At 56.3% G+C, this 115,343-nt stretch carries 89 protein-coding genes (2 of these 89 running past the window's edge); 30 read left to right on the top strand and 59 right to left on the bottom strand.

Going from position 1 to position 115,343, the window contains the following annotated elements:
- From K227x_RS15450 to K227x_RS15460, 3 genes are all read right to left on the bottom strand, one after another.
- A protein-coding gene (locus K227x_RS15450) for a LamG-like jellyroll fold domain-containing protein (protein WP_145170801.1) crosses the window boundary here: on the bottom strand, nt 1-1,519 show its 5' portion. It extends 173 nt beyond the left edge of the window; 1,519 of the gene's 1,692 nt are visible here — the first part of the coding sequence; its start codon is at nt 1,517-1,519; its stop codon lies off the left edge, out of view.
- Nucleotides 1,509-2,060, bottom strand: coding sequence for a sigma-70 family RNA polymerase sigma factor (locus tag K227x_RS15455; protein ID WP_145170803.1), 552 nt, complete (start codon nt 2,058-2,060; stop codon nt 1,509-1,511). Before K227x_RS15455 ends, K227x_RS15450 begins: the two co-directional genes overlap by 11 nt.
- Nucleotides 2,061-2,270: 210 nt before the next feature.
- Nucleotides 2,271-3,218 (bottom strand): prenyltransferase/squalene oxidase repeat-containing protein, encoded by a 948-nt coding sequence (locus K227x_RS15460; protein ID WP_145170805.1) that lies wholly within the window; start codon nt 3,216-3,218, stop codon nt 2,271-2,273.
- Nucleotides 3,219-3,802: 584 nt separating this feature from the next.
- Between K227x_RS15460 and K227x_RS15465 the strand changes: the two genes are divergently transcribed.
- The 3 genes from K227x_RS15465 to K227x_RS15475 all read left to right on the top strand — a co-directional run bounded on the left by K227x_RS15465 (nt 3,803) and on the right by K227x_RS15475 (nt 5,606).
- Nucleotides 3,803-4,576: an L-histidine N(alpha)-methyltransferase gene (locus K227x_RS15465; protein WP_145170807.1), complete on the top strand. Its 774-nt coding sequence runs from the start codon at nt 3,803-3,805 to the stop codon at nt 4,574-4,576.
- A gap of 117 nt (nt 4,577-4,693) precedes the next feature.
- Entirely contained in the window at nt 4,694-5,083 is a 390-nt protein-coding gene (locus K227x_RS15470) for a CoA-binding protein (RefSeq protein WP_145170809.1), read from the top strand.
- Nucleotides 5,084-5,111: 28 nt separating this feature from the next.
- Nucleotides 5,112-5,606, top strand: a complete 495-nt coding sequence (locus tag K227x_RS15475) for a GNAT family N-acetyltransferase (RefSeq protein ID WP_246145829.1) — start codon at nt 5,112-5,114, stop codon at nt 5,604-5,606.
- A gap of 137 nt (nt 5,607-5,743) precedes the next feature.
- On the opposite strand, the gene K227x_RS15480 is transcribed toward K227x_RS15475, so the two are convergent.
- Nucleotides 5,744-6,298 (bottom strand): HD domain-containing protein, encoded by a 555-nt coding sequence (locus tag K227x_RS15480; protein WP_246146850.1) that lies wholly within the window; start codon nt 6,296-6,298, stop codon nt 5,744-5,746.
- A gap of 503 nt (nt 6,299-6,801) precedes the next feature.
- Between K227x_RS15480 and K227x_RS30615 the strand changes: the two genes are divergently transcribed.
- Both K227x_RS30615 and K227x_RS15490 read left to right on the top strand, forming a co-directional pair.
- Nucleotides 6,802-7,815: a tetratricopeptide repeat protein gene (locus tag K227x_RS30615; protein ID WP_218933281.1), complete on the top strand. Its 1,014-nt coding sequence runs from the start codon at nt 6,802-6,804 to the stop codon at nt 7,813-7,815.
- Between the two features lie 354 nt (nt 7,816-8,169).
- Nucleotides 8,170-8,940: a tetratricopeptide repeat protein gene (locus tag K227x_RS15490; RefSeq protein ID WP_246145830.1), complete on the top strand. Its 771-nt coding sequence runs from the start codon at nt 8,170-8,172 to the stop codon at nt 8,938-8,940.
- 105 nt (nt 8,941-9,045) lie between these two features.
- Here K227x_RS15490 and K227x_RS15495 read toward each other — a convergent pair whose 3' ends face one another.
- From K227x_RS15495 to K227x_RS15540, 11 genes are all read right to left on the bottom strand, one after another.
- Entirely contained in the window at nt 9,046-9,471 is a 426-nt protein-coding gene (locus tag K227x_RS15495; protein WP_145170812.1) for a response regulator, read from the bottom strand.
- Nucleotides 9,468-9,611 carry a hypothetical protein gene (locus K227x_RS30620; RefSeq protein WP_218933282.1) on the bottom strand — a complete coding sequence of 48 codons (144 nt, stop codon included), beginning with the start codon at nt 9,609-9,611 and terminating at the stop codon, nt 9,468-9,470. The genes K227x_RS15495 and K227x_RS30620 overlap by 4 nt, the downstream gene beginning before the upstream one ends.
- Nucleotides 9,612-9,928: 317 nt before the next feature.
- Nucleotides 9,929-11,506, bottom strand: a complete 1,578-nt coding sequence (locus K227x_RS15500; protein WP_145170814.1) for a protein adenylyltransferase SelO — start codon at nt 11,504-11,506, stop codon at nt 9,929-9,931.
- Between the two features lie 213 nt (nt 11,507-11,719).
- Nucleotides 11,720-12,742 (bottom strand): hypothetical protein, encoded by a 1,023-nt coding sequence (locus K227x_RS15505; protein WP_145170816.1) that lies wholly within the window; start codon nt 12,740-12,742, stop codon nt 11,720-11,722.
- Between the two features lie 416 nt (nt 12,743-13,158).
- Nucleotides 13,159-14,631: a hybrid sensor histidine kinase/response regulator gene (locus K227x_RS15510; protein ID WP_145170818.1), complete on the bottom strand. Its 1,473-nt coding sequence runs from the start codon at nt 14,629-14,631 to the stop codon at nt 13,159-13,161.
- Complete coding sequence (locus K227x_RS15515) at nt 14,615-16,369, bottom strand: CHASE sensor domain-containing protein (RefSeq protein WP_145170820.1); 1,755 nt, start codon at nt 16,367-16,369, stop codon at nt 14,615-14,617. The genes K227x_RS15510 and K227x_RS15515 overlap by 17 nt, the downstream gene beginning before the upstream one ends.
- A 3-nt stretch (nt 16,370-16,372) precedes the next feature.
- Nucleotides 16,373-17,071, bottom strand: coding sequence for a YfiR family protein (locus K227x_RS15520; RefSeq protein WP_218933283.1), 699 nt, complete (start codon nt 17,069-17,071; stop codon nt 16,373-16,375).
- A 49-nt stretch (nt 17,072-17,120) separates the two neighbouring features.
- Nucleotides 17,121-19,196, bottom strand: coding sequence for a TonB-dependent receptor plug domain-containing protein (locus K227x_RS15525; protein ID WP_145170824.1), 2,076 nt, complete (start codon nt 19,194-19,196; stop codon nt 17,121-17,123).
- A gap of 770 nt (nt 19,197-19,966) precedes the next feature.
- Complete coding sequence (locus tag K227x_RS31190; RefSeq protein ID WP_315854311.1) at nt 19,967-21,283, bottom strand: hypothetical protein; 1,317 nt, start codon at nt 21,281-21,283, stop codon at nt 19,967-19,969.
- Nucleotides 21,284-21,392: 109 nt separating this feature from the next.
- Nucleotides 21,393-25,010, bottom strand: coding sequence for an efflux RND transporter permease subunit (locus K227x_RS15535; RefSeq protein ID WP_145170826.1), 3,618 nt, complete (start codon nt 25,008-25,010; stop codon nt 21,393-21,395).
- Nucleotides 25,011-25,020: 10 nt separating this feature from the next.
- On the bottom strand, nt 25,021-27,144 hold the full coding sequence (locus K227x_RS15540) for an efflux RND transporter periplasmic adaptor subunit (RefSeq protein ID WP_145170828.1): 2,124 nt from the start codon (nt 27,142-27,144) through the stop codon (nt 25,021-25,023).
- A 323-nt stretch (nt 27,145-27,467) separates the two neighbouring features.
- Between K227x_RS15540 and K227x_RS30625 the strand changes: the two genes are divergently transcribed.
- Nucleotides 27,468-27,740 (top strand): hypothetical protein, encoded by a 273-nt coding sequence (locus tag K227x_RS30625; RefSeq protein ID WP_218933284.1) that lies wholly within the window; start codon nt 27,468-27,470, stop codon nt 27,738-27,740.
- A gap of 409 nt (nt 27,741-28,149) precedes the next feature.
- On the opposite strand, the gene K227x_RS15550 is transcribed toward K227x_RS30625, so the two are convergent.
- Nucleotides 28,150-28,917, bottom strand: a complete 768-nt coding sequence (locus K227x_RS15550; protein WP_315854312.1) for a glycosyltransferase family 2 protein — start codon at nt 28,915-28,917, stop codon at nt 28,150-28,152.
- Nucleotides 28,918-29,205: 288 nt separating this feature from the next.
- Nucleotides 29,206-30,072: a DUF547 domain-containing protein gene (locus K227x_RS15555; protein WP_246145831.1), complete on the bottom strand. Its 867-nt coding sequence runs from the start codon at nt 30,070-30,072 to the stop codon at nt 29,206-29,208.
- Nucleotides 30,073-30,630: 558 nt separating this feature from the next.
- Between K227x_RS15555 and K227x_RS15560 the strand changes: the two genes are divergently transcribed.
- The 5 genes from K227x_RS15560 (at nt 30,631) to K227x_RS15580 (ending at nt 35,529) form a co-directional block, all read left to right on the top strand.
- Nucleotides 30,631-31,188, top strand: coding sequence for a thioredoxin family protein (locus tag K227x_RS15560; RefSeq protein ID WP_145170830.1), 558 nt, complete (start codon nt 30,631-30,633; stop codon nt 31,186-31,188).
- Between the two features lie 272 nt (nt 31,189-31,460).
- Nucleotides 31,461-32,636, top strand: a complete 1,176-nt coding sequence (locus K227x_RS15565; RefSeq protein ID WP_145170832.1) for a methyltransferase domain-containing protein — start codon at nt 31,461-31,463, stop codon at nt 32,634-32,636.
- Between the two features lie 78 nt (nt 32,637-32,714).
- The gene (gene arsS / locus K227x_RS15570; protein WP_145170834.1) at nt 32,715-33,788 is read left to right on the top strand and encodes an arsenosugar biosynthesis radical SAM (seleno)protein ArsS; all 1,074 of its coding nucleotides are present in this window, start codon (nt 32,715-32,717) and stop codon (nt 33,786-33,788) included.
- 438 nt (nt 33,789-34,226) lie between these two features.
- Entirely contained in the window at nt 34,227-34,484 is a 258-nt protein-coding gene (locus K227x_RS15575; protein ID WP_145170836.1) for a hypothetical protein, read from the top strand.
- Nucleotides 34,485-34,848: 364 nt separating this feature from the next.
- Nucleotides 34,849-35,529, top strand: a complete 681-nt coding sequence (locus tag K227x_RS15580; RefSeq protein ID WP_145170838.1) for a hypothetical protein — start codon at nt 34,849-34,851, stop codon at nt 35,527-35,529.
- Between the two features lie 171 nt (nt 35,530-35,700).
- Here K227x_RS15580 and K227x_RS15585 read toward each other — a convergent pair whose 3' ends face one another.
- Nucleotides 35,701-36,072, bottom strand: coding sequence for a hypothetical protein (locus tag K227x_RS15585; protein WP_145170840.1), 372 nt, complete (start codon nt 36,070-36,072; stop codon nt 35,701-35,703).
- A gap of 723 nt (nt 36,073-36,795) precedes the next feature.
- Between K227x_RS15585 and K227x_RS15590 the strand changes: the two genes are divergently transcribed.
- The gene (locus tag K227x_RS15590; protein WP_246145832.1) at nt 36,796-37,851 is read left to right on the top strand and encodes a nucleoside monophosphate kinase; all 1,056 of its coding nucleotides are present in this window, start codon (nt 36,796-36,798) and stop codon (nt 37,849-37,851) included.
- 238 nt (nt 37,852-38,089) lie between these two features.
- Here the strand turns inward: K227x_RS15590 and K227x_RS15595 are convergent, their stop codons facing one another.
- Nucleotides 38,090-39,388, bottom strand: a complete 1,299-nt coding sequence (locus K227x_RS15595) for a Gfo/Idh/MocA family protein (protein ID WP_391540453.1) — start codon at nt 39,386-39,388, stop codon at nt 38,090-38,092.
- Nucleotides 39,389-39,685: 297 nt separating this feature from the next.
- A complete protein-coding gene (locus K227x_RS15600; protein WP_145170844.1) occupies nt 39,686-40,033 on the bottom strand; it encodes a tRNA-binding protein in 348 nt (115 codons plus the stop codon).
- 235 nt (nt 40,034-40,268) lie between these two features.
- On the opposite strand from K227x_RS15600, the gene K227x_RS15605 reads away from it, so the two are divergent.
- A complete protein-coding gene (locus tag K227x_RS15605; RefSeq protein ID WP_145170846.1) occupies nt 40,269-40,742 on the top strand; it encodes a DUF1569 domain-containing protein in 474 nt (157 codons plus the stop codon).
- Nucleotides 40,739-41,191 carry an OsmC family protein gene (locus K227x_RS15610; RefSeq protein WP_145170848.1) on the top strand — a complete coding sequence of 151 codons (453 nt, stop codon included), beginning with the start codon at nt 40,739-40,741 and terminating at the stop codon, nt 41,189-41,191. Before K227x_RS15605 ends, K227x_RS15610 begins: the two co-directional genes overlap by 4 nt.
- 99 nt (nt 41,192-41,290) lie before the next feature.
- On the opposite strand, the gene K227x_RS15615 is transcribed toward K227x_RS15610, so the two are convergent.
- Nucleotides 41,291-43,732 carry a heavy metal translocating P-type ATPase gene (locus K227x_RS15615; protein ID WP_145170850.1) on the bottom strand — a complete coding sequence of 814 codons (2,442 nt, stop codon included), beginning with the start codon at nt 43,730-43,732 and terminating at the stop codon, nt 41,291-41,293.
- Between the two features lie 1,076 nt (nt 43,733-44,808).
- Between K227x_RS15615 and K227x_RS15620 the strand changes: the two genes are divergently transcribed.
- On the top strand, nt 44,809-45,180 hold the full coding sequence (locus K227x_RS15620; RefSeq protein WP_145170852.1) for a hypothetical protein: 372 nt from the start codon (nt 44,809-44,811) through the stop codon (nt 45,178-45,180).
- A 106-nt stretch (nt 45,181-45,286) separates the two neighbouring features.
- Nucleotides 45,287-46,009: a hypothetical protein gene (locus K227x_RS15625; RefSeq protein ID WP_218933285.1), complete on the top strand. Its 723-nt coding sequence runs from the start codon at nt 45,287-45,289 to the stop codon at nt 46,007-46,009.
- 16 nt (nt 46,010-46,025) lie between these two features.
- On the opposite strand, the gene K227x_RS15630 is transcribed toward K227x_RS15625, so the two are convergent.
- From K227x_RS15630 to K227x_RS15690, 13 genes are all read right to left on the bottom strand, one after another.
- On the bottom strand, nt 46,026-47,159 hold the full coding sequence (locus K227x_RS15630; RefSeq protein ID WP_145170856.1) for an ABC transporter permease: 1,134 nt from the start codon (nt 47,157-47,159) through the stop codon (nt 46,026-46,028).
- Between the two features lie 52 nt (nt 47,160-47,211).
- The gene (locus K227x_RS15635; protein WP_246145833.1) at nt 47,212-47,973 is read right to left on the bottom strand and encodes an ABC transporter ATP-binding protein; all 762 of its coding nucleotides are present in this window, start codon (nt 47,971-47,973) and stop codon (nt 47,212-47,214) included.
- On the bottom strand, nt 47,973-49,532 hold the full coding sequence (locus K227x_RS15640) for an efflux RND transporter periplasmic adaptor subunit (protein WP_145170858.1): 1,560 nt from the start codon (nt 49,530-49,532) through the stop codon (nt 47,973-47,975). The genes K227x_RS15635 and K227x_RS15640 overlap by 1 nt, the downstream gene beginning before the upstream one ends.
- 2 nt (nt 49,533-49,534) lie before the next feature.
- Nucleotides 49,535-50,053 (bottom strand): hypothetical protein, encoded by a 519-nt coding sequence (locus K227x_RS15645; RefSeq protein WP_145170860.1) that lies wholly within the window; start codon nt 50,051-50,053, stop codon nt 49,535-49,537.
- A gap of 113 nt (nt 50,054-50,166) precedes the next feature.
- On the bottom strand, nt 50,167-51,321 hold the full coding sequence (locus tag K227x_RS15650) for an ABC transporter permease (RefSeq protein WP_145170862.1): 1,155 nt from the start codon (nt 51,319-51,321) through the stop codon (nt 50,167-50,169).
- 130 nt (nt 51,322-51,451) lie between these two features.
- A complete protein-coding gene (locus K227x_RS15655; RefSeq protein ID WP_246145834.1) occupies nt 51,452-51,802 on the bottom strand; it encodes a heavy-metal-associated domain-containing protein in 351 nt (116 codons plus the stop codon).
- Between the two features lie 720 nt (nt 51,803-52,522).
- The gene (locus K227x_RS15660; protein WP_145170864.1) at nt 52,523-54,028 is read right to left on the bottom strand and encodes a serine hydrolase; all 1,506 of its coding nucleotides are present in this window, start codon (nt 54,026-54,028) and stop codon (nt 52,523-52,525) included.
- Nucleotides 54,029-54,308: 280 nt separating this feature from the next.
- Nucleotides 54,309-57,473, bottom strand: coding sequence for a M56 family metallopeptidase (locus K227x_RS15665; RefSeq protein WP_145170866.1), 3,165 nt, complete (start codon nt 57,471-57,473; stop codon nt 54,309-54,311).
- On the bottom strand, nt 57,470-57,856 hold the full coding sequence (locus K227x_RS15670; protein ID WP_145170868.1) for a BlaI/MecI/CopY family transcriptional regulator: 387 nt from the start codon (nt 57,854-57,856) through the stop codon (nt 57,470-57,472). The genes K227x_RS15665 and K227x_RS15670 overlap by 4 nt, the downstream gene beginning before the upstream one ends.
- Nucleotides 57,857-57,997: 141 nt before the next feature.
- Nucleotides 57,998-59,248 carry a DUF1501 domain-containing protein gene (locus tag K227x_RS15675; RefSeq protein WP_246145835.1) on the bottom strand — a complete coding sequence of 417 codons (1,251 nt, stop codon included), beginning with the start codon at nt 59,246-59,248 and terminating at the stop codon, nt 57,998-58,000.
- A 29-nt stretch (nt 59,249-59,277) separates the two neighbouring features.
- Nucleotides 59,278-60,636 (bottom strand): DUF1800 domain-containing protein, encoded by a 1,359-nt coding sequence (locus K227x_RS15680; protein WP_145170870.1) that lies wholly within the window; start codon nt 60,634-60,636, stop codon nt 59,278-59,280.
- On the bottom strand, nt 60,633-66,074 hold the full coding sequence (locus tag K227x_RS15685) for a M56 family metallopeptidase (RefSeq protein WP_145170872.1): 5,442 nt from the start codon (nt 66,072-66,074) through the stop codon (nt 60,633-60,635). Before K227x_RS15685 ends, K227x_RS15680 begins: the two co-directional genes overlap by 4 nt.
- Nucleotides 66,071-66,505, bottom strand: a complete 435-nt coding sequence (locus K227x_RS15690) for a BlaI/MecI/CopY family transcriptional regulator (RefSeq protein WP_145170874.1) — start codon at nt 66,503-66,505, stop codon at nt 66,071-66,073. The genes K227x_RS15685 and K227x_RS15690 overlap by 4 nt, the downstream gene beginning before the upstream one ends.
- A gap of 196 nt (nt 66,506-66,701) precedes the next feature.
- Between K227x_RS15690 and K227x_RS15695 the strand changes: the two genes are divergently transcribed.
- Complete coding sequence (locus K227x_RS15695; protein ID WP_145170876.1) at nt 66,702-67,082, top strand: hypothetical protein; 381 nt, start codon at nt 66,702-66,704, stop codon at nt 67,080-67,082.
- Here K227x_RS15695 and K227x_RS15700 read toward each other — a convergent pair.
- From K227x_RS15700 to K227x_RS15730, 8 genes are all read right to left on the bottom strand, one after another.
- On the bottom strand, nt 67,040-67,453 hold the full coding sequence (locus K227x_RS15700; protein ID WP_145170878.1) for a hypothetical protein: 414 nt from the start codon (nt 67,451-67,453) through the stop codon (nt 67,040-67,042). The two genes, K227x_RS15695 and K227x_RS15700, sit on opposite strands and share 43 nt — an antisense overlap.
- On the bottom strand, nt 67,450-67,878 hold the full coding sequence (locus tag K227x_RS15705) for a peroxiredoxin family protein (RefSeq protein ID WP_218933287.1): 429 nt from the start codon (nt 67,876-67,878) through the stop codon (nt 67,450-67,452). Before K227x_RS15705 ends, K227x_RS15700 begins: the two co-directional genes overlap by 4 nt.
- Nucleotides 67,830-68,105: a hypothetical protein gene (locus K227x_RS30630; RefSeq protein WP_218933288.1), complete on the bottom strand. Its 276-nt coding sequence runs from the start codon at nt 68,103-68,105 to the stop codon at nt 67,830-67,832. Before K227x_RS30630 ends, K227x_RS15705 begins: the two co-directional genes overlap by 49 nt.
- A gap of 58 nt (nt 68,106-68,163) precedes the next feature.
- A complete protein-coding gene (locus K227x_RS15710; RefSeq protein WP_145170882.1) occupies nt 68,164-69,927 on the bottom strand; it encodes a sulfatase-like hydrolase/transferase in 1,764 nt (587 codons plus the stop codon).
- 182 nt (nt 69,928-70,109) lie between these two features.
- Nucleotides 70,110-71,450: a DUF1552 domain-containing protein gene (locus K227x_RS15715; RefSeq protein ID WP_145170884.1), complete on the bottom strand. Its 1,341-nt coding sequence runs from the start codon at nt 71,448-71,450 to the stop codon at nt 70,110-70,112.
- 176 nt (nt 71,451-71,626) lie between these two features.
- Nucleotides 71,627-74,209, bottom strand: a complete 2,583-nt coding sequence (locus tag K227x_RS15720) for a DUF1592 domain-containing protein (RefSeq protein ID WP_246145836.1) — start codon at nt 74,207-74,209, stop codon at nt 71,627-71,629.
- Nucleotides 74,210-74,244: 35 nt separating this feature from the next.
- The gene (locus K227x_RS15725; RefSeq protein WP_145170886.1) at nt 74,245-75,603 is read right to left on the bottom strand and encodes a FecR domain-containing protein; all 1,359 of its coding nucleotides are present in this window, start codon (nt 75,601-75,603) and stop codon (nt 74,245-74,247) included.
- Nucleotides 75,600-76,148, bottom strand: coding sequence for a sigma factor (locus tag K227x_RS15730; RefSeq protein WP_145170888.1), 549 nt, complete (start codon nt 76,146-76,148; stop codon nt 75,600-75,602). The genes K227x_RS15725 and K227x_RS15730 overlap by 4 nt, the downstream gene beginning before the upstream one ends.
- Nucleotides 76,149-76,815: 667 nt before the next feature.
- Between K227x_RS15730 and K227x_RS15735 the strand changes: the two genes are divergently transcribed.
- From K227x_RS15735 to K227x_RS15750, 4 genes are all read left to right on the top strand, one after another.
- Nucleotides 76,816-77,952 carry a response regulator gene (locus K227x_RS15735; protein WP_145170890.1) on the top strand — a complete coding sequence of 379 codons (1,137 nt, stop codon included), beginning with the start codon at nt 76,816-76,818 and terminating at the stop codon, nt 77,950-77,952.
- A gap of 477 nt (nt 77,953-78,429) precedes the next feature.
- Nucleotides 78,430-79,590, top strand: a complete 1,161-nt coding sequence (locus K227x_RS15740) for a hypothetical protein (protein WP_145170892.1) — start codon at nt 78,430-78,432, stop codon at nt 79,588-79,590.
- 55 nt (nt 79,591-79,645) lie between these two features.
- Entirely contained in the window at nt 79,646-80,215 is a 570-nt protein-coding gene (locus K227x_RS15745) for a hypothetical protein (RefSeq protein WP_145170894.1), read from the top strand.
- Between the two features lie 87 nt (nt 80,216-80,302).
- Complete coding sequence (locus K227x_RS15750; protein WP_145170895.1) at nt 80,303-80,704, top strand: DoxX family protein; 402 nt, start codon at nt 80,303-80,305, stop codon at nt 80,702-80,704.
- Between the two features lie 396 nt (nt 80,705-81,100).
- Here K227x_RS15750 and K227x_RS15755 read toward each other — a convergent pair whose 3' ends face one another.
- Genes K227x_RS15755 through K227x_RS15770 form a run of 4 tightly spaced genes read right to left on the bottom strand, consistent with a single transcriptional unit; the run spans nt 81,101 to nt 85,184 of the window.
- A complete protein-coding gene (locus tag K227x_RS15755) occupies nt 81,101-82,948 on the bottom strand; it encodes a YHYH protein (RefSeq protein WP_145170897.1) in 1,848 nt (615 codons plus the stop codon).
- Nucleotides 82,945-83,679, bottom strand: coding sequence for a hypothetical protein (locus K227x_RS15760; protein WP_145170899.1), 735 nt, complete (start codon nt 83,677-83,679; stop codon nt 82,945-82,947). Before K227x_RS15760 ends, K227x_RS15755 begins: the two co-directional genes overlap by 4 nt.
- Before the next feature lie 6 nt (nt 83,680-83,685).
- Nucleotides 83,686-84,666 (bottom strand): anti-sigma factor family protein, encoded by a 981-nt coding sequence (locus K227x_RS15765; protein ID WP_145170901.1) that lies wholly within the window; start codon nt 84,664-84,666, stop codon nt 83,686-83,688.
- Nucleotides 84,663-85,184, bottom strand: a complete 522-nt coding sequence (locus K227x_RS15770; RefSeq protein WP_145170903.1) for a sigma-70 family RNA polymerase sigma factor — start codon at nt 85,182-85,184, stop codon at nt 84,663-84,665. The genes K227x_RS15765 and K227x_RS15770 overlap by 4 nt, the downstream gene beginning before the upstream one ends.
- A gap of 1,146 nt (nt 85,185-86,330) precedes the next feature.
- Between K227x_RS15770 and K227x_RS15775 the strand changes: the two genes are divergently transcribed.
- Both K227x_RS15775 and K227x_RS15780 read left to right on the top strand, forming a co-directional pair.
- Nucleotides 86,331-86,828 (top strand): fasciclin domain-containing protein, encoded by a 498-nt coding sequence (locus tag K227x_RS15775; protein ID WP_145170905.1) that lies wholly within the window; start codon nt 86,331-86,333, stop codon nt 86,826-86,828.
- A gap of 146 nt (nt 86,829-86,974) precedes the next feature.
- On the top strand, nt 86,975-87,259 hold the full coding sequence (locus tag K227x_RS15780; protein ID WP_145170907.1) for a DUF427 domain-containing protein: 285 nt from the start codon (nt 86,975-86,977) through the stop codon (nt 87,257-87,259).
- Nucleotides 87,260-87,618: 359 nt separating this feature from the next.
- Here the strand turns inward: K227x_RS15780 and K227x_RS15785 are convergent, their stop codons facing one another.
- The 3 genes from K227x_RS15785 to K227x_RS15795 all read right to left on the bottom strand — a co-directional run bounded on the left by K227x_RS15785 (nt 87,619) and on the right by K227x_RS15795 (nt 92,448).
- Complete coding sequence (locus tag K227x_RS15785; RefSeq protein WP_145170909.1) at nt 87,619-89,994, bottom strand: FAD-dependent oxidoreductase; 2,376 nt, start codon at nt 89,992-89,994, stop codon at nt 87,619-87,621.
- Nucleotides 89,991-90,695 carry an SDR family NAD(P)-dependent oxidoreductase gene (locus K227x_RS15790; protein WP_145170911.1) on the bottom strand — a complete coding sequence of 235 codons (705 nt, stop codon included), beginning with the start codon at nt 90,693-90,695 and terminating at the stop codon, nt 89,991-89,993. Before K227x_RS15790 ends, K227x_RS15785 begins: the two co-directional genes overlap by 4 nt.
- A 142-nt stretch (nt 90,696-90,837) precedes the next feature.
- A complete protein-coding gene (locus tag K227x_RS15795) occupies nt 90,838-92,448 on the bottom strand; it encodes a cryptochrome/photolyase family protein (RefSeq protein WP_246145837.1) in 1,611 nt (536 codons plus the stop codon).
- A gap of 236 nt (nt 92,449-92,684) precedes the next feature.
- Between K227x_RS15795 and K227x_RS15800 the strand changes: the two genes are divergently transcribed.
- Both K227x_RS15800 and K227x_RS31435 read left to right on the top strand, forming a co-directional pair.
- Nucleotides 92,685-93,878 (top strand): alpha/beta hydrolase, encoded by a 1,194-nt coding sequence (locus K227x_RS15800; protein ID WP_145170913.1) that lies wholly within the window; start codon nt 92,685-92,687, stop codon nt 93,876-93,878.
- A gap of 93 nt (nt 93,879-93,971) precedes the next feature.
- A complete protein-coding gene (locus K227x_RS31435; RefSeq protein WP_261343400.1) occupies nt 93,972-94,094 on the top strand; it encodes a Rieske (2Fe-2S) protein in 123 nt (40 codons plus the stop codon).
- 12 nt (nt 94,095-94,106) lie between these two features.
- Here K227x_RS31435 and K227x_RS15805 read toward each other — a convergent pair whose 3' ends face one another.
- From K227x_RS15805 to hmpA, 6 genes are all read right to left on the bottom strand, one after another.
- The gene (locus K227x_RS15805) at nt 94,107-94,832 is read right to left on the bottom strand and encodes a DUF542 domain-containing protein (RefSeq protein WP_145170914.1); all 726 of its coding nucleotides are present in this window, start codon (nt 94,830-94,832) and stop codon (nt 94,107-94,109) included.
- Nucleotides 94,833-94,834: 2 nt separating this feature from the next.
- On the bottom strand, nt 94,835-95,170 hold the full coding sequence (locus K227x_RS15810) for a cupin domain-containing protein (RefSeq protein ID WP_145170916.1): 336 nt from the start codon (nt 95,168-95,170) through the stop codon (nt 94,835-94,837).
- Nucleotides 95,171-95,179: 9 nt separating this feature from the next.
- The gene (locus tag K227x_RS15815; protein ID WP_246145838.1) at nt 95,180-96,325 is read right to left on the bottom strand and encodes a cytochrome P450; all 1,146 of its coding nucleotides are present in this window, start codon (nt 96,323-96,325) and stop codon (nt 95,180-95,182) included.
- 20 nt (nt 96,326-96,345) lie between these two features.
- Complete coding sequence (locus K227x_RS15820) at nt 96,346-97,761, bottom strand: outer membrane protein assembly factor BamB family protein (RefSeq protein WP_145170920.1); 1,416 nt, start codon at nt 97,759-97,761, stop codon at nt 96,346-96,348.
- A gap of 80 nt (nt 97,762-97,841) precedes the next feature.
- Nucleotides 97,842-98,561, bottom strand: a complete 720-nt coding sequence (gene ric / locus K227x_RS15825) for an iron-sulfur cluster repair di-iron protein (protein ID WP_145170922.1) — start codon at nt 98,559-98,561, stop codon at nt 97,842-97,844.
- A gap of 147 nt (nt 98,562-98,708) precedes the next feature.
- The gene (hmpA, locus tag K227x_RS15830; RefSeq protein WP_145170924.1) at nt 98,709-99,935 is read right to left on the bottom strand and encodes an NO-inducible flavohemoprotein; all 1,227 of its coding nucleotides are present in this window, start codon (nt 99,933-99,935) and stop codon (nt 98,709-98,711) included.
- Nucleotides 99,936-100,101: 166 nt separating this feature from the next.
- Between hmpA and K227x_RS15835 the strand changes: the two genes are divergently transcribed.
- Together K227x_RS15835 and K227x_RS15840 are read left to right on the top strand one after the other, a co-directional pair.
- Entirely contained in the window at nt 100,102-100,533 is a 432-nt protein-coding gene (locus tag K227x_RS15835) for an RrF2 family transcriptional regulator (protein WP_145170926.1), read from the top strand.
- 17 nt (nt 100,534-100,550) lie between these two features.
- The gene (locus K227x_RS15840; RefSeq protein WP_145170928.1) at nt 100,551-101,573 is read left to right on the top strand and encodes a tellurite resistance/C4-dicarboxylate transporter family protein; all 1,023 of its coding nucleotides are present in this window, start codon (nt 100,551-100,553) and stop codon (nt 101,571-101,573) included.
- A gap of 113 nt (nt 101,574-101,686) precedes the next feature.
- Here K227x_RS15840 and hemG read toward each other — a convergent pair whose 3' ends face one another.
- Nucleotides 101,687-103,180, bottom strand: a complete 1,494-nt coding sequence (hemG, locus tag K227x_RS15845) for a protoporphyrinogen oxidase (protein WP_145170930.1) — start codon at nt 103,178-103,180, stop codon at nt 101,687-101,689.
- A gap of 599 nt (nt 103,181-103,779) precedes the next feature.
- Nucleotides 103,780-104,640 (bottom strand): SGNH/GDSL hydrolase family protein, encoded by an 861-nt coding sequence (locus tag K227x_RS15850; protein WP_145170932.1) that lies wholly within the window; start codon nt 104,638-104,640, stop codon nt 103,780-103,782.
- 296 nt (nt 104,641-104,936) lie between these two features.
- On the opposite strand from K227x_RS15850, the gene K227x_RS15855 reads away from it, so the two are divergent.
- From K227x_RS15855 to K227x_RS15865, 3 genes are all read left to right on the top strand, one after another.
- On the top strand, nt 104,937-109,595 hold the full coding sequence (locus tag K227x_RS15855) for a DUF6797 domain-containing protein (RefSeq protein WP_246145839.1): 4,659 nt from the start codon (nt 104,937-104,939) through the stop codon (nt 109,593-109,595).
- 54 nt (nt 109,596-109,649) lie between these two features.
- Entirely contained in the window at nt 109,650-110,696 is a 1,047-nt protein-coding gene (locus tag K227x_RS15860) for a metallophosphoesterase (protein ID WP_218933289.1), read from the top strand.
- A gap of 99 nt (nt 110,697-110,795) precedes the next feature.
- Nucleotides 110,796-112,241: an FAD-dependent oxidoreductase gene (locus K227x_RS15865; protein WP_145170939.1), complete on the top strand. Its 1,446-nt coding sequence runs from the start codon at nt 110,796-110,798 to the stop codon at nt 112,239-112,241.
- Between the two features lie 504 nt (nt 112,242-112,745).
- Here K227x_RS15865 and K227x_RS15870 read toward each other — a convergent pair.
- Nucleotides 112,746-113,645, bottom strand: coding sequence for an NAD-dependent epimerase/dehydratase family protein (locus tag K227x_RS15870; RefSeq protein ID WP_145170941.1), 900 nt, complete (start codon nt 113,643-113,645; stop codon nt 112,746-112,748).
- A gap of 433 nt (nt 113,646-114,078) precedes the next feature.
- On the bottom strand, nt 114,079-115,343 hold the 3' portion of the coding sequence (locus K227x_RS15875; protein ID WP_145170943.1) for a prolyl oligopeptidase family serine peptidase. 922 nt of this gene lie beyond the right edge of the window; 1,265 of the gene's 2,187 nt are visible here — the last part of the coding sequence; the start codon falls outside the window, past its right edge; the stop codon is at nt 114,079-114,081.

A 115,343-nucleotide genomic window follows, 5' to 3' on the forward strand; every position in this document is an offset into this window, starting at 1 on the left:
GCTTGTCGATAAAGAACTTGTCGACGATCGCTTCGCTGCTGACCTGTTGACCGTTGACGTACTGCGTGACCAAGCGCTGCTCTGGATCGAATACGGCAGCCAAATGGAACCACTGGCCGCTTTGGGCGATGTCCCAGATCGGCGGCGTAAAATAGACACGGTGCAGACCTGCGTCACGAACCACGGTTTTGCCGAATCGTTCTTTGACTCGAACGTCCTGTGTGTCGTCGACCATCACCGAAAACATCATTCGCCCGTCGTTCCGGATCTGCCAATGCACTTCGCCGGTTTCGTATCCGTCGCTCATGAACAGTGCGTTGTAGACATGATCAAGACTATCCAGCCGAACCCATGTCGAAAACGTCAGGGCGCTGAATTGTCCATCGATCCGCGTCCGAACGCGGGCTCCAATGCGGTCAAATTCAAGTCCGCTTGAACCCGCCCCAAATCGTCCTTGGGTCTTCATCACGGGACCGACCATCGTTCCGTCTCGCTGGTCTCCGCTGGCTGCTGCATTGCGGACCACTCGATCGTCCTGCTTCATTGCGATCGGATAGTAAGCGATCAGGCGCGGATCCTGCGCAGTGTCTTCGACGGATACTTTCCATTCGCTTAGCCGCAGGGCGTCCGCACTATCTCGGCGACGGGCGACGTCCCCCAGGTTGCTAAGATTGTCGAACGAATCGGAGCGACGGGTTCCACGAAGCCACTGCTGCTGGCCGGTCAACAGATGATCTCCATCATGTTCCCCGCCGCGAAGTTCGACTTCGCCGTCGATGACTTCCACGCGAGCACTTTCGGAGGTGACGTCCAACGCAAACTCGGTCCCCAGGTCGATGATCTCGGCGTCAGCCGCGGTCACCACAAAACCGCGTGCAGCGGGCGGCACATTGGCTCGCAATCGTCCCTGATGCACATGCACCGCCCAATCGGATTGAACATCCAACTCGGCTGGCCCCTCGACGATCAACGTCGCACCACAAAAGAAGTCGATCTCTGCGATCCCTTCGTCGAACTGCAAACGTCCATCGGGAAGGATGTCACCCTCGCGATAGCTGACGCTGCCAATCGACCACTGCAAATCGGCCGATCGACGCAGCGTTGCGTGGCCCACGATGGTCTGCTCGCTAGCATCCACATCGCTGTTGGCCACCGCCGCTTCGTCGCGTCCAGCACCCAGGAAGTATCCTGCCATCCCCACTGCGATCATCAACGATGCTGCGATCGCGAACCATCGCACCGAACGAAAGCCACCGCCGTCCGATGTTGCGTCCAGCGATCCCGGTCGACGAACAGCCAACGCGTCCGACGGAAGGTCCGCCAACGATTCAGCGAACACTTCGCCCGGGTAGATCGCACAGAGCGCTTCGTGATTGTCCAGCAATTCCAGATAGCGTTTTACGGCCGCCGGGGATTCGTCAAGCAACTGGTTCAACCGGTCGCCGCCGGGTTCGGACAGTTGCCCGTCCATCATCCGCGATACCAGTGCATCAAGTTCTTGGATGGGATCAGACTTCATAACCGGTCTCCTGATCCAAGCCGCTGCGGACACATTCGGCCAACTGTTTCCGGATTCTGGATAGACGCATAGCGATGGCATCGATCGATTTTGATACTGCCTCGGCAATCAGCGAGATCGGATGCCCGTCGCGATACCGCTGCTGCACCAGTTCCCGATCAGCGTTGGGGAGACGTTCCAAGCAGTTCCGCAGGACCGGAATCCGCTCGTCGACAGCAGCCGCTTCATCGGCTGCGGTTCGATCGATCAACTGGGACACCTTGTCGGAAAAGATCAGCCGTCCGGATCCCTCTGATTTTCGAAACGCCATCACCTGAAATTTGGCGATCGTGAACGCCCAAGCGGTAAAGCTAGATCCGTGTTGGAAATCGTCGGCCTTGCGACATAGGACCTCGTTGGTCCGCTGCAACACCTCCAACGTCTGCTCTCTGTCGGCCAATCGTTTTAGAATGAATCCGTACAGACGCGGCTGGATCGTTGCGATCTGGACTGCGAAGTCTTCGGTGCCAGACGGCTCGTTAAGGGGTCCTGGTGGTGACATGCTTTGTTCATAGCCGGGATACGAGAAACCTAACAGGAATTTTCAAACAGATTTCCAAATCCGTGCCAGACGACGCTGGAACCTGGACGCATGCACAGTCAGCAGGCCGTTGAACTTGGTGTGGCGTCCTCGTTTGGCGGCAGACGGACGCTTGCCGCGACGCTGTCGATTGGCCTCAATCGCCCAAGCAAGACTGAAATTCCCGCAGGCTCACTTACTTTCCGCGATCGCGATCACTGCCCACGCGGTACCCCAATCGTTAGCCGTCGCGGTAGGCTTCCGCTTGGCGGACGTCTTGGTTCCCGGCACGATCCAACGCCCCGACGGCGTCTGCGTCCGAAACAGAAATTCGCGGGCCGAACTGAGTGAGGCTTGGTCGGCGCCGACCTTCGCGAGCGCGTACAGAGCGTATCCGGTGCCCAGCGCGTCACTGGATTCGGCGACTCGCCATCCCCAACCACCGTCGTCATTCTGGAGGTCAATCAGACGTTGCCGCTTCGAATCCAGATCCGGATCCTTCGTTGCGTCAGCCACCAACAATCCGGCGGCGTACCATTCAATCGACTTTGGATCGACCACCGAATCGGCAAACGCAATGGCGGCATCACGATCGAAACTGGCATCCTGCTGGATCAACACCAAAGTTGTCCAAAAGGTCGTGACGGCATTGGTTTCGATCGCCGGCCTTCGCTGCAGGGGCAACTGACCACAAGCTTTCCAGGCCCCATCTTCCCCTTGCTCTGAAACCAAATTCGCAACGAAACGATCTCGCCACCCCTGATCTGTTTCGCGGGGGACTGCAAGCAGCATTGCGACCATGGTGTCAATGTTCGAGGCCATCGTGGCGTGGGGATCGACCGCCGACTTCTGTTCCGGCTTCACGAAGTTGACCACATCGGTCGCCCAAGAAGTCCAGTGTTCCAGTTCGGCAGTCAACTCGATGTCGCCGCTGCGGGCAGCAGCATGATGACTCCAGAGCAGCGTAGGAATTTGGTGGCACGACACGCAGCCGCGTTTGGCAATCCAGGAATCGCCCGCGGATGCCAAATAGGACAAGCCTCGGTCCATCACCACTTGATGACTCGGCGAGTCAGCACGTACGCCTGCCGAAAAGGCAAGAGTCAACGTAATCAGCACGGAAGGAAGGATGAATTGCATCCCTCCATTCTAACCGAACCCAACATCGCAAACCGACAATCCGCGTCAGACGGTGAATCGATTCGAATTTCTGGTTCGAAAAGACAAAGCCAAGTGCGTGAAAGCGGGAGGTTCCTTTCGTGCCCCGCACCTTAGCGAAGCTCGCCAAGGGTTTGCCGACTCAGTGAGCCGTGATCGCGTGAGCGGCCGGGAATCCCCCCAACGCACGTGGCCTCACGGCCAGCGGCTCACCATTACCGTTGAAAGCTCCACGAAATTGACAAACCGCCAAGAGCTTCGGCCGCTACCCGCTACCCGAGCTTCTAGGGGGAACCGTGACAGTACCGACACATTCCCGGCCGCTTACGCGTCGCGGCTCACGAAATCGTATGATTTCGCGGACGTTCTTGACGCCGGGGAAGCCGGTGGGATGCTTGCCGAGCGTTCTGACGACTTTCGCGACAGGTGCGTTTCCCAGGTCGCTTGCGTCGTCGCGTGGTCGATTGGCGTGCGATCGCCAACACCGGTGCCATGAACCTTTTGTGGCGCACTTCGTCTACGATTCCGGGCAGACATATTCTTTGCAGTTCAGCAGGAACGCCAGCATGACCGAACCGGCCAACTCTTGGCTTGCCGCCCGTGAGACTGTCGATCGGCGCTGCCGAAGCGCCGAACTGGCAATGCAGTTCGCTGCGATGGCTACGGCCGACGTGCAGATGGTCGACCTGGGGTGCGGTACAGGCGCCAACTATCGATATTTGGCACCTCGGATGAAGCCGGACGTCACCTGGCTAGCCATTGATCACGATGCCGAAATTCTGGAATCCGCTTCACGCTCCCTGCCCACCGAATCCGTTCAAATCCAGCGGCGGGATCTGGCGAGTGATTTTTCTGTTTTCTCGGAATGCCCAACATCGGCATTCACCGCCTCGGCGTTCTTAGACTTGGTCTCGGAAGCCTGGATCCGCCGCTTCGTCGACTTCGTTCACGACCGACCTCTGCTGATCGCAATGACGTCGACGGGACTGCCCATTTGGGACCCGGTCGACGAATGGGACAGCGTGATCAACGAATGCTTGGAACGGCATCAACGCAGTGACCATGGATTTGGAAACGCGTTGGGGCCCGATGCGGTCGCCTGCCTTGCGGAGCAACTTGTCGGCAAAGGATCTGATCCGAAACTACGAAGCACCGATTGGAAGTTATCCGCCGACGACACGCCGCTGATGAAAATGTTGATCGCCGGAATCGCTAGGCGCGTACGCTGCGATCCGGGTTCCGTCGCTATCGATGAATGGGAAGAACGTCGGTTCGAACAACTCGACCGCGCAGAATTGCAACTGACTTGGCCACATCAGGATCTGTTGTCGGTTCCCTAACCCCATAGTCGTCGCCGCATGGGGTTGATCCGCGCACGATAGCCGATTCGCTATACTTCATTGTGACAACGAATCCGCACCTTTTCCCGCTCCTCCATTGACCACCAACGATACACCATGAACGCTATCGACACGTTCCTTGCCGCAGATAGTTTCGCGGTCGCCGGCGCCTCAGAGCGGCAACACAAATACGGCAACAAGGTGTTTCGAGCGTTGCTGGCGTCCGGTCGTACCACTTACCCGCTGAACCCGGTATCCGAACAGATCGAAGGACACAAAGCCTACGCGAAGATCGCTGACCTTCCCGTCGTGCCCGAATCGATATCGATCATCACGCCACCGACCGTGACTCGCCAAATCGTCTCGGACGCCATCGCAGCCGGCGTCAAAAACATCTGGATGCAGCCTGGGGCAGAAGACGAAACCGCAAGTCGATTGGCTCGCGAAGCTGGGTTGAATGTGATCGACGATGGTGCGTGTGTGCTAGTGCTGCTGGCAAGGCAATGACGATCCGTTCTCTTTGGTGCCGATAGCCGTGAATCCTAAGTCATCGATCACCATCCGGCCGCTTCGGCCAGAAGACGCCGCGGCATGCTTGGACCTGTTTCGCGATACCATCCATCGAGTTTGTCACGTCGACTACTCGGCAGAACAACGAAATGCATGGGCGTCGGATCAAATCGATTCCGACGCGTGGAAGCGACGTTTCGAAGATCGATACAGTTTGGTTGCTTGCTGTAACGGTCGGATCGAAGGATTCACCGACATGACCACCGACGGCTATCTGGATCGGATATTCGTTTCCGCCGATCACCAACGAATGGGAATCGCACGCCAGATGGTCGAAGCGTTGGTCGACTACGCTGCCAACGCGTGTATCAATCGGGTCACAACAGAATCCAGCATCACCGCGAAAGCATTTTTTGAATCGCAAGGATTTCAGGTAACCCAAAGCCAGTCGGTTCAATGTCGCGGAGTCTGGCTGGACAATTTCAAGATGGAACTCCGCTTGCCCAAGTCGCCTACGTAAAATACCGAACACCCGCTGGGGCGTCGTTCCATCACGCAAGGATCGTCGGACGTTGCTGCACCCACCTGCCATGATCCACGGCGGCAACGCCGAAACAGTTTCTTTGACCGACGACCAAACCAATCGTTCGCCCGGCGCTAGTGTTTGGATTCAGCCAGAAACTGATCCAAAAACCTTCGCATGAACTGCTCGCGTTCGACGGCCATCTGACGCGCCGCATCGGTGTTCATCAGCGATTTCAGTTTGAATAGTTTGTCGTGGAAATGACCGACCCCCGTTTTCGCGGTATCGGCATCCGCGACATAGAACGGTTGACCGAAGGCAGCACCGTATTCGATGGTCCGAACGATCCCGATCGCCCCCAATGCGTCCAACCGGTCGGCGTCTTGGACGACCTGACCTTCTAGTGACAATGGCTTGGCACTTTCGCCTTTGCGGAAAGAGATGTTGTCGACGATGTGAGCCACATGATCGATGGTCGCAGCATCCGCCCCCAGTTCGCCAAGAATCTGCCGACTAAACTCGGCGCTACGTTCGATGCCATCATGAAACTTTGCATCGCCGATATCGTGTAGCAACGCGGCTAATTCGACGATCAACAAGTCGCATTTGACCACCTGATGAATCGCCCGAGCCGACGCGAGCACACGAAGGACATGATCCACACCGTGCCCGGCGGCCTGTCCTGCCATCCGAGTGCGGACAATGGACTCCGTCTCCTGAACAAGTCTTTGATTCAACACCGTATCCTTCTTGTCGTCTGCCAATCGATTCTCTCGCCCCGGAAATCGAAAACGTTTGCCCCCGGGGTTCCAGGCCATTCTGGGGACACGTTGTTGCAGGTTGCCAACCGGGACCACAACCCCGCCCGCTGGATCGATGCCAGCCCGACGGGCGGCGTTCGCGGTCCGGGCCCGCGTCTCGGCAGCGGCCAAAAAACGGCGGATTCCGTCCAAAACAGATTGACCGGCAAGCGGCCGAACCGCTACGCTATTGCAATTGATTCTCAACAGCAGCACCATTCGACGCAGCTAGCCAGTAGTCGAGCCAGGGATTCCAGATGGAATCGACGGCCTGATTCAGCCCGCCACGCAAAGGTTGCACCCGATAGCGCCAGACGACGCACATCGGGTCCCTTCCAGGCTGATCGCGATCCGCCGCGACAGCCTCAATCTTCCTTCGGCGAGGTAATTCAATGGGTTTCCGCTTCCAATCGGATCATGAAGGCGATTCACAATCGCACCAAACTCCCCCTGATCCGAGCGCGTCGGGTGTGCCCGCGTCCAGCTCAACCGCGTCCAAAGCGGCGGGGTCGCCGGTGGCGGCCGACCAGACCGTCATCGACGCAGCCTGGGACCTTTATTTCCGCGGCGAACTGGCCGCTGCGGCGGACCTGCTTGGCACCATCGTCGATCCCACCCATGGCGATCGATTGCAGTTGCTCGGATTGGTCCTGCATGATCTGGGCCAACCCTACGAGGCCGCCGACGCGATCGAACAGGCCAGTCTGATCCGCCCGGTGCGCGACGAAGTACGGATCGCATTGGCCTCCTGCTACGCGCAGCTACGCCGAATCGACCTCGCTCGCGAACTGTATTTACAACTGGCGCTGCCGCGAAAGTTGCCAGCCCCGCTGATGCTGCAGGTCGCTGCGGGACTGGAAGCGATCGATTCGCCCCAGCTTGCGATGCAGGTTTGTCAGTGGATCACCGAACAGGACGAAAGCGTCGCGCAAGCCTATTACGACATGGGATTCTATTCCGCTCGCTCCGGACATCCGCTGTACCTGACCGAAGCACTGACACACCGTGCACTGCAACTAGACCCTGCCAACGTGCATTACAGAATCGGGTTGGTGTCGTTGCTGGTTCAATTGGATCGCGATAACGAAGCCTACCAAGCCTTCGCAAAACTGGCTCCGTCCGACATCGCCAAGGTCACCTGCGTTTCATGTTTGGGACGGATCGCGGACATGCTGGACCGTCAAGGGCACCCGCCACTTTCATCCGCTTGCCGTACGCAGGCCGATCGCCTGCGAGTCCCCAAGCGAACAACGGCCAACGTCGATCCATTGAACGATCCATTGAACGCGTCACCTGCGGATGTGGCACGGGCGGATGTGGCACGGGCGGATGTGGCACGGGCGGATGTGGCACGGGCGGATGCGGCACGGGCGGACCATCCCACGGACTCGGAGCCATCCCAATGAATGCTCTGGAATTGATCCTGATGCACATTGCGTTCATCACTGGTTTCGTCATCGTGATAACGACCACCGCCTTGCTGATGATCTGGCCGCGGCGACGCCGCCAAATTCCTAAGACGGTCCCGGAAATGTCGCAATCGATAGCGACGAAGCAATTCGGTTCACAACCTACGCTTCGATCCGACGTTGCCGTTGCCCCCACGAAGTTCCCGCCATTCCCTGACCTACCAGGTCGGACCGAATGGAGACCGACGTTTTGGAGATGCGGATCAGGTTCGTTCCAGTGATCGCCTGCCCGACAATTCAATTGTGCCTGTCAAAGAATTCAAAGTTTCAACTCGAACCAAATCCATTTCCATGATGTCTAACGATACTTTCCTGTCCCGAACCGAATTTGCCGCTGGCCGGTATCGACACGCTGCACAGTTTGCTCAGTACGCGATCGCACAAAATCCCGACAGCGCCGCGGCGTGGCAAATGCTCGGCAAATCGTTGATGCAAGTATCCGATTACATCGGTGCAATCGACGCATTGGAACATGCCAGCTTGTTGCAACCGCTCGACAACGCCGATCGCATTTCGCTTGCGATTGCCTACGGTGCGATTGGGCGGACAAGTTTGTCACGAGACTTGTTGATGGCAGTTGCCACCAGCGATCGCATCGAAACGCTGGACCTGTTGCAAATCGCTACTGGTTTGGAAGCGATTGATGAGCCGCGTCTGGCAATGGAAGCGTGTCGGCAAGCGGGACAGTTGTCGCCCGATAGCGCGGAGGTTCACTACCAAATGGGCCACTACGCACAGCAGTGTGGGCATCCGGTCAACGTTGGCGAGGCGCTGATACGTCACGCGATCGGCTTGGACCCCGACAACGTTCACTATCGAATCGGGCTGTCGTCCATGCTGATCCGGCTGGGACGAAAATTCGAAGCGGTCGCCGTCATCGATCGGATCATTCCGGCCAAGCTCGATCAGGTGACGTGTCTGTGTTGTCTGAAGCGAATCGCCAATCTGTTCTTCGATTGCGATGATTTGGAACGAGCCAAACAGTGCGCCGAAAGAATCGCGACCCTGACTGCCAAGTCTCCAGAATCCAAAGTCCTGGAAATCTCGGAATCCGATTCGTGATCGGAACCTGCGACCCAACGTTTGCTAGAACGCGGCGATCAATCAGTTCCGACGGGATCGAAGAACCCAAGATCTGCTGAAATCGCCGACGAGACACACCACCGTCTATGTCACGTGATGCAAGAACAACGTTTCCGCTTCTCGCATGTTGTTCGGCTTGACCACGTACGCACTCACACAGGAACTGGCCAACGCGTTCATTCGATCGGTCGGATTGCTGGACGATGACCAAACCAAGACCGGGACGTGCTGGCTCGTAAATGTGCCAAAATTGATCAATCGTTCGATCTCACCAATCACATCAAACCCGCTCATCCCCGGCATATTGATATCCAGGAAGACATACACCGCGGAATATTTTTCCAGCAGATCAGCGCTGCCAGCGCCGGAGGGAGTGATGGCGTCGACGAAACGGTCACCATTCTCGAACTCGATGAAGTCAGCCTCGACGCCCGAGCGATCGAAAAGGCGGCGCATCAAAAATCGATCTGTTTCTTCGTCATCGACAACGACGATGGCTTTCGAATTCATTCGCACACCTCAAGATTGTTCTCTGGACAATGCAGGGAAACCGCTAACGCTTTGCTGATTCCCATCTTCATCGCCAGATCCAACAATGATGCCGAACGCACGCGTCCTTTCGAAGCACAGATCATTTGATTTTGCGACATTTGGGTATTGTATCCCGGTTGGTCACTCCGGATCGAATGGCTCGTGATACACCACTGATTGTACACTGCAGCTGCCAAGGTCGCGCCGGCTATCAGCTCGCGAATGCGTTAAGCGTAGAACAAGGGACTGTTTTCGTCGCTACAGACCTCACATACCCATTCCAGGGAGCGAAAAAACCCCAACAGTTCTAGCGCAATGTAGGGCCTGTGCCGGCTTTTCCGAATTTGCATGCACGTCGGGATCATTGGCATATCAGCAACCGGCTAGAAAATTGATCACGTTTTCGCCACGGCCGACGTGATCCAGGCACGCTGCCCTAGGAACTGCACGACAACATCGAACAGCCGACCTTGTGACGCGCCCAATCAGGGCGTTTTGCGAACCAACGCTGCTGGCTGGGCTGTTCGTCGTAGGGAAGAAGCAGCAACGAATGGAGATCGCCGATCAAAGAGAAATCTCCCGATTCGGCCGCCTCAATCGCCAACTGAGCCATGTAGTTGCGGAGCACATACTTGGGGTTCACACGGTTCATGCGATCCCGTCGTTCTTCGTCGGACAGGCGACTTTGACGAATTCGATTCAGGTAGCTGCGAAACCAACGGTGCCACTGGTTTCGAATTCCATCTTTGACTTCTTCGGGAGCATAGAAGGCGTCGCGAATCACTTCCAAACCACCTTCCACATCCTGTTCCACGTCCAACGACTTGGGCACATTCGCCAACGACCGGAAGAAGATCGTCATGTCGGTCTCCGTCAACTGCAGAACGTCATCAAGCTGAGAAACCAGTTCTTCGTCTCCATCGACGACGTCGTCTAAGCCGATCTTCGAAGCTTGCATGGATGTCAGCTTCTCATTGAACTGTTCATAGAATTGCTCGACGGAAGCCTGCAACGGATCGGCCTCGCCGACCAGTGGGAACAATGCATTCGCCAACTGCACCAGATTCCAAAGCGCAATCTGCGGTTGATCTCCGAACCGGTATCGCCGATGTGACCGGTCGGTGGTGTTGGGGGTCCAATCGGGCTGGAAACCTTCCAACCATCCATAGGGGCCATAGTCGATCGTTTCGCCATGGATCGACATGTTGTCTGTATTCATCACACCGTGAACAAACCCCACCCGCTGCCAATGAAGGATCATGTCGGCGGTTCGCTGACACACGATCGCAAACAGTTCGCTGTACCGCATCGGCGACGTCGTTGCGATCTCAGGAAAATAGTGCTCGATCGTATAGTCAGCGAGCGCTTGCAGAGTCGCAACATCGCCCTGCGCGGCCAGAATTTGGAAGTTGCCAAAACGCAGGAAACTCGGCGCCACCCGGCACACGACAGCGCCCGGTTCCGGTCTCGCGTTTCCGTCGTACATCATGTCACGAACGACGCTATCCCCGGTGGTCAGCAAGCACAGTGAACGAGTTGTCGGCACTCCTAGATGGTGCATCGCTTCGCTACACAGGTGTTCACGAACGGATGAACGAAGCACCGCCAAACCATCCGCGGTTCGTGAGTAGGGAGTTTCGCCGGCACCTTTCAGCTGCAACGTGAAGTGCTGACCGTTTTCCAGCACTTCCGCTAGGTTGATCGCACGACCATCCCCAAGTTGCCCTGCCCATTGTCCGAACTGATGCCCGCCGTAACACATCGCATAAGGCCGAGTCCCGGGCAACAGCTCAGCACCGCTGAAGACACGGCGGAACGAATCGCTTTGAACATCGTCCTGCGACAATCCGATCATGGACGCGACATCCGTCGCCACATGCAGCACCTTCGGATCGCTGGGCACACGAGGTGTGACGAATGAAAATGCAGCCCCGCTGACTTGTCGCCGCGATGGTGTCTCGATCGGATCCGCTGGCAACTGTCGATTGAAACGGTCGTCGACATTCAAATGCATGGCTACAGCGCTGGATGCAGGAAAAGAGATTGAAAGGGAAAGCCGTTGCCCCAGGACAAGCCGGCGTTGCAATCAACGGCAACGGACCCGGTTTCGAACGCGGCTTCCGACTTCGAGGCGTCTGAAGTGTACCCGCACGCACAAGATTGCGAAGCACACCGTCGCCCGGTCCCGTCACTCCAGCAACAGCGATCCGCAGGGGAGCGAAACCGCCTAAGACCAAAGTCGTCGTGCCAGACGGCGATGTTCCGATGGTGGCTGGTCGTTCGTTGCCAATGGAACGCCAAGTGTCACGCCCGTACACGCCGCCACTGAATCCGCGGCTTCGTCCGAGGCACGGTGCGGCGCCGGGATGGTTTCCAATTGGATATCATTGGCACTTGCGATTGCCAATGCCGATTCCCACAGCCCAGATGAAAGGGGCCCTTGGGGATGCTCGGACAGCAAAGCATTCGGAAGATGGAAACCTTGACTGGCGCTAATCCGAATGATCGCCCGATCGCTTGATTGCTCCATCGACACCCGAAGACGGGCTTCCGTGTTCGAGTCCGTCCGATTCCGGTCCATCAACCAAACCACACTTGCGATCAATCCTCGCAACTGGGCGACGTCTGCACGAACAATGACCTGCGGATCGATCGATTCCAGTGTGATCGTCGCCATCTTCGCTGCTGCGACTTCGCCAACGACCTGATACAGCGTCGAAACCAAATCAATGTCGCGAAAGTCGGTGCTCCACTCGTGAACCGTGTTCTTCATCAGTCGCAGGGATGCGTTCAGTTTCTCGACCCCGGAATCCAGCATGCTGAGACATGTCTGTGTCGTTTCAGGCGTCAACGTCCCAGCATCGCGTCGGAGTTCAAAGATAGAAAAAGCGTTCTGCACCACGTGAATCGGTTGACTGATGTCGTGCGAAAAACTTGCGACAAACTGAGCCATCGCCGCCGAGACGCTGACTTGCAATACGTCCAGTGATCCAGCCGCATCCGCTGCCACTGCGACACGTTTCCCTGCAGCAATCGGATCCGTTTGACCAGATCGGAGCGGATCATCCTTGCTGGGGGAATCATCGAAGCCGCGACCGGCGGATTGCGATAGAGTGATGATTCCGTAGATGGAAGTCCCCTGACACATCACTTCAACGGATCCCCCTGCCCCGTCGATTCGGCCTTGCTGATCCTCCTTGAAATCGATGCCCAACGAAACGAGCAGATCATCGACGATCCATTCGTCCATCGGACGGCTTTCCAAATTCAGTTGTGCCCTGGCAACTTGATTGACAGCCAAAACGGATGGGTTGGGACTGATGCGCACGACGACGCAACCTTCATTCGCAACGTCGAAACGTTGAGACCAGAAAAGACGAAGAACTTCGTCACTGGGGGACTCGGAAAAATCCATACTTCGCAAACGCTCCCGCTGTTAGCAGATAAGAATTCATTACAGCGTGCCCCGTCTGTGACGTTGCAATTGTCGATCGACAGAAGAGAAAAGGTTGGTCAACCAAAGCAATTGCGGACGGGATTCTAGCAACTTGCGAGAAAATGGTTAGAGGACCGACGCAGCGGAATGACATTTTTGCGACGTTCCGCAGCGTTCCGCCGGAAAATTCGACGAAACGGAACCGTTGGACGTGGCTGTCGAGCGATCCATTAGGAAGCCGATTCGAGCGACGGAAGCGTTCGATTCGGCGTGATGCCAGCGCCGCTTGCGCTCGGAATCAACAGCGGCAGACGCACTTTGACCGATGTCCCCTCGCCGGATGTGGAAGTGATCTCGATTGTTCCGCCGTGACGTTGGACCAACGATTGTGCCATCGCCAGCCCCAATCCGGTTCCTTTCCCACGCTGTTTCATCGTAAAGAATGGATCCAAGACGCGGTGCAGGTTATCGTCGCTGATCCCACATCCGCTGTCGGTGACTTCGATCAGCAGGCTGTGATCCGCGTCGATCCGACCGCTATCCACGCGACTGATTCCTCGCACCGGAAGCTGCGTCTGGACATCGCGTTTTGGTTCTTTGGTGACGGCCACGTGGATGCGTCCACCATCGGGCATCGCATCACGTGAATTCGTACAGAAGTTCATCATCAACTGATCCAGCAACGTCGATTCACATTCAACCCAAAGATCCTCGGTCGGCATGGTAAAAGTCGTCTGGTACTGACTGCCGAACACCGGCGATAGCATCTCGATGATATTCCGCATCGCATGCTGAACGTGAACATCGCTGGCCTGCAGAACCTCGGTGCGTCCGAACTCTAGAATCCGACGAGTGATCTCACTTGCCTTCTGAGTCGCATCCAAAGTGATGTCCAACATATGGCATTCGTCCGATTGATTTGCCATCGCCGGCGAATCACGAACGATCTCGACATGGCTTTGAATCACCGCCAGCGAATGCTGGAACTCATGTGCGATACCGCCTGCCAGTCTGCCCAGCGATTCCATCTTTTGCTGGTGCATCACCTGACGTTCAGACTCCATCGCTTCCCGTTGAGCCTTTTCGCGCGCCAGGTTAGCGCGTTCCAATTCCTCGGTACGCAATCGAACCATCTGTTCCAAATCGCACATTCGCAGTGCCGCTTGTTTTCCCAGTCGCACCTTTTCGGTCAATGCAGAGACCAACTGCGAAACCTCGACGTTGTCAAACGGCTTCTTCAGAATCAGCACACGATCACTGCGACCAAGCTGCTTTAAAATTTCGCCCCAAGACCGATCTGAATACGCCGTGCAAATCACCGCATGAATGTTCGAGTCTACCTTCAAGATCTCGGAAATCGTTTTCAGTCCGTCCCAGCCCGGCGGCATCCGCATATCCACAAAGGCAACCGAATACGGTTTTGATTCCGCGATCGCCTGACGGACCATTTCATAGCCTTGTTGTCCTTGAAACGCGGAATCCAGGTCAACCGATAGCGGCCCTTTGACCGGATCGGTGCCCAATCGCGGACAACTGGGATTATCGTCCACAGCAGTCAGGTCACCGAACAGATCCGATTCCATTTCCAGAAGCCCAGAATCAAAATCGTCGTAGTCAAGGATCCGACGAAAATCTTCGTGAATCGCTTCTGTATCGTCGATGACCAGAATGCGATCGCGTTGGCGGTTAAGACGATGCGGCATCTGCCCATTCCTCGATATTTTGGTAGGGAAGTTCTAGGCAAAACGTTGCCCCCAAGCCTTCGCCTTCACTTTCCACGTTCAACGTTCCACCCAACTCGTATGCGGCAAGCGCGCTGGCATGCAGCCCGAACCCGTGCCCATCGACCTTGGTCGTGAATCCATACGAGAATACCTGTGACAAATTTTCCGGGGATATTCCATGGCCCGTGTCCTGCACTGTTGCCCGCACCGATACGCCGTCGATATCCCGGACCTTCAAACGCAGAACTCGCTTGTCCTTTGCTGTCCCGATCATGGCCTGCTTTGCGTTGGCAACCAAGTTCACCAACACCTGCAGAATCCGGTGTTTGTCTGACAATAATTTCGGGTGTTCTTCGAACTCGGCTTCAACGCGAATATTGTGTCTGCTTAAACCCGCATCGTGCAACTGAAGTGCTTCTTCGAAAAGACTTGACATTGATTGCTCTAGCACCAAACCGGCGGACTTCGCCATCGACTGTTGCGATGCGACCACTTTTTTGATGTGGTCGATGTTGGACACGAGCCGATTCAGTTCGCGGTCAACATCGATCGCTTGGCGTGTGCATCCGCCAACAACGGAATCCAGGTACACGGCCAGCTTCCCAGGCCTCACTTCGCCAACACCGGAGTCGTCCATGTCCGTTTGGATCAAACGCAGTAGTTCGATCGATCGATTCAGTTTTTCAACAGGTGGCTTGGCTAGACGATCAGAAAGCAGACCAGCCGACACATTGACGCTGTTCAGAATATTCCCCACGTTGTGCAAGACGCCGGTGGCGACGTCTGCCATTCCGGCTCGTCGCGCAGTGTCGACCAATTGATGATGAAGCTCTTCGATTTCTCGTTGCGCCCGAGCCCGCTCTGCGATTTCGCTGGTCAATTGCACGTTGGCTTGTGTCAACTGCGCCGTCCGCTGTTCGACTCGATCTTCGAGATGATCCCGAGCCACATGCAGATCATCTCGACTGGTTTCGATCTGTTGCAGCATATTGTTGAACGACGAATACAACAGTCCGATTTCATCATCGTTCACCCCCACCACTCGCACAGAATAATCTTCCCGTTTGGAAATGTCGTTTGCCGCCATCGCTAGCCGCACGATTGGTTTCGCGATCGCCTGTTCCAAACGACGCGCGATGACCGTGGTCACTAGCGTTGCGGCTAGCATCGCGAACAAAGCGACTTTCAGGTTTTGATTGGTCCGATGCCCAAGTGCTGCGGTGCTAGCCTGCAGATAGACAAATCCCATGGATTCGGAATCCTCTACAATCGCAGCGACCTGTGTGACCGTTGTGCGATGGAAGGAAAGTCCCGGCTTGTTCGGTCTGGGCAACGTTTCGACCCAATCGGGAAGCCTTGGCGGGTCGCCCGGAATCTGAATGGCCAGCGGATCAGCTTGACTTCGTTGATTCCGGTCAAACGCGGCAAACGGCTTTCCCTGTGTATCAAAGATGCAAGCCAGTTGGACCGATGGATCACTGCGAAGCGCCCTCAGTACCTCCGTCGCAGCCTCGCGATCCCCAAACATCACAGCCGCAGTGGAATTCTCTGCGACGACCTCGCTAAGAACTTCTAGCTGGTCCGCCATCGCTTCGCGGGCAGCGCGTCGATCGTTGATCAGAAACGCTGCAACCGTGATCCCGAGCGCACTGATCGTCGTCAGCGTCAGCAACAGCTGCAACTTGGCGCGGATACGAAGATTCCCAAACCAATTCACCAATTACTCCTGTGCGTGAACAAGTTCGATGTTCCGAACGACTCGCCCTAGACTGAGGACCTTGGAACTGACTTGGACCCTGGCACCGGTCACCTTCGCCAGATCGATCTGAAACTTGACGCGATTCGACTCGATATAGAAGGTAACGCAGTCACCTTCGTGAGAACTCAGAGTTTCACCGAACAGCATCGTCGATGTTCCTGAAGTCGCCTGAATCAGATGTTCCCGCTGGCGGTCGCTCGCGCTGGCGGGGATAAACAGAACGTGTGCCATCCGCAGCTGTGCGGCGTCGTCGTGGCTAAGCGCGTCGCCCGCGGCAATCACCGTGACCGCGATGGGACGCTCGCGGATCCGCTTCTTTGCCGCGATCTTGTACAGGTACGCGGTGACGGGAGTATCGCCGTAGACGGCGAAAACAAGCTGACTTGAATCGCGGGAAGATTCGAATCCGGTTGGCCACTGTGTGTATTTTGCGATGTTGTAGATATAGGCGGCCTTCAGTGAAGCGTCGCGCGCTCGCAGTTCTTGACCGCCTGCGCGTCCCACGTCGGCCCAGCCCAAATTTGCGCACACGAAGATCACCGCGGCGATCCACGTCAACGCGCGGCGCCATCCACTTGGATGGCGATGGACACGCTGTCCAATGATGTCGAGTTGTGCGGTCGACGAATCGACCCGGCTTGCGTGTTTGGACTTGTACAATGGAAGGAATCGATGAACGATTGCTTCGCTTTCTACAGCGAGCTTCGAACTATCGCCTCCATGTCAATTGAGCGTACAGGGCGCGTTGTACCTCGGTGCGATTGGAGTACAGTGTCGAATAGACGGCTTCCTGGCGATGAGAATCCAGCAGATTCTGGCCTGCGATGCTGAACTCGCAACCGTCGGTAAGATGGATTCCAACGCGAGCATCCATCGAAACGTAGGCGGGAGCCGCAACTTCCGTATGGTTGTCGACGTACCGCATCGAAGCGTCAAATTCGATGTCCGGTGTCAGATTCCAGAAAGACGTCGCATAAGCTTGAAAACGGGGAGCGAGAAATCCAACACCGCCACGATCGAGTCCATCTAGGTCGGTGTACAGAAAGCTTGCCCCGGAGGACAGCTGCCACGATTGAGTGGTTTGCCATTTCGCGAACAATTCCAACCCGGTCGAATCAGCCGTCCCAATGTTGGAAAATTCTGCGGGTGCAGTCAGAGGGACGCCCGCCGGATACCCTGACAACTGCAGCCCAATCAAATCGGAATAGTGGTTGTAGAACCCTGCAAGGTCCCAAGAAAATCGGTCCGAAGGCTGGGCACGGTAGCCCAATTCCAACGTAAACACGTCTTCGGCCTGCAACGACTGTGAACCGCGTACCAGTGTGCGAATCGGAAAGCGTTCGGCGGGCACAAGGATCTTGCCAAAGGACTCGTACTGCGATGGTGTTCGCACCGCACGTGACGCGGCTGCCCAAACGACTTGCCGATCGTTGATCGTGTGCAGCAAACGCAGCGTCGGTTGAAATTCCAATCCCGTATAGTCGTTCTGTTCGAATTTGCAGCCTGCGGTCAGATCCCAGTCTTCGTAGATCGAGTACTGATCCTGAACGAATCCACTGAACAGAATCGTTTGAACACTCGATGGCGAAAAGCTTGCCGCCACTTCATTGACCGATTCGATATCGGTCCAAGTGCTTCGATACCCCAATCCCCAAGTAACGCGATGCTCATCGATGGGCGCAAGTTGGTGTTGAAACTCCAGGTCGAAGATATCCAAGCGTGAGTCCTGGAATACCGGCATCGCCCGACGCTGGTCATAGTAGGATTGCAGCGAAACAGACGAATCGTCCTCTAAACGACGCTTCCAACGCACCAACCCGAAGCCGCCACTGATCGAATCATCGACAGGAAAGGCATCCGTATAGGGAGCTGTGCCGATGGGTGTCCGCTCTGCGTACTGACCAAGCGTCCCCGAATACAACTCGCCCTCAGCCGTTACGTGGTCGCAGTCTTCTTCGCAAGACGACCAGTCGGAACGAAAACCGACTCGGCCGGCTCGCCAATCATCCGCAGCGATGGAATCGGCGGAATATCCCGAGTCGCGTTCGGTCCGTTTTCCATACAGTCGATAGCTGACATCGCCGATTTTGCTGCCGTATCGGGCCGTCGTGATATTTCGATCTTCGGTCCCGCCACCGGCACTGGCCATGATGCCTTGAGTGTCAGCCGCGTCCTTGGTGATGACATTGATCACGCCATTGACGGCGTTGGCGCCCCAGACGCTTGCACCCGGGCCGCGGATGACTTCAATCCGTTCGACATCCTGCATCACGATGTCATGATGCGACCAGACGACCCCTGCAAAGGTCGGCGAATAGAGGCTTCGGCCGTCAAGCAGCACCAGTAACTTGTTGGCGTATTCGCCATTGAAACCACGCGAGGACACCGCCCATTTGTTGGCGTCCAGTCGGGCCACGGTCATTCCCGGAACATACCGTAGGGCCTCCGGCAAACTGCTTGCCCCGGTCCGTCTCAACATCTCATTTGTGATGACGAACACAGCTGCCGGAGAGCGCCCTACGGTACTTTCGTTCCGAGTAACCGATGTAACTTCCATGTCGAACGATTCAACGACGACAGCGACTTTTCCTAAATCTTCTAGATCAAGGTCCAAGATCGCTTCGTCGTCAATTTCGTCGCCGACACCTTCAAGGGATTCCGCCGATGCGTCGACGTCCACAATCCTTGGCGTTGATTCCTCTGCCCTACCCTGGACGCACCCCAAGAACGCTAGCACCAATGCCAACGCTGACCCGAACGCTAAACGAGCTACCGACATGGACATCAATAAGTTCCATCCATGCCAGAGAGAGTTGATTGTTTCGTTTCCCTAAAAAGAGTATCGGTCGATGATTCGATACGGACCGAATCTAGGTGGTGGATTTGCGGACACCCGAACCAATCCTCCCTCAACGGCGTTTGGAATGCCCGCGATACCGATCGGACGTCGTGTCTGATGCCAAACTGCTTCTAGACTGTCGCCAAATCGCCACGTGCCGAAGCGGCTTCCCGCATCTGAGGCGAATACCGATCCAAGCACGCCAAGTTCGTTCTAGGGTTCAGTGTAGAGAGTGAAACGATGTCTGAATCAAATTCGCTGGGCAGAGCGAACAGACAAACTTGCTTCTGGCACCGACCATATTGCGAAAGCAATCTCCTGGGGCACAGATGATTGGCCGGTGCCAGAAGCCTTCTTATTTTGCGATACGCAACTGCTATCCACCGACATTGCCGCGGACGAGCCGTTCACGCAGCATCAAACCGCTGAGACTGTCGCAATTTGCTCGGGTCCAACACCTATGGATGCGAAGCGGTGTCGTTCTGGATCACGCTCTGCGATTCTTTTGCTCGGCCGCAGACACATGCTGCCAACCGTCATGGAACGATCGACGCTGATTGCTGCAATGGCGTCCGCAGATTGAATGGCAAAAGCGGAAAAAGGCAGGGGCGGCGTGGTGACTTCATCACCGAAGTGAATCGGGCTCGACACCGCCCCCGCGTAGAAGGGACGAACGAATGGATAGTCGCGTCCTAGGGACGATCCACTTTCAAATTTCAACGGATGGCGGGAGCCTCGACTCCGTGTGATTTCAGAACAGCCAAATACCTCGCTGGATCCGCGGCGATCTTCTTGGCACACCCGGGGCAACAAATGTAGATGGCTTTGCCGGCGGCGTTGACCTTGTAGGGGCCGTCCATGGCGTCGAGTGGTTCATCCATCACAGGACAGACCTTTTGGGCCGACACGAACGGAGCGTCCGCTGCCGTAACCCGAAAAACCCCTTCGCGAATTTGGTCCTTTCCAGCGGGCACGGTCCCAGGCGGAGTTCCGCTTTGACCCTCCGACCGTCGGTCGGCAACCATTGCCAGGTACTTGGCCGGTTCCGCCTGGACTTTCTTGACACAACCTTTGCAGCACAGATAAACGGGTTTGTCGCCAATCAATACCTTCACGGGCGTCCCCATCCCACCGAGCGGTTCATCCATCACGGGACAAACCTTTTGGGCGGCAATGCCAGCCGCGTCTGCCAGCGTTGCGGTTGTGACCGTGATCTGCGGCCGACCGCCGGCGTATTTGGCCGGGTTCGCATGGACCGCATCCACGCAGCCGTCACAACAAACAAAGAGGCTTTGTCCGTCGACACCGACCAGAACCGGTTCCCCCATGCTGCCCAGAGCCTTGCCACTGACGGGACAGATCTTTTGTCGTGCAATCGCATCCGCCGCCAACTGCTGACGACTGATCGGAACGGTCGCGACCTCAGCAAAGCGAACCGTCTGCGGTGCAACGCCCACCACCTGGATTGCCACGTCCATCTGAATCCCTGCTAACTTCGACAAATTCACCGCTGCCGACAAGCCGCCCTTTTCGTCGGGAAGCAAGTCGTAGCGGTAACGTTTCGGATTGCCTTCGATTTTGACCGACACCGTTCCACGGCCTTGATCCAGCTGCACCGGCGTTCCACCACGATCGAAGACGAACAATCGCAGTCCGCCTTGTGCAACGACCGTTTCGAACTGCAAATTGCCAACTTGTTTCAGACTGCCGCCGTGTGGCCCTGCATGCGATGTCCGTGCGGTCGACGATGTATCGTTCATCTCCGTGCCGGCCGCCGCGTGATCGTGCCCTACGTGATTGTGCTGGGTCCCCGTGTGCTGGGTCCCCGTGTGCTGGGTCCCCGTGTGCTGGGTCCCCGTGTGCTGGGTCCCCGTGTGCTGGGTCCCCGTGTGCTGGGTCCCCGTGTGCTGGGTCCCCGTGTGCTGGGTCCCCGTGTGCTGGACCTCCGCAGTCTGGACCTCCGCAGCTTGGGCCAAGGCCGTTGATCCCAAAATCGCGATCAAGCACGCGCTGAAAATCATTCTTCGCTTCATCAGAAAACTCCGTTGTAAAAGTCTGGACACAATCCGCTTGGTCCATCAAACATGGAAAGGTTCGTATCAGAATGCTCGTGTCGCCATCCGCTCCACGAGCGATTGGAAATCACTCTGTCGCAATCACGGCTTCCTCCTGCTGGATCGAATCACATTCGTCAAAAAGTTCGTCGTGGCTTCCGAATCGCATCTTCAGTTCCAAGTACCCGCAGTACAGCGTGGGCACAATGAACGATGTAAATGGTTCGGCCAGCATTCCGCCGAACACAGGAATCGCCATCGCTCGGGCAACATCCGCACCGCGACCGGTTGCAATCAGCACCGGGATCAGGGCCGCTAGCGTCGTCACCGTGGTCATCATGCACGGCCGAATGCGTTTCAGCCCCGCTTCGTACACCGTGTCGCGAATGTCGCCAACCGATTCAATCTTCCGCTTCTTCAATAATTGATGGATGTAGGTTGCCATCACGACACCGTCGTCGACCGCTAGACCGAACAGCGCAATGAAGCCGACCCAAACCGCGGTATTGAGTTCCACACCCATCGTCGCAATCGCGATCATGCCACCCGCGAACGCGACCGGGATGCCAGTGAAGACCGCAATCGAAATCGGAAGGTTGCGGAATCCCATGTAGATCAGCAACAGATTGATGCAGATCACCAGAGGGATGATCCACACGAGTCGGCGGTTGGCTTCCATTTGGTTGCGAAAACTGCCGACCGCTTCAAGCGAATAGCCCGCTGGAAGCGACAGCCGATTCGGATCCGATGGAGGCAATGATTGTGCGTCGCGAAGTTGCTTCTCGATCGCCGTGATGGATTCCAAGTCGCCTCGGCTGCCGTTGGTCATGAACGAGACGTGCGCCACGAGCCGACCGTTTTCGCTGCTGATCGCCCCCGGCCCCCAAGTCGTTTCTAGCTTGGCCAGTTCTTCTAGCGGAACGACGGCGCCGGATTCTGTGACGATCGGCAATCGCTTCAGGCCGTCGATCTGTTCGCGAAGATCGCGGTTGTACCGAAGCCGCACGGGATACCGTTGGCGGCCTTCGACAGTCTTGATCAAGTTCATTCCCCCCAGTGCCGTTTCGATCACCTGATTCACCATCGACACGTTCATGCCGTATCGGGACGCCACTTGGCGATCGACGGTAAACTCGACGTAGGGTTTCCCCAGCACGATGTCCGGATTCACCGTGCCGGCGTTGATCAACAGCGACTTTTTCAGCTCGCCAGCGACATCCATCGCGGCCTTTGACAGCGCGTCCAGTTCATCGCCATAGACACGAATCGCCATGGGCGCCTTGATGCCTGACTGCAACATCACCACCCGTCCTTCGATGGGCTGCAGCGCTGACGCGGGTGTCACACCGGGCAATGTCGCGACACGATTGATTTCATCCCACACGTCACGCGCCGTTACGCCGTCGCGCCACTGACTTTCCGGCTTCAGCATCACATAGGTTTCGATCATCGCGGCGGGAGCCGGATCCAGTGCCGATTCGGCGCGACCGATTTTCCCAAGCACGTCTTTGACTTCGGGAATTTGTCCGATCAGCAAATCCTGGGTCTGCAATACCTGCATCGCTTGTGAAAAGCTGGCCGCAGGATAGAGCGTCGGCATGTAGAACCAACTGCCCTCGTCCAAGGCAATCCAATCGTCGCTTTGCAAACCCGTGAAAACATGCTTTGCATTCACGTACCCCGGAAAGTCGTTCAGTTCGGCCCCAAACAGGTTGGCAACCTTTTCCACCGGGCGCAACAAAGTTGGCATTCCGACGTACGCACCAATGCCCACCAGCAACAGCACGAGCGGAAACGATAGCGCGAACATCTTGTGATTGAGTGCATGACGCAATCGTGCCGCGTAGATCCATCGCACAAAACGACTCGATGGAATCTCTTCGATCGGGCGAATCCGCTCACGCATCCATTGCCATCCGCCGATCAAACCGATCGAAGCGGCGATCGCTGTGACGGCCCAGGTCGGCAGACCAAAGTGCTGCCCCAGTCGCGTTCCCCATAGAAAGTGCGACGCCAACCCCAGTAACCCGGCAAGGGAGACGCCTGTGATCCAAGCCGTGCTCTTTCGACGCACCGAACTACGCAGCATCAAACGGCATAAGGCGGGCACGATCGTGACCGCCGCGACCATCGCGGCGGCAATCGCGAATGTCTTGGTGTAGGCCAGCGGAGAAAACAGCTTGTAGTCCCGCCCGGTTAGAAAGAACACAGGCAGAAAGCTGACGATCGTTGTAGCAACGGCAGTCACGACCGCTGGTGCAACTTCGACCGTTGCCTCGTAGACGACATCACTTCGCGACTTCGATGCGAAATCCGTCCGCTTAGAAGGGTCGGATCCGACTGCGTCGTGACTTCCCTGTTCGTGACGGAGTGAATGATCCTGATTGGCAGATTCCCAGTCGCATACATGTTGGTAAATATTCTCGGACACGATGATCGCCATATCGACCATGGTTCCGATCGCGATCGCGATCCCAGCAAGCGACATGATGTTCGCATCGACGCCGACCACCCGCATCGCGATGAACGACATCAACACTGCGGCGGGTAAGCAGATCGCCACAATGATGCTGCTGCGGATGTGCAGCAGGAACAGCAGGATGATGATCGCCGTGATGATGATCTCGTCACGCAGCGCGTGAGTCAGTGTCGCCATCGTTTCGTCGATCAGCCCGCTGCGATCGTAGACGCCGTGAATCGTCACGCCCTGAAGCGAAGGTGTGATCGCCGCGATCTTTTCTTTCACCCGGTCGATCACGACGCGAGGATTCTCGCCGTATCGCATCACAACGACCCCGCCCACAGCTTCCGCGCCGTTGTAATCTAACGCCCCGCGTCGGAAGTCCGGCCCGATCTGCACTTTCGCGACGTCACGGACTCGCACGGGAACACCGTCACGTTGGACGATCACGATGTTTTCGATGTCTTCGACCGTTTTAGCTTGGTCGCCGTCGGAACCCAGCAGTCCCTTGCTGCGAACGATGAACTCCATCCCGGTGGTTTCCACCGTTTTGGCACCGACATCCACGTTGGATCCCTTGGTGGCCGTCGCCAACTGGTCCAACGTGATACCTTGGAAGCGGAGTTTGTCGGGATCGACTTCGATCTGATACTGCCGGACGTAGCCACCGATCGATGCGACCTCGCTGACCCCTTCGACGGCTTGCAGTTCGTACTTGACCACGAAGTCTTGCAGGCTGCGCAGTTCGGCTAGCCCCATGCCTGCCTTGGTCGCCTGTCCCCTGCCCTGCCCTTGACTCAACTGAGGTGGGATCAGTGTGTAGTAATAGACTTGCCCCAGCCCCGTCGCGTCCGGTCCAAGCTGAGGCACGACGCCATCGGGCAATTGCGCCGCGGCGCTACCAAGCTGTTCCGAAACACGACTGCGTGCCCAGTAGAAATCGATTTCGTCCTTGAACGTCACCTGCACGAAACTGTATCCGAACATGCTCTTGCCACGCACGGAATCCGCGCCGGGAACGGCCAACAAGGACACACTAAGGGGATAAGTGATCTGGTCTTCGATGTCCTTGGGCGACCGACCCGGCCATGCCGTTAGCACGATGACCTGGTTCTCGCCAATGTTCGGAATCGCATCGATCGGAATGGCGCGGAAAGAGATCCAACCAGCAATGCTGACCCCAACCGTCAACATCACGACCAGCCAAGGTTCTTTCACGCAGAAGCGAATCAGGAAGTTCAACATGGTTCGATTCCTATTTCACCGATCCAGTGGATGTGGAAACAGAACTGTCCGAAATCGCCATGTCACTGACGACTTCTCCGCACGTCAACATTTCGCTGCCCCAGTAGGGATTCGCCGTATCGCCACCGGGTTGGATCCAATCGCCGCCACCACCGGGCACCATCGGGCAATAGTGATGCGTCAGCTGCGTGGCAGTCTTCGGCCCGCGGACCGCTGTGGCAGCCTGCAACAGAGCGTGACTGACGCGTCGAAATGCTCTGCGAGCGATGTCTAGCGATCCGTCCATCCCGGCAGCCGCGCGCCGTGCGACCGCAAACCGACGCTGCGCATCATCGGGAACCTCTGGTGACGTCTCCAATCCGCGGAGGCCGTCGATCAACGTATTCAAGGCAACCGGGCTTGGCGTCTGGTCGGCAGCCAGGGATTGCTGGATCGCAAAATATGCGTCGTAGGTCTCGTCAACCTGAATGCCCGCACCAGCGTCCATCACGACCGGACTTGATTTGCGAAGCGGAAGCGGTCCCGGCGAAAAGCCCGGCGCCTTTGTTGGATCGATCAGCGATGGGTTCCCGGCCAGTTGCATCTGCGAATCGATCAAGAAGTTGCCTCGCGTGGCAACGGTTTCACCGGCAGACAAGCCTTCGATGATGACCGCGTCGGTGCGATTCATCGGCCCTAACGTGACTCGGCGAATTTCGAATCGGCCCGGTTCAGTTTCAACGTAGACGACACTGTTTTCGCCGACGAGCAATACGGCGCTGCGTGGAATCGTGATCACCTGCTGCGCCGGCAGGAATTCGGTTGCGAAGCCAAGATCCGATGTGGGAATCAAATCCATATCACAGATCGGGCAGGTCCCAGGCTGGTCCCGAATCACCTGTGGGTGCATCGGGCTGATGAACTTGTTCGCCAGGGCGGGATCGTAGACCTTGTCTTGCGGAATCGCCGGAACGGTCACGCGTGCCGTGGCGTAATCGCCTGGTCGCAGCTTGCCGTCAAAATTCAGCACTTCCACGCGTACGCGAACCGTTCGCGTCTTCGCATTCACGACCGGGTCGATGAACGCGACACGGCCGGTCACGACTTCGCCTGGCATCGATTGAATCTCGGCCTCGACCTGCTGCCCAAACCGAACGGCAGAAGCATCTTCGGGAAACAGATCCAACATCAACCAGACCGTGCTAAGATCCGCAATTCGGTACAGATTTTGTCCGGTCTTCACGTAGTCGCCTTCGACGGCCGACTTTTCAATGACAGTGCCGCGTTGCGGAGATTTGATCCGAATGCGTGACATCGCCTTGCCCGACTCCTGCAACCGGTCAATTTGACTCTCGGTCATACCAAGCTCCGTCAAATTGTCGCGTGCGATCTGGTTAAGGTTGCTTCCCGAGATTTGGAAACGTCCGATCTTTCCATCGCTGTTCATGCTGGTGATGAACTCGGTCTGCGCGGTGTACAGCTGCGGACTGTAGATCAAAGCAAGGTCGTCACCCTCGTTGACTTTCACCCCGGCGTAATCGGCATACATGGTTTCCAATCGGCCATCGACATAGGCGCTGATCGTCGACAATCGGCTTTCGTCAAAATCGATCGACCCGATCGTACGAATGGTTCGGTTGGCTTCCCCCATCTTTGAAACCGCCGTTTGGATCCCCACCAACCGCCGCGCCGATGGCTCGATCATCACCGAAATTCCGTCACCGTCGGCCCCACCGGTCAGTTCGACCAGCTCCATCCCGCACACCGGGCAACGTCCAGGTTGATTCGATGGCGGTGTGCACATCATCGGACAGATGTACCGTTTCTGGGCTTCACCGGCCGAGTGTCCCACTACCGTTGCTTGCCCTCCTGAAAATCCATCTGCGGTCAACCATTCGGTCCGCTGCGCCACCCCCAGCAGAAACAAGACAAGGCCGGCAACGATCACAATCGCAGCCGCCTGCACGCAGACGCGCACAAACCACCTAGGACCGGCGACCGATCCCGATGGACGCACACCGGGCACCGCGGCACTCGTAGCAGGCGAAACCACCTCTGCTTGATTGGCCGATACAGCCGTATGCGCAGACTTCGGTTCTTTGGAAACGTCGCTCGCCGAAGCCTCGGCGTCTCGATTCGATTGTTCTTGATTCATGACATTGTCATCGTTCAGGGAGACACGACGAGGCCGTGTCGGATTGCATTTCGAATAGGCTTCTTGAGCGATGAGCGCGCAGCATCACCCGCCAAGAAACCGATGGAGAATCGAAGACCTGCGACTGCGCAGATCTCCTAGAAAGACGGCGTTAGATCCGCCAAATGCAAAGAAATCGCTGAGAAAAATGCGACGACAGTTCACCAATCGGAAGGCGCGTCTGCACATGGGTTGTGCAACCCTGGTCCATGGCATCCGATGCGATGTGATCGAGGTATCCGATCACAACCAATTGCCGCGACTGCGTAACAGGTGCACCGTCGGTGGGCGGAGCCATGGGCTGTGCGTGGACGCCACACCTACAAGCAGATCCTGCGACCGCGTCGGTATCCGTCGTCAATCGATCATTGCCAGCCCGGTCCGGCGTCCAAACGGATTCGACAGCATTCCTGGAAACGTTGACCGCATCTCGCTTGATCGATGGTTTCGAGCAACAACTGAGCGCATCCGATTCCGGTTTACTTTTGCTGCAACAGCCACTGCCTTCGCTAGCGGATTGGACTGCGCAGCAAGCACAGCCGGTATCAGACGTCTGATCCTGGCAGCAAGTGCTGGACTTCGACCCTTCGGAACACGTCCCCTGCGCAGCGGCCAACACCATCGGCTGAATCGCAATTACGGCGATCAGACAAAGGTTGACAGCGATTCGGATTCGCGGGACGTGGATCAACGGAACCTTCCAATGTGGATACCCAGGGTCGGTATCCTCACTATAGCAGGAATCTGCCCAAAGTGTTCAAGAGGAAAACGTCCGGTCATGCGATCTTTGCCCTGCCGATCGGCACAATCGGTCCCCGCTGGTCGCCAACCAGCCAGCGGAGCACTTTCAAAGTCGCAGCCGATCTGCGGACACCCAATCCGATGACTATCGCTGCTGCCAACGCGTGGCATCCGACGCCGGATCAAGATCGCTATGCGATCATGCGAGATTCGTCGCAGCTTCGTTCACGACGAACGCTTTTGCAAACCGTACTTGGCGACGGTGTAGAGAATCTTCGAACCGGCTTTCACGGTGCCGCTTAACGTACCGCTAATCTTGCTGGTTCCGACGCGATTGCGATACGGAACCGGGATTTCCATCGTACGTAATCCAGCTTGTGCAGCCTTGATCTGCATCTCGATCGTCCAACCAAAGTTCTCGTCGTTCATCTGCAGGGCGCAAAGCTTCGGGTAGTCGATCGCTCGAAATGGCCCTAGGTCGGTATAGGCCACATGAAATAGAAGCCGCATCAGAAAGCAGGCAAGCTTGTTTCCGTAAACACTTTGCGGCGGCATGGCGCCCTTTTCCCGCTCGCCAAGTAGACGGGAACCCAAGACAAAGTCCGAACGCCCTTCGAAGATCGGTGCAACCAATCGAGGCAATAGATCCGGATGATCGCTATAGTCGGCATCCAAGAAGACCACGACGCGCGGGACATTGTTGGTCCGTTCGATGTCTTCGTGTAACGCCGCGAGACCACGCAAACACGCTGCCCCGTAACCACGCTGAGGTTCATGGACGACGGAAGCACCACCGTCGACCGCCACCTTCGCTGTGTCATCGGTGGAACCGTTATCGACAACGATCACCTGCGAAACATGGGGGATGTCAGCCAGCACCAGCGGCAACGAACGCTGTTCATTCAAGGCAGGAATGATGACGACGACCGATTCGAGGTCGTTTCGTCGGGTGGCCGTCAACACAGGAGATTCCAATTCTTTCATCGCGATCATTGTTGGCCTCGGTCGGAAACACTTCGCAACGAGCGATCAATCAGTGTCGCGATTCAAGTCACCTCGCCCCGCCGCGCAGCGGTTTGCGGGGGAGAGAGTTAGAGAAAGGGGGAAGAAAGAAGCGACACTTTTCGATCGCTCGCTGCTTGGTCGCAAACCTTCGTCCCTGCGACGCGGAACGGCAAACTAGCACCGTTGGCCCCGCCGGGTCTGTGAGCAATCTCACAAAACCCAACATCAGCATGGGATCCGATCGCACGAAGGACGGAGATGAAATTGGGGGAGGCGCTATCGAGCTGGGTTTGCTGCGGTTGCCCGATCATTCAGCCCCCAATCATATTCCAGATAGGCGACCGAAACCGAGTTGGCCATCGCCGCATCGTGGGCTTCGCGAGACGGCAAATAGGCTGCGATGGTACGCAGCACGGCCGCTTGATCACTTCCGAAATCTTCCCCAAACCACTTTAGGATCGACGAGAGTTGAAACGTTTGCCGTGATCGGTCGTAGCGAAAGTTGCCTGGACTGGCGAAGAAAACTTTCGCGTTCAACGTCAATTGCGAATCAAGTTTTTCCGCGGTGTACGCTTCGGCCAACAAACGCGGGCAGCTACGTGACGCACACACGATCGCAAAATGAATCCGTGGTTCGCCCATTTTCCGCAACCATTCGTGCTCCATCTGATCCAACGAATAGGGCGTGCCACCGACGTTTAGCAACAAGTCCTTCCAAATGTTGTACCCAAAAAGTTTCGCAGTGTGGTTTCGAATGCTGGTGGTCGGATACTCCCGAAGGATTCCGCGTACCGTCACCGCGTTGTAGGCATTAATCCAAAACGCCAGTTTCGCAGACGAACTTGCTCGGCCGTGGGGGCTGGCGGATGACAAGTGTGCCAGAAATCGATCCAGACTCTGCACATCTTGCGGATTCCCCTTCCATGCGGCGTAGTCGACGTTGCCGTTGGGGTCCACATACTTCTTTAGCAGCCCATCCCAATCACTCGGGTCGATCCGATCCATCGATACCTGCTGCTGCACAGGCACCTTCGGTCCTAAGTTCACTTTGGTACCTGCCACCGAGGCATGCGTAGAGGCCAACGAAAACAAGACAAACGCAAATACGGTGACTGCGGGTGGAAAACAACGTGACTTCATCATTCGATGACTCCGTTCAAAAAATCGATGCGAGCGACCAAAACTCCTTTGCCCACCACCCAATGGCGATACGCAAAGCTGTACCGCCAAATGGTCGCAGAGTCGACAAGCCGGGTCTGTTAGATCGGTCACGTTGGATGGATCGAAACCGCCTTTCCACCTTCGGCTTGCGTTCACGTGAAATGCCGATGCCAATCCATCCGCAACCGATTCGGATCGACGATTGGAAACGGCGTGTCAAGGAAACGATCTACTCGACGCGACGCTGAACGAGCGACCTCGGCTGCGTTCCTAGCCATTTCGAAATGCCCCGACCTGCCCATCCTTGATTGGACATTCGATTTTGGATCCGTGTGCTGGATCACCGATTGCTGCGCGAAGCGGCCCGATAACAAAAGCTAGGCCAACGTCGTTCTGCTTGGCATCGCAAGTCGATAACTGAGCGGTTGCCGATTCCTCCCTTGGCGGAATCGTTGCCGTGACAGCAATTCTAGTCTTGCCAGCACGCCGCACCGAAAACCGCCATTCCCATTTCCGCCGCATTCCATCTAGGTTTCAACGATGAAAATCAACTCACTTGTATTGTTCATTGGGATACTCACCACCGTCGCCACTTTCGTGGGCTGCACCGATGCCCGTCTGGCTGCGTTTCGATCGCCCCCATCGGAAGACTTTTCGACGCCCATTGTCAGCCAGGAAGTGTCGGTAGAAACAGTTTCGCAGCCGCAACCGCTTCCCGTTGCGGGATCATCCACCGGTGACACATTGGTGACCACCTCGTCGGCGCAAAGGCCTGTCCGACCATCCCTGATTACGCTGTCGGCGGGCGACGATCTGGCGGCTAAGGTCAACGCTGCCGGCGGTCCGGTACTGCTGGATTTCTATGCCGATTGGTGCGGACCGTGCCAGCATCAGGGACAGATTTTGCACGAAGTGGAGGAAACGGCAGCCCGGCGTGGTGCACTGATGATCAAGATCAACATCGATGATCATCCAGAAATTGCACGTGACCTGAACGTCGAAGGGATCCCGACGTTGATCTTGGTCAAAGACGGAAAAATTGAAAAACGACAGTCCGGCGTCGCGGACAAGGATCGCCTGCTGTCGTGGTTGCAATAACCCCTAAACTTCCTTTCGCGACGCAGATCCCCACGCAAAACTTCGCGTCGATCTCTGTTCGAAGCAGCTCGCCATCGGCGCCGGGCTGACATCCCGACCGCCTGTCTGAATCGCGGTCTGATTAGCCGACGGAACGGATCTGTTCGTCCGCCATCTTCAAAAATGCCGAAAGTTTCTCCGTAAGGATCTGCGGTACCGGTCGTCCTCCTGGCACACGTCACTCGCTCGCTGTGACGGTTGTGTCTCTTGACCCCGAAAGGACGATCGGCCTGATGAACTCTCCCGTCATGCAACACCGGCTTCCCGCCGAAGCTTCTGTCAGCCAGCGATATTCCGCCGCTGCTGAATCCGTAGAACCGGCTCTGTGCTGTCCGGTGCAGTACTCCTCGGAATTGCTTGAAGTGATTCCACGCGAAATCATCGACAAGGACTACGGCTGCGGTGATCCTACGCCGTATGTCCGCCCCGGGGATACGGTCTTGGATCTGGGCAGTGGTGGCGGCAAATTGTGTTACATCGCTGCTCAGGTTGCTGGACCGGATGGCCACGTGATCGGAGTGGACTGCAATCGCGAGATGCTGTCGCTCGCTCGTAAACATGCGGCGACGGTGTCCGAGCGTCTTGGCTATGCCAACGTTGATTTCCGATATGGTCTGATCCAAGATCTTGGGCTGGACCTGGATCAACTTGCGACGGAGTTGTCACAGCGGCCGGTGAACGACCCCGCGGGGTATCTTGCCCTTCGTCATGCAGAGGATCGGCTTCGACGCGAGCGACCGCTTGTGGCCGACGATTCGGTCGACTGCGTTCTTTCCAATTGCGTGCTGAACCTGGTGCGTCAACAGGATCGCGTGCAGTTGTTCGCGGAGATCTTCCGTGTACTGCGGAAGGGCGGTCGAGCGGCGATTAGCGACATCGTCTGCGACCAGTCGGTGCCGGCACGGCTGCAGCAGGATCCGAATCTTTGGTCTGGCTGCATTACCGGTGCATTCCGAGAAGACGAGTTCATGCGGGCGTTCGAAGACGCTGGATTTCATGGGATCGAATTAGTTAAACGTGAAAGCAGACCTTGGCGAACGGTCGAAGGCATCGAATTCCGTTCGGTCACGGTTGTTGCGTACAAAGGAAAGCAGGGGCCGTGTTGGGAACGCAACCAAGCCGTCGTCTATCGCGGTCCGTTCAAGTCGGTCGAAGACGACGACGGACACACTTATCGTCGCGGCGATCGCATGGCCGTTTGCGATAAGACGTTCCAGATTCTGCAAGACGCGCCCTACCGAGGCATGTTCGATTCGATCGAGCCACGCAACCCCATTCCAATCAAAGAAGCGACCGCATTCGATTGCGGGCGCAGCGTCAAACGCGATCCGCGTGAAAGCAAGGGGATGGACTATCACGCAACGACGGAAGCCCCCGCCAAGGGATGCGGCGACGAAGCCTGCTGTTAGCGATCAACGCGACAGCGAACCTTCGTCCCACCCTTGTCATGTCTCCCCCCACTCTCCGCAAATGTCGAAAGACTCCCCATGCAATTGACCCTGTTGCGACAAAAGGCAGAACTCGCCAACGCCGCCCTTCAGCGAGAAATCCTGGAAGGCCGATCGCAGTCATCCCCACAACCGTTCTTTGACGAAACCCTCTGCGACAGGAGCTTGGCACCGCTGCGTTCGACCGGCGTCGAAGTTCTTCAGATCAATGTTGGCAAGGTTTGCAACCAAACGTGCACCCATTGCCATGTGGATGCCGGTCCGGATCGCCGCGAAAGCATGACCCGCGAAACCGCCGAAGCGATTATCGATGTGTTGGCGAAAAGCGATATTCCAACCTTGGATATCACGGGGGGCGCACCGGAAATGAATCCAAACTTCCGTTGGCTGGTCCAACAAGCCAGTCGGCTTGGGCGGCGCGTGATCGATCGCTGCAATCTGACAATCTTGATGGCCAACGGATTCAAGGACTTGCCCGAATTCTTAGCCGATCACAATGTCGAAGTCGTCGCGTCACTCCCTTGCTATTTGGAAGAAAACTGCGACAGCCAACGTGGCAATGGCGTTTTCAAACGATCCATCGATGCACTGCGCCGCTTGAACTCACTCGGCTACGGTCTGCCGGGTTCCGGCCGCACGCTATCCTTGGTCTACAATCCGATTGGCCTTTCCCTTCCGCCGCAACAGGACGAATTGGAAGCGACCTATCGCAGCGAGCTGAAGTCACGCTACGAGATCGAATTCACAAACTTGCACACCATCACGAATCTGCCGATCAGTCGATTCCTGGATGATCTTCTGAAAGCGGACAAACTGGACCAGTATCTGCAAACTTTGATCGACAGCTTCAATCCATTGGCGGTTCCAGGCGTGATGTGCCGCACCATGATCTCTGTCGACTGGCAGGGGCGACTCTTCGACTGTGACTTCAACCAGATGTTGAATATGGAACTCTCTGACGGGATGCCACAAACCATCGAAGACTTTGACCTGGACAAGCTTTCGGACCGGAAAATCATGACCGGTCGTCACTGCTTCGGGTGCACATCCGGATGCGGATCAAGCTGTCAGGGGGCCGTTGTAAAAACCATTTCAAAGGCCACACCACGATGAACGTCAATACCAAGGGTTGATTGCCGCCATGATTCGGATGGCAAGGGAAACATGGCAAGCGATTCCAACCATCGGAAAGACGAGCGCTGAATATCCGATCCGACATCGACTGCCAGCGCCCCAGTCCCCGCTGGTTCAACAACCACCGGGGACGTCATCGGGCCAGAAAAAGGATCGTCGATCTCTGGCACCAAAATCGCCGATAATTAGCGTCGGCTGCGGAATACCCGAGTTCCTGAACAAGAACCGCCAGAACAGGTTGGGCGTGAGCTTGTCGGGTAAGCGACGCCTTGCCATGCGCTCACTGGCATGGAAGTCATCGGTGCCGAGTGGCTGGGCGAGTAACTGCGATGGAACGAAGCGGCTTGGTAAGGCATCGACGCAACGTTGCTATCAACGTGATGCGATGCGGTTACCGTTCCACCACAATTGCCAGAGATGCATCCCGATCCGGCGGTAAACGTTGCCGTCGGTGCTGCAGTGAACGTGGTCGGGCTGGACACAACCGATGGTGTGGAATACGTCGAATGCGTTGTCAACACTTGTGGAGCCGATGCGAACGTGCTGTTGGATGCCGAGCATCCACCTCGGCAAGTCGCGTTTTGCGCATTGGCGTCACTGCCAATGACGCAAGCCGACAATGCTGACAACACGATCACTGAACATTTCCATCCAAATTTCATCTTCAATTCCTAATCGAAAAGGTACGGCCGGGAAACACGAGCGTGCCCCGATCAAAGACTGATGCCGATTGTTCGATGGCATCCGCCGCTTCGATGGGCAGGAAGTCAAACTTCGCGAAATTTCGCGGCGTTGGAATGCCGGAACTCGTTACGGTCATTGCACATACAGACGGCTAAATCGACTTCTGGATTCAACGATTTGAATTGTGGCGCACACGGCCCCGTTGGGCGGACCGTGACCACCCGGGGTCAACAGACGCGGAATGTCAAAATCAGATTGATTTCGGACTTTTGTTGTAAGGGTCTAGCGATTCGACCGTCCTTGAAGCGGGCGATCGTTCGCCCTGCTAACTCACTCCATCAACAGGTCGAAAGCCATGAACACAAGTCAAACTCTACGAAACGGGATCAAGCACCAGAGCGTCATGATCGCAGCAATCGCATGCATGTCATTGACTGCATTGGCCCAAACAGCAACGGCTCAATCGGGAACCCGGACGGCGCCAACACGCACGGCGGCCCCCAGCAGTTCGGCACCGGGAAGCGGTACAAAAGCCAACGGGAATGCAGTCGGCCTGCAAGGCTATTGTCCGGTTTGCGTCGTCAACATGAAGAAGTGGGTGAAGGGCAATCCACAGTTTTCGGCAAAGCAAGACGGGAAGATCTATCTGTTCCCGAATGATGAACAAAAGAACGTTTTCCTCAGCGACCCGGCCAAATATACACCGGTACTAGGCGGTGATTGTGTCGTCGCGTTAGTCGAGATGCACAAACGTGTGCCCGGCGACCTGACATTTGCAGTGGCACATCAAAACCGTCTGTACCTGTTCGCAAATGAACAGGCCAAAAAGATGTTCCAAGCGAACCCGGCCAAGTACGAAAATGCAGACTTGGCTTTGGATGGCAAGTGCTCGGTTTGCCGCGTCGAGATGAACCAGGACGTTGCCGGCCAGCCACAATTCACTAGCATCTACAATGGATTGCGTTACCAGTTCCCCGGCCTAGAACAACAGAAGATGTTCGACAACAACCCCGACAAGTACAAAGCTGCGAAGTAGCAAGTCCCCATCGGCGCCGCTGGTGCGTCCGATGGTGCAGTTCTCGAGTCAACCAAAGCGGCGTTCTCCACACCGCCGCTCTGGACCCCAAGGCGGGTTGCAGTCGGCCCATTCGACTCGGCTTATCCGACCGGCCTCGTGCGGATGGATCAAGCGGTTCCACGGATCGGATCACCGATCATGCTTTTTCTTTGCTTTTCGCATTTGTTTCCAAAGTGACCGACCGTTCCGGCGATCAAGTCGGACCAACTGCTGTTGTCGTGTATCGAACGCGATCAACTTTCCCTTGGGTCGCTTGGCGTAGACAAACGGCAAACAGACGGCGACGACCTTGTGAGGTTTCCCTGCTGCACGCGGCAAGTAGCGAGTCCGAACGGGTTCGTCGATTGGTAGCGAAACGCTGGCACAATCCCACAGAAAGGACGGGACTTCAATGATCTCGCTAAGGATGGTGATGTAGTCACCTTTGGCGATGTCTTCGCCTGCGATCCGGGCCGCGACCGTGATCGCGGTTTTGGATGGGGCTTTCGTTTTGGTGTTCATGATTCCGCAAACAGTGAAATTTTGATTCGTGCATATTGGTTCTCCGCTGGAATATGTTCGGGATCACTCGCGGCCGGTCGTATTGGCGAAACAGAAAATCATCGCACGCATTTGGGAGGCTTTCACAATGGGTGGAACAACGCTTGCCGGCGGTTTCGATTCGACGAATGCCAGCGTCTATAGCAACAGAGCTACAAAGTGAAGTCGAGGTTCACGCCGATATGCATCGTTCCTGCAATCAGGCAGATCCGCGATACGGTGATCTGGCATTGAAAGATGCCCGGTCGGCCGACGCGTGCGGCGGAAGTAGCGTCGGAATCACAAAGCGATGCGGAATCGAGTGACGGAATCGAATCCCGCGTTCACGCGTCGGGTGACACTAGATCAACATCCCGCTATCGCCCAAACCGCAGACGAAATCGACAATCCGTCGATACTTTCGGCCCTGGATTCTGGATGACCGAAAGTCTTGACGACATCCGATACGAAATGAATCACAGCGTTGGCGCGATCACGCTAACACATTCGAAAATCCAGTGAATTGCGAAGAATCTAGCCCGAGACGGCGCCGCCCAGCCAGGGTCAATGGGAATTGCTTGGGGATGCGATTTGGGGTCAACTGTGCAGCCGCGGACGATCCCAAGGTCCGTGTGCCTGCACCGACGACAATCCGAATCGAGTCCGATCTTTGTCTCGTGATGGCAACGATGTTTTTTCCTCCTAATGCTTGCCGCAACTTCCATGGTCGAATCCAATTCGTTGAAGCCAAACACCTTCTACATCGAGGTCTCTGGGGCCGGGCTTCCCGAAGTGGACGGCCTGTTCGTTCCCTCCACCGCGCCACCGACTGAGTCGGAATCGGGGACGATCTCAAGCCTGGGTTATTGGAACGGCAAGATGGCATGGGATCGGGCTGATGGAAAATCGGCTAGGAGCCCTGCCCTTTCGTACTCCAACACGTATCAGTCTTGGCGAATCTGTCGACTGGACGGACATCTCGCTTACGACGCAACCTGCGACGACGACATGCCCCCGACCAACACACCATGGCATGTCTACAAAAAGGGAGTGGAACCGGCGCCCAAAGTGGTCGTCCATCACTTCGATCCTCGCCAACCCTGTCCCGCCCCCAACGTCGTGTTCGTGCTGGGAGGTCCCGGCGCGGGAAAAGGCACCATGTGCGAATTGGCAGAGTCTCAGCTTGGCTGGACTCACCTTTCCACGGGCGAACTGCTTCGTGCTCAGCGCGAATCGGGAGGCCCTACCGCGGATACGATCGAACGCATCATCGCCGCGGGCGATCTGGTCCCCAGCGATATCGTGGTGAAACTGCTTCGTGATGCGATGGAAACGATCACGCGAACCACGGGAAAAAAGAACTTCCTGTTGGATGGGTTCCCACGTTCGGATTCGAACTTGAATGCATGGAACGACGCATTTGGTCAACAGAGTGAACTGCCAAAAATGCTGTTCTTTGAATGTCCATTCGATGTACTGCAGCAGCGAGTTTTGGCGCGTGCGAAGTACACAGGGCGAGTGGATGACAACGTCGAAAGCCTGAAATCCAGGTTCGATACCTTCAAGGCCGAGACTTTGCCAACGGTTGCACGGTTCAAGCGTCAAAACAAGTGCATCGAATTTGACACCAGCCAAGACCGCCAAACGGTCTACGCGATGTTCTGCGAACACCTGGCCGAGTTCACCGATGATACGCTGGCGTCGAAACCGTTGTCCGAAAGAGCGGAAATGCTGCTCGGGCTGAGGCCATTCCCCCAGTAGTCGTCCCGCAGACGTCGCTTTGCAGACGTCAAGCTGCAAACTTCATTGGCCAAGATTCACAGGCCATCATTACCGATAGGCATCACCGATAGACGCGCTGTCCGCTGGATCCCAGATCGGCAATCCGATCGGTGCGACAAGGTTGTCGCACCGAAGTGAACATTCCTCGGCATCCCCGATGCGAACCCGCGACAGTCGATTCACGACCGTCGCAAGATCGCATGGATGACGATGGGTTCTACATGTCGATTTCGTAGCCCTTGCGGCTCTCGCGACTCAGGAACGAATTCGCTTCGTCGTCACCAATGATCTGACGGGCGTTGGGATCCCAATTCAGGGCGCGTCCCAGACGAATCGAGATGTTCGCCAAGTGACAGGTTTCTAGCATTCGGTTGTGGGACCAAACGTCCGAGATCGGTTGCTTGCGAGACTTAATCGCTGCGACGAAGTTGTCGGTATGGTTTTTACTAACCGGGCCGCCGTAGACTTCCTCCACGGCCCCTTCGGGCAGCGGATTGGATTCGAGGTCTTCAACCGGTTTGCCGGCCAACTTGCCACGATTGACAAAGAAGCGTCCCTTCGTGCCTTCGAACAAAATCCCATTGTCACCTTCGCTGGTGATGACCATCGGAATGTCGCCGGGCATGTTGGCAAGGATTTCGAACTTCGTTGGCGAGTTGTACTGGTCGTTGACAGTCGGATAACCATCTTTGTAGTCCACCGGCAATGAAAAGCTTACCGGCGTAACCTTGTTCGGTCCGGTGTCGCCAGCCCCCAATGCCCAAGTCGCAATGTCGACGTGGTGAGCACCCCAGTCATTCATCTGACCGCCGGAGTACTCGTACCAGTTCCGCCATGCGTAGTGACAATTCGTATACAGCGGTACGCCGCCGCCGTAGCCTTCGCGCATCTCTGGCAATGCGCGGTAGTCAACCTTCGGTGCAGGGCCAAGCCACCTGTCCCAATCGAGTCCCTTAGGAACTTCGATAGCAGGGATCACGGGCGATCCTGTCGCGCCGTTGATTCCGCAGGTGACCTTGCGAATCTCACCGATGCGTCCGTCGCGGATCAACGCGATCGCTTTCAGAAAGCGTTGATCGTTTTCACTACGCTGCATCGTTCCAACTTGGAACACACGGCCGGTTTGCTTGACTACTTTCTCGATCAGTTTGCCTTCGTCGATCGTCAGTGTCAGCGGCTTTTCACAGTAGACGTCTTTGCCAGCCAACATCGCTTCGACAGAGATTTTCGTATGCCAATGGTCTGGCGCACCGATCATGACTGCGTCGATGTCGTCGCGTTCAAGAACCTTGCGATAGTCTTTGTAACCGTCCGCCTTTTTGCCGGTCTTCTTTTCAAGCTTTTCAAGATTCTCGCCCAGAACGGTTTCATCGACGTCTGCAAAGGCGGCGAAGTCAGCGAATGGGGTCGATTTGTTGGTGATCGTCCAGCCCTGGTTCCGCAAACCGATCGTAGCGAAAACAGGACGGTCACTTGGGGCCGGAGCCCCCAATACGCGGCCGGCGGATGACATCATGACGCCGGCTGACCCGGCAGCGATGCTTCCCAGAACTTGACGGCGGGAAAGATTCAAAGGAGCGGACATACATCTATCTCGTAAATATTTGCGTGGTGGGTCGGACATGCGCTGAACACATCCCAGGAATCGCTATCGAAGCGTCCCCGGAAGACTAGTACCCCAGTATAAACCAACCGCAATCGCCGCGTGAGTCCGACTGCAGCGGAAAGCCTGCTGTCCAGCCTGGGCAGCGTTTTTCGCTTAAAAACCGTGTCCGGCGAAAGTCGCACGCGCGGGGGCGGACCGAGAATCGTGCTAGGCCAGCCTGGATCCGTTGCTGACCGGCTTGTCGGGTACCGCCAAGATGACGGATCCATCTTCGCGGTAGAATCCAACGATCAAGAACTCCGACATGAACGGTCCGATCTGTTTCCGCGGGAAGTTGATCACACCAATGACTTGCCGACCGACCAATTCTTCTCGGGTGTAGTTGACCGTGATCTGGGCACTGGTGCGCCGCGTCCCGATCAGGGGTCCGAAGTCGACCGTGATCTTGTACGCAGGCTTGCGCGCCTCCGGGAAACTTTCCACCGACGTGATCGTCCCCGAACGCAGATCGACATTTTGAAAGTCTTGCCAACCGATGATTCCAGATTCGGTCATTTGTTCCAACGGTTCACGAGTCGAGTGTTTTCCAAAACGTCAATCACGGCGATTTCTCGCAGCCAAACGAAACGTGTTCTACCCTAAGCAGGACTGTGGTGTCGCTTGCCTTGACATCGGAAGTCGCTCGGATCACGACGCATGGTGCGGCTGATGAACTGTTCTTAGAATGGACTGCACCAAGTTGTAAACGCCGAAGTTATTCACATTCACCCCTCTAGCCGGACAATTGACCATGGCCGCGTCAAGCAAACGTACGCTCGACTTCCACTCCGGCGATGAAGTGATCGCAGAGATCCAGCGACTAAGGACCGGGGGCTACACCCAAACGAAGAACTGGAACCTGACTCAGGCGTGCGAGCACTTGACGGCCACGATGACCGGCGGGATGGACGGGTTCGGATTTCGGCTGCCGTGGATCCTGCGAGCCACAATCATCAAGTGGGTTTGCAAGCGAATGTTGCGAACCCGAAAGATGACAAGTGCACCGACACTGAAACGACTGAAACCGACGTCCCCAACCGGTCCCGACAACGATGCGATCATCGACGACTGCATTGCCGCGATCAACCGAGCCAGCGAATTCCCGGGACCGTTGATCGACTATCCATTCCTTGATGATTTCGACGTCGAAGACTGGCGTCAATTCATGTGGATGCACGCCAGCCATCACCTGGGATTCCTGATTCCAAACAAACCGACCGCATGATCCACGCCACCGTTCACTGGACGAACCATGCCGATGACTTCGACAAGCATCGTTACAGCCGTGCGCACACTTGGATGTTCGATGGGGGTTTGCAAGTTCCAGCGTCGTCGTCCCCCGATATCGTGGCGGTTCCGATGTCGGACTCTAGCGCCGTCGATCCCGAAGAAGCGTTCGTGGCATCGCTGTCTAGCTGTCACATGCTGTGGTTCCTTTCGATCGCCGCAAAGGCAGGCTTTGCGTTACAAGACTATCGAGACCAAGCAGTTGGCGAGATGAAGTCCAACGATGACGGAAAACTGTCCATCGCGATCGTGACGCTGCATCCAGTCATCACCTGGTCAGGCACCACCGTACCAACGGCCAACGAAGTGCATCAGATGCACCGGCAAGCCCATGAGGAATGCTTTATCGCCAATTCCGTCAAAACCGAAGTCCGAATCGAATCTTGATTCGCGACCTCGGCCGGTCCGTTTGCCGAACGCGGGTGCAATGGACGCTATCGGCTTTGCGGTCGCGTAACGGGCGACGACACGTTCCGTTCGTTGCGGCTATTCCTTGTACGCCAGCAGACGCAGTGCGTTGAAGACGACGACCAGTGTGCTGCCTTCGTGAAGCGCAACCGCCGGTCCGATGTTCAGTCCCAAAATCGTTGCGGGAACCAGGAAGGCGACCATCCCCAGACTCATCCACAAATTTTGACGAATGATTCGACGTGTGGCCCGGCTGAGTCCGATGGCCAGCGGAAGCAGGTCCAGGTTGTCGGCCATCAACGCCACATCGGCCGTTTCAAGCGCGACGTCGCTTCCTGCGGCCCCCATCGCGATCCCAACCGATGCCGACGCCATTGCGGGGGCATCGTTGACACCATCGCCAACCATTGCAACACCACCTTCACTGTGCAGCTTCTTGATCTCGTTGACCTTATCCTCGGGCATCAAGTCGCCAAGCGCCTCGTCCAGGCCCACCTCCTTGGCAACCGCATCGGCGACCTGTTGATTGTCGCCAGAGATCATGATCATCCGTTGGATGCCGAGTTCACGCAGCCGCGCGATCGTTCGCTTAGATGCCGGACGCGGCGTGTCCATCAACCCGATCACGCCAAGGTACCGCTCACCACGGCGGACGATCATGGTGGTTCGACCATTCTGTTCCAGCGATTCGACGATCGTACGAAGCGTGTCGGGAATTGGCGTTCCATCGATTTCTGCGAATAGATCGTCTTTGCCGATGTGAACAACATCGCCCTCGACGGTCGCACGAATTCCGCGCCCAGTCATGCTGTTCAGATCGGAAGCGACTGGAACTGTCTCTGCCCTTCCCTGCCCTGCCTCGGTAAGCCTGGCCCGTCCATCGCGGACGACCGCTTTGGCCAATGGGTGTTTGCTAAGGTCTTCAACTGCGATGGCAAACCGCAATAGTTCGGATTCGTCGACGCCTTCGGCGGTGCAAACGTCTGTCACCTTGGGTTCGCCTTCGGTCAATGTCCCTGTCTTATCGAACGCGATCGCGTCAAGACTGCCCAAGCTTTCCAATGGGCCGCCGCCCTTGACCAGGATGCCGCCGCGTGCCGCCCGGGCGACGCCGCTTAACACGGCGCTGGGCGTCGCAATTGCCAACGCACATGGACTCGCTGCGACCAGAACCGCCATCGCACGGTAGAACGAATCGCTGAAACTTTCGTCGATGACCCAATGTGCGAACATCAACAGCACGACACCAGCGATCACCGTCGGAACAAAGTATCGCTCGAACTTCTTGGTGAACTTTTGGGTCGGTGAAACTCGCGTCTCGGCTTCGCTGACCATTGCGACGACGCGAGCGAGCGTGTTTTCCGATGCTGTTTTGGTAACTTGGATCTCCAGCGAACCAGACTGGTTGATGGTGCCCGCGAACGCCCGGTACTTTGCGGAAAGCGATTCTGGATCAGCGGCCGCCGCATCCACATCGTCAACCGGTACTTTATCAACAGGAACACTCTCGCCCGTGATCGGTGCTTGATCGACGCTCGATTGCCCAGCGATCACAAAGCCATCGGCCGGGACTCGTTCGTCGGGTTTGATGACGACGACATCCCCCACGATCAACGCATCAACGGAGATTTCCGATTCGGTTCCATCGCGGCGAACTCGCGCGGTTCGTGGTGCCAGTTCGGACAGAGCTTCGATCGCGCGCTTTGCCCTGCCCATCGCGTAGCCTTCCAATGAGTGTCCAAGGCTGAACAGGAATAGCAACAACGATCCTTCCGCCCAGGCCCCCAGCGAGGCGGCACCGCCGGCGGCCACAATCATCAGAAAGTCAATTTCGAACTTACCTGCACGGATCTTTTCAATCGCCTCGGTCACCGTGTAGTAACCGCCAGAAACATAGGCGGCGACATAACATCCGAGAGCTACCCACCGATCCCATTGTCCGAACGTTTCGATCAGCCAACCGACCAATAGGAACACGCCGCACAAAATCGCGAAGATCATTTCGGACTTGGGCCCAAAGATGCCACCGTGAGCATGGTCGTGTCCGCTGTGGGAGTGACCGACGTGAGGGTCAGCGACACTTTCCGCGTCGCCAATCCAATCGTTCAGCGCGGTAGCGATCACCGCTTCATTGGTCGCTTCCTTGTCATATTCGACACGGACCGCACCGTCCGGGGAAACCACCGCCTCTAGGACACCATCGATGCGTTCTAGACGCGACTCGATCGCAGAGGCGCGGCGGGCATGCGTGGGCCGCGACTTGCTAATCCAGTGACCGTATCGTTGATCCAGTTCGACACCGGCACGTTCGGCCAGTTCACGCACTTGGCCCGTCGAGACGACACTGGGATCGTAATGAATGCAGATCCGGCCAGGCCGATCTTCGTCCGCCTTGATCGCGTGCGCCAAGTCGATCCCGGCTTTGGCTGTCAACAAATCGGCGAGCCGTCCGATGCAGGAGTCGCCCGGGTCGGACACCGTTGGCAAGAGCAACGCGAGCTCGATTTGTTCGGTTTCCATTTCGCTCTTCCCTTGCCCTAAGATGCACGACAATGAATGTTTCTCCCTTGCGTAAATGGGCTTTCAGCCGCAAAAGCGTAACGCGCCCGGATAGCGGTGTTCAAAATGCAACAAATCCGACGCCAAGATGTTGCTGGTATGGGCGTCCTAAAATCTGGCCAGCTTTGGATCGCCGCAGCAGTGGACCGATCCATGCCACTCGGTTCGCAGTATAGCGCATGTGCCAAGATTTAGATCGGGCACCAGGACGTTTGGCATCACCCTGTGTCTCGCGTACACCGCGTCTCGAGTACACCACCGCAGCCATCATGCCGGCCGCCCAGCTGGGACTCTTGGCCTGCGTCGCAACGAGCAACGGACCCGCTGGCGGTGGACGGAGCCGGCGATATGCGATCCCCACGACGCAGGAACTTTTGCGCAAATTGGGTTGCCCGGCTATCGGGGAATCCCACATCGATGGCGGAACGATCCGAGCGATCGTGGTTAGCCTTTGGCCACCACACACTGGGCCGCGATTTTAATCCCGCTGGCGACGCCCTTCGCGGGATCGGTGGCGAGCACCTTGCCGCGCACCGGAGGGCCCCTAAGTCATGCCTGTACGAGAGGTAGCCAGCGCAACCGAATCTTTGGGAACCGCTCGGTGATGACCACCGCGAAGGTACGTCGTGATGTAGAGAACGCAGTGGAGGTGTGTCGTCGTATGCGGAACGACCCATTGGGCCTGAGCTGCGGTCGTGAAGGCGACGACGACAACGGCAGCCGAAAAGAATTGTCTGATGGAACCAGACTCCTGACGCCAAGCGATGATCAGGGGCAATCATGATCCGACGAACCAATCACACCGCCCATCCCAACGCAGCACGACACCCCACCGGCGGGGCTTGAGCAAATCATCTTGCTGTCATCCGAGGCCGAATGTTGTCCGATTGAACACGCGTTGGCGTCTGCCTGACGACACTCGAAAAGCCGGGTACGCGGAATGGATCGCAGATGACGGTTGGCACGCCTTGTGCGATGTAGCAGTCTCGGCGGCACCCAGCCGCGAACCTCCCCCCGATACTGAAGGATCGAACAGAATGAAACGTGCTTTCGCAATCGCTGCCATCGCAGTAGGCCTTTTCGCCATCACCCAGGACAGCGAAGCCACAGCCGCCGACTATTTCCACGGTGGCCACGGCGGACATCATGGCCATCACGGCAGCTACCAAGCTGGCTACCAAAGCGGATATCGAGGTGGCTACTCACCCGCCCCCGTACAGGCATACCATGGCAGGCCAGGATATTCAGCGAACTATGGCAGCCAGCAATATGGATATGGTCAGTCGTACCGACCGCGGGTTCAATCCCGATACGCCCCATCGTATTCCACGCCACAGCATCGCCAACACGGTGGGCTGCATCTTGATATCGGTCGTTTCCATATCCTAGGTGTAGGCGGTCACCATTAGTCACACGCTGCTAGCGTCGATCGTATAGAACCGCGAGGAAGCAATTTGGACGGGCGAGCGAGACTCGTCCGTCCACACTTGCAATGATTACAACGGAATGAAAAACATGCTGAAGAATGACTTCGTCGCGACCGCGGTGCTTGCGCTTGCCACGGCTCTTTCGCAAACGCCCGCAACAGCCCAACACTGGCACGGGTATGACCATGGCGCGCAACACCACGCGAACGGGCACCACGCAAACGGCCACCACGGTTATCCATCGGCAGTGCAGGGTTATTTCGAACCGCACTCCCCTGCCCCCTTCGACGCACAACATCATCACGCGGGTTCCCATTTCGCGGATTCCCATCATCACGATCCAAACGGATTTCACACGCACGCACAAATCCCGAATGCATACGCTGGGTCGATGCAACAGGTTCCCAACAATCGACAGATGCGCGACGGCAATTCAGCTTTTCAGCCGCGCTTTCCCAATGCAGCCGCGGATTCCGCCTACGTCCACGGGCATCAGCCCAACGCAGGCCATGGGCATGATCATGGCGACCACAATCATGACGGACATTTCCACGGCGCGATCGATCCGGATCCAGGATACAGTGCGGACAACTTTGCCACGCCAGATCGCCAACCGATGGCTGCTCCCACGCTGCCAAACCAAAACGGCCCCCCCATCCACAACATGGCACCGATTCAACCGAGGTTGGATGGACCAAGCAATCGACAAGCACCGCAATCGCCTGCGATACCCAACGATGGTCCGGTCATCATGGATGGCCCACCACCAAGCTTGACCGTGGTCGGTTGCCGACCGATTGCCATTGCCTAGCACCGATCGCGCGGTCCTATGCTTCCCGAAGTGCATTGACAATCGGGACGGTCGCCGCTTGGATCGCTGGGGCTAGACCGGCGGCGATACCGACAATCAGTGAAACGATCGTCCCGCTGATCGCCAATCCAATCGACGGTCGAAACGCGATCGTCGCACCCTCTGCCCCGATCGCAAATCCGCCGATTCCTAACGCTGCCAATGCCAATCCGGTTCCGGCGATACCGCCGACCAGGCACAAGAGCGTGCTTTCGGCCAACACCAACCGCATTGTTCGTAGCGGACGAACACCGATCGTTTGCAACACCGCGTACTCTTTGATCCGATCTTGAACGCTCATCACCGTCGTCGTCGCGACCAGCGATAACACCAACCCGACGCACGCGTAGCCTAGCCAGTGCGCGAATCCAATCAGGTCAACCAGATCCGACAGCGTGCTCGCTTGAAACGCTCCCTTTCGGCGAGTTTTGGTCGCAACGGAACCCGATCGAAGCTGCGCGTCAATTTCCGTCGCCACGCGGTCGGGGTCTGCATCATCGTTCAACAGGACTTCGTGCTGGGTGACCAGACCAGCAGCGTCCAAGCCGCGAGTGTATTGAAGAAATGCCAAGCTGGTGTAAATCAAGTTTTCTTCGGATGGAACCGTCGATTCAAAGATACCGGCCACTTTCACCGAAAGATCACCGATGGAAAACTGATCCCCGGCTTTCAATCCGCGACGTTGGGCAACGTTGCGTCCGACGATCGCAGCATCACGCTGGGAAGCGAATTGTTGCCAGCTTCCACTCTTTAACTTAATCGGACGCGTCTTTTCAATCTGCTTTGGATCGGCGCCGTTGAAGACGACGATGTCCAAACTTGCCCGACAGTTGTTTGTCCAAACCTGAATCGGCATCACGTCGCGGACACCAGACACCTCTTTGATTTTTCGTGAGTAATCCTCGGGCAATCGGCTGCTGGTCGGACAGAATCGATTCTCTTGAAACACGATCAAACTTCGGTCCGCATCGGCCCCGGTCGTCAGTCGATGCAATCCTTCTTGTACCGAACCGACAAAGCAAAACACGAACATCGCCACCGCAGCCCCGGTCACGGTCAGCAGCGTTCGCGTTCGGTGACGCCAGAGAGTTTTTAGAACGTAGGTGGTCATGGTGGTCAACAAAAAAACGGCGTGGCAAACGGAGGTTCAAACGTGAAGCGGATCAGCCAAACTTTTGGATTGACACCGAATCGTGGTTGCCAGCCCTGCGTCCCTTTCGGTCTGCTCCGGCGTCGTTGATCGACTCAGACTCGGATTCCAAGAACTTCCCGCGATCGAGCACCAATTGACGCGATGCAATCTTCGCCGCATCGGTATCGTGCGTCACCATCAACAGTGTGATATCCAGTTCCTTGTTCAGCCGTTGCAGCAGAACCTGCACCTGTTCGCTGGTTTCCGTGTCGAGGCTGCCGGTGGGTTCGTCGGCGACAACCACCTTCGGATGCGCCACGATCGCCCGTGCAATCCCTACACGTTGTTCCTGACCACCGGATAGTTGACGCGGATAATGGTCGGCCCGGTCGCTAAGGCCAACTGCCTGCAACGCTAGTTCGACGCGTTGGCGACGCTGGGAAGACGACAGTTTCAACAACAACGTTGGAAGCTCGACATTTTCGTACGCCGTCAACACAGGAATCAGGTTGTGCGTTTGAAAGATATAGCCAAGATTCGCAGCCCGCCAATCGGCAAGCTTGCTACGCGAAAGCTTGGTGACTTCGGTGCCGTCGACGGTGATCGTTCCAGAATCTGGCCGATCGATTCCGCTGACCAGATTCAACAGCGTGCTCTTCCCGGTGCCGCTGGGGCCCATCAAAGAAACAAACTCGCCCGCATCGATGTCTAAATCGATATTGTCCAGTGGCGTGATGGTTTCGTCGCCCTTGCGGAAACTTTTGCTAACACCACGCAGTTCAACCAATGCCATCACTTGACTCCAATCGTTTGGTCATCGCCGGTCACTTTGACTGGCCCATTTTCAGTGACTTCGTCCACTCCGCCTGCGATCAACTTGTCGGTGACATCCAACCCAGAGGTGATCTCGACCAACCCGCCCGCGCCCGCACTGCCAACTTCCACCGACCGCTGCTGAGCCCGTTCATCCGAATCGACGATCCAAACGTATGCACCCGAGTCCCCTGACTGCACCAATTGCTGTGGCACAAACATCCGCTCGGTTTCGGTCGCCTCGCTTCGAGCACTTTCGACCACAGGCGCCAAGAACGTCGCGGTCACAAGCATTTCGGGGCTGACCGTCGATGGTGGATCGATCAATTCGACTTTAACTTCCAACGTGTTCTTTTGAATGTTCGCCGAACTAGTGGTCTGCAACACTCGCCCCTGAATCACACCACTGGACGATGCGGTTTCAATTTCGACCGGTTGCCCCCGAGTCACCATTGGAACATCTTCCAGTCGTACGTCCGCACGAACCTGCAATCGTGCCGGATCGTACATTTCGACGACGGTGCTAGAACTCTGGCCGGCGGTCGAATCCAACCCCATCACGCGAGTTCCAGGTGACGCAACCAACCGCATGATCCGACCATTCATGGGAGACCGAACGACGTTGCGTTCAAGCATCAACTGCGTCTGTCGCAGTTGCAGTTTGGCTTCGTCGCGTAGGGCTTCGGCGGATTGCACTTTGGCCTCCGCTTCGCGGACCTGCCGTGTTTCTTCGACCAACAGTTCAATTTGACGCTGAAGCACGTCAACCTTCTCTGCCAACGCGTCGACTTCTCTTTGCAAATTCGGCGCTCGTTGGCGAAGTTCTTGCAAGGACGCCGCCGCACCGAGGTGGTTGCTTTCCGCCAACGCAATGATGTTCCCCGAAACGGCCCCTCGGGCGGATTGCTTTCTTTGCATGCTGCTTCGGGTGTAGTCCGCATTCGCCTCTGCCGCCTCGACTAGAAACGGCAGCTTCGCAAGTTCCGTTTTGGCTTTTGCGAGCGAGCTTTCGGCATCCGCTAGCTGGACTTTCAGGTGCAACGGATTCGCATGCCGAATCTTTGCGGCATCCAATTCCGCCTGCGCCCGGTTCAGTTCCCCTTCGCGAATCGCAAGCGTGTTATTCGCCTGCTGGACATTCATCTCCGCGTCGATCGATATCAAACGCGCGATCGGTTCGCCCTTGACCACCTGTTGTCCCTCGACCACCAACAACTCCTCAATCACCCCCGGCGCCAGCGCCGCGACGCTAATCGCCGTTGGCCGTGGTTCAATCCAACCGGGTGACTGGAACAAGGTCATTCCGGCTTGCTGAACTTGCGAACGTTTGACGATCACCGGCAACACGGTCACCGATTGCTGTGGCAACAATCGACGGCCAGCAGCGGCACCGAGCAAACCGACAAAGCCCAACAGGATGCCAATGGGCACGACGTATCGAGTCACCCAGCGTTCGCGACGCGGTTTGTGAGACGACGTCGCCCGGTTGGGAGAGCGGTCGAGAGCCAACTGGCTTAGATCGAGTGGAGCGTCAGTCATGTTTACTGCTCGGTTCGGACGAAAACGTTGTTGGCTGCAACCGTCAAATTTCCTTCCTCGTCACGTTTGGCTTTCCCAGTGACGACGACGGTCGACAGTTCTTTGATGTTCAGAATGTTGCGTGCATCTTGAGCAACCGGGTTGCCCGAGTCGTCGACAATCATGACGGTTGCGACGTTGTCCTTGACCTGTTCCTGTGTGCAGCAATAGTCCCACGGTGTCGGACAACCTTCATCGGCCGCACAGTAGGGGACCTTCGGATCCACCACCGTGAACGCAGCGAGCCCGTCCACGAACGGATCCGTCGATCCACCAATGACACCCACAAGCGTGACATCCTGACCGTCCTCAATGCTTTCACGGGCCTCGCCCACCGGCATCGCGCCATCCGGTTCTGACGTAGCCGCATACTGTGAATCAACCGCCGCCGCCTTGCCAGCTGTGCTAGCGGTCTCGGACTGCCCACAACCTGCTGCGACCAAAGAAACGCTGATCAACATCCAACCAAAAATCATCTTCATTTCAAATTTCCTAATACCAAGGTTCTGTCCACGACGAATACCCGAAACGCGACTAGGAATGCTGGCCCTGGCAATATGCCGGGCCGCATTTCGTCACCCATGGACTATCCGCCCTAAACCGCTTTCAAACTGGTTGCGACTTCTGCTCGCAACGCCTTCAATGCCGGGGGCAACGCACCCACGACACCCAATAACAAACCAACGCCACAACCGATCAAAATTGCGACGCTATCGATGCGTAAGGTGAACGCACCCATCGTGAATCGCACCGCCATGCCGTCTAGCAATGTCAATGCAATCACTCCCGACAACAGCGATCCCGCTGCCGCCAACAGGACTCCCTCTTGAACCAAACTGATCAGGATCGCACGTCGGCGAAATCCAATCGCTTGCAAGGTTGCAATCTCACGGATTCGTCCCGCGACCGCGCCATACATCATGTTCAGTCCGGCAAAGATCCCGGCCCCTGAAACCAATACAACGACGAACCAAGCAAGCAGACGCACCGGCTTGTAGTGCTGTTGTAGCGAGGCGTAATAATCCGTTTCAAGTATCGCCCGCAGTTCCAAATCGGTGCGTGCTTTGCAAAACAATTGAACCTGGCCTGGCGAACTTCCCGGCGATAGCAACATCGCCACCAGCGAAAGGTCCTGACGCTTGGTCGCCGTTTGGAAATCTCCCAAACGACACCAAATCTCTGATTCATAGGCGGCGCCGCCCGCGGCAAAACGGCCGCTGATGGTCCAGGACCGTCCCTCGAAATCGACTTGACTGCCGACCATCATGTCGTCATCCGGCGCACCAAGCTTCGCTGCCGCTAAACGGCCAACCATGACCTCGCCGTCACCGGGCCATCGGCCTTCGATCAACTTGACCGATCGACGCACAAGCGGGGCAGCATACTTCACACCGCGTACCAGCCCCAAACCACCATCGCTGGTGGCCGTCTTCACCCGCGTTCCCAAATACAACTCGGGCGAAACGTGAGTGACGCCAAAGCGTTTCACCGTGCCATCCAGACTGGCCGTGATCAGCGACGGAGTGCGAGCCGCGATGGACGAGTTTTCGATGTTCTCTTCCGAGTTGACCGAATAGACAAGCACCACGTCTTCGTCTCCGCTGACCGACAACGACTGTTCCAACCCACGGATGAATCCCACCACGACGAACACCAACATCACCACCGTCGCTAGGGCGACCAGCGTCAATGCAGTTCGCATTGGCCGCCTGGCCAAATTGCGAACACCGTATTCCCAGGGAAGAAGCATTGGATGAACGATTTCAGGAAAATGAGCGAGGAATCCGACGACGGAGATGGGATCGGGGCAGGAGCACGCGAATGCCCCTTCCCCCCAAAAAATCCCCGTCAAAAAACGTACTTCGGCGACAAGCGGACTTCTAAGTCTTTGGCTTCGAAGTGAACGTACCGCTAGGTGTGATCATCTTGGTGGGCGTCTTGCCGATACTTTCCATGATCTCCCATACGCCCTTCGGGCTAAACCGAACGTTCGGTTTTGGAGTCAAGACGACCGACTTCTTTTCGATACTGCACTGCAACTTGGCAACGCCTTCGACACCTTCAAATCGCTTGGTGATCTTCTTCACGCAACCACCACACATCTCGCCCACGGTCATCACGATCTCGGACTTCTTTGTATCGGCCGCTTGGGCCGATGGATGACCGAACACGGATACCGCCAGCAACACTAGACCGGCCACCAGGCCAGTACTGCGAAACAACTTTGACATGCCAAAAATCCCTTTCGGAAAGGCAACAGGAAACTGCATTGCTGAACCACGCACGACCAATCGCGCGCAGCACCCAGCAACGAAAATAGATAGAAACTAAATCGAGAAGCTACGCGGTCTGAACGATGGCTCGTTCAACTGCAATCAGACGATTGGGACGACCGCGCGGATGCGTCGAAGTGGCTTAGATTAGCCAAGATTGGTGCGCGAGCCGCACATCGCGACCGCACACAAATGGCCCAACCGGGGCACGCGATCGCCGCACAGTGCATTCACACAGGCGAGCCACCGTGACGCTCGAATTCGGGACAAGCAGCAAGCCATCATCTGCTTGATCGGCGGAGTCAGGCAACTCCACATCCGCTTCGACCACCGCACCTTCGCAGATGCAATTTTGGCAGTCGCAATCCCCGTCACATGGTTCAGGGGTGTGCGATTGCTGAGCTTCATCGGCGTGCGAGCAGCAAGAACAGGCTGCGGCCGCACATTCCTCCACCGCCGCCACATTCGCTTCACACGAAATGCAGCGTACCGGACACGCCAACAAATTGGCGATCAACAGCAGGGCAAGGAAAGGAGATTTCATGCTTCCAGCCTAACCCGCCGCAACTATCCAGGCAAGACGAATTGAACACCATCTGCGACACCAATCGGTCCGTCATCCCAAACCAATCCACCAAAGGTCGACCAACGATTGACGCGGCGACCGCTTGGGAACCTTCATTCACGAATCCGCTTTGCCTTTTGGGCAGCTCCGTTTTGGTGCAGCGTGAGCGCGTACGCCGGCCCTTTGGCACGAAGATGGAATTCCAGTTGTGCCTTGACGCCTCGATAGGACCACTTCGTTGGCGAGTCAGCGAAGACCTCTTGCGTCGGTTGGTTCGTGATCCCAACCAACAGCTGATCTCCCTTGGCGGTGACGTCGAAGATAAAGTTGGGTGTCAGTTGGTAGCGGCCAACCAGACGATCAAGGCTGACCTGGCCAGCATCGGCCGCAGGCGGCTGGTTCGGCGTCGACTTGGTCGGCCCAGCGTCCGGCTCCCCGTTCTGAGCCATCACATTCTGGGCCATCACGTTCTGGGCCATCAAATGGGCAATCATTTCATCACAGGCTGTGAACGCTTGTTGTTGCCCGGAGTTTGCAAAGACGATTGCACCCAAATTCGATTCGGGAAAGAGCCAAATCAATGCAAACGCGTTTGTATTGGAACCGGCATGATTCAGTGCGGGCCCCATCGCAGTATCCAGCATGATCCAGCCACTGCCGTACTTTGCACCGGGAAGGTTGTATTCCACTTGCGGATCGTGCAAATGATCAAACGCTTCTTGGGTACGAAGAACAGGCGATGCAGAACCGGCCAATTGCCAGCTTGCATATTTCGCATAGTCTTCGATCGACAGATGAACGGTCCCAGCGGCGGCATAGACGGTCGGGTTCTCGGCACCCACCGATCTCGGGTCGACCGGATCGCCATTTGCGGCCTGATGCCCCCACAACAAAGGCGGCTGGAGCGCTGCCGCCGATTTCATCGAACGAAAGTCCGCCGATCGCATCTCAAGCGGTGCAAACACATGTTTCTTCATCAACGATTCAAACGATTCACCGGCGCGTGTTTCCAGCATCGCCGATGCGATCGCATAACCCAGGTTCGAATACACGAATTTCCCCTGAACGGTTGCAGGGGCTGTCGACAGAGCCCCCTTCAACAAGCTTCTGCGCTCCAGTACCGGCGATTGCTTCTCGCCGAAGAAACCAGCCCAAGCAGTCGCCGAAATGTCAGAAACGTTCGCCGGCAGACCACTTTGATGAGACAACAATTGATCCAGCGTGACCGATTTCAGTTTGGGATGGATATGTTCGTCCGTCGCTTTGGGCCAAACCTCGCCAATCGTTGTTTCCCACTGCATCTTGCCGGATTCCACCAACACAGCGGCCAAAGTCGCCGTCATGGACTTGGTGTTCGATCCGATCGGGAACCGGTCGGTCAACGCAACCATGTCCGACGTCCCCCGTTTACGGTTGCCATAACAAGCCGATTCGACCAGTCCGTCGGTGTTGACCACAGCAGCGGCCATCGCTGGCACATCATGCTTCTGGCAAAGTTCGGCGAGCTTCGCAGCAAGCTGCTCGGATTGCTCCTGCGCAAACGCGGTCAAGCCAAAACCAGAAAACCAACACAAAAAAACGAAAACCGCGGATCGCGACACTGCTTGGATAATCTTCATGGCGAAATCCGAAGTTCAACGGAAGGAGGGATTTTATGGGGCTCAACGGCGGCTTGCTGTCGCCAACCTACTGGTCAGATTGGAACGACTGGCGAACTAGAACGCAAGTTTCGTAGCAGAGCAGCCGCAACTCTAGATCGCCCTGCTCTGCCCTGCTCTGCACCGACGCCTAACCTGCCATCGTTCGCGATAGCTGCTGTCCAAACTGGGGCGTATTGCGAATCCCCGGGCACTAGCGGGCCGCGGGTCCGGTTCGACCGAAGGCATGGTCCAGCTCCACCTACAACAGCAGTTTGGGATTCGGTTGAAGTTTCGCGATCCAATCGGCAGGCAATGGTGTCTCCGGATCCAGTTCAGCCAGTAGCTTGGCGTGGTCACGTGCGATGGATGCGTAATCGTCGGACTGGACCGGGAACTTTTGCAGGGCCAGTCTGGTCGCAGCCAATCTTCGTTTGGGATCCTTGACATTGTTCTTGTGTGTGATCCTTCGATAGATCGACCACTTTTCGTTGCCCTTGCCAAATTCCCGATCAAATGTCTCGGCAGCCCCCGCCGCCAGATCCATCTTGCCCGCCAAGACGTAATGCATCGTCAGTTCCGCCAGTGCAGCCTCGCGCATCAATGGCGACGACGAGGACTCCATACGGTGAAGAAAAGCGATGTCGTCACTGCTGCGTGCCGCTGTTGCCACGCGAGACAGATGCGACGGGCTGATCCAGTTTCGATCCAACTGCATGAAGATTGCGAAACACAGGTCGCGTTGTCCGCTCAAATAAGCATTGTGCGCCGACTGTGCCAAGAACTGGCGATCGTCCCAAGGCAGCAACGGTGCGCCGTTCTTTTTCGCATCGCTATCCGCCAGAGCTTGATTGATCTTCACACGAAGGGGTTCAAACGCATCGGCGTGGCCCGATTTGGCAAGCTCCCGGGCCATCCACTTGGCAAATCCTAAATCACCTTGGCTCAGCATCTCCTCCGCTAGCTTGATGACTTCATTGATTTTGCCTTGCTCGATCATCAAGTCAGTATGTGCCCCCGACCGACCAAGAAGATCGCGATTTAAAAAGGCAACCTCATCGGGTGGCATCGTAGGATTTGACATCCGTCGCAGATGGACGTTCAACAACTCCGGCAGTTTCGGGACGATGCTGCGCAAAGTTTTCTCGTCATGCTTTCCTGCGAAGATCCGATACGCTGCCGCAAGTCGATTGACGCTATCGGCGTAGACGTTTGCATACTTTTTGGTTTCATGATTGGTCACGATTGCCTCTGGCACGCGAGCCAGTGCCGCCAATTCAACCGCTTCATCTTCGACCAAATCGATGAGCGAGAACGCTTGATCGAACTGATGCTTTTTCAAGAGCTCCGTGGTCGCAAACAGAACCGGATGCCGGTCGGTACCACTCAGATCCCACATGGCAAACTTAGGCGGAATCAACAGCGGGACAGAGGACGAAAGTTCGACCATCAACTCGTAACGCTGCGATTTGGCAGCCATGAGTGCCAGATTCCTGGCATAGCCAATGCGTGGTTCATCGGCCAGCTTCTCGATTTGCTTGCGGTAGTTTGGCAATCGCTGCTGAAAACCCTGCCATGTCATGGCCGCGTAAGCTCGCATCGCGACGTCTCGAATCCTCACTTCCGAAATCAGGTCGTCCGGACGCGTCGTGGCAATTTCATCGGACAGTCGCCAGATTCTATCGGGCTCGCCAAGTCGATAGTATGCATTCGCCAATTCTCGCTCGCAAACGTACCGAAGCTTTGATTCGTTCAACTGTCGCCAGAAAGCTTCGACCAGATCTCCGTGCCCCAGACGTGTTAGTTGTCCGGCAACACTATCGACCATGTCCGCACGGCTCCCATCTGGCTGGGAATTCAGATACGCGAGCGCATCATCTATCTGTCCTTTGGAGACGTGATGCATCAAGACTGCTGATCGAATGTCTCGGACCGCTCGGAAATACGAACTGCTAGCACGCCGATCCCACTCCGCCGATCTTGGCGTCCCGTCAGGGTCGGTCAGTTGATCAAAGGCGTCCAACGCAAACTGCGGCCTGTCGTTTTCTAATGCGGCTTCGCAAATCTCAGCAATCGCATTGCTGTAGGAACCAGGACTGAACTTGCCATCTTTCGTCGAGCCCAAGGGTGCTTTGGCTAACCACTCGACGGCCTCGTCGTACTCACCGTTCTCAGCCAGTTGAACAACAAGTTTCGGCAATCGTCCCCATTCCTCCATTTCAATCGCCCGAGTCATCCAATTGCGTAGTTGAGTGTTATCGGAAGACTTCGCCACTGCCCCGTTTTGCCCCAGTGCATCGCTAAGGTTGAACGTAACCAAGCAGACCGTTCCAGCCAGGATTGCAAGCACCGACGCGGTCACCCATGGCCCCGCACTTGTCGAAGGCGATGGCCCGGACATCAGCCGACGCACGCGACCGAGCAGCGATCCACCATCGGCGGACATGGCCAGAGTTTGACTCGACGACTGTTGGCGACTCTCCTCTAGCCAGACCAGAAGCCTGGCATACGCGACTCGGTCGCCAGTCAAACCAGCGGCAATCTCGTCACAACATTCTTCTCGCTCGATTCTGATGCGGCGAGACACCCACCAAACCGCCGGGTGATAGAAAAAGACGGTCTCCATGACAATCTGAAACAGGTTGACCAAGTAGTCGTGCCGGCGAACGTGAGCCAGTTCATGAGCGATGACGGCTTCGAGTTGCGCGGTGCTCAGACCGGTTGCGGCGCTGGCCGGCAATAGCACCAGCGGCTTTAGCCACCCAATCACGGTCGGCACTTCAACGAGCGTTGACTGAGCGACTTCGATGACGCGGCCGACGCCGAGGCGCTCAGCCACGCATTTCGTTGCCGTTTCAATGGACTCGGAAACCGTCGTGCGTCCGCGTGATCGGAGCGTACGAGTGGCCCGCCAACCGATCAGTGGTCGCAGTGAAAGCAGAACGATGCCGCCAAGCCAGCACGCGAGGATAAGATTCATCCAACGGACCACGAAGTCCGTGATTGCCGCGAGAATGCGTTTGGCAGTGAATCTTGTTGCAGATTCTTGCGAGACAGGACTATTGTTAAGATCAACGACGATAGAGGCTTCGATCTCAACCGATGGAATCACGCTGGCGCTTAACGGAGTCAACCCAGCGTTCTGAATCTTGGTATCGATGTTCCCTCTCGTGTCGATCGACGCAGCGGCCGCCCGCAATGGACTAGACGAAACATCCGGCGTGACGGCAAAGAACGTGACGGCCGCCACGATCACCATCAGCAACATCGCCACGCACATGACCCCATATCGCCCGCGCGGGCTACGCCCTCGCAGCAAACGCAGACCGATCCCCAACGCTACCGCGATCAAGGCGAATTGCCAAAACGAATGCACCAACATCCAACTGATTCGCTGAGCCACTTGGTGGAAGATGATCTCGTTCATGACTTGCCTACCATCTGATCCAACAAGTCGCGGATCTGTTGCAACTCCTCTGCCGTCGCCTTCTTGCTCGATAGAGCGTGCATCATCAAAGCCGCTGACGACCCGTCGTAGACCTTGTCGATCAGGTCGCCCAGCATCCGTTTCTGGGTACGCTGTTGCGGCGCCGCCGGACGGTAAACCTGCGGCTTGGCGTCGTCATCACGCTTGAGAAGGCCTTTCTCCAACATCACCGACAACATCTTCACGGTCGTCGAATAGGTCGTCTGCTTGAACTGTTGAAGCGAATCATGAATGTTCCGAACAATGCTCGGTCCGTCATCCCAAAGGATCCGCAGAATCTGCAACTCAACCTCCGTCGGCTGCGAAGAAGCGTGTCGTGCCATGCTCTATCCATCCTATCCGCGAAACCTGCCGAACCAAGATAGCGAACGAATTCGCTAACCACTACCCAGGTTAGCGAAAGAATTCGTCACGTCAAGCCGGTCCGGCTTCTTTCGGAGTCTTGGCGAATCAAGCCGCCCCCGTCAGACTTGAAAAAGATTCAGCGGAATTTGCGAAGGACTTAGGGTGGAAACATTCCGCACGCCTAACCAATTTGTGGTGACTTCGTGATAAACGCTGCGGAAGTCGACGTTCATCCGCAGGTCGCCACCGGAAAGATCCTGCAGACTTGGCATGGATCCGATCAGCCCCGGACGAATTTGCCTGCTCGCGACAAAAACGGGTCCTGCGGTTCCGTGGTCCGTTCCCCCCGACCCGTTCTCGGCGACTCGTCGTCCGAACTCGCTGAAACCCAGAACGCAGACTTGATCGGATAGTTCCGATGAATCCAAATCATTCAAGAACGCTTTGATCGCGTCACTGAACTCTCGCAGCAAACGCGAGTGAGTCGGCAGTTGAGCGGAGTGGGTGTCGTACCCGGATTGGATGGCGTAATAGACCGGCGTCGAAAATCCACTCTTGATCAAGGTCGAAATGGTTTGCATGCGGTTGCCAAGCATCGTCGATGGGTAAGACGCACCGCCTGTTGTCGCCAGATGAGTCATTTCCGAAATGGAATGTTCCAAGCCGCTGGCGGTGTCTGTCGCATCTCGCATGGTCTGTGCGACGAACCGATCGAGCGAATTCCCGGACTCTGACGGCGGTGCAGCTGCCGCTTGGTCAGTCGATCGCGGGATTGGATGGCTGAGTCGTAGGTCCGTCAGGTTGGATAGCGTTACAGCGGTGGAACGTCGGCTTTGGATCGCCAATGGCTGACTCTCGTCGCCTAGCAAAACCATGTCGGGATCGCTGTTCCCACGTTCTTGCGAAGATTGCTGCATGGCATCCATCGCTGTGCCCAACCAACCGTGGAAACGCAGAGTGTCTTCGTCACCGATTTCAGCGGAGTGCCAAATCGCCATGCTCGTGTCATGCGAACGACTGGGGTTGGGATAGCCGACGCCTTGCACGATCGCCAGTCTTCCATCCTCGATCAGATCGGCCGCCGCACGCATCGAAGGATGCAACGCCACCGAGTCGTTCAGCTTCAGAAGACGTTCGGTCGGCAATCGCAGTTTGCTTCGATATTGTGCATACCCTTCATCCGCAAACGGAACGACCGTATTGATGCCGTCGTTTCCGCCACTCATTTGAATGACCACAAGTATCTTGCCTTCATGGCTGGACCGTGGATCCTCCGCCGCCGACGTTCCACGGCAGATCAAGGAAGGAAATGCTCCCAGCGAGACAGCGGAACTGTCTTTTAGGAACTCTCGGCGATTCGTTTTCATCATTCCAGTCCGGTGACAGAGTAAGTCCAGTCTTAACCCAAGTGCGCCGCGGTCGATCGCAGCATCATTTCGACGTTTCCAGCTTGCCCTTGGTGACCGAACAACAACTCACTCGCGAAATTGGCCTGAGTGGCTTCACTTGAATAGCCGTGCTTTAAAGCAAGTGCCTCGATCCCAAGCGGTCGCGCCGGTCGATGTAAGTCACCGCGACAGAGCGTGCTGACGAAGTTCGCACGTCCGATCATTGTCCGCGTCGTCAGCCACGATCGTCCTCCCGGCCAGCCAAACACGTTGGGCGGATAGAACAGGTCTTGGCCCAACTTTGTCGACCACTCCACCAGTAGTAACGTGCTGGGCGGGGGATCCAACATCTCCAATGATCGCAGCGGCCCCACCATGAACTGGATCGGATCGAGCACCCGATTTCCGATGTTGTCGTCGGCAAAGAACGCTTCGCTGCGGAGAATGGTCTCAACGGCCCAGCCAATGTCCAGGTCACGCTCGCGAAGACCGCTGGCGAGTTCGCCGAGCGCATCATCTGTGATGACATCTTCGCCAAAAAACGCTTCGCACAATCGGACCGCAATTCGACGGGCAAGCGGTTTCTGTTTCAACAAGATCGCCAGTACATCATCGCCATCGAAATCGCCTTGTTCACCGAGTACCTGCTTGGTTCCGTCATCATGGTAAGCCGCCACCTGCTCGAAGTCGCCGCCACGAACCGTCCAGCCCGTCAGTGCTCGGGCGACTTCCTTCACATCGGTTTCGCTGTAATGACCGACACCCAGCGTGAACAATTCCATCAACTCGCGAGCAAGGTTCTCGTTCGGTTTGCCTTTGCGATTCGCCTTCGCATCCAGCCAAGCCATCATGGCAGCATCTTTGACGACCGCTCTCAAGAGATCGCCGAACTTGCCCATCGCGTGCCTGCGCAACAAGTCGTTCTGACGTTTCATCATCGCCACGTTGGCGACCTTCAAGTTGCTGGTCGCAAAGTGATTGTGCCACATCAACGTCATGCGTTCGGTCAGCGGATCACCCGAATACAAAATCCGGTAAAACCACCAAGCCTTCAGTCGATTGATGTCACCGGAACTGACTGCGGCGTCTCCGATCAGTTGCTGAAGTGAATCAAAATCCGTAGCGGAAGTCGTCAAGACTTTCGGCTCTGCATTTGAATCGTCAACGTCGAAACTCTTGACGAGTTCCGCTACGCCCAGAATGCGATCAACAGTGGCATCCGGCCCCGCTTCCATGTCCCGTTGCAACTCGCTCCAATTCGCACCGAACCCTGCACGTCGATGCAGATGATGAACGCGATGCAAACTCAACGGCGTGGACGCAACCATTTGATAGGGTCGCCAATGCTTCCCAGATCCGGGTGAGGTCATGGTTCTTGCCTTTCAATGACAATCGAACCAAGGTCCTTTGTCTGGCCTGTGTCCGCGCTCTCGTCGGCAAAGAGTTCACCTAGAGTGCGGTTGAACTCCATTCCGCGGGAGGATGCGCGAGCCCCGTATTTCATGCCCGGCATCAGTCCAGAAATTTCAAAACGACCGTTCGCATCAGTCAGCAACGGCTTCCCATTGAGTTTAGGTGGAAACGCTAGCTGGATAGACTGAGGATCGTTGTGGGTCTGAAATGACTTGAAGTCATTTTCAATCACCGAATCGGTGATCGGTTCTCCACTGTCATCCACGATTTGACCTTGGATTCGACCGGCCGGCACCAACGAAACTTCAAGATTTGAAGATTGTTTGCCTTGCAAATCCTTCACTGCAACCGAATCAGATTCAGGATGATAGATTAAGAGACGACGCCCCACTTCGGGATTGTATCCGTCGACTTGGAGTGATTTTTGCGGGTACCCACGCCAACCATCAAAGGGACGCTGGCCCGCAACGTAGTAGTCTTCCACTGGCACACCTTCAAGACCAATGACGGTCACGTTGATGGTCGCCCCGGCGTCCAGTTGAATGTTCAATGCGTCGGGCTGTTCATCATCTGCCAAATCAAGGGGCGCTAGATAGTGAAAGTTCTGTGGCAAGATGAAATGCGGACGTGTCCTGTACAAAGTTCCATTGAACTCAGGATCTGAACGCCAGCGAACGGCTTCCTCTCCGGCACCGCGAGGAAATCGTTGATCCTGGTCAGCCGTGAATGTCAAGATTCCTTTACCAAGCAGCACGGGAATCTCGAATTGCCCTTCTAGATCCGTCGTGTAGCGAGTGCGTTGATTGCCATATTTCAACATCGGCGCCTCCTGTGTCGCGGGGTTCTCAATCAACGGCCAATATTCTAAGTATCCCGCGACTGGCACGCCTGACTCGCTTTCCACGACGCTCCCTCGTTGCAGGACACCTTTTGGCATCTTGGTTACCATGACGGGCTGTTCGGATCCGACCTTCGTGGTTGCGACGACACCGCCGATCAGATATTCAGAACCGGCTGGGGGAATAATACGAAGTTCGCTTTCTCCGATCGGCAAACCCACGAGTTGAAACGTTCCGTCTGCTGCCGAGACGTCTCGGGTGGCTCGCGGCGGCATCGAACCTCCTATGGGGTGACGCGGTGTCCGATATCCTTCGACAACCACATCTTTGATGGGCTCGCCCGTTTGGCTGTCGACAAATTTTCCGTCTACCGGCTGAGTTGCTCCAGCAACGTGCGTGAAACGATTCGGGTAATAGGTTCTTGTTCGCTTGCCACCATTGCTGTCCTCCAGCAATTCAACAGTGTCCCCTGTCTCCGATCGCACGTGCAGAACCGCCGTCTCGATCGTTGGGTGGCGAACCAACAAGTCAGCGATGCGGCCGTCTCCCAACTGTGGAATCTCAAAGTATCCGTCGCCATCCGTCGCGACATCGGCAATCGCACTTGGCTTTGGTCCATCCACGAACGTTCCGTAGTAGAGCGGCCTAAGCTTCTCGCGGGCCGAGTAGAAGTTGGAACCAGAACGCTTGGCTTCGGCATTCCATTCGTCCAGCGAGCCAGACTGCCCTTCCAAAACATCGATCGTTGAAACGTCAGCGCCGACCACTGGACGACCCTCGCTGTCAAGAATTCGACCCCGAACAACTTCGCTGGCTGACGGCAATGCGAGGATCAATGGAACGCTAGCGTCCCTTTTGCCCACGATGTAGCGGCGTTCGGTTTCACTCAGTAGGGAAGCGAGCCTCTCGGAGTCATCAGCTAGGCAAGCTGCCGCGACGGCGATCCCGTACCCGTCTTTCATGGCGACTAGACGGGAAAACTTAATCGTTTCTAGCTGCTGCTTTTTGACAACTGAGCCAAACGGTTCTTCGATCGTGAAACGCCCATTGGCATCGGTCTGCGTCAAAACCTTCGAAAGGTGCCCAGGATCTCCGCTGCGATTCTCAAGCAAACGCAGTGACACTCCGGCAAGCGGCTTTCCCGACTGATCCGTAACGGTACCGATCAGACGCAATGCCAAAATAGATTCAGCGATGGAGGCCATCGTTGAAGTTGATTCAGAACCCTGGGTGTCTTCAACGCTCGCTCCGCGGGCGTTACCGATTTCGATTGACTCGCCCGGCTTGGTGTCCGTCAGGTCAATCGTGAAATAAACTTTCTTTCCGCTTCGACCGCGAGCCTTCATCTTGTAGACATGACCTGCCATCAAACCCTTGATCTCAAATTCGCCATCGTTGTCGCTATGACACCAATGAATCATGAAGTCCAATGGCGGAGCGTTTCCGTTTAGCAGACACTCCTCGCAGGAAACAAAGTATCGCGCCGCGGGAAGACCGGTTTCGTCCTCAATCAAACGTCCAATGACTCGCACGGACGGTTCGAGTTTGACAGCGATCTCCGGCGGTGCGGCTCCTTCGATCCGATACTGGCCAACAAGCGTTTCGTCTTGGTTCTTAAAGAACAATTGACGCGGTCCCTTGCCGTCGTAGCCGTTGACCATGAACCGTTCGGTCAAGAGTGCTTTGTCGGGACTATTTGGGGTCCAGTACGGGTCACCTTCCGTTAACCCGAGGGCGTAGAGATTCGAAATGGGTTTCCCATCGGGGCCGACGACGCGGCCAGGAATGCGAACACCTCCATCGAGCGTTAGGTCACTCGTCAATGAGGTTGCGTCTTTGGCAGGATTGATCTGTTTTAGCAGATGCCAATCCGAGGCTGGGAAGGGAACCGGTATTGTCGGAATTTTACCGGTCGACGGATCATAGCCATCGATCGTCTCGGCACCGGCGGCGAGCGGATAGCCAGGATCGAGCGACGTGACCAACAACACCCCAGGACCTGACAGACCGGGCAAACGATAACGGCCGTCACTGTCCGTTACGTATCGCTGATAGACCCGGACAGGACCAATCATCAGCTTGGGATCCCAACCGGCAATATCTATCGCGTATGGGTTCTCAGCCATTGCCATGTATTCGATCGCCGCCGATCGTGGTTCACCACTTTCTTTATCCGTGATACGCCCTTCGATCCAGACGCCCCGCTTGACCTGAATCTCGATACGCTTCGTTTTGCCATCTTCCAGATTCAGCGAAACTTCCTGCGGTGCAGGTAGGTAAGGTTCGGATTTCGGCGGCACGGCTTCAATAATGTGCCCGTCGCCCGGCGGCATACCAATGATGCGAAAGCGACCTTGCTGATCGGTCACCGCACGCATGTGGTGGGTGTCGAGCCGCAACTTTGCGTATTCGCGTCGGAATAGTCGCTCGACAGAGACCAATACGCCTGCGATAGGTTTGCCCGTGTCGTAGTCCGTGACAGTCCCTTCGACCGGAATCGATGGGGCGGCGAAATAGTTAAAGTCTCGTCCAACGAACAAGTCCTTCGTTCCGTCGGGTTTTTGATCCCTGTATGGCAGGCTGGCCGTCTCCATCTCGCGACCGACAACATGCACGGGGCGGGCTTCGATACGTTCGTCTTGAAAGACGAGCGTGGCTAGTTGATCATCGCCGATGCCGCGAATTTGAAACTCGCCGTTTTCGTCCGTCTTGATCCGAGGGAAGAGTTTTTGCAGCTCGCTTCTGGCAAGTCCGCCGGCGACGCCAGTTGAACTCATCGCGTCATACACGCCCTGCTTCCAAGCATTCTCCAAGGCGTTCATCAACTGCGGAACGTTTGGTTGACGAAGGCTTTCGACGAACACGGTCACGTTCGACAATCGGTTGCCTTCCAGATCGACCAGCCGCCCCCGCACCGGTTGCGATTCGGGTCGGATGACAAGCGTTCTGCTGGCGAACCGTCCATCGCCAAACGCGTCATCGATTCTGGACTGCAGTAGATCTCTCTCCTTACTGGGAATCGGATCGTCCTGGAACACATCCAGTGGTAACCAATCCATCCCATGCCCATCAGAAGTTGCAACGATTTGAACTCGAGCGAATCGAGGACGCTCGCGGATTTCCGAAGTCGTTGCTTCATCAAGCAAGAAGTCAAAACGGCCAAGGTCATCGGTTGAACCCAACTCACGCAGCAAACCCTCGCGATTCTCCTTGTTCACTTCGCTATTGAACTCGAACGACGTCACTGCCAACCAAATCTTTGCGCCGCCTACTGGGCCTCCGCTTTGTTCGCGGACAAAACCACTGATCTCAATCTCGCTTGGTTCCGCTTCGGATTTCGCAGTCGATTCATCAATCGAGTTCTGCGCCGTTGCCATGGTGACGGTCCCAAAAGAAATGGCGGTCAGCAGACCGACGGTTGATGCCAATACAAACACCCAACCGCGTTTGCTCAAGATGGTTTGCGTATCACGTGTTTCATCGAGCAATCCAGCCACGCGTTGTTCCAATTTCCAGCGCGACGCGAAGAAGCCGACGCTGCCGGGAATTGTTTCGGGCTGCTGAACGAGTTGGGCGAGCGACAGCAGTGTGCGGCTGTAGACGGGGGCGTCGGTGGTTTCCAACACAAAGTTGTCGCAAACCTCTTCGCGGGCTTTGGCGAGTTCGCGGTTGAGCTTTCGCACCAGCGGATGCGGCCAATAGATCGCGGCGACGAGGTTTTGCAGCAAGACCACGATTTGGTCTCGCCGGACGACGTGTGCGACTTCATGAACGAGGACTTCGGCAAGCTCAGCCGGGCTCGACTCGGCAATCAAGCGTTTGGGGAGGGCAACCGAACCGGCGAAAATGCCCGCCGCGAGTGGGCCGGAGATTTCGTCGGACGCAACTAACCGGGGCGTGCGTTTTTCATGGCAACCAGCCAATGCACAGGCTTTCGTAAACGCTGCCACGTAGTCAGGATCGGTGATGGGCTCCGCTCGGCGTAAGATCCCTGCCAACCGGATCCAGCCAATCGTCATTCGCATCAGCAACAGCATGGCTCCCACTGCCCAAACGACCGTGGCGATGGTCACGATGATCGCCAGCCGCTGCATCGGTGAGCGAGAGTCTTTTGCTGCGGGCGTGGCTGCGGAAGGGTTTGCTGGAATATCGGCAGCCATCATTGGCTTGCTCATGACGGGCGTACTTGCAACCTCTTCCATGCTGCTCGCGTCCAAGACCGGCGGCGTGATGGATGGATCGACTTGCTGTGTTGGCAAGCTTTGCATCGGCGCGTCGTTGGCCTGAGCTGGTTGCTTGGTAAAGGCAACCGAGGCTGCTGGAGCGGCTTCACTTGGCAAAGCGAGTGCCAACCAGCCACTGCCTTGAGATTGAACAAACGCCGAAACGGCAGGACTCGCCAACACCAACAGCAGCCCGCAACACAGAATCCAATATCGCATGGCGGCTCGCTTGCGAAACAACATCGCGACGCACAGCAAAACCGCTGTTAAAACGGTCGAGTGAATCAGGACGTTGATCACCCACAGGACCAGTTGGTCAGAAAATAGATTCATGATTGACCTCCGGGTTTCTTGTTCAGTTTCCGATTAGGGTTCTTCGATGACTTGACTTCCGCTGTGTCGATCATTTCACGAATCCGGTCGGCCTCATCCGCCGACAACCCGCGGTACTCCATCAATGCAGTCACCATTTCCTCCGGCGAACCCGCGAATAGCCGGTCCACCATCTGGGCGACCTTCGCGCCAAGCGACGCCGTGCGGGGCCGGTTGGCGGAATACCAAAAAGTTCGGCCCTCTTCCCGGTGCTTGAGCCAGCCACGTTCTTCGAGGCGGACGATCATCGTTTGGATCGTATTGCGAGCGACTTCGCGTCGCTGAGCCAATCGCTGGCGCACCTGGCTGACGGTGACCTCCTCCTGATCCCAAACAACTTCCATGATCTCCCGCTGCGCTTCGGTCAGCGGTGTCGAGTCCGGCTTCGCCATGTTCAGAGTTCCCAAAAGTGCTTTCTGCCTACTGCGTGTAGGCATTGTTACCGACACGCCGTAGGCAAGTCAAGCATTTGTACTCACATTTTTCGCCGACATGGATTGATGCCTTCTGTTTACTCTCATTGATTTAGTCCAGTAAACGTCCCAGCAAAACCAAGGTGGCCGATGAACACGACGCAACTGGGGACGAGTGCAACTGCAAAACATGCAGGTGCTGTGGGAAAACGAGCGGGCGGAAGGTCGCGTGTATGAAGCCGAGACCGACGAACCATTTCACGGTTCGCTCACCTACTACTGGTTTCGCAATCGCAGTTTGGAAGCAGAGCACAACGGTGTCTTCCGGGCCTACTTTGATGGTCGCTACTTCACCGATTCCGACGGTCGATTCCGAATCCCCGTGATGCCAACACCAGGCATCATCGCGTTCAGTACTGGCAATCGGGATCAGCAGCGCATGTCGGCATACTCACGTGGCTATGGCGAATGGGAGCTAGCGAAGTATCGCGGCGGAAGGTCCCCTGACAAGAGTCACTTAGATCGCTTCTCTGTACCTTGTTTCACTGAAAAGTAGACGCCGCCGATGCCTTGTCCGGTCTTGGGGTGATAGAAAGAGACATGGGGGCTGCCCGTCGTCGTGATCACCTTTGAAAGAGTGAATGAATGCGTTCCCTTTTTCGCGTGCATCGTCTGGCTTGGCTGAATGGGTGTGCCAACGGGCGTCTCGCCAGGCTTCGGGGTGACGGTTGAATAGAAACTTAGTTCAGCGTCGTCGATGCTTTCGAGGGTGTATTGGCCCTTCACCGTTACGGTCGCTCCGACCTCAAGTTCGTTGCCGCTGGTGGTCACCGATTCGATCTCGATTTTGTCGCCGGGATCGAACGAGGAGTTCCCGAGAACAAAATCAATGGGCTGAGGGGAGCCCGCCGAGGCGTCAGGATTCATTTTCCGCTGCAACAAATCAGTGTTTTGTCCTCAACTTCGCGTGTTTCGTAGCCGCCTTCGCCGTAGTACGACATGTGCGCCGGGGCCTGAAGGATGCCATCGGCGTCGATGATGTAGACCGTTGGATAACCTTCAATTCCCCAATCCAATTGCAGTGGCCCATTGAATGGCTGTGGGATGACAGTCCAGTTGATATCACCACGTTTCACCGCCGCCTTGATGCTCGCCGGGCCGTCGTTGCTCATAATGCCAACGACCCGGACGGGAAACTGCCTATACTTGGCTAACAACTGCCGCATGGGAGCGTACGTGTCGGCATAGTTGTCACTCGTACTCTGGGCAAACAACAGCACCACAATTTTTCCACGCAAATCGCTCAACCGAAATGCCTTTCCGTTGATGTCGGTGCCAACCAGTTCAGGCACTTCGCGGCCAATGATGACTTTGTTGATCGCATGGGAGAGGCGTTGAGCCGCTGAACCGCCATCAATCTTTCACGTTCATCCAGAACTTTTGGAGATAACTCATGCCCCGACCAATTTGCTTCGATTTCCAGCTCATCAAGGCATGATCCTTGTTGCTGGTTGTGTGGATCGGATCCTTCGATATCCGCATACGCCCGGCCACCGCCCAGCATCGCGAGCGAAATCAAAGCCACCGATCCTGCTGACGAGGCTCACTTGAAACACGTCTACGCTGGACAACCTGAATCAGTTGCGAGTGAGGATCACTTGGTGCGGTCCTTGCGTTTGGCCACCAAAGTCCACATCGACCTGCAACTTCAATTCACCTTCGCCTAGTTGAATCGTCGTGGTGTGCCCCCGTTGTTGGTCAGCTGCGATCGGAATCGTTGCAGACGTACCGCCAGCCTTCACCGTTGCCCTTCCGGCTGGATGATCTCCCGCGGCAAGAATGACTTCGATCGTATAGTCGCCGGCCTTAGGATTCTGCAGTAGCCAAAATCCATTGGAACCCGCCGCCCACGGCTTGCCTTTCGCGTGCCGCCAATCCTGGCGAGTCAGAACCGATTCGGGTTCGTGGTCGGTCCCGATCACGATCCGGGGTGGTGCATAGTTCTCTGGCCGGGTCGAACTGACGTCTGCAAACCACGCCTCGTACGCTTTGACCAAACGCTGTGTCAGCTCTGGCTTGCTATCAGCAAGATCGTTTTCTTGACGTGGATCTTGACTCAAGTCATAGAGCTGGAATCTGGGCGGACCATCGATCTGTTCCTTGCCAAAACCGCTTGGGTGAACCAGTTTCCAATGGTCTTCGTGAAACGCAAAGTGATTGTAAAGCTGGGGGACGTCGCCACGATGAGATTGAAAAGCGACCTGCCGCGTCGGCCATGGTGGATCCACTTCGGTCAGCAGTGGCAGGAAACTGCGTCCATCAATCAGGTGATCCGCAGGAACGTCGACGTCGCAGGCGTCCAAGATGGTTGGCAGAATATCGATATGGGCGCAAAACTCTGCGGAGGTGCGATCGGCAGCGACCTTTGCTGGCCAATGAAACAACAACGGAGATCGGATGCCGCCGTCGTCCACGTGGGTTTTCATGCCCCGCATGTCGCCGACAAACCGATTTGAATTGGGGCCGTTGTCGTTCAGGTAGATGACGATCGTGTTTTCACTGATATCCAAATCATCCAGCTTCTGAAACAGCCGGCCAACGTTCTGGTCGATGTTCGTAATCATCGCGGCGATACGTGCCAGCTTGTCGAACTCTTGATCGCGTCTTTTCAATGCGATCTTGTTCACCAAGATCGGCGTGAAGTCGACTTCGCGATACTCTTCGTACAACTCCGGCGGAACGTCATCGAATGGGCCGTGAGGCGCATTGGTAGCGATGTAGGTAAAGAAACTCTGGTCCTGCTTGACGCTCTCGCCAATGAAGTCCATCGCAGCATCGAAGTAGATGTCGGTGCAATAACCCTTCATCTGGACTTCTTCGCCATTCTTGAACAGCGTCGGATCGGTGTACTTTCCTTCGGCACCGATGGGATCGGACGGTTGGCCGATTCCGCCACCACGATGCACCAAGCTATCTTGAAACCCCTGATCCATCGCTCGCAACGGATAATTGTCGCCCATGTGCCACTTGCCATAGATCCCCGTTCGATAGCCGGCATCACGAAGCAGTTCAGCCATCGTGATTTCATCGGTGTCCATCATGGCGCGACCGACGTACGTATCGACGCACCGGGTTCGATAGTTGTAGCGACCGGTCATCAAGCTGGCCCGCGTCGGAGCGCATACCGGGCTAACATAGAAGTTGCTCAAGTAGCCGCTGCGCGCGTGCATCGCATCTAGCTGTGGCGTCCGAATGACTTCGTTGCCGACAAACCCATAGTCCCCACCACCTTGATCGTCACTCATGATGACAATGACATTGGGACGATCAGCGACGGCGTGCGCCGCAAAGACAACCGCGATCACCGCGACGGCCAGCGAGAAACGAGAGAGATTCGGCATAGTTGGAATTTCATTCAGTGCGTATGCGGTGGGGTCCAATCGACAGAACCGGGTTCTTCGATCCCCATCTTAACGAAAGCCGTCACGGGCGGTGGAAAAGCGTCTAAAATCCCACCACCCACGCCACGACAATCCGTTCAAGCGAACAAAATCACTTCCGCGTACAGACGAATCCGGCAAGGTCAAACGTCGAACAGTTCGCTGATCAAACCGGTCGAATCGCCGAACGAATTCGCTTGGATACCGGAACCGTTCAACAGGCTTAGCCACAGATTGCAAAGCGGTGTCTTGCGATCGCCCATCACCAGGTGACGTCCCTGCTTGATCCCGGCACCGCCACCGGCGATCAGCGTCGGACAATTGTTCAGACTGTGGACGGAGCTAAGGTTGGAACCGAAGGTGATCGAGCAGTGGTCGAACAGGCTGGATCCGTCGGCTTCCTTCGACGCTTTCAGTTTGTCGAAAAATTCGGCCAACAGCTTTGCGTGCGTCGTATCGCGGCTCATCGAAACTGTTCGTCGTTCGCCCTCGGAAAAGTGGCTCATCGTATGCGATGTCATCGTTGCCCCAAGACTTTGGATCAACGAATCACTGGGCATACGATAGGTGAACACACGGGACGCATCGACCTGCATCGCGGCGACCATCAAGTCGTACATCATCCGGATTTCTTCGACGCCCGCGAGCGATTCGCCTGGTTCATCGACCGGGTTCTGGGGCTGACGCTTGTCGATCGTCAACCACTTTTCTTCCTTGGACAGCCGCACTTCGATTTCACGAATCGATTGCAGGTATTCGTCCAGTTTCTGTTTATCAGTGGGGTTCAGCTTTCGATTCACTGCCCCCGCATCCATCAGCACCGTATCCAGGACGCTGCTTTGATCGGCAAGTTGTTGTTGCCGTTGTGCCAGCGGCGTGGTGTCGTTCGAAAACATTTTGTGAAACGCGGCGACCGGAGTATCGATGCCGGCGACCGGTTTGCCGAAACGATTCCACGCCAACGAACTGCCTGGACCATGCCCATCGGAAGCGTAACCAACTTTTGCAGCAAGCTGAATCGACGTGAAACGAGTCTGTTGGCCAAGCGTCTCTGCGGCAAGCTGATCGACCGAAACCGTGTTGTGGAAGCTTTGTCCCGGGACCGCATAGCGATTGGCACCGGTCAGCCAAAACGTACTGCCACTGTGGCCGTCGGCCGAATACTGGTGCATCAAGTTTTGGATGATGCTGATGTCACTTTTGTGTCTTTGCAACGGCTTCAACACGCCCGGCAGTTCGTAGTCCTGTCCCACCGTATTGATGTCGGGGTACCAGCGGTCCGCGGTGACGCCAAATCCCATGCCAAGGAAAATCAAACGCTTGGGCGGTCCAGACGTTGGCTGTTCAGCGGCCTGAACGGTCTGACCGCGAGTCAACGATTCCAGAAACGGCAACGCAACCAGGGCTGTGCTGCTGCGGAGGACCCCGCGACGAGATAGAGTCGACGGGGCGCGACGAGACGATGCTTGGGTGGACTTTTTCATGATTTGATTCTCCGGTTTGTCAGCCCGATGGGGCGTCCGTTTGCCTTGCCCAGGCCAAGCGGCCTAAGGAACGAAGTGGTGGTTGAACGGTTCGAAACATTGGCAGGTGAAGCGGTCAAAAATTTCATTTTCGACCGACTTATTTCGGTTCAATAACTTCGAACCGAAAGGTTGAGTCACTTCGATCGAAACGCCGACGACAGTGTCAGGGCGTGGACGAATGATGGGATGTCGTGACCGTTGTCCTTCGCGTTGTTCATGATGACGTCAGCCAAGTGATCGTCGGTGAATCCATAGGGTCGCCCCAGGCCATAGCTGATCAGTGATTCGGTAAACCCGCGTGCGAAGTCATCCCCGTGCATGGCAACGACGTCGCGCAGTTCCTGAAAGTCGGAAAACTGACTCCCATCGGGCAATTGACCACTTGGATCAATTTCGAACTCCTTTAGCTTCGTCCGTTTGCGGTAGTTCCCGGGACTGGAAATGACTTCCACGTCGCGCCACAATCCGGCTGCATCAAAGTTTTCGAGGCCGTAGCCGATAGGGTCGATCTTTTGGTGACAGTTGGCGCACTGTGGCTGTTCCTGGTGGGCACGAGCAAGATCACGGGCGGCAAGAACTTCTCCATCCAGTCTGCTCAGCATCGGAACGTTCGGCGGTGCCGGCGGTGGCGGATTGTTCAACAAGTTTCGCAGCACCCACACGCCACGTTCCACCGGTGACGACCGCTGTCCGTCCGACCCCATCGCTAGGACTGCCGCGGTGCCTAGCAACCCGCCTCGTTTGGATTGTGGCCCGACAGACACCTTACGAAACTCGTGTCCGTCGACATTTTCGATCCCGTAGAACTCGGCCAGCAAGTCGTTGATCACGACAAAATCGGCCTTCAGCAGCGTCTGCAAAGGAAGACCTTCGTTCAAGATCAACTGGAAGGTCTGGAAGATTTCCTCGCCCGCAGATTCGCGAGCCGCGTTGTCGAACGTAGGAAACTGGATCCCGTCGTACTGGAACATCCCCAGTCGTTCCATCTGCAACCACTGGTACACGAAACCACGCACGAACTTGTCCGCCCGCTTGTCGGTCAGAAGTCGGGTGGTCTGCTGCCGCAGCACGTCGTCATCAAGAAGCTTGCCGGTATCAGCGAGCATCATCAGTTCTTCGTCCGGCGGTGCACTCCAAAGAAAGTACGACAACCGAATAGCAAGCTGATGTGCCGTCAGCATCGGTCGGCCAGAGATCGAAGTGGCGGATTCGTTCTTCGCTTCGTCGCGGTCACCATCCTGGCCCTCGACCAGATACAAGAAACTCGGCGAGGCAAGGATGATCGACAGCGGGTCAATCAATGCTTGTTCGATGGGTTGGCCCTTGGAACGATTCGCTTTGTATCGTTGGACCAATTTTTGAAGGTACGCATCATCGACTTCTTCGCCTCGAAAAGCACGAGTCGCGAATCGGGCCAGGACAGCGCGAGCGTATTGCTCGTCATCCAAGCCGCTAGGTTTGTCGAACAGAATCTGCGCTGCCGGCGACTCATCATCGTCCTCTGCCGATTCAGGACCGATCAATTCAGCCCAATCGATCCACAATCCCGGCGGTGTTCCGATTCCATTGATCCTCATGTCGAGGGTTGCCTGGTTCTTGTCAGCCCGATCTTGATGGCTGCGTTGATGGATCCAAATCTGCTTCTTTTCACCCGCACGATGCTGAAACGAAAACTCGATGATCTGGGGGGCGGATAGCGGCGCGGACACCTTTCGCCATCCAAGCCGAGTACGACCAGTTCCGTAGCCTTCTGAAAATTCCAAGTAGTGCAAGCGTGGATTGGCATCGGGATAAGCGGCGGCGCGAACGCGAACGGTGTAGCGACCATCCTGCGATTCATGAAGCATCGGCAGTTTGACTTTGGTGTAGCCACCCTGCTTGATCGTCATGATCAGAGTGATGCCGGACTTCGTCTCAGGCCGGTTCAGATAGTCCTCCAGCAGCGGAAGCCATTCAATCCGACGTTGTTTCTTTGCCTGATACGCATCCAAGAATCCAAAATCGGCCGCTGGCTTTTCCGTCTGGCCCAGGAATTCGTCGGCACGGCGTCGAATGTCTCGCATTTCCTCCGCCGCGGCCGCGTAGTGCGGCGTGTATTCGTCTTCTGGTTCGATGCGAACGGTTTTCGATTTCACTTGCCGTTGGGGACGAAGTGCTAGTTCCAGCGATCGACGTGCAGAAGCAAGATACTGTTCGATCTGATCGCTGGACATGAACAGCGAGGCTCCCTGTGTATCAAAGCCGGCAGTCGCTTGATCATCAGGCAACACGGACACATCGGGTCGAATGCCCATCAATGATTCGATGGTATTCGCATATTCGCGTCGATTCAGACGTCGCAGAGTAACCACGCCTCCCGTATCGCTGAGCAATTTCCGGGCAACGACCATCTGCTCGGAAAGGTCCTTCAGAAACGCCGACTTGTCATCATCAGCAATCGGTTCAGCGTCCGGCGGAGGCATCTCGCCCGAGTTGATCGCGTTGAGCACCTTGGCCCAGCGTTCGGCTGTCTCGATGTTTCCACTGATCACCCAACTAAGACCTTCCAGATCGACGTTGCCTTCCTTGGTCGACGAGTCATGACAATCCAGGCAGTGTTCTTGCAGCACGGCGCGATGGACATCCGGCATGACGGCTTCATGTGTGATGCCATCGGCCATGCTGGTCGGAGCCGCGATTGCCAGAGTCAGTCCGGCCCATAGAAAACGATGAATCATTTACAGTTTCCAAAAAACACAGTTGATCAATGACCCTACTGGATCGTCAGTTCCAACAGCGGGCCGACCGCTTCGGGATGCGCGTCGCTGGCGAACATGTGGGTCAGCCCGGGGACGTCCCCTTCGACCTGCGTTGTTTCACGAACCAGAATCAGAGTAACCGATTGGCCGGGAAACTTTTGCAAGAATTCGACGATCGCACGGTTGGCGATTCCGAAGGTCCCACGCTGTTGGCTACGAGGAACCTCGAAGGTGCCCAAAAGGATCCCGTCCTCGGGACCAGGTGCCGCTTCCCAAGTACTATCGAGACTCCAATCGGCACGGTCCAGATTGGTCAGTCCATAGATGCCAAAACGATTGACCTCTGGCAGCCGCGAAACGAACCCACGCTTGCTGGGCACAAGATTCAACCTTATCCAAGCCGCCGAAATGCGACTGACATCGATCTTGGACAGATCGAATTCAAAGAAAGAACGATGGTCCCACTTGCCGTTTTCCGTTTTCTTGACGGCCAGAACTTCTGGATCTAAGTACTTTCGCCGCTTGTTGTTTCGAATCACGGAGGCTGATCTGCCGTTGGTCCCAATTCGAACCATGTTGGTGACGTCGTGCGGAAGGTTGGGCGTCTGTTCCTCGTCCAGATAGTTCACTGAATCCCGATGCACAGTGACCGTCTTCTTGGGAACCGTCATCCGGACCTCTTCGCCTGTTCCGGCGTGATGAACGGCAATCTCGCCCTCGATCAGTTCAAAGTTTGATCGATGATCGGTGGGATCAACTTGCACAGCAAACCGAGTCCCGTAGTCGATCGCATACCCGTCCGGCGTTTCGATCACGAATCCGATCGCCGAGTCGGGAACATCAATCACCGCCGCACCATGGACCAGTTTGCCGCGCATCGAAGACATCACATCCAGCTCGGCCGGCGCTTCCAAAATCACCTCCGCCCCCGAATGAAATCGAATCGTGGCGATCCCCGCGATCAGTTTCAGCGACCCCTGGGTTAGCTGCGAACCGGGCGTCGTGGGAAGCGAGCTTTCCCAGGCCGCGTTTTCTGCCGAGACCAACGTCGCGATCGACCTGGGCTGCGAAAACCGAATCCAAGCCAAAGTCGAAAGCAGCAACACCACGCTAGCCGCTAGTCCCACGATCAAAGACCGAGAAATCGAGGTCGCGGCATCGTTAGCGACGCCGACCATTTGCGATTCGTTCTCGGCATCCCCGATGTCGACCATCTGTCGCAGTTGGACATCGACGCGACATGAGCGATGGAAAAATTCGCGAGCATCCTCGCTGTCCCTTAACCGGCTTTCCAGAAGTGCGAATTCGTCATCCGAAATCTGCTCCAAATGGTACAGCGCGACCAGTCGATGAAGTTGTTCGTTTCCGATCATGACAATGGTTCTCCCAAGGTGGAATCGGCAAGCCGATGCGTGACGCACTGCGTCAGGCGTAACCGCAGCCTGGCAATCTTTTTGTACAGACTATTCACCGTCTTGCCAGACTCAGCCGCCAACTGAGTGACTGCACCATGGCCGTGATAGGGAACAAACAACAGCTCCCGTTGAACCGGTTGGAATTCGTCGAGGCATCTGTCCAAAGCGATCCGTTCCCGTTGGGCCATGTCCTCCGCTTCGTCATTGGGGTCATCCTGGGCCAGCAGTTCAAAAACGTCGTCACTGAATCGAAGCCGATCTCGAGCAGAGGATTGCCGAGTTTTCATGACTTCCAGACGAACGATCACTTTTGCCCAGGGCAGGAATTCGGATTCGTGCTGCAATTGGTCCCATTTTCGAAGCATGACCACACTCGCTTCCTGCATGACTTCCCCAACAGCGTGCCAGTTCGGCATCAGTGCTCGCGCATATCCCTTCAGGTCATCTTCGTTGCGAAGAAAGACGCGAAGGAAGGCTTCGTGTGAGGGGTTCTTGTCAGGCATCTAGCAGTCCGTCGGGATCTCACCGATCAAATGGCCCTTTCGCAATTCAAACGTCGTCGTCAGGCAAGGCGAAGTCACCCAAAATCAGGCGTGGGGCACGATCGATGCCCGCAAGAGTGTCCCATAAACGGTGACTCGAATCGCCATTCCAATGTCCTACCTCGCCGAATGCCGATACCTGCCGCTGAAAATCGAAACAATTTTCAGGATTCAAGATTTCCGCTGATCAAGACCTCGTCGCCCAGGATTTCATTGCCCCGCCGCCGATCCAACCAGTTGCCGATCCAACCAGTTGCTGATTGACCAGCTTCAGATAGTCGCAGGACGCCCCAAACCCGCCATGCCAGTCTTCGTTTGCTTCGGAAATTACCAGGAATCGCGACAATTTACGCCGATACGAGGTCGATTCCCCCTGACGCTCGGCTGCCATTCGGTTCCATGGATGAACCGCCAAGCAACTCAAGATGGGAACTTGGACTGAGCGATTGGTGCGGTCTTTGTGAGTCCAACGTCGGAACCAGCTTCATTGTGCTATTGCCAATGGACGTCGACCAACCTCCGGCAAAAGACCACCAGGGCGACCAACCGGACAGCTGCCGCGTGCCGCTGACGATCTAGTCCATTTCGCCATCGCTTTGACGCACCACCCAATTCAAAGAACGATCCAATGAATGACCGAATCCTGCTGGTCGACGACGACTACAGCCTGCTGAAAACCCTGGACCGGAATCTCTCGTTTGATTTCGATGTCACGATTTGCGAGTCCGGCGCCGAAGCATTGGAGCTGATCGCAAATTCGGAACCGTTTTCCGTGGCAATGGTCGACATGCGCATGCCGGGAATGGAAGGAATCAAAGTCATCCAAAAGGCACGCGAAATCGCGCCCAACACGGTCTACCTGATGTTGACCGGCAATCAGGATCTGACGACGGCAATGGAAGCAGTCAACGAAGGCCAGGTGTTTCGGTTCTTGAACAAGCCTTGCCAGATGAGTGACATCAAGGCCGCTATTCATGCTGGGATCAAGCAACATGATCTGATCATCAGCAAGGAAGAACTGCTGAAGAAGACATTCGCGGGCGCCATCAGTGTGCTCGTCGAAATCATCGGGTTCGTTGACGATCCTCTGGTCAATTTGGATGACATTCAAAAGACAACCGAAACGATGCTGACCGAGTGCAACGTCGCGACGGATTGGCGTATCGCCTTAACTTCGCATTTGATGGTTGCGGGAATTCCGCTGTTGAGTCCCGAATATCGGGCGATTCTGGCCAGTGCCCCAATCACATCGGTGGATCACCGCGGCGCAGTCAAAGAAATGCTTCGAATCTCCAGCCAACTGGTCCGGCGGATCCCGCGGCTGGAACCGATCGCTGACCAATTGGATCGAATGGCGACCGATGAAATCGCATCCGGCCGATGCACCGCCAGCGACGACAAAATCGCACAAGTCCTGCTGATCAGCTATTACCAAAGTCTGCTCTCACGTCGCGGTGAAGACGGAGGCGTGGTTCGATCGGAAATCGAGTCAATCTTTTCAAACGTCGATCGTAGATTATCAGATCATCTTCGTCTGTTCGCCGAAGCCCGACCCAAACCAACCATCGAAACCATTCCTACCACGGCATTGGTTGCCGGGATGATTGTGGCAGAAGATATCCGAATGCCCAACGGCTTGCTGCTGATTGCGGCCGGCCGAAATCTATCGCCTCCCATGGTCACGCGTCTGAACAATCTTGCAGGTCTGGTAACCGTCAAGGTCGAGATCCCCGCCAATCTGGTCGCTGAATTGGTCTCCCACTAAACAGGACGAAACCTGCGTCGACATTTCACTCGGGCCGAGACGTCATTGGGCGTCCGATTCGGTCGCCAACGGTAGCCCTGCCCTGCACCGCCATGCGCCGCCCTGCCCTGCCCTGCCCTGCCCTGCCCTGGCAAAACGCTGGACTGGCGATCCGCCTTCCAATGGCAACTTGGATTCACCTGACTAAACGCTGATTGGATGAGACATCTAACGCGTTCAATCTTTCTTAGACAGCTTTTCGATCGAGGCAACGCGGCCGCATCGAGCAGCGTTTCGGAGCCATTTTGGCCAATCGAGCGTCTGTCGGTACGCCCCAAGGAACGCTCCCCAGTTTGGAATCCGCTGGAATCTCGTTCAGATTCCTCGGCCGCGCCGCCCTGAGAACTTCGCCTGTCCCGTTGTATGTCACCCGTGCTGAGTCGTAGATTAGATTGACTGTCCAACCAACCCACATCGCCTGCCAAATGTGCGAACAGAATGAGCGAATACCAATACGTCGCATTTCGTGCTGTCGATCGCCCGCTGAGCGATACCCAGCTGGCCTATGCCGAGAAACAATCGTCTCGCAGCGAACTGTCCAAATGGGAGATGTCGGTTGAATATCACTACGGATCATTTCGCGGAGACGTCAATGGATTGCTGCGTGGCGGTTTTGATTTGTACCTTGCCTACGCCGATTACGGCGAACGCGAAGTACGGTTGCGACTCCCCCACGGACTTCCATTCAGCCGCAAAATACTCGCTCCATTCCTGGCGTTCGACAACATCACCTGGACCAAAGACGCCAAGGGTGGCGGGATACTGACGGTTGCCATCAGTCACGACCCAGGCGAGAAGGAAGATATCGAGGAATTCACGGTCTATCTCGATGCACTCGAAAGCATCCGGCAACAGTTGATTACCGGCGACCTGCGTGCGTTCTACCTTCTGTGGCTCTGCGGCGCGGTCGACGAGTTCGACGAACTTGACGAAACGGTCGCACCACCCGTTCCGCATGGCCTGGACCAGATGCCCGCGAAGAGCCTCGACCTGCTGCAATTCTTTGGACTCGATCCGCTGTTTTGCCAGGCCGCCGCGGAAGGCGTGCCAGCCTATGAACCATCCGACGACGAGGACCCCATCCAGCTTTGGGCTCGATCGATCAGCGAAACACGGTCCCGGGCACTGCTGCTTCGCTTTCTAAAAGACGACCTCGTGGAAACCAAGGCGGAACTGATCGCGGAGATACACGACACCGGCAAAATGATCGATTGGCCGACGACACCTTGTGAACGAACGCTGAATGACCTGATCAGCGCTGTTTCAATTCTGCGGATCACGGAAGAAAAGAAACAGGACAAGATTGCAAAAGCGGAAGCGAACCGACAGGCGGCGAAAGTCGAAAAAATACGACAAGCCCGCATGGAGCAGATGAGAGCGTCGCCTCAAACGTGGCTCACGAAAGCCGAGAAGACCGCCGCCGCTGGTGGTACCGACAACTACCGGGCAGCCGCCGAAATGCTAGCCGACGTTCGCGAAGCGATTGGCGGTCCAAGGGGCGAAAGACTTGCCGGCAATCGTGCCAGCAAAATCGCAAAGGCTCACCCGACACGTAATATGCTGAAGTCGGCTCTTCGAAAGAAGGGGCTTCTGCCGTAGCCCGCACAGTAACCGCTGTGACCTTCCAACCTCTCCCACACCAAGGATCATCACCATGGCCTGGCGTCCAACACATCTCGTGCAAGCAGGCGAAATTGACAACACGCAACTCGGTTGGACCATGGGCTGGTTGCAACTCGACGGCATCAACGAACCGCTGCGATTGAAGCTGGCGGGGAACTGCCACCCCGACCTTGCCGGGTGGAAATTCCGCATCCAACGAATCGCCCCTGATATCGACCAAGACATTGATGGCGAGGATCAGCTCGACTACAGCATCATGGGGCTTGACCAATCTGGACAGGTTGGTGATATCACGGCCGATCAGAGGGTCAAACACTTCGACCTTCCCAACAAAGAGGTGGCTAGGCGTTTGATGTCCGGCGAAAAGCTCCCGTTCACCTGGCGAAATTGTCTCTATCTAGAGTGGTACAGCAACCACATAGGTCGCGTTGTGATCCAAAGCACCGAACTAGAAGTTGTTCGAATGGGTGAGCGGGCATTTGAACTGACCGAAGAACAGTGGGTCGAACAGCATCAACAGAACCGACGGGAAATCGAGTTCTTCATGACGCAACTGGGCGATGCACTGGAAAACGCGGCGCCCGACGAAGACGACGAGTGAAGCCCAATCGCAGGGATGGGTAGCTGACGATACGTCCAATGCCAAAGATCACACGCAACCCAATGTCCACGCCCCGAGCTGCTGAAAATGTTCGTCCGCTTGTCAATCGTCATTCTCGCACTGATCTTCATCGCGGCCGGAGTGAATCACTTCGTTTCCCCGGATGTCTACTTGAAGATCATGCCAGACTATTTACCGTGGCCGTTGGCGTTGGTCTATGTTTCAGGCTTCTTCGAAGTGCTTGGCGGTATCGGACTGGCCGTTTCCAGATTACGACGACTCGCTGGCTGGGGGCTCATTGCGTTGTTATTGGCTGTGTTTCCAGCCAACGTCGACATGGTTCTGAACGCCGATCGGTTCCCCCAAATTCCCGTCTGGGCACTACTGGCAAGGTTGCCAATGCAAGGACTGCTGATCGCCTGGGTTTGGTGGACAGCGGTAAAGCAGGTTGCCATTAGCCGTGTGGACGATAGCCCCGGTTCTTCGTAACGCAACTCGCCAAGAGTTTCGGCCCAGGATGTTGTGTCACCGAAAGTCTTGGCGACTTCCGCTACGCTGCGGTTCACATTCGAATGTGAACCGTTTGGGCGATAGCCCCGGTTCTTCGTAGCGCAACTCGCCAAGAGTTTCGGCCCAGGAGGTCGTGTCACCGAAAGTCTTGGCGACTTCCGCTACGCTGCGGTTCACATTCGAATGTGAGCCGTTTGGACGATAGCCCCGGTTCTTCGTAGCGCAACTCGCCAAGAGTTTCGGCCCAGGAGGTCGTGTCACCGAAAGTCTTGGCGACTTCCGCTACGCTGCGGTTCAACCGGGGCTATCGCCCATCGGCTCATGCGATTGCGTCCAACGTTGTTCGCCACGCGGCTCTGCTGCCTTGTTCCTGCGCTATCGTTCGTAGAGAACGTCCATCGTCGATTCGCCCAATAGGATGTTCTTCATTGCCTTTTGCAGATTGGCTCGGGTTGCCTTTGGTGGTGAAACCCGGAGTTCCTCGGAGAGTGCAAACACGGTGATGTGATACTTCTTCAATCCAGGTCCTTTGGAGCACATTGGATCGTAGTTGCTTCGACCTCGGTCGTTGGCCCCGACGATGCCCACACCTTGGGCATTTTGCTTCAGCGATGTCACGCCGGCGGGAATGTTGTAGACGACCCAATACGATTTTTCTTGATCCGGAGCCGTGTGCCAGATGTTCACGGCAAAGGAATTGGTACCAGCCGGAGCCCCCTTCCAGGTGATCGCCGGGGACTGCGCAGCTCCGTCACAGGTGCAGTCAACCGAAAGAAAATGTTTCTTGTCCACCGAAGTGCTGGTCACCTGAAAACCGGCAGCGGTGGTACGCGACATCGATGACAGATCGACTGGCGGATCAACCCGTTTGGCCCCACCGCGTGGTGGGCGATTGTCGTCGCTATCACGTGGCGGTCCAGGTGGAGGTGGTGGAGGACCACCATCACTCGGGCGATCGTCACCTGGGATCGGTGGTGCATTCCGCCTTTGATCGCGCCGCGAATACGTCTGCGACGTCTTTCGCCCTGTCGTATCGACGAACTCAAAGTCCGCCGAACCGTCGTCGGCAAGCGTATACGAAACGGTTCCCTGTTGACCCCGGACATCGTAAACGAGACGGTAGCTGCCCGGATTTGGCTGAGTGAATTCCGTGATCGTCGCATCACGCAAGGGACGCAGATCCGGTCGGATCGGCTCAGCTCGCGGTTGCGGGTCGACCTGTCCACCACGCTCGACCACCTCGCCATAGAATCCGCCATTCAAGTAGGGATATTCTTTGGTTGCGTGATAGTGGTACTTTCCGTCCGCGTCTTGATGGCCTCCCAACGAATCGAGCGGTGCAAAGTCGCCGGCCTGTTCGTCTTGATATCCAAAAATGGGATATCCGTCCAAGGCGTAGGCAATCGGCTGATCTTCGCCCGTTGTCTTCTGCAGATGCACAGGAGCGATATGGTAGTGATAGTCGTCGGCTCGCCCGCAGTGGCCACCGAACTGATCCAGTTCACCAAACAACAGTGCGTCATCGCCACGATTGTTTAGCGGGTTGAAGATCGGGACACCGTTGACCGCCAATGCAATCGCGCCACGCAAGAAGTTGTTCTTCGTTGACATTGGCTGCTTGGCAGGAACCGGATGCAAGGGGATACGCCATGCGTTGTGGCCAAAGTACTTCTGAGGAATCGGAACCTGTTGTTGCCAAGAACGAATTCCGATCATCATTGGATGGTCCGGCATCCCATTGGATCCGACGTAAAAGTACTTGTCGTCCCAACGAAGCTTCAACACGCTCGCAAACGGCTGGAAGTGTTTGTTGATCAAGGGCGCGGCCTTGGGATTTTGCTTTGCCTGAATGCCATCACTGCTGGGTGAATTTTGGAACACAAGCTGCAACGGTCGCGATTGGTTGAGCGTTTCGATCGCCTCCAGTCGGCTGCCAATCCAGTGGCGGTCGGATGCGACTAGCCGATTGATCTTTAGCGTGACCAGACGGTTGTCATCGAGACGAATCTGAACGTCCCCGCCAGACGCGGTGACGAAGGCACCATGCAAGTGGGCACCTTCTTCATCGAGGGTCCACGTCCGCAATCCTTTGGGCTCGGCCGAATCGCCATGATCGTGGCCATCGTGAGCGAACACGAAGTGAGATCCCCCCAAAGTCAATGCAATCGCAAATACCGAACTTAGAAATCGATGGGTAAGCCCACGCACGATTCTTGGTGTCATCGCTTTGGCCTTCTGGGTGGGGAGTCGGGAACAATGTTGTTTAAGTTTGTGAAATCGGGTCGCGGCACTCCATCAGGCGATTCGACGACACGATGCCGAAAGATCACCGTATTGTCGAGTTCGATGTCGTCGGTCCAGATGAATTTCGCGCCACTGAAATCGTGTTCGAAGAACGGTTCCTTGGGGCCAACCTGCTGTTGCGAATACTCCTTGGCGTATCCCCAGGAACTGTCATCGAAGTCCGTCTGGTACCAGTCCGCTGGGATCGGCAGATTTTCCACCCTGGGATTCTTGGTGTCATGGTTGATTGGACCATGAGAGAACGACTTGGCTTTCCAGGATGCATTGGTCACCGTGCCGTCGCCAAACTTCAGAATGAAGCCCGCATCACCGATATTGGTATTGGCGTACTCCATGCCGGTTTCCGCATCGGCATTGTCTTTCGCCATCACCGCGATCGTCATCGGATACGCTGGCAAAATATCGACGCTGACAACGTTGTGCGGCATAAACTTGATCGAGTCGACCGCGACATGCTCGCCGTTGATGTACAAGGTAAACCAATTGTCGGCGTACACATTCGCTTTCACGGTGTCGCTGATCCTAGGCTTGCCAACACGGTTCGCACGGGATGGTGGATTGGCAGGTGGTTGGGCCCACACTTGAAATGCCAAATGCGTTGTGGCAAAACAGGCTGCGATACCGATCGCAGTCCAAACAAAGCGTTTCATATCTGTCTACTCGATTTCCACGGCCCGCTGAGGCTCGTGATGGGAGGAATGGTCGAAATGATCATCAGGCAGTACTCGGTCTTCGATAGCGGTCATCGTCAAGGTGATCTGGTGAGGGCCGTACGCCATTTGATGAAACCGCATCTCGCTGATCCTGCCCGTTGATTCGTCGTAACGGATTTCCACTCGATCCGCCCCGCGGAAGCCGCGTTTCTTGATGGCAATCATCGTACGATCACCTTCACTGCCCCGCGTGGCAGCCTCCTTAGGCATCAGTTCCAAGTGGTAACCCGTGCGAAGCGATTCCAATCCATCGTGAAGATGATGGATTGGCAGCCCGTCTTCATGGCCCGGGAGATCTCGCGTGAATCGGGTCAAGTCATCGCTGAAACGGACCGGTCCATCGGGGCGTACGGCCCAGCTTGTCGATGCGTTCCTGCCCGTCACAAATACATCTCCTTGCGCTGTCTTCCGCGATAGAACGAACTGGTTCGATCCGCGAACATCCAGCACCGCGCCATCCAGAGAAGGCTTCGGAGGACGTCGACGCTCCGGTGAGTTGGGGTCTTGGTGTTTCGGTGAGAGAGCCGATTCCAAAACGGTGATCAGGAACGTTCGATCCATGGGCAGATCAGTTGCCTCGATGATTCGGTTCAACTGAATCATCGCGGCCGAAGCCGAAGGAGCGTCCACGGTTTGCCACAACAACGAGACGGCCAGCAGCAAAACACAGGCGGTCGAAGCCAACGCGAACGATCGGCGTCCCCACCCGGTGGATCGTGATTCGTCGGGCAACATTACGTACGCCGCGTCACTTTCGGAAGCCACCAATTCGCTGCGCATGCGATCGTGCAACATCATGTAGGACGCAAATTGACGTGCGTGCCCGGGGTCCGACTTGATCCACTGATTCAACCGACCTTGTTGCTCCGCTGAAAGCGAATCGTCCAGGTAGCCATGAATCAGTTTCTGATAGTCAACGCTCATTGAACATTCGCCTCCAACGCCTTGCGGTCGATGCACTCTCGAAGATGATCCCGAACTCGCTGCAACGCCTTTGCGACTGAATTTGCCGTCATGTCCGTTTGGGATGCGATCGCGGCCGGCTTCAGGTCTTCTCGGTAACGTAGGCCAATCAGTTTTTTGGCTCGACCTTCCAAAGAACCAAGGCAATCCTGCAAATAGTCCAGTGCTGCCGAACGATCCTGTGCTTCGGCGTGGAATGCGACGGCGAGGCAGGCGACCGCGTCGTCATCGAATACCAACGGATCTCGGCCGCGCCGCCGCAGATACAACCCTACCTGCCGGCGTGCGATTCCGATCGCCCAAGGGATGAATGGCGAACCGGGATCGTAAGCATGAAAAGATTCGATCACCGCAACGGCAACGTTCTGCAGCACGTCATCACGATCACGAAAGTCACGGACCACCGAGGCAATGAATGCCGAGACCGCAGGCTGTGCCAAAGTCCATTGTCGGGTCGCCTGTCGAGTTAGTTCGTCCACCGATTGCTCCACAAAAACCAATTGCCTCACTAGTTACTTATCCGCGGCCCCCATTTCGTGACCAACTGTTTTGGTTTTTTTCCGAATTTGGCCGCTCAATGCCATCATGACAGTAGGAAAGGAGCCCGCAAAGCGCTCCCCCACCGCTCGTCGCTCCATACTCTCCTCTCCCCCGACTCCCCCGCGGCACGTTTCTTCTGGCCCCCCTCTCCCCTGACTCACCCCGACCCTCGTCTATTCTCGCCCCCCCTCCTCTCACCCAAATCCTAGGCAAGCTTCACTTGCCTAGGATCCGGGCGAGAGGGGAGGCAACGAACGAGTAAGCAACCCGGTGCTTTGGATCTGGCGGAGAGGGCCGGCAACAGGAGCAAACAGGCAAGCAAACCAGTGCGCTGGGCCTGCTGCCTGCTGCCTGCGTGCTTCGAGACGAGAATCCCGGACGTGACTACAGCTACCGCGGGCACATCACTCGGAGTGCTCCCTCGTTTGCAAGACTTCTGATCGGCCTTCGACCACGGCGATCGAATGAAGATCACGCCTGTATGAGTTTCGGATGATCAACCAGGTGGTTTGCGATAGTCAATGGGTTCACCGAACTCCGCCACTTGCGAATCCGGCCGGCTTCCGAACGACTGCATCAAGCATCCATAAATTCTTTCCAAACACGATTTCGACGATTCATCAGCATGCAAGCTGCTGCCCGCTAACCGATGCAGTATGCCGTTTGGGACGCGTCGATGTCTGTGTAATTTGGCGGACAAGAATGGTTTAGCCAACCGCACGAACCATGCATCCTCGCTGATTTCAGATCACTCGTGTTCGTCTGCCAGGACTAGCAGGCGGCAAAGATTGTTTCCAACGCATCAAAGTTCGGTACATCAATTGCGTTGCGTTGTTGCAGAATCAAAACGCTGCAGCATCCCTTGACGCCTCGCGACACTGCTTCGCATTTCGCAACGCCTGTCTTCGGTTTCAATCGAACGCGGCGACCACACAGTGGCCGCAATCTTTCGGCGAAATGATTCGAGCAACGCGTCTGAATGTGGATATTGAATGGGGGCGACCAAGATATTCACCGCCAACACTTGTCGCCCACCTAACGTTCGATTGTCGAACAAAAACCCTCTCTCCTTTCTGGAAATCGAAATGTACCGTTTCACACTGCTCTCTTGTGTCGCTGCTATCGCTCTTATCGCCATGCCGAATGCAAAGGCCGACCATCACAACGAGAAAACGAAAGACATCGTTGATACCGCTGTTGCGGCAAAGTTCAACACTTTGGTTGCCGCAGTGAAGGCCGGAGGCTTGGTTGAGACATTGAAGGGCGATGGTCCCTTCACCGTTTTCGCACCCACCGACGAAGCTTTCGCGGAACTCCCCGAAGGCGCGCTTGCCGACTTGCTGAAGCCAGAAAACAAGTCGAAGCTGCAAGCGATCTTGAAGTACCATGTTGTTCCCGGCAAAGTGACCGCCAAGCAAGTCACTTCGCTGAACGACGCGACTACCGTTGAAGGCAGCAAGGTCAAGATCGAAGTGAAGGGTGACAAAGTGATGATCAATAATGCCACCGTCAAAAAGGCGGATGTCATGTGCAGCAATGGTGTCATCCACGTCATCGACAAGGTTTTGATCCCTAGCAGCTAATCGACCAAAATGCGAAACGCATTTTCGAAACAGAAGATCAATCAGGCGGCCGATCTGAGAAATCAGGTCGGCCTTTTTCGTAGAATCACCCGCAGTCTTGGGTCACGGGTGAACCTGACAGCAGTATTCAACCAACGGAAATAGAGATGCCAAAAGCAATTTGGAACGGGACAATCATCGCCGAAAGTGATGACACAGTCGTGGTCGAGAACAACCATTACTTTCCACCGAAATCCGTTCGACGCGAGTTTGTCCAGCACAGCGATTATGAAACGGTATGCGGATGGAAAGGGACTGCCAGCTACCTAGACGTTGTTGTGGACGGAGAGACGAACCGGCAAGCGGCCTGGTACTACGCGTCCCCAAAGCAGGCCGCCAGCAACATCTGCGATCACGTGGCTTTCTGGAAGGGAGTTGTGGTTGAATCGTGATCGCGAACTGCAACCGTCGAATCAGTGGATCGATGAGAGGTGATCCATTGAGCATGAAAGTTTGAGTATCGAATCGGTCCTGTCCAAAGTGATTTGTCACATCGCTTTGATCGCACGCGGGTCGCCGAGCTCGATGTCGGTAGAGGGGCGTCCCTTGGGGATTTCATCCAATCACACACAGCAGCCGACTTCCCCGCAAGGCTCGGCGTGTGATGCGACGCGGGCGTAACGAATGAAGTCAGTCCAGTCGATGCCGCTGATATCTACTCACCTGATTCAGACGATGGATGTTTTCGATGGCGATTTCGAGTCCCACGCATCGACCTTGCCCATGACGCGACCAGCCATCGCCATTCCGCTTAAGAATGCGTCCTCGACATGGGTACCTCCACACCAATCGCCACAGGCTCCGATTTGAAGGTCGCAATCAAACAGACTCTCAACGGGCAGTGGATCTGTCGGCACAGCGAACCGCCACAGATGAGACTGGCAGTGGAGAGGTTGTCCTGGGCTTCGACCGACGACCTTCCAGAACTCCGCAACCAATCGTTGCCCGACCTCGTCGGACGCCTCATCGATGTGGTCCCGAGTCCATTCACCAGTCGCGTGCAGCACCCATGTTTCCTGAGTTTGCCGGCGTCCTGGCTTACTGCGAGTGAAATCCAGGACAGCGGCGACTGATGGACCGTCGCCGCGTCGAATTCGATGTCGGAATCGGACTGTAGCGTTAACATCACAGCCCAGCACCCCGACATCTCGACCTCGCCCGCTCGATCAGCAAGCTTCGGAGCTTCCGCCATCAACTTTGCAGCCTGTCCCGCGGGGACCGCAACGATGGCGACATCAAATTTCCCAAATTCCATACCGTCATCGCTCGATAGCGCCCAACGATCCCCCAATCGGCTCAGTGGTGCGACGCGAATTCCGAATTGAACCTTCAAATCAGCGGCGAGATGCTTGCCGATCGCATTCATTCCCGGGACCGCCACCCATCGTTTGATTCCCACCTTCTGTTCTTGGTCCATTGTCTGGTCTTGGATCAATCCACCCTGAAGATCCACGATGCGGCCCTGCCAGGGTTGGACCACGCCGTCCTGAACCCAGGAATCAACATATCGCTTGAAACGATCGTCCCCTGCGGTGAAGTACTGTGCCCCGTGGTCGAATCGAAGCTGATCATCCACGCGTCGTGTCGACATGCGGCCACCGACTCCTCGACTCTTCTCGAAAACGGTTACCTCATATCCGACATCGCTTAACGTTCGTGCGCAGATCAGGCCGGACATCCCTGCCCCTATCACAGCCACCGATGGCATGGAAGAACGGATCGGTGTGGTCACCCGTTGACGGAATGCTTCGACATCCAGACGTTTGGCGTGTTCAGTGGTGGACCGCGAACGGACTGTCCCCAAGATGGGCTGAGGCGGCTGAAATGGGCGATCGAACTGTCCAAGGCACCACAGAATCCCACCATACGAAGCCGGATCACGTCCATCCAATGCATAGCGATGATTCAAATCGATGATCCGATCCAGCGCGTGTTTGGCATCTGGCGTCCAGTTCAAAATTGCCTTGCCCCATGTCATCCGGACATTGTTATGCAACTGTCCCTGGATCAACAACGATCGTTGTGCTGAATCCCAAAGCGAATCGCCGGTCCGACCGCGTGCCATCTGTTCCCAAGAATAATTGGATTCACGACGATCGGATTCGTGTTCACGCAGTGTCTCAATCGCCCAGTCCGGCAGCGCGGATAGCCGCCCGTGATCACGACGGTAGAAACAGAATCCATAGGCAAGTTCACGCCAAATTAAGAGCTCGTCAAGAAACTTCTTCGCGCCCGAATTTGAATCGGCCGCCGCCTGGCGAGCGATCTTCGTGGGCGCCACCATCCCGTAGTGCAAGTAGGGCGACATCCGACTGACGCCATCGACCAGGGCGTCGTTTCGCAGCTGATCGTAATTCGCCAAGGCCGTGTCTCGAAACTTCATCCACCGTGCATAGCCTGCCTGCGATCCCCCGACTGTGTCCGCAACGGGATGGATCGAATGGTCGATTTTGCACTGGCTAACCAAATCCGCGATCTCGACCCTCTGCAGATCCATCGGTTCAAACGGTAGCGAAACGCTGGAGTTTGCCGTGCAATCCATCTCGACGTCCGCCGGACTCGCTGCGGTGCGTTCTTGATAAAGTGCTTTGGTCGCGTCTCGAAACTCAAACGCTCGTTCGTAGCTTCTGCCCACGATACGCATCGGAACGACGCAAGCCGTGTCGACCGCAACCACAGGGCAATGGAGTCCGCGACACAGAATTGCAGTCCATCGACGGATCGGCTCCACCGGCATGTCTTCGGTGATCACGCACGCGGCGCGTCCGGCAAGTGTTCGCAGGTGGGGTTGGCAACGTCCCGGTCGTTCGACATGCAATGCGTACTGGATATTCCGGTCGGCGAATTCTTGCTGCACATCGCGTGCACCCTGCAAAATGAAGCTGTGATGCCGGTCCGACGCGTAGGGGTACCGCTGGGATAGCCCCTGGTAGACCAACAGCGGCTTCTTGATCCGGTTCGCGAATTCGATTGCGATGTTCAGCGCCGGATTCTCGTCGGCACGGATCGCCGACCGCATCCAATACAGAACAAATTGGCCTTGACGATCTACCGGAACGTCGTGGACCACTCGCACACGCTCGGCCAACATGCGGTCCGCCGAATCAATCAACTGCACGACCTTCATGACCGGATTCGCGACATTCCGCCATCGACAGCCATCACCTGCCCGGTGATCCAGCTGGAAACGTCTGTCAGTAAAAACTCAGCCATCGCTGCCACATCGTCGACCGATCCCACGCGTTGCAGCGGGTGCCGTTGAGCCATCGCGTGGCGTTTTTCGTCGCTGGACAATAGTCGTTCGGCCAGTGGTGTATCGGTCAATGACGGTGCGATGCAGTTCACTCGAATTTTGGGAGCTAGCTCTGCCGCGAAAGCGCGTGTTAAACCTTCCACGGCGCCCTTTGCCGCCGCCACCGACGAATGCATCGCGAGCCCCTGTGTGACGGCCACCGTACTGAACATCACCATCGAAGAATTGCCCGACGCCTTCATCGCGACCAGCGAAGCCTGCAGACACTTCACCGCCCCGACCACGTTCAGTTCATAGTCGCGGATCATCGCGTCTGGTTTCAAGCCACGCACCGGCCCCAGATGGATCGACCCTGGACAGTATGCCAGGCCGTCGATCGAATCGGGAAGACAACCAGGATCCATCGTGTCGGTCGTCACATCGGCCGGTACGTGAATCACATCCGGCAGCGATGACGCGAATTCCCAAGTGCGTGACACCACCGTGACGGCCGCGGCAGACCGAATCAATCGCTTGACAATGCCCAGGCCGATTCCATGACTACCACCCACGACTACGTAATTCTTTTGACTCATTCGGACGCTCGCAACCTCCTGCATCGACACGGAAATCCAACCTGTTCGGCATCGCATCGACACCTCAGGAGACGCCCCGAGTCCAATCCGCCGACAATCCGAGAACTGTAGAGTGTCGACTAGTCATCCATCGTTCGGCTTTCTAGATCAGTTCGCCCAAGAAGGTTTCAGCGCTGCGAAGATGTTGCTCGCGTTTTTCGTCGTCCATCTTTTTCGCCATTGCGCACATCATGGCCCAGCGAGGATTCTTGGCCAAATCGTCGACGTGATTCCAAATCCATCGCCAGTACAATCCGTCCCAGACATCGCACCACGGCGCCTTTTTGTAGTGGCTCATCTTGCGAATGTACGACGATCCCGAGAAATAGGGCTTGGTCGTGATCGAGCCGCCATCCGCGTTCTGACTCATCGCATAGACATTCGGAACCATCACCCAGTCGTAGCTGTCGACGAACATTTCCATGAACCACGTGTAAATGTCGTCGGGATCAATCTCGCACAAGAACATGAACCCGCCCAGCACCATCAGACGTTCGATGTGGTGGCAATAGCCCGTCTTCAACAACCGCCGAATCGTGTCATCGATCGGTGCCACTCCGGTCGTTCCGTCGTAGAAGCAATTCGGCATCGGGCGATGGTGGTTCCAGTGGTTCGTTGTTCGCATTGGCACCCCCAAATCATCGTAGGTTGCTCGCATGAATTCCCGCCAACCAATCACTTGCCGCAGAAAACCTTCCACTGAATTGATGGGGACATCGTTCGCGGCGGCGTACTTCGTCGTCGCGGAAACCACATCCTCGGGTGTCAGCAGACCGATGTTCAGCGACGGCGTCAGCATGCTATGCCATAGCCAGGATTCGCCCTCGACGATGGCATCCTCATAGTCGCCGAACTTCGAAAAGCGTCGCTTCAAAAAATGAGTCAACCAACGCTTTGCGTCCTCGTGCGACGTCGGATAGTACAGTTCGTCGATCTGGCCTGGATTGTCCGCAAACCGCTGCTGCACATGTGATTTGGCATAGGTGTCGAATGAATCGCGTTTCAGAGTCAAATTTTCGGGAATCGAGGACAACTCGGATTTCGGCACCTTCTTTCGATTCTGTTCGTCGAAACTCCATTGCCCGCCAACAGGTTCGCCATCTTCGATCAAAACGTCCAATCGCTGCCGCTGCGATCTGTAAAAGTCGGCCATGAACCATCGCTTCTTTCCATCGCGATACTGACGGTTCTGGTCCGGTGTATTGAGGAACCCCGGGCTGGGCAATATTTCCAACTCCATGCCCATCCGGTCCGCAGCATTCGTCAATCGCTTTTCCACAAGGAAGTCGGCCGGATCAACCACACATAGCCGCTGGTCAGTGCGCTGCTTGGCAGGGATGCAGCGGCCTATCTGATCCTCCAAAGTTTCGTCTTCGGCGTAGTCCAGGTAGTCAACCTCAAGTCCCTGCTGACTTAGTCTGAATTGGTACCGTTTCATCGTAGCTCGGTGGAGCCACAATTTTTGCTTGTGAAACTTTGCCGGGTGATGCTTGTCGCCGAAGAACAGCGAGTCTTCGATCAGGACCACCCGCGACGGATCCAGCAGCAATCCCGGATGCTGGTCGAAGAGTTGGTTTGGAAAGATCAGCAGTATCAATGAACAGGTTCCCAATCGTTTGAACAGCGAATCAGCACCGCGACGACGAATCGTCGGCACGAACCAGCACTCAGGACGCACATTTTGGGCCAACCGAAAAACCAGCGAACAAGTCAACCATCTGTCGTCCAGATAGCATAGAACTTCGAAAAGGTGATTCCGGACTCACCGCACAAGATCCTTCTCGCACCGCTGAGCGAGCAGTGGAAAAGATAGGCCGGGGCCGACGTGCCCCCGCGACACCACCAAAGCGACTAGAATCCGTTTGCCGAATTCCTAACGATTTCGTCGCCCGGTTTGCGTTGTAGGCTCATCCACCGGTCTTGCCAGCGACACTCGTACCCCGGGACTGAATGACCCCGGGACTGAATGACTCTGGGACGCTTTGGCTTGGCGACTCGGATACGAAAGAACTCTGGTGCTCTGGGATTCTTTACAAAACTTACCGCGTCCAAAAACGGCTTAACTTACTCGCGCTTGGCGATGACTTTCTGCCGGGCCAAGCGGACTCGAACCACAACATCACTATCCATTTCTTTTCGAAGGTTCTCAGCGTGCCAGCGATAGCGAATGCCCGAATATGTGTCGCGTTTCTAGCGATCCTGTTGATCGTGTCGAGTTTCCAAGCGAGCGCACCGTCTGTGTGGGCGGACGACGAACCGCCAACGGGTGATCAATCACCGACCGGTCCGATCTTCGATGAACCGACCTATCCGGTGAAGGCCACGCTCGGTTTACCCTATGCACAGGGCATGATCTATCATCCCACCGATACCGCGCGTTTCTTTCCCCGGAATCTGACGCTTGACGTCTACCAGCCCGACGAAGACGTAGCGCAGCATCGTCCCGTCGTTTTGTTGGTTCATTCCGGAGGCTTTTGGACGGGCGATTCCTTGATGAAGTCGATGGTCCGTGCTGGCAACTATTTCGCCGAGCGAGGCTGGGTTTGTTTTTCGATCAACTATCGTCTGCACGGTGATCGAGCGATCGCGCCAACGGGCTGGCTGAAGAATCGGCCCACCTATGCTGCGACGCGAGACGCGAAGGCGGCCATCCGCTGGATCCGGGCCAACGCGAAAACCTACCGCATCGACCCAAATTCGATCGTCGCCTACGGTGGATCCGCAGGCGGATATATCGGTGCAGCCCTAGCAGCATCGGATGAGTCCGACTTCCGCGACGAACTGCTGACAAACGAAGCCGAGAGCAAGCTACTGCAAGCGACGCACTTGGAACAATCTTCGCAAGTTCAGGCCGTGGTCAGCCATTGGGGATCGGGACTGCTGCTGGAACTGCTGAAAGAGTACGACGGGCGAGACCGGTTCGATTCCGACGATGCTCCCCTGCTGATCATCCATGGCACCGAAGACAAAGTGGTTCCCTATCATCATGCCGAAGACCTGCTGAAGAACTACCGAAGCAAGATCGAACATTTCCGACTGGACGGCTTCGGCCATTCTGCATGGGCCGCCAAGGTCAACGGCGACTCGCTTCTAGATGCGGTGTATCCGTTTATGCAACAAGCGTTGAATCTGTCGGCGAAGTGACCGACAGAATGTCAGCGGAGAACACTTTCGCGATCAATCGACGAACGAGGCTCTTCATCGCTCGCTAAATCTGACTCGACAGGACGGAAGAACATGACTTGGATCAACGCCGCGAAGACAAATGAAGTACCGGCGGGGACGGGCAAGCTGATCATCGTCGAAGACGACTTGATCGCGCTGTTCCATATCGACGGGGTGTTCATCGACATCCCATGAACGGTGCGTTCATCAACTGGCTAATGCCGCTAACACACGCGGAAACAGGATAGATTCCTCGATGTGGACATGATGTCGGACGTCGGATTCGACCCAGCGTAGCAGTCCGTACATTCGCGAAATCTTCGTACTGCCGTCTTTCGTCGCAGAAGCGTTCTTCCCTGCTTTCCGAGTCATTTTCAGAGCTTCACCGATGTCGGTGTGTTCCGAGGTGACCCGATGAATCATCGTGGAAATGAAATCCTTGTCCGACGGGCTGCCGTTTCCATCGACTTCCAACCGACGTATCGCAGGAAACAGGGACGCTTCCTCTTCCTCCATCAAAGCGACGATCTCGTCACGCCAAGCGACGAAAGAAAGTTGAACATCTCGTAGTCCTTCGTGCGTCTGGCTATGCAAACTGACGATCTCCGATATCAGGTCGCCCAGCATCGGCAAGCTACTCTTCAGCAGGGCATGGTGTGTCTGTTCGATGTGATCGCATAGCTGGGTCAGCGATGCATGCAACCAATCCGGTTGGTCGGCATTGGCCGATTCGGCCATGGTATGCGCCAACAACGAATGAACACGTAGCACTTCCAATCCGTTTTCCCAACACGCATTTTCGAGCGGCTTATTCCCATCGCAGCAATAGTCGATCTGCAACATCTCGAACACTTCCGCCGTTTCGGGATGCTGAGCCACCCACAGTCCAACAGCCGAATCATCATGCAACACTGCCGCACCTTTTCCAGACATAGCTAACTCGCTTTGTTCAAAAGGATCGTTACCAGAACCGATGAATCCAAAATCGCCTCGAGCGCGTGTGGCTGGCCAGTTTCGAGGTACAGCATGTCACCGGCGTTCAAATCGTGGCACGCTTGCCCCACCGAGAACTTCACGCGACCCTCTAAGCACTGAACCGTGATTTCACCAGGAGCTTGATGTTCGGCGATCTTCTTTCCGGCGGGCATCACCAACCGAATTGCTTCCATCACTTCGGTCTTGAACAACGTGTACGTCTTTGTACTGGCGATCTTTGCCGCTAGTGGCTGCACATGGATTACTTGACCGGCCTTGGCGTGCTGAATTGCCATCGTCTATCCCTAGATTTGAAATTGAATTGGAACAATCGAATAGCCGCTCTCCGGATACTTGGCCGGCACGACCGTCGACTGTGATTGAAGCGTAAACGCAGGTGTGATTGCAAACAGTTCTTCCATGAACACTAGCAGTTCCATCCGTGCCAGCGGTGCGCCGGGGCACACGTGGATTCCCGATCCATACAACAGATTGTTTTCCTGGCTGCGATCAAGCTGCACCTCGGCGGCGTCGGGGAACACCGAATCGTCACGGTTGGCGGAAATCCAGTTGATGTAGACTCGTTCGCCCGATCCGATGGAACGGTCGCCAAGCTGGACCGGACAAGTGGTCACACGGCGGTTGCCATGCAACGGATTGTGCACTCTTAAGATTTCGTCAATCGCATTGGGCCATCGCGATGAATCGGCGCGAAGAGCGGCACGATCCTGAGTATTCCGGGCCAGATGATGAATGATGATCCCGATGGATGCGGCGATCGTGCCCACTTCCCCAACGGTCCAGTTCCGCAAGATGCTGGCGATCTGCTGATTATTCAGTTTTCGCCCATCGAATGTTTCGTTGATCAGCGAAAAGGTCAAATCCGGCGTGGCATCCTGTCCCGCGGCGGTTCGCTGATGAATCAAATCGTCGATGATCCCATCCAATTGGTTTGCAAGCCGAGATAGCGATTCCCGATCGGCGCGGCGAGTGGCATCGTGATGATCGGCTGCCCAGCGGATCAGATCCGTGTGCAGACTGTCCGGCCATCCCAAGAATGCACACTGAACGCGGGCTGCAAAGGGCGTCGCCAATTCACCCATGACTTCGACCTTGGCATTGCCGCTGCAGATCTGACGAAGCAGCTGGGACGCGATCGATCGACAGGCCGGCTGGAAAGCGGCTATCCGATCAGCGGCAAAATACGGCTGGATCAATCGTCGGTACTTTGTGTGGTCCGGCGGATCCATCCCGTTGGGGACCGAAACGTGCCGCGACACCTTGCTGCTAAACGTTTCATGGTCGCTCAGGACCTGCATCACATCAGCGTGCCGGAATACGGACCACCCGCGATGTTCGCTATGCGCAATCGGGCAACGGCGCCGCATATCGTCGTACGCGGCGACTTGATCGGACGTCACTTGTGCACCGTCCGGGTCCCAATCGTTCATCGGATTCGATTCGTCCGTGTTCATTGGCTGATACAAAACAATTGTTGGCCGGTGCGAATCAGCAATCGACCATCGGCAACGGCAACACCGTACACCATCGGATCGCCATAAGAGAACATTTGATGTAGTTGGCTTTCCGGCATCCCCGCGAACACTTTTTCGGGACCACTCTTGGGGGCGGCTTGATCCGCCGGAACTACGTTGGCTAGCCGCTGTTTTTCGGCCAATTCACGTGCGTCCATCATCGCGCCGGCATCGTAAAGCTGGTTGCGTGCAACTTGATCGTATTGGTCTCCGGGCCGAAGGATGATCGTGTACCCGTTCTTCAAGACAAAGTATACCAACTGGGTGCCATCGGATCGCGTGATGCCGACCGCCGATGCCCAGCAGGGATTGCCGATCCGTTTGGCAAATCGTTGTTGACCGGTTTCTTGATCAATGCAGTACAAGATTCCGATCTTGTTGACGTAATAGACGTAACCGGCGAAGGCCAGCGGTGTCGAATAGTACGAATTGGCTCGCTCGGCCCCCCAGCGGACTTCATAGCCGAGCTTTCCACCGTCGCTGGTCAGTTGGATGCAGCAGTTGGATCCGGCCGTCGCGTCTTCATCTGTCGCACCGCCGTACATGGTTGTCGACCCCACAAACACCAGGTCGCCCACGACCGAAGCCGACGGAATGTGGTTCCCTTGCAGTCCATCCAATTGCCACAAAGACTGACCTGTGGCCGCATCGTACGCATCCACAGTGTCAGCGGAACTGGTGATGACGACCTCTCGATCCCCGGATCTAGCGACAACTGGCGATGACCATGATGGCACCCGATCGCCGCGGTCGGTCTTCCAAGCGACGTGGCCGTCTTGCTTGTCCAGCGCTACTAAATAGGACGGACCATGGTGATCGATTAGAACGAATACGTGGTCGTCCGTTTGAGCGAGCGAACTGGCAACACCGCGTTCATTGTCGACTTCGCCGTAGGTCTGGATGACCGGCGTAGTCCAACGCGTTTCACCATCATGCGACATTGCCGTCACATCGCCACTGGCAAAGAACGAGTAAACACCGTTATCGTCGACACAGCATGTTGGTGCCGCACGACTGTTGCGAAAATAGTTCTCGACCTTCGTCGTCGCTGCAACGCGGGAGGTCCAGACTATTTTTCCGCTCTGCAAATCGAAGGCGTGAACTTGGCAATCCTGCTGAAATGGCCCTTCGCTGCTGGTCACATAGACATGACTTTCCCACACCACCGGCGATGATTGGCCGTATTCAGGAATGCTGGACTGCCAAGTGACACCCTGCTGGGCGGACCAGTCGGTCGGAAGGTCCGCCTGGGCAGTTCCACTGCCGTCCCCCCGGAACCCCGGCCACGAATCGGCGGCGAACGCCTGAATCGCGCCGAACATCAAAATCAAGAACGGGACGAAGGATTTCATGATGTGCACCCGGGGGAACAGAAACGGAAGCAAGGACGAACGAATGATCTAAGGCCGATCCGATGCGTCCCATTTTCTGATCAAACGCTCGCATGCTTTCCAAGCTCGATCGCCTTCATGAACAACACATTGTTTTCTTTGTGAATGTGTTGGTGCATGTCGCGTTCAAGTTGCGCCAGCGAATCCAGCATGGCGCGATAGGTGTTGCACGCCCAATCCGGCGGTGTGTATCCGTCGGTAGATTCATTCAGGATCGCCAAAGCATCACCAGCTTGGTCATGCTGGTGTTCCATTTGTCGAATCTGGTCGGTCACACTTCGGCAGCCGTCGTCTGACATACCAGTCGCTGCATCGATTTGGCGAACGATCGGGAACAGCACCCTTTCCTCCTCCAACATGTGCGGCTCCAGTTCGGCTTTCAACGCCACAAACGCCTCTCGCATTCTGAACAAGCGGTCATCCTTGTCGCCGTGAACTCGCGACACCTTCTCGGTCATGAAATCCAGTCGCGGCAACTCTTCACGCAGATACGCGTGATGTGTCGATTCGATATGATCGGCCAATTCGGTCAGTCCCATCGCGTTCACGTCCACCAGCGTATCGATGTCCGCTTGCTGGTCGTTCATCTGGATCGCTTGCAGTACTTCATCCACATCGATACCGCGTTTCTCGCAGGCTCGGTTGAGTGAAATCTTACCGCCACAGCAGTAGTCAATCTTTCGCGATTCAAAGACGCGTGCCCGGCTAGGTTTCTGGCGAACGAAATCGCCCACAGATTGTTCGGGATCAAGAGTAACCATGTTTTTGTTCCATCAAATCGGGACAGGAAAAACGTTGAATTCTTTCACAACTGCTGCGTCATATTCGAGCGGATCGACACGCTGATCGACCCAGAAACATGAACCATGCGAGAACGCGTTCTCGACTTTCTCGGCCAATTCCCTGCATCAGGCAGGTTGCAGTTCTTCCTTGGGGCCAAAGAACTCGTATCGAACGCGATGCTCGTCCACGCCCAGTTCATTCAAACAGGCGTGAATGTTCTGCATGAACGGCTTAGGCCCGCAAAAGTAAAACTCGGCTTCGGAAAACGGTGTCCAACTACGAATCAATTCGGTCGTGATGAAACCTGTATCGTCGCACTTGCCGGCTTCGACATCGCCTGCCAGCGGAGCGTCATAGATCACCTTGGTGTTCACATTCGGGCCGGCCTCGGCCAAATTCCCAAGCTCGTCCGCGAAAGCTTGCACCTTGCTGTTGCGAGCCGCCTGGATGAAGTACAGCTTCGCATCTGGATTCGCATGAATGATCGACTTGGCCATCGACAATAGCGGAGTCACACCGATACCGCCGGCAATCAACACGACTGGTTTTGCGACCGCCGCCGGGTCGATGGTGAACTCGCCACAGGGCGGTCCCAGTTCGATGCGGTGGCCTTCTTCGATTCCGTCGTGCAAGTGATTGGAAATCAATCCATCGGGTGCGTCGGCGGCAAGTCGCTCTTCCCGTTTGACACTAATCCGGTAATGCGGTTGGCTGGCACAATCCGACAAGCTGTAGTTTCGCGGCGATGTCGGGGTGTGCGGATGGTCAATATGGACGGTGATGTATTGGCCGGGCTTGAACGGCGGCAGCGGTCCCTCGTCTTCTGGTTTCAAGTAGAACGACGTCACGACATCGCTTTCGGGAACCTTCTTCGTCACGACAAAGGTTCGCGTACCATTCCAACCCCCCGGTGCGGACGCTTGCTCGTCGTAGATCGCTCCTTCGCGGCCGATGAAAATGTCGGCCAAAAACCCGTAGGCTTCCGCAACCGCTTCGACGATTTCGTCCGTTGCAGCGTCACCCATCACATCCTTGATCGCTTCGATCAGATTGCTGCCGACGATCGGATAGTGTTCCGCTTTGATCCCCAACGACACATGTTTCTGAGCGATCATTTCAACCGCAGGCATCAAAACCGCTGGATTATCGATGTGCGTGAAATAGGCACAGATCGCGCCGGCCAGGGCCTTTTGCTGGCCACCGGTATGTTGGTGAGCCTGGTTGAAGAACGATTTCACCTCGGGATTGGCTTCGAACATCCGCTGGTAGAACCGTCGCGTGATGGTTTCTGCGTTGGCAGCCACCAAAGGTGTGATTTCCTTGACAATCCGAATCGTTTTATCACTCAGCATGGCCGGGATTCTCTGCGACAAAGGTGGGGATAGGTTTAGGTGGGAAGAAACCAAACGCCGTCAAACGCGTCTGTTTCAGATCTACACCTAAAAGTACACTTTCTATCGTTCACGTCAAGGTGTATGTTTAAGAGGTCGACCATGTTTCCCCGAACCGACGACCACCATGCTTTCCAAGACCACCGAATACGCTTTGCGAGCGGTCACCTGCCTGGCCAGCCAAGCGGCCTGCGGCAACACGCCATCGTCGGCTGACGAAGTCGCCGGCATCACGCAGATCCCGCGCCGCTATCTGCATCGAGTGATGCAAAGTCTGGCGCACGCGGATCTGGTGGAATCACGATGCGGTTCACACGGCGGCTATTCACTGGCTCGACCAGCAAGCGCGATCTCGATTTTGGATGTGGTGGAATCCGTTGAACCGCTGGGGCGAATTTTCAGCTGCCCCTTGAATCTGGAAACGCACACGTCGTTATGTCCCCTGCACGCTGAACTGGATCGGGCCTACGCTGCGACGCAACAGGCGTTTGGAAAAGTCTCCATCGCCGACTTGCTGAATTCCACCAGTCCCATCGTTCCCCTGTGCGATTCCCTGTGACAGCGAGCGAGAGCAGCATGGTCGCGGCACTTGATCCGTCCTGCTATTCGATCGTGATGGCGACTGGGATCGTGTCGCTGGCGTGTTGGCATCACGGCGGCCCACATTCACCGCTGCATGGCATTGCGACGATCCTGTTGTGGGGCAACTTGTTGGCGTTCACTGTGATGGCCGGACTGACCGCAGGACGATTGTTCTGGCATCCACACCGGATGGTCGCCGATTTCGGCAATCCCCACCGGTCCTTTGGGATGTTTTCAATCGTCGCGGCTAGCTGCGTCCTCGGCAGCCAGTTTCTCGCGATCTGGCAACGACCAAACGCAGCGATTGGATTGTGGTGTTTTGGGATCGCGTCGTGGTTTCTGCTGACCTACGGAATCTTCTGCAACGTCACGATTCAAAAGAACAAGGGCAGTTTAAAGGACGGCCTTCATGGTGGATGGTTACTGGCCGTCGTCGCCGCCCAGTCGGTGTCGCTGTTGGGGGCACTGCTGAGTCCACAATTCACAGAAACCCAGGACATCGTGCTGTTCTTCTCACTGGCAATGTGGCTCGGCGGCGGAATGCTGTACGCCTGGATCATCTCGCTGGTCTTCTATCGCTATTGTTTCGAGCCCGTGGATGTCGACTCGATGACACCGCCGTATTGGATCAACATGGGAGCGATGGCGATTTCCACTTTTGCCGGATGTTCCATCATCGAAGCCGTCGGATCCTCGTCGAGGCTGGGTCAATTCTTGCCGTTCGTTCGAGGTGGAACCTTGTTGTGCTGGGCGACGGCGACCTGGTGGATTCCCTTGTTGGTTGCCTTCGGTGTTTGGCGTCACGCTTACCACAAGGTTTCGTTGGCTTACGACCTACGTTACTACAGCATCGTTTTTCCGCTCGGCATGTACAGCGTTGCAACGCAAGCGGCCATTCATTGCTTTGGAATCGATTTCCTGGCCCCAATCGGCACCGCATTTTTGTACATCGCACTGGCCGCGTGGACGATCACGACGATTGGTTTGACGAAAACACGATGGAAGTCCAAAGCCTGATGCGAGACTAGGCCGCAACGACCAACCCAACCAAAATTGGCGCCGCCACAATGATCGCAGTGGGTTCTGCTGGCGTCACCTTGGCAGCGCACAGATGAACGGTGCTGATGGTTTTATGAATTCGACGCTGAAGATTCGGAGGATGGATTCGCTTCTCGTCTTCGCCCTGCCCGCTGTGCCGCCGCGTCCGACTCTTTCATCCCAGCGACCACTTCGACAGCCGCTTTCTGTCCGCTGGCAACGCAACCAGGCACGCCAACTCCCGACAACGAACTGCCCGCCAAGGCCAACGTCGGATGATCCGCCAAATGCTCTTTGATATCCGAAATGCGTTGCTGGTGGCCGACGTGGTACTGGGGCATCGCTTGCGATTGGCGTGTCAGATGACGCAGCAGCGGCTTTCCGTCGATCTTCAACAACCGGGCGACTTCCCAATGCGCCAGTTCGATCAACTGGTCGTTGGGTAACCGAAGCAAACCGGATTGCATCGCCCCACCGATGAACACTCGCATCAAGACCGTCCCATCGGGAGCGCGGCCTTCGTACTTCTCGCTCGAAAAACTACACGACAGGATCAGGTGGTTTTCAACGTGCGGAACGACAAACCCGAATGAGTTCATGGGTGCGTTGATTTGGTCGCGACGAAAGGCCAGCGATACCACGGCACAACTTGCGTATTCGATTCGCCGAAGCCGTCGAGCGATCTTCGGCGCAACCTGTCGCAACATCGTTGCCGCATGATTCGCAGGCGATGCCATCACGACCGCGTCCGCCGTCGACCGATGCCCGTTTTGGTCTTCGATCAACCATCCCGTCGATGCCTTGGACAACTGGACAATCGGCGAATTCAGATGCACCGAATCGCTGGGCAAACTAGCCGCCAACGCATCGATCAACCGTGACATGCCGCCACGCAGCGTCATGAACTGGCTGTGCCTTGCCCCACCGCGGCTTTCGGCCGGCCCGGATTGTTTCCGCCGCCCCGACATCATGCCGCGAATCAAACTGCCGTGTTGCTGTTCCATGTCTAAAAATCGAGGCATCGTCGCCGCAACGCTCAATCGAGCAGGGTCGGCCGTGTAGATGCCACCGACCAACGGCTGAACCAACCGCTGGAACATCTCGCTGCCGAAGCGACGGGAAATGAACGATTTCAACGATTCATCTTCTGCCGCCTTTTTGCGAGGCACAAAGACTTCCATTCCCGATCGCAACTTGCCCATCGGCGACAGAATTCGAGTTGCCAAGATCGGCCAGATCCGCGATGGCGCCATGACCATGAACCCCGGTGGGACTGGTTCCAGTTTGCCACGACTGACCACCATCGCTCCGCCGCCGCCGGGATTCGTTGGAATCAACTCCTGGCCCAGTCCCAGGTCTCGGCACAGCTCGATCGCGTTGGGCGCTGTGGTAATAAAATTGTCGGCAGCACCCTCGATCAGAAAACCATCCGTTTCGGTGGTCCTGATCACTCCGCCCAATCGATCCCCTGATTCGAACAGTTGGACGTCCAAGCTGGGATCCAGTTTGCGCAGGTGATGCGCCGCAGCAAGCCCGGAAATACCACCGCCGATCACGGCGACTCGTTTTGGATTGCAGGTGGGCATGGGACGGTTCCATCAGCAGCGAGAGGAGAATAGTTGCAGTTGGGCAGTTCGGACGTCGTGTTTCCACTGCCCCCTAACGCACGATCGCGAGAACCTCTGCATTCGCTTCGCAAGTTCGCGAATACCCCGCTTGCCGTCCAGCCGACCACTGTTGCGAAGCATTGGGAAGGTGGGCGACTTTGGGGGAATCTTCACGACGCTTGGCCGCGGAAAACCGCCGCAGTGAATCGGCAAGACGCCGGTGTGATCGATCCGGCCGGTGTGGTCGACGAACAACAGACCGTGTTCCAAAGACATCCCGCAGGGCCGATCCGAATGCCATGTCGCGACGATCAAGCTAACACCGACGTCCGATGGCAGCCAAGCATTCATGTTAACCTCCGAACGAACGTGACACGACGCTCATTCTAACGCATCCTACACCCGGATGTATATGTTCGTGACAAAAGTTTCTTTGCCGGCGAAGAACAGACCACGGAACTGCCCCGCTGAACATTTCGGCCGATTCGCTATCGCCCCTTTCGCTATCGGCCTGGACAAAGTTTCCCAATCATCATCGACCTGGCAAGACATCCGGCCTGCGTGGGACCGAGCGATCGTCACTCCGCGGTACTGACGCGCTCCGCGTGCTTTTCACGCAGACGTTTGGCCAAGTACTTCGCCGTTTCGTCTGCGATCACGTTGTACCCCGCCAAATTGGGATGCCGATCCCCGTACCAGCCTGGCAGGTCGCCAAGGATCGCATCCAGCTCGTTGTCCATCACTTCCACTTTCCCCCCATACACAAAGGGCTCGACCATTTCGTGATACTTTGCCGGAACTTTGTCCAGTGGATAGCGACGGTAGTTCAGTGCGTTTCGTCCCTTGGTCAACTCTTCGGCGTATCGCGGGTAGATGTCGAAAAGTTCTAGATCTTCGTCCTCGGCCGCTTGTCGGATCAGGTTGTTGATCTCGTTGCTAGCCGCTTCGCTGGAAAACGGGATCACGGTCATCGCGATCAGCTCGGCACCGGGGTGGTCTTTCCGTAATCGTTCGCACAGTTCTGCGAAATGTTTGGGGAAGTTTTCAACGAAGTTCTCAATCTTGGCACGGTCATTGATTCCGTAACGAATGAAGATGTAGTCCAGGCCCGGCAGGTCGGCCCCGTTCCGCTCGTAGCGGCCGGAATCCAAAAGACGCCGGATCGTTTCACCACCCTGGCTGGAATTGGTCACCTGGCACTCAGGCAGATCGTCTTCGGCAGCCAACAGCTGTTCCAACACCTGTTCTAGATGCGGCCCCGCTGGCTTCAACCGTCGCGGGACGCTTCCTTCGGTCGTACTGTCGCCGAGCAACAGGATTTGTTGCTTGCCATCATGTTCGGCGAACGCGACCAACGGCGACCCTGCGATCGCAAACACAAAGCCACCGATCAGAACGCGGGCGGCAATGGACTGCCACGAAAAACGACCATCATTCATCAGCAAGAACCTTTCTTGAAAGCACATCGAACGGAGAGACACATCCCCGCAGGGGGCTGCCGAGCCCGATGGGGGATCCACAGCGTACACGCTGGCCAGACCGCTCGCACACGATGATCCCCCAAGATCGCTGGACCGCATGGTCCCAGGCCGCCGGATCCCTGCACCCTTCGGCATCGACCACGCGCCGGTGGAATCGCCGTGCTACAATCCAGCACTCCCACCTAACGATTGCAAGTCCCCGATTGGAATGATCGAGCGTTCAGCCTGCAATCGCCCCACCCACCCCTGAATCCGTGTTTTCTGTGATCGGCAAATCAATCGCGCGCAAGGCGATCAGTCTCTGCATGCTGGGCATCCTTGTTTCTGGTCTTTGCAACCTTTTGCTGACGCCGTTACTGGCAGCAGATGACACTGCCGTGCTAGCGCCCGATCGCGTAGTGTCGTGGTGCATCGTTCCGTTCGATGCAAAGCAGCGTACACCCGCACAGCGGGCAGCGATGCTGCAGGAACTGGGGATCACGCGATCGGCCTACGATTGGCGTGCGCAACATGTGACTGAATTCGAACAGGAAATCCTGGAATACCAAAAGCATGGCATCCAGTTCTTTGCATTTTGGGGGGCGCACGACGAAGCGTTCAAACTGTTCGAAAAGTATCAACTGCACCCTCAAATCTGGCAAATGCTAGGCGAAGTCACCGGCGATACTCAACAACCGAAAGTCGAGGCTGCTGCGCAAACGCTACTTCCGCTGGCCCGGCGAACCGCTGCGCTGGGATGTGCACTCGGAATCTACAACCACGGTGGTTGGGGTGGCGAACCGCAAAACATGGTCCAGGTATGTCAGCGTCTGCATGAACTGGGCCAAGATCATGTCGGCATCGTTTACAACTTCCACCACGCACACACGCACATCAACGATTGGGCTTCGTCGCTGGCGTTGATGAAACCACACTTGTTGTGCTTGAATCTGAACGGGATGAACCCAAACGAGCAACCCAAAATCCTGGGGATTGGCAAGGGGGATCACGAACTGGAGATGATTCGAGTCGTCATTGAAAGCGGTTACGACGGACCGATCGGGATCCTGGACCACCGGGCAGATCTTGATGCACGCGAATCGCTGATCGAAAACCGTGATGGGTTGGCCTGGATCCGCAAAGAACTGGCGTCACCCGGCAGTGGCGGTCCGCTGCCACCCACACCCACCGCCGGTACCAAACCCAAATTGCCTGACGATGCACGCTCAGGCATCGTCGTTCCCGGCTCGGAAGCCTATCGCCGTCCCCCAATCACCGTCGAAGTCCGTGCGACCATCCATCGCCGCGACCGTTACAACATTCTGGTGGCCAACGATTCCAAGCAGTCATCCGACCACTGGGAACTGTTTTCGATGACTGGGAATGGTCGGTTAACCGCCTACTTGCCCGGTGCCGCACCCGATCACGTTCATTCCGATGCAATGATTTGTGACGGCCATCCGCATACGATCGCGATGATCTACGAACAGAATCGCATCCGCCTTTACGTGGATGGCAAACAGGTCGCGGACCAGGCCGTCGTAGCGACGAATCGATTGGCAAAAGTTCCCGGCGACCTTGGCATCGGACGACTGGTCGAGGGCCGATTCCGATGCGACGGCGACATCCATTGGCTGCGGATTTTCAAAGGAGTGCGTGAGATTGCGAACGTGCCGGCCGTCGATGTTACCGATGATGCGTCGACCATCCAGTTATGGAAGTTCGATCTCGGCGATGCAGCGCAGCCCGGCATGCCGACGACAGAGCCTTCCGCCGACGATGCTGAATCGGAACCCCGCAACAGCCAGACACAATTGCCCTACGACCCATCGCGGGTCGCCCAGTTGGTCCGCCGGGCGCAGCAATCGGGCGACGCAACACGCGGCGCTCGTGTCTTCGTGGATGAAAAGCTTGCCTGTTTGTCGTGCCACAAAATTGGATCCAAGGGCGGCACCATCGGGCCGGCTCTGACCACGATCGCCAAAGATCGGACGTTGAATCAGATTGTCGAATCGATCCTTTGGCCTCAGCGACAGGTATCGCCCGAACACATCACTTGGAAAATTTTGACGACCGATGGCAACATCGTTACCGGATTCAAACACAGTTCCGACGACCAAGCTGTGGTCATCCGCGACACGGCGACCAACAACCTGGTCACCGTTGTCACGGACGACATCGAACAAGAGATGGCAGGTGGATCAGTGATGCCCGATGGATTGACCGCCGCGATGTCCCCCGAACAGCAATTGGACCTGATTCGGTTCATGAGCGAGCTGGGCCGCGACGGAGAACCACTTTCCGAATCGATTCAGCAGGTGATCCAGCGTGCTCAGATGCACGGACATTCACACGGGCCAGCCGATTTCCCGCTTAGCAACCCGCCATTGCGACCCGCCAATTGGCAACACGCCACGCACACAGTCAATCGCGATCGTGCGTACGATTTCTATACCAAACAAGCGGAGTACTTTCGTCAACAGCCCCATCCGCCGACGCTGATCAACGCCTTTCCCGGACTCGATGGCGGCGACCAGGGACATTGGGGCAACCAGAGCGAAGTCGACTGGGCCGACGACCGCTGGAACACCACACAGCTTGGATCGCTGCAATCCGGTGTGTTTCGCGCCGACGCAATCACGGTGCCTCGCGGCGTCTGTGTCCGTCTGGGTGACGACGGTGAAATGTCAGCCTGTTTCAATCCCGACACTTTGGCCTTTGACGCCGTCTGGACTGGCGGTTTCGTCAAGTTCAGCTCGGTCCGCGAGGGGTTCCTCGGTGGGTTGAAACCAGACGGATCGTTGATCCCGGTACCGACGCCCCGCAATATCGATGGTCCCTTCCAATACCACGGCTATTACCGCAGTGGCCAACGCGTCATTTTTTCGTACACCATCGACGGCGTGAAGTATCTCGATTCCGCTTGGGTGGACGACGGAAAGTTCGTTCGCGACTTTGCACCCGCGGACGAACATCCCTTACGCGATCGGACGACCGGTGGACCGCGCCAATGGCCGCAAGTGATCGAAACCACGATCACCCTTGGCACCCAGCGTCCGTACGCGATCGATACGATCGCATTGCCCTATGACAACCCTTGGAACGCACTGGTTTCCTGCGGCGGGCACGACTTCCTCGGCGACGGCAGCGCTCTGGTGTGCACGATGCAAGGCGACGTCTGGCACGTCAGCGGATTGGATTCGGGTTTGGTGCCCCAAGACTCGGGTTCCAAAAACGCGGGTACCGAAAACGCAAATCAACCAGGCGTTGCACGTTGGACGCGTTTCGCATCCGGCCTGCACCATGCCTTGGGATTGGTCGTGTCCGACGGACAGGTCTACGTTCAATGCCGAGACCAACTGACGCGGTTGACCGATCTAAACGACGACGGCGAAGCGGACTTCTATGAATGTTTCAGCAACGCACCAATCACATCATCGGCCGGGCATGATTTCATCTGCGGCCTACAGCGCGACCGCCGAGGTCACTTCTATACTGCGTCCGGCAATCAGGGGCTGTTGCGAATTTCCCCAAATGGCAAGACGGCGACGGTCGTTGCGACCGGTTTCCGGAACCCCGACGGTTTGGGGATCCTGCCTGACGGGACTGTCACGGTACCGGTTTCCGAAGGCGGATGGACACCTGCATCGGCAATCCACGCGGTCAAACACGCCGCGTCAGACAGCGGCGATCATCCGCCTCACCATGGATACGGCGGCCCCAAGAATGGCCAACCACCAGAGTTGCCGCTGGTGTACCTGCCGCGCGGCATCGACAACTCCAGCGGTGGCCAAGTCCACGTCGACAGCCAATCTTTCGGACCGCTGCAGGATCAGTTGTTGCATTTCTCGTTCGGCGCCGGCACCTGGTTCAGCGTGCTTCGTGACCAGGTCGATGGTCAAATCCAAGGCGCCGTGGTCCCGCTGGCCGGCGACTTTTTGTCCGGCGCTCACCGCGGTCGGTTCCATCCGGTGGATGGGCAACTGTACGTTTGCGGCATGTCCGGATGGGGAACCTACACGCCGGACGACGGGTGTTTCCAACGAGTTCGTTACACCGGCGACGTCGTTCAAATGCCTGTCGCATTTCACGCTTTCCGAAATGGCATTCGCATCACATTCGCTGAACCGATCGATGTCGCAACCGCCGCAGATCCCGCGCATCATTTTGCGCAGTGTTGGAACTATCGCTACAGCGGCGCATACGGATCGCCGGAGTATTCCAGCACTCATCCGGGCACCGCGGGACACGATCCTCTGCGGATCGAATCGGCAAAGGTCCTCGACGATGGGCGTTCGTTGTTTCTGGAGATCCCCGAACTGCAACCGGTCAACCAATTGCATTTGCGAATGCATGTCAACGACGACGAACCGGTTTCCAGCAATCCCGCCGGCAGCGGCCATGACCTGTTCATCACGTTACACAAGCTCGACGAACCGTTCACCGCCTTCGATGGTTACCAACTGCGTCAGAAGCAAATCGCGGTGCACCCAATGCTTTTCGACTTAGCAACCATGACCAAGCGAACGCCCAATCGATGGCACCAACCGATCGCGAACGCTCGAAAGATTCAAATCGAAACGGGCAGCAATCTCAGCTACGTCACACGGCAATTCACCGTCCGTGCCAATGAACCGCTAGCGTTGACTCTATCGAACCCGGACGTCGTTCCTCATAACTGGGTGCTGGTCGAACCCGGTGCGATGCAGCAGGTAGGCCAGTTGGGCAACCAGATGATCGCGGATCCCTACGCTTTTGCTCGACAATACATCCCGCAAACCAACCAAATCATCGCCCATACCGATATTGTGTCTGCGGGCCAGGACGAAACCATCTACTTCGTCGCGCCAAACCAGCCCGGCCGGTATCCATTCCTTTGTACCTTTCCCGGTCACTGGATGGTCATGAACGGAACAATGATCGTGACCGAATAGGACGCGAAAGGCGACGACCAGCGACTCACCCACACCGCAATGGACACCCCCATCATGAATAGATTCGTCTTCCAGCTTCTATTGGCATGCTGTGCAACAGCCGCCCTCGCCGACGACGCAACTTTTACTGCCGCACCGGCAGGTTCGTTTACGATCGCGGTCATCCCGGACACTCAGTCCTACGTCAAACAAACATCCGCGTCCGACTCGGACGGCGATGCAGTCCTTCGCAATCCCATTTTCGAAACGATCACCGATTGGATTGCGACGAATCGTCAGCAGCAAAACATTGTCTTTGTCAGCCACGTTGGCGACATCGTCGACAAGAATGTTCCTGAGCAATGGAACGTGGCTCGCCAGTGCATGGATCGGATTCACGGCGTCATCCCCTATGGCGTGACGGTTGGAAACCACGACATGGTCACCGCAGGCGACTCGTCATTGTTCCAAAAGTACTTCCCCGAGTCACGCTTCAAAGACTTTGACTGGTACGGCGGCTCGTTTCACCCCGATCGTCCAGATCCAGCAATCTCTGGCAATAACGCCAACAGTTACCAGAAAATCCGCACGCCGCATTTGAATCTGCTGCATCTGAATTTGGAATGCAACGCACCGGATGATGTATTGGCTTGGGCCAACAAGACCATTGCCAGTCATCCCAAGCATCATGTCATCATCACCACCCACATGGACCTGGGCCCGACACACCGTCCGACCACCAACCAAGGATACATCATTGATCCGAAGGGCCGGATGGAATGGAAGAAGTGCCATTCGCGGCGAGGCAACACGGCTGTCGAAATGTGGGACAAGTGTTTCAAACTGCACGAGAATGTGTTTCTGATTTGTTCCGGTGACCAACGTCGCAGTCAAGCCATGCACGTGACCGCACACGGTGACCATGGCAACGTCGTTCATTCATGTTTGTCCGATTACAGCAGCGATGGTTCGTTGCGACTCTACCGATTTGTGCCCGACGAGGATCGCGTGGATGTGATCACCTACAATGCAGATCGCGAACAGCTGACACGAACCACCCAGCTGGTTGCGGACCACGAAGAGCATCAGTTTTCGTTCGAACACTCGATGCCGTCGCCATAGTGCCCCGTCGCAAGGCCCATGCGGCATACGAACTGTCAGCGGCGAACTATTCGCCAACGCCTGCGAATACCTCTCAGCCCCAACCACCAGGTAACAACGATGGACCGCAAAGCCGCATCACGCCGAACCTTTTTGCAAACCACCGCTGGCGGCTTGGTCGTCTCTGCTGCCTTGACGTCACCGGACACTCAGGCCGCCGAGTCGAGTTCCGCAACCCGCATCGCCAACCCTATCGGCGGTGACGTCCTCCGTACCGAAGCGACACTATCACCGGACGCCAAGCATTTGCTGGAACAGCCGCGATCGATTCCCGTGGTGGGAAAGACCGACGTGCTTGTCTGTGGTGGTGGTCCGGCTGGGATCGCCGCAGCGGTAGCCGCCGCGCGTGCCGGAGCGAGCGTCCAATTGATCGAAGTCGCTGGATGTCTGGGCGGCGTCTGGACCGCAGGACTGTTGACCAAGATTCTGGACGCAGAAAACAAGTCCGGGATCATGGCCGAATTGCTGCATCGGTTCGCCGCCGAAGGAAGTGAGGTGGCCAACCAGAGCAACGGGACAGTCTACGACCCCGAAATCGCCAAGCTGGTCTTGGAAGACATTTGCATCGAAGCGGGAGTAAAAATTCGTTTGCACACGCGGCTTGTCGGAGCCGTCACGGACTCGGATCGCCGCGTCGTCGCCGTGGTCACCGAATCCAAATCAGGACGCGAAACCTGGTTAGCCGATCGATTTGTCGACTGCAGCGGTGATGGTGATCTGGCAGCTCACGCAGGCTGTCGCTTCGATCTGGGCGTGGGTGCAGATTGTCAGTGCCAACCGATGTCGATGATGGCATTGCTGACAGGGATCGACGCCGATGAAGTGCGACCGTACATCCGGGAAACTGCCAGCTCGGCAAAACCCTTGTTGCTGAAATTGATGGAAGACAATGGGATGTCGCCGTCTTACCGTGCACCAACCTTGCGGCATCTGCACAGCGATATTTTCTCCATCATGACCAATCACGAATACGGTGTTTCCGCGTTCGACGCTGGCGCGATCACCGATTCAACGATCCGCGCGCGCCGCGAAGTCCACGATCTGGTCAACGGTCTACGCCGCATCGGTGGTCCCTGGAAAGAGATCGCCGTGGTAGCAACCGCCGAACAGATCGGAGTTCGTGAAGGTCGACGCATCCGCGGTCGATACAAAATCACCGCCGACGATGTTGCCACCGGTCGAAAGCACCCGCAATCCGTCTGCACCGCCAAGTTCCCCATCGACGTACATGCGCTGAACGACCACGGAAACAAAGAAATCAACAGCGAGTTTAAAAAGGGTGGTCATCAACCCTACGGCATCCCCTACCCCGCACTGATTGCCGAAGACGTGGACGGACTGTTGCTAGCCGGCCGCTGCATCAGCGGCGACTTCATCGCCCATTCCAGCTATCGAGTAACCGGCAACTCCGTCCCCATGGGCGAAGCCGCCGGCCGAGCCGCCGCCGTCTCAATCCAACAGAATGTGATGCCCCACGAACTGGACTGGAACGAAATCAAAGGCTAGTCACCATACATCGCACTCTCCTCCGTTTCGACCGGAGCAAAGAGGCGTGTAGGAAGGTAGTTTACCCGGCAAACCTCTTTTTGCCTCCTCTCCGCCGGATCCGATTGAAGTGAAGCTTCGATGGGATCTGGGGGAGAGAGCGGGCGCAACGATTGCAAATTGCAAAATGAACATTTCAAAATGCAAATTTGCAAAGGCAGAAACGCTGCCCACCGTTTCTTCGATGACCAATTTGCATTGTTCAATTTGCAATTTGCAATCGTTCTTCCACAGGCCCCCTCACCCCAGCCCTCTCCCCCACGGTGAACGCGAGCAAAACTCGCGTTCAACAAGGGGGAGAGGGGGCTAAGAAGTGTGGCGTGGCAATGGTTGATTGGCTCGTTAAATTTGGCCTCTTTTGGCCTCTTTTGGCCCCCTCTCCCCCGGATCCCATCGAAGTGGAGCTTCGATGGGATCTGGGGGAGAGGGTTGGGGTGAGGGGGGCACAACTCCCATCGTCCCTCCCTAGCTCACGTCGCGCCAACGCGACTTCGGATCAAACCCAAGCATCTCTTTCGCCTTATCGATTGCGTAGAACGTTTCGAACTCGCCCATCGCTCGCGTCACCGGCACGTCGTCGTAGAACGTCGCCGCCACGTCAGCGCTGGACATTCCAACCGACGAATCCCCGTTGGCGACATTGAACACCTGATACCCAAGCCCATCTGCGGCTAACGCTCGGTCGACAAAGTCACTCAGGTCACGCGTGTCGATATACCCGAAAATGTTGCGGCGACGACAGGCAGCGTCGACACGCCAACGCGGCGCGAGCTCCGCATACTCGTGCGGTTCGATCACGTTGTTCAATCGCAACGCATAGATTTCCGCCCCCGATCGAGCGTGAAAGGAACGGCCGCAGGCTTCATTACAAACCTTGGACATCGCATAGGCGTCCTGCGGCACCGTCGGATGTTCCTCGTCCACCGGGATGTATTGCGGCCGCACTTCGCCGCTGGCAAAGCAAACGCCGTAAGTTGTCTCAGATGACGCAAACATGATCTTCGGCACCCCCAACTTCACCGCCGCCTCCAACACGTTGTACGTCGACACCGTGTTGATTCGAAAACACTCCGGGTCAGGGCGTAGCTGAATGCGGGCGATCGCGGCAAAGTGAATCACCGCGTCGAATTTTAACGCTTGCGACCGCTCATCACCCATTCCTGCATCCAGCTCATCGAACCCCGTGATCCCCGACATCGCGGAAAACACTTGCCCCGCGTCCGTCAAGTCCGTGGTCAAATCAAATGCACCAGGAATGCCCGCTGGAACAAGGTCCAGGTTCAGAACCCGGTGCCCACGCGCGACCAGATCAGCGACGACGTAACGGCCGGCCTTGCCCGAACCACCGGTAAACAGAATCCGCATTTTCGTTCTCCATTGACGCCAAGAATATCGCATCAAGTGGAGCACAAAAACAGAACGCTCGACAGGAGCAGTCGAATCAAAATCGATGCCTCTTGTTGCTCAGTCCGCACGCGATGGCATCGCATCGATGATCCTGTGAAGACGGAATTCCTTGCGACCGTCTATACCCAAGGGCGTATGACTCGATTGAGCGATAGCACCGGTTCTCTAGTGACGAAATCAAGGCGAACGCCCAGACTTCACATTTTCATTGTCAACCGGCACGCCCTGGTTTGCTTCATGGTCGCGTCTCCAAATAGGCTCTGTGCCCACCACGTGCTATCGGTTTGCTGGTTCAGTGAATCGCGACGCGCAGCCGACCGGGAATCACCCACTGTCGGTGACCGTCAGCGCCCCACATTGGCAATCGAGGGTTGGCTTCATCAACAAGCCGCTAGCGAGGAACGGGCTGCTGGTAGTCCACACCCAGGTGGTAGAAAAGAAAAGCATTGCGGTCGACCGCTTCTTCGATCCGCTGCGACAACCCCGTGTCGCCACCATGACCCGAATTCGCACTGGTACGTAGCAGCACCGGCAAGCCACCTGGATTGGCTGCCTGCATTCGCCCGGTCATCTTCCTCGACTGCATCGGGTCCACTCGCGGATCATTGGCGCCGGTAAAGAAGATCGTGGCCGGATACTCCACGGTGTCGCGAACATTGTGGAACGGCGAGTAGGCACGCATCGCTTCAAAGTGATCAGGGTTCTTCACGGTTCCGAACTCGGGGATATTGAACGATCCATTGGGTGACAATTCCACCCGAAGCATGTCGTAGATCCCGACGGACGACACCACGCACTTGGCCAGATCCGGATGCTGAGTCAGAGTGGCGCCCATCAACAGACCGCCGTTGGATCCGCCCATGATCGCCAATTGGTCGGATGTCGTATATCCCTTCTCGATCAAGTGAGTCGCCGCAGAGTAGAAGTCATCGAAAACATTCTGCTTGTTCGTCAAGTTACCGCCCAAGTGCCACTGTTCACCGAACTCGCCACCACCGCGGATATTCGCGACGACGTAGGTCACGCCCTGTTCCAACAGCACCTTGTTGGCTGCCTTGAAACCGGGCGTCAGATTGATGCCATAGCCACCATAACCGTACAGCACCAATGGTCCTGCACCGGTCGCGGATTCCGGGCGAATGATGTTCACGGGCACTTGCGTCCCATCCTTGGACGTCGCAAATTCGCGGCGGACGGTGACATCATCAAAGTCAACATTGGACTGGCTGGAAAGCGCTGTGCGAATGGTTTCGCTGTTGGCGGCATCGAAATGCAACCACTGTGTCGGTTGAACGTAAGACGCGTTATGGAACAAGATGTCATTGCCCGATAGAGGCTCGATGCCACCGACGCTAGAAATCGGCAATTGAGTCGGTGCAGGCAGTGGTTGACCGTGAAGATCGAAGACGCGAATCTGCGACGGTCCGCCCAACTGGTACGTCACATAGATCCGATCCTCTGTCGCCAATAGACTTGGCGGCGCATGATAGAAACTGGTCACCACCGTGTCGGTGTCTTCATCGATCACAGGCACTTGTTTGCGAGGATCGTTCACGGGATCCGGCAATCGAACGATCCTGCCCCTGGCGGCGTCCTGTCGCGTGATCGCTAGCACGCAGCCATTGGGCTCGAAGGTCGCTTGCACCAGTTTGTCGC

Origin of the sequence: Rubripirellula lacrimiformis, assembly GCF_007741535.1 — a bacterium.
GTDB classification, from domain to species: Bacteria; Planctomycetota; Planctomycetia; order Pirellulales; family Pirellulaceae; genus Rubripirellula; species Rubripirellula lacrimiformis.

Bases quoted from the DNA above. Each gene is read 5' to 3' on its own strand.
- K227x_RS15455 (WP_145170803.1), bottom strand. From the start codon at position 2,060: ATGTCACCACCAGGACCCCTTAACGAGCCGTCTGGCACCGAAGACTTC.
- K227x_RS15460 (WP_145170805.1), bottom strand. From the start codon at position 3,218: ATGCAATTCATCCTTCCTTCCGTGCTGATTACGTTGACTCTTGCCTTT.
- K227x_RS15465 (WP_145170807.1), top strand. From the start codon at position 3,803: ATGACCGAACCGGCCAACTCTTGGCTTGCCGCCCGTGAGACTGTCGAT.
- K227x_RS15470 (WP_145170809.1), top strand. From the start codon at position 4,694: ATGAACGCTATCGACACGTTCCTTGCCGCAGATAGTTTCGCGGTCGCC.
- K227x_RS15480 (WP_246146850.1), bottom strand. From the start codon at position 6,298: ATGGCAGGACAGGCCGCCGGGCACGGTGTGGATCATGTCCTTCGTGTG.
- K227x_RS30615 (WP_218933281.1), top strand. From the start codon at position 6,802: ATGGGTTTCCGCTTCCAATCGGATCATGAAGGCGATTCACAATCGCAC.
- K227x_RS15490 (WP_246145830.1), top strand. From the start codon at position 8,170: ATGATGTCTAACGATACTTTCCTGTCCCGAACCGAATTTGCCGCTGGC.
- K227x_RS15495 (WP_145170812.1), bottom strand. From the start codon at position 9,471: ATGAATTCGAAAGCCATCGTCGTTGTCGATGACGAAGAAACAGATCGA.
- K227x_RS30620 (WP_218933282.1), bottom strand. From the start codon at position 9,611: ATGTCGCAAAATCAAATGATCTGTGCTTCGAAAGGACGCGTGCGTTCG.
- K227x_RS15500 (WP_145170814.1), bottom strand. From the start codon at position 11,506: ATGCATTTGAATGTCGACGACCGTTTCAATCGACAGTTGCCAGCGGAT.
- K227x_RS15505 (WP_145170816.1), bottom strand. From the start codon at position 12,742: ATGGACGAATGGATCGTCGATGATCTGCTCGTTTCGTTGGGCATCGAT.
- K227x_RS15510 (WP_145170818.1), bottom strand. From the start codon at position 14,631: ATGCCGCATCGTCTTAACCGCCAACGCGATCGCATTCTGGTCATCGAC.
- K227x_RS15525 (WP_145170824.1), bottom strand. From the start codon at position 19,196: ATGTCCATGTCGGTAGCTCGTTTAGCGTTCGGGTCAGCGTTGGCATTG.
- K227x_RS31190 (WP_315854311.1), bottom strand. From the start codon at position 21,283: ATGAAGCGAAGAATGATTTTCAGCGCGTGCTTGATCGCGATTTTGGGA.
- K227x_RS15535 (WP_145170826.1), bottom strand. From the start codon at position 25,010: ATGTTGAACTTCCTGATTCGCTTCTGCGTGAAAGAACCTTGGCTGGTC.
- K227x_RS15540 (WP_145170828.1), bottom strand. From the start codon at position 27,144: ATGAATCAAGAACAATCGAATCGAGACGCCGAGGCTTCGGCGAGCGAC.
- K227x_RS15550 (WP_315854312.1), bottom strand. From the start codon at position 28,917: ATGATCGCGATGAAAGAATTGGAATCTCCTGTGTTGACGGCCACCCGA.
- K227x_RS15555 (WP_246145831.1), bottom strand. From the start codon at position 30,072: ATGATGAAGTCACGTTGTTTTCCACCCGCAGTCACCGTATTTGCGTTT.
- K227x_RS15560 (WP_145170830.1), top strand. From the start codon at position 30,631: ATGAAAATCAACTCACTTGTATTGTTCATTGGGATACTCACCACCGTC.
- K227x_RS15565 (WP_145170832.1), top strand. From the start codon at position 31,461: ATGAACTCTCCCGTCATGCAACACCGGCTTCCCGCCGAAGCTTCTGTC.
- arsS (WP_145170834.1), top strand. From the start codon at position 32,715: ATGCAATTGACCCTGTTGCGACAAAAGGCAGAACTCGCCAACGCCGCC.
- K227x_RS15575 (WP_145170836.1), top strand. From the start codon at position 34,227: ATGCATCCCGATCCGGCGGTAAACGTTGCCGTCGGTGCTGCAGTGAAC.
- K227x_RS15580 (WP_145170838.1), top strand. From the start codon at position 34,849: ATGAACACAAGTCAAACTCTACGAAACGGGATCAAGCACCAGAGCGTC.
- K227x_RS15585 (WP_145170840.1), bottom strand. From the start codon at position 36,072: ATGAACACCAAAACGAAAGCCCCATCCAAAACCGCGATCACGGTCGCG.
- K227x_RS15590 (WP_246145832.1), top strand. From the start codon at position 36,796: ATGCTTGCCGCAACTTCCATGGTCGAATCCAATTCGTTGAAGCCAAAC.
- K227x_RS15595 (WP_391540453.1), bottom strand. From the start codon at position 39,388: ATGATGTCATCCGCCGGCCGCGTATTGGGGGCTCCGGCCCCAAGTGAC.
- K227x_RS15600 (WP_145170844.1), bottom strand. From the start codon at position 40,033: ATGACCGAATCTGGAATCATCGGTTGGCAAGACTTTCAAAATGTCGAT.
- K227x_RS15605 (WP_145170846.1), top strand. From the start codon at position 40,269: ATGGCCGCGTCAAGCAAACGTACGCTCGACTTCCACTCCGGCGATGAA.
- K227x_RS15610 (WP_145170848.1), top strand. From the start codon at position 40,739: ATGATCCACGCCACCGTTCACTGGACGAACCATGCCGATGACTTCGAC.
- K227x_RS15615 (WP_145170850.1), bottom strand. From the start codon at position 43,732: ATGGAAACCGAACAAATCGAGCTCGCGTTGCTCTTGCCAACGGTGTCC.
- K227x_RS15620 (WP_145170852.1), top strand. From the start codon at position 44,809: ATGAAACGTGCTTTCGCAATCGCTGCCATCGCAGTAGGCCTTTTCGCC.
- K227x_RS15625 (WP_218933285.1), top strand. From the start codon at position 45,287: ATGCTGAAGAATGACTTCGTCGCGACCGCGGTGCTTGCGCTTGCCACG.
- K227x_RS15630 (WP_145170856.1), bottom strand. From the start codon at position 47,159: ATGACCACCTACGTTCTAAAAACTCTCTGGCGTCACCGAACGCGAACG.
- K227x_RS15635 (WP_246145833.1), bottom strand. From the start codon at position 47,973: ATGGCATTGGTTGAACTGCGTGGTGTTAGCAAAAGTTTCCGCAAGGGC.
- K227x_RS15640 (WP_145170858.1), bottom strand. From the start codon at position 49,532: ATGACTGACGCTCCACTCGATCTAAGCCAGTTGGCTCTCGACCGCTCT.
- K227x_RS15645 (WP_145170860.1), bottom strand. From the start codon at position 50,053: ATGAAGATGATTTTTGGTTGGATGTTGATCAGCGTTTCTTTGGTCGCA.
- K227x_RS15650 (WP_145170862.1), bottom strand. From the start codon at position 51,321: ATGCTTCTTCCCTGGGAATACGGTGTTCGCAATTTGGCCAGGCGGCCA.
- K227x_RS15655 (WP_246145834.1), bottom strand. From the start codon at position 51,802: ATGTCAAAGTTGTTTCGCAGTACTGGCCTGGTGGCCGGTCTAGTGTTG.
- K227x_RS15660 (WP_145170864.1), bottom strand. From the start codon at position 54,028: ATGAAGATTATCCAAGCAGTGTCGCGATCCGCGGTTTTCGTTTTTTTG.
- K227x_RS15665 (WP_145170866.1), bottom strand. From the start codon at position 57,473: ATGAACGAGATCATCTTCCACCAAGTGGCTCAGCGAATCAGTTGGATG.
- K227x_RS15670 (WP_145170868.1), bottom strand. From the start codon at position 57,856: ATGGCACGACACGCTTCTTCGCAGCCGACGGAGGTTGAGTTGCAGATT.
- K227x_RS15675 (WP_246145835.1), bottom strand. From the start codon at position 59,248: ATGATGAAAACGAATCGCCGAGAGTTCCTAAAAGACAGTTCCGCTGTC.
- K227x_RS15680 (WP_145170870.1), bottom strand. From the start codon at position 60,636: ATGACCTCACCCGGATCTGGGAAGCATTGGCGACCCTATCAAATGGTT.
- K227x_RS15685 (WP_145170872.1), bottom strand. From the start codon at position 66,074: ATGAATCTATTTTCTGACCAACTGGTCCTGTGGGTGATCAACGTCCTG.
- K227x_RS15690 (WP_145170874.1), bottom strand. From the start codon at position 66,505: ATGGCGAAGCCGGACTCGACACCGCTGACCGAAGCGCAGCGGGAGATC.
- K227x_RS15700 (WP_145170878.1), bottom strand. From the start codon at position 67,453: ATGAATCCTGACGCCTCGGCGGGCTCCCCTCAGCCCATTGATTTTGTT.
- K227x_RS15710 (WP_145170882.1), bottom strand. From the start codon at position 69,927: ATGCCGAATCTCTCTCGTTTCTCGCTGGCCGTCGCGGTGATCGCGGTT.
- K227x_RS15715 (WP_145170884.1), bottom strand. From the start codon at position 71,450: ATGAAAAAGTCCACCCAAGCATCGTCTCGTCGCGCCCCGTCGACTCTA.
- K227x_RS15720 (WP_246145836.1), bottom strand. From the start codon at position 74,209: ATGATTCATCGTTTTCTATGGGCCGGACTGACTCTGGCAATCGCGGCT.
- K227x_RS15725 (WP_145170886.1), bottom strand. From the start codon at position 75,603: ATGATCGGAAACGAACAACTTCATCGACTGGTCGCGCTGTACCATTTG.
- K227x_RS15730 (WP_145170888.1), bottom strand. From the start codon at position 76,148: ATGCCTGACAAGAACCCCTCACACGAAGCCTTCCTTCGCGTCTTTCTT.
- K227x_RS15735 (WP_145170890.1), top strand. From the start codon at position 76,816: ATGAATGACCGAATCCTGCTGGTCGACGACGACTACAGCCTGCTGAAA.
- K227x_RS15740 (WP_145170892.1), top strand. From the start codon at position 78,430: ATGAGCGAATACCAATACGTCGCATTTCGTGCTGTCGATCGCCCGCTG.
- K227x_RS15745 (WP_145170894.1), top strand. From the start codon at position 79,646: ATGGCCTGGCGTCCAACACATCTCGTGCAAGCAGGCGAAATTGACAAC.
- K227x_RS15750 (WP_145170895.1), top strand. From the start codon at position 80,303: ATGTTCGTCCGCTTGTCAATCGTCATTCTCGCACTGATCTTCATCGCG.
- K227x_RS15755 (WP_145170897.1), bottom strand. From the start codon at position 82,948: ATGACACCAAGAATCGTGCGTGGGCTTACCCATCGATTTCTAAGTTCG.
- K227x_RS15760 (WP_145170899.1), bottom strand. From the start codon at position 83,679: ATGAAACGCTTTGTTTGGACTGCGATCGGTATCGCAGCCTGTTTTGCC.
- K227x_RS15765 (WP_145170901.1), bottom strand. From the start codon at position 84,666: ATGAGCGTTGACTATCAGAAACTGATTCATGGCTACCTGGACGATTCG.
- K227x_RS15775 (WP_145170905.1), top strand. From the start codon at position 86,331: ATGTACCGTTTCACACTGCTCTCTTGTGTCGCTGCTATCGCTCTTATC.
- K227x_RS15780 (WP_145170907.1), top strand. From the start codon at position 86,975: ATGCCAAAAGCAATTTGGAACGGGACAATCATCGCCGAAAGTGATGAC.
- K227x_RS15785 (WP_145170909.1), bottom strand. From the start codon at position 89,994: ATGAAGGTCGTGCAGTTGATTGATTCGGCGGACCGCATGTTGGCCGAG.
- K227x_RS15790 (WP_145170911.1), bottom strand. From the start codon at position 90,695: ATGAGTCAAAAGAATTACGTAGTCGTGGGTGGTAGTCATGGAATCGGC.
- K227x_RS15800 (WP_145170913.1), top strand. From the start codon at position 92,685: ATGACCCCGGGACTGAATGACTCTGGGACGCTTTGGCTTGGCGACTCG.
- K227x_RS31435 (WP_261343400.1), top strand. From the start codon at position 93,972: ATGACTTGGATCAACGCCGCGAAGACAAATGAAGTACCGGCGGGGACG.
- K227x_RS15805 (WP_145170914.1), bottom strand. From the start codon at position 94,832: ATGTCTGGAAAAGGTGCGGCAGTGTTGCATGATGATTCGGCTGTTGGA.
- K227x_RS15810 (WP_145170916.1), bottom strand. From the start codon at position 95,170: ATGGCAATTCAGCACGCCAAGGCCGGTCAAGTAATCCATGTGCAGCCA.
- K227x_RS15815 (WP_246145838.1), bottom strand. From the start codon at position 96,325: ATGAACGATTGGGACCCGGACGGTGCACAAGTGACGTCCGATCAAGTC.
- K227x_RS15820 (WP_145170920.1), bottom strand. From the start codon at position 97,761: ATGAAATCCTTCGTCCCGTTCTTGATTTTGATGTTCGGCGCGATTCAG.
- ric (WP_145170922.1), bottom strand. From the start codon at position 98,561: ATGGTTACTCTTGATCCCGAACAATCTGTGGGCGATTTCGTTCGCCAG.
- hmpA (WP_145170924.1), bottom strand. From the start codon at position 99,935: ATGCTGAGTGATAAAACGATTCGGATTGTCAAGGAAATCACACCTTTG.
- K227x_RS15835 (WP_145170926.1), top strand. From the start codon at position 100,102: ATGCTTTCCAAGACCACCGAATACGCTTTGCGAGCGGTCACCTGCCTG.
- K227x_RS15840 (WP_145170928.1), top strand. From the start codon at position 100,551: ATGGTCGCGGCACTTGATCCGTCCTGCTATTCGATCGTGATGGCGACT.
- hemG (WP_145170930.1), bottom strand. From the start codon at position 103,180: ATGCCCACCTGCAATCCAAAACGAGTCGCCGTGATCGGCGGTGGTATT.
- K227x_RS15850 (WP_145170932.1), bottom strand. From the start codon at position 104,640: ATGAATGATGGTCGTTTTTCGTGGCAGTCCATTGCCGCCCGCGTTCTG.
- K227x_RS15860 (WP_218933289.1), top strand. From the start codon at position 109,650: ATGAATAGATTCGTCTTCCAGCTTCTATTGGCATGCTGTGCAACAGCC.
- K227x_RS15865 (WP_145170939.1), top strand. From the start codon at position 110,796: ATGGACCGCAAAGCCGCATCACGCCGAACCTTTTTGCAAACCACCGCT.
- K227x_RS15870 (WP_145170941.1), bottom strand. From the start codon at position 113,645: ATGCGGATTCTGTTTACCGGTGGTTCGGGCAAGGCCGGCCGTTACGTC.